This window comes from Gemmobacter sp. LW-1, assembly GCF_001303875.1.
Classification (GTDB): domain Bacteria; phylum Pseudomonadota; class Alphaproteobacteria; order Rhodobacterales; family Rhodobacteraceae; genus Gemmobacter; species Gemmobacter caeni.
This window is the reverse complement of sequence record NZ_LJSC01000030.1, coordinates 53,906-166,035: the sequence shown is the minus strand read 5'-3', so window position 1 is coordinate 166,035 and position 112,130 is coordinate 53,906. Positions and strand designations below refer to the sequence as shown.

Here is a 112,130-nt window from a genome sequence, read left to right as displayed (position 1 = left end):
GGAGGCGCTGTTGCCCTATCTGACCGGCAAGCGCACAGAGGCCGATCTGCGCGGCCTCGATCTGGTGGAGCCGATCCGCAGCGCGCTGAGATGGGAGGGGGTGCAGATGCTCGACCGCCTCGCCCCGCCGCATTTCGAGACGCCGCTGGGGCGGCGGGTGCCCATCGACTATGAGGGCGAGGCACCGGGGATCGAGGTGCGCTTGCAGGAATTGTTCGGAGTGACGGTGCATCCGACGGTGGGGCCAAAACGGCTGCCGCTGAAGATCACATTGCTGTCGCCCGGTGGCAAGCCGGTGCAGGTGACGGCGGATCTGCCGGGGTTCTGGACCAATTCCTATGCCGATGTGCGGCGCGACATGCGCGGCCGTTACCCGCGCCACCCCTGGCCCGAAGACCCGCGCGAGGCGGATCCGACAACACGGGCAAAACCGCGCGGCACCTGAGCCGTCAGGCCGCCAGCCAGGGCGCAGGAACCGGCAACGGCCTGAGGCCCGGCCCGCGCAACCCTGCCCGCTGCATCACCAGCAGCCGGGCCTCGTGTCTGCGCAGCACCCGCCGCGCGGCGGGCTGGCGTGCCAGACGCTCCAGCTCCCACGGAAGGAAAGTTTCATGCAGGGCCGCCCGCGCCCGTTCTGGCAATGCGGCCATGGCCTGCGGACCCGGATGCAGGCTTTCCGCCCCGGTGCCTTCCGCCAGCAGCATCTGATGACGGTCCAGCAGCAGATGACAATAGCGCAAGCGGCGTGGCAGGGTTTCGCGGCTGACACCGGGCAGGCCCACCAGATCGCGCGCCGCTGCCAGCACCTCATATTCGCCGAACAGCAACTCGCAATCGGCCCCGTGCAGCAACAGCAGATGCTGTCCCGAAACGCTCAGGTCGCCGTCATTGTCCAGCGCCCCGGCCTCGATGCGCACCGGCAGCGCCTCGCCCTCGGCACAGACCATGCCGCCGCCGGTCCAGCGCAAGATCTGCGGCCCGTCATCCAGCGTCATCACGCGATCCCCGGCGCGCAGATCCTCGATCCGCCGCAGCCCACCGGGCGTGTGAATGCGGGTGCCCGCTTCGAAACACACCGGATTGCCGTTCAGGAAACGTGTCGACCAGACACCGTTCGGTTCGCCCGGGTCCAGCCCGGCATTCGGATAGTTCGTCAAAGCCGAGGAATTGCCCGAGCCGGGAACGATGTAATCGCGCGACCCGCCATCCGTCATACCCACCTGCGCCACGCCGGTATACCCGTTGGTCCACTGGACCTTCTGGTAGATCATGTCGATCTCGAAATTGCCGTCGTGGGTATGTTGCAGCACCACCTGAAAGGTGTTCCGCGCCGAGGTGGAGCCGCTGTAGGCCCGCACATCCAGCCATGTGATCGTGACGCGGCCGCTGGACGGGTCCAGGTCCCAATAGATGTTGTTGGTGCCGTTGGCCGTACCGCTGGTGATGTTCACATCACTCCAGAACGGCGCGATGGCCGGATAGGGCAGCGCGGACAGCGCCGAAGGCGTATAGGCAGTGACCGGCGCCTGAAAGGTGATCAGCCCGTTGGTGTTGATATAAAGGGACGTATAATTGGTCCCGAAATAGTTGATGCCCGACGCACCGAAAACCGAGGTGATGTTCACCTGGATCGAGCCGTCATCATAATTTCCCGCCGTCAGCGCGCTGCCGCGAAAGCTGCCTTCGCCCACGCCCTGCGGCCCGCCCAAACCTGTATTGATCGTGGCCATTTTCGGCCTCCGTCCGTTTCTGCCTCAGAAACGACAGGACAGCCGAAATCGGGCGGCCTCACGGATCGGATGCGGCGCATTCGGGGCAATTTTGCGCCACGCCATCATAATCCGCAGCCAATGGCAGGAATTGTTGCGACCCGGAAACAATCCCCCCGGTCACTGGCGCAAACGGGGGGACAATGGCGCCGGTCAGACGCCCAGGCACCAGCGCATGACCGCCTTCTGCGCATGCAGCCGGTTTTCCGCCTCGTCGAAAATCACCGAATGCGGGCCGTCCATTACGGCGCTGGTCGCCTCGTCATTGCGGTGCGCGGGCAGGCAATGCATGAACAGTGCATCCGGTTTGGCCTTCGCCATCAGATCCTCATTTACCTGATAGGGGCGCAGCTGGTTGTGGCGGCGCTCTTTCGCGCTTTCGGGGTCATGCATGCTGACCCAGGTATCGGTGACCACCAGATCGGCGCCCGAGACCGCCTTGTAGGGGTCACGCTCCACCGTGACCGGATGACCTTTCGAGGCGGCGAAATCCAGCCAGATCCGCTCGGGGTCGAGTGTTTCAGGCCCGGTGAAGGCCAGATCGAAGCCGAACTGCCCGGCGGCATGAGCAAAGCTGGCAAAGACATTGTTGCCGTCGCCGCACCACACGACCTTCTTGCCGGCGATCGGGCCGCGATGTTCCTCATAGGTCATCACATCGGCCATGATCTGACAGGGGTGGGTGCGGTTGGTCAGCCCGTTGATGACCGGAACCGTGGCATGTTCCGCCATCTCCTGCAGCGTCGCCTCTTCAAAGGTGCGGATCATGATGAGATCGACATAGCGTGACAGCACCCGCGCGGTATCGGCGATGGTCTCGCCATGGCCAAGCTGCATTTCCTTGCCCGACAGCACCATCGTCTCGCCACCCATCTGGCGCACACCGACGTCAAAGCTGACGCGGGTGCGGGTCGAGGGCTTTTCGAAGATCAGCGCGACCATGCGGCCCTTCAGCGGCTGGTCATCGTCCGGCGTGCCCTTGGGACGCCCGGCGCGGGCGATCTTCATGGCACGCGCATTGTCGATCATCGCGCGCAGATCGGTGGCGGAGGTGGTGTGAATATCAAGGAAGTGGTTCATCTGTCGGTCTTTCTGACGGGCTTCCGCCCGCTTGCGTATCTTACCAAAGGGAAGGGAATGTCGGATCGAATGCCATGACAAGCACGGGCTTGCCCGTCTCGCCCGTCGTGGTGCGGATGGCACGGAAGCCCGCTCGTCGATACGCCCGCACGGCGCGCTCGTTCGAAGGGTCGGGATCGATGACCACCGCCGGATAGCGCCGCCGCAGATCGGCTGCGCGCAGGTTCAGATAGCGCGCGGCATGGCCATGCCCCAGCATCCCCGGATCGCCCAGAAAGGTATCCATCGCACGGGTGCCCGGCGGGAATTCCGCATATTGCGGCATCGGGTCGTGATGGGCGGGGTAATCCTGCACATAGGCGAAGGGCCTGCCCTGATAGGCCACCAGCCGCAGATCGGCGGTGTCGCCGTCGATTTCGGCGTCGATCAGCGCGATTTCAGTGTCGGGGTCGCCCCACCAGGCGCGGACATGCGGCTGGTCCAGCCAGCCGCGCATCCGCGCGTAATCCGACCGCGTCAGCGGCGGAAAGCTGTAATCCGCCTCAGCCGGCATGACCGGACAGCGCGGCCGCGGCCGCATCCAGCCGCTTCAGCGCCTCGGCAATATCGGCGTCGGGGATGTTCAGCGCAGGCAGCAGCCGCACCACATTGTCGGATGCGGCGACGGTCAGCAGATGTTCCGCCATGCCCGCCTTCACCAGATCCGCGACCGGCGCCTTGCATTTCAGGCCAAGCATCAGCCCCTGCCCGCGCACGCTTTCGAACACGTCGGGATGTTCCGCCACCAGCGCCTCAAGCCCCTGACGGAACAGGCCCGCCTTGCGGTTGACCTCGGCCAGGAACGCCGGGTCCGAGACGATGCGCATGACAGCCCCGCCCACCGCGCAGGCCAGCGGGTTGCCACCATAGGTGGACCCATGGGTGCCTGCCACCATGCCGGAAGCGGCGTTTTCGGTCGCCAGTACCGCGCCCAGCGGGAAGCCGCCGCCGATGCCCTTGGCGATCATCATGATATCGGGGGTGACGCCCGCCCATTCATGCGCGAACAGCTTGCCGGTGCGGCCCATGCCACATTGCACCTCATCAAAGACCAGAAGCGCGCCGGTCTCGTCGCAGAGGTCACGCAGTCCTTTCAGGCAGCTGTCGGGCAGCGTGCGGATGCCGCCCTCGCCCTGAACCGGCTCGATCATCACCGCTGCCGTGCGGTCTGAAATCGCCGCCCGCAGCGCCTCGTGATCGCCGAAGGGCAATTGCCGGAAGCCCGGCATCAGCGGGCCAAAGCCCTTGACCATCTTTTCCGACCCCGCCGCCGCAATGGCGCCCGTCGATCGGCCGTGGAAGGCGCCATCAAAGCTCAGGATCTCGATCCGATCGGGCTGCCCCTTCTCGTACCAGTATTTGCGGACCATCTTGATCGCCAGTTCCGCCGCCTCGGTGCCGGAATTGGTGAAGAAAACGGTGTCGGCAAAAGTGTGCTCGACCAGTTGGTCGGCCAGCGCCTCCTGTTCCGGGATGCGATAGACGTTCGACACATGCCAGAGCTTTGCCGCCTGTTCGCTGATGGTTTTTACCAGCTCGGGATGGGCATGGCCCAGCGCATTGACGGCAATCCCCGAGCCCAGATCGAGGTAACGCCCCCCGTCCTCGGTGAAAAGCCAGCTTCCCTCGCCCTTCACGAAGGCAAGCGGCGCACGGTTGTAGGTCGGCAGGACGGAGGTAATCATGGATAATCCTCAGGCGGATGCGAGGCCATAGGGGTGCCAAAGGCGCATGCCCATGTCAACGCAAGGGTGTCATGTAGGGAGAGGGGGGCCGGATTTTCCGGGTCACACCCGGAAGCAGAACGCGCGAAAGCGACGTCAGACGCGGTTGCGTCGGCGTCGGGGAAGCTGGAAAGGGCGAATCCGTGCATTCATGCCGTTGCGATAGCGCAAGGCCGGACGGCTGGCAAGCGTCTTGCAGCCACCACCACCGCAATCCCGGGTGGCCAGGCGCACAGGCCCCTGCGCTGCTGTCACCGTGCAGACTTTCTGCCAGCCCGCGACGGGCGCGAACACGGTTGCCCCGCGCCTTCTGATGAACGATAAGCTTCCCTGACGTTCCTCGCGGCCGAAGTCGGGACGGCAGGGTATGGGCCAGGCAGGCAGATATTTTGCGGGTATCGCGGCAGACGACCATGGAAGGAACCCAACGCGATACATGGGTTACGGCCGGATGCTGCTTCTGATCGACAACTACGACAGCTTTACCTACAATCTCGTGCATTATCTGGGCGAGCTTGGTGCCGATGTGGTGGTCAGGCGCAACGATGCGCTGGATGTGCAGGCCGCCATGGCGCTGCGCCCTGATCTGATTGTGCTGAGCCCCGGTCCCTGCGACCCGGCACAGGCGGGCATCTGCCTTGCGCTGACCGCCGCCGCCGCCGAGGCGAAGATCCCGCTGCTGGGTGTCTGCCTTGGACACCAGACCATTGGCGAGGCGTTCGGCGGCAAGGTCGTGCGCTGCCACGAGATCGTGCATGGCAAGATGGGCACCATGCATCACAGCGGGCAAGGCGTGTTCAGCGGCCTGCCCTCCCCCTTCCTTGCCACCCGCTATCACTCGCTGGTGGTGGAACGCGAGAGCCTGCCGGATTGTCTGGAGGTCACGGCCTGGCTGGAGGATGGCACCATCATGGGCCTGCGTCACAAGAGGCTGCCTATCGAAGGCGTGCAGTTCCACCCCGAAAGCATCGCCAGCGAGCACGGGCACCAGTTGCTGAAGAACTTCCTTGACCGCGCGCAGGTGTCGGCATGAGCGACCGGCTGAAGCCGCTGATCGGCACCGCCGCCACCCGCGCCCTGACCCGCGCCGAGGCCGAAACCGCCTTCGCCGCGCTGTTCGAGGGCGAGGCGACGCCCGCACAGATGGGCGGCTTCCTGATGGCGCTGCGCACGCGGGGCGAGACGGTGGATGAATATGCCGCCGCCGCCAGCGTGATGCGTGCCAAATGCCACAAGGTGAGCGCGCCCACGGGCGCCATGGATATCGTGGGCACCGGCGGCGATGGCAAGGGCACGCTGAACATCTCCACCGCGACGGCCTTTGTCGCGGCGGCGGCGGGGGTCGTCGTGGCCAAGCACGGCAACCGCAACCTTTCCTCCAAATCCGGCGCGGCGGATGCGCTTTCGGAAATGGGCCTCAACGTGATGATCGGCCCCGATGTGGTGGAACGCTGCCTGCACGAGGCCGGGATCGGCTTCATGATGGCGCCGATGCATCATCCGGCGATGCGCCATGTCGGGCCGGTGCGCGCCGAACTTGGCACGCGCACCATCTTCAACATCCTCGGGCCGCTGACCAACCCCGCCGGGGTGAAGCGGCAGTTGACGGGCACGTTCAGCGCCACGCTCTTGCGCCCGATGGCGGAAACCCTGCTGACACTGGGGTCAGAGGCGGCCTGGCTGGTCCACGGTTCCGACGGGACCGATGAAATCTCCATTGCCGGGCCGACCTCTGTGGCCGCGCTGGAAAACGGCGCAATCCGCGAATTCGAGGTCAGCCCCGAGGATGCGGGCCTGCCGGTCCATCCGTTCGAGGCGATCCTCGGCGGCACGCCGCAGGAAAACGGCGCGGCCTTCCGTCGCCTGCTGGAGGGCGAGGAAGGCGCTTACCGCGATGCCGTTCTGCTGAACTCCGCCGCCGCGCTGATGGTGGCAGGGCGCGCGACTGGCCTGCCCGAGGGCGTGGAAATGGCCCGCGAGGCCATAGACAGTGGCCGTGCGCTGCAAAAGGTCGAGGCGCTGGTGGCGCTGACCAACGGGTGAGCGGCCTCGACATCCCTGCAAGCTGGGCGGATCTTCCGTTCTTTCGGGACGACTGGCCCGCCTTGGCCGCACGGCTCAGCGTCACGCCCGGCTGGCAGCCGCAATCACCGTTCCGCGCCCTGGATCTGACGCCGCGTGACAGGGTGCGTGTGGTGATCCTCGGGCAAGACCCCTACCCCACACCGGGCCGCGCCACCGGCCTTGCTTTCAGCTTTCCGCCCGGCGCGGCCCCGCAACATTCGCTGAAGAACATCCTGACCGAGTTGCACGACGATCTGGGCGTCGCAAAATGCGACGGCGATCTGACCGGCTGGGCCGAACAGGGTGTCCTGCTGCTGAACGCCGTACTGACCGTGCCGCAGGGGCAGGCCAATGGCCACAAGGGCTGGGGCTGGGAAGCGCTGGTGCAGCAGGTGCTGGCCACCACCGCTGCCGACGGGCCGCGCGCCTTTGTCCTTTGGGGTGGGCCTGCGCAAAAACTTTGTGCAAAGCTGCCGCGAGACGGGCACCTGTTCCTTGAAAGCGCGCACCCCTCCCCCCTGTCGGCCTATCGCGGCTTTTTCGGCTCGAAACCGTTCAGTCAGGTAAACCGCTGGCTGGCGTCCACCGGCGGCACGCCGGTCGACTGGTCGGCCTGAGCCGGGTTTTCAACGCCGCCACGGCGCGCTAAGTCACTGGGAAGGAGATCGCCATGACCACCATTCTCGACCGCATCAAAGCCTACAAGCTGGAAGATGTTGCCGCCCGCAAGATCGCGCAGCCTCTGGCCGAGGTGGAAGCCGCCGCCAAGGCCGCCCCGGCCCCGCGCGGTTTTGCCCGCGCCCTGCGCGATGCCGCGACCTCGGGCTATGGCCTGATCGCCGAAATCAAGAAGGCCAGCCCTTCCAAGGGTCTGATCCGCGCCGATTTCGACCCGCCTGCCCTTGCCCGCGCCTATGAAGAGGGTGGCGCCACCTGCCTTTCGGTGCTGACCGACGGCCCGTCCTTCCAGGGCGACGACAGCTATCTCGCCGCCGCGCGCGAGGCAGTAAAGCTGCCCTGTCTGCGCAAGGATTTCCTTTATGACCCCTACAGCGTCGTCGAATCCCGCGCGCTGGGGGCCGATTGCATTCTGATCATCATGGCCTCGCTGGAGGATGCCGAAGCGGCGGATCTGGAACAGACCGCTTTCGACCTTGGCATGGATGTGCTGATCGAGGTGCATGACCGGACGGAGCTTGAACGTGCCACGCGGCTGAAATCGCCGCTGCTGGGTATCAACAACCGCAACCTGCACACGTTCGAAACCACGCTGGACACCACGCGCGATCTGGCGCGGCGCGTTCCGGCCGACCGGCTGATCGTGTCGGAAAGCGGGCTTTATACCGCCGAGGATCTGGCCAACATGGCCCGCTATGGCGCGCGTTGCTTCCTGATCGGCGAGGCGCTGATGCGACAGCAAGACGTAACCGCCGCGACACGCGCGATCCTTGCCAATCCGCTGAAATCCGAAGGGGGGATGTGACATGTCCGGCCTGACGCATTTCGACGCCAAGGGCGATGCGCATATGGTCGACGTCTCCGACAAGGCGGTGACCTCGCGCCTTGCGGTGGCCCGCGGCGCGGTGCGGATGACGGCCGAAACACTGACACTGATCACCGAGGGCCGCGCCGCCAAGGGCGATGTTCTGGCCGTGGCGCGGCTGGCGGGCATCATGGGGGCGAAGAAAACTGCCGATCTGATCCCGCTGTGCCATCCTCTGCCCGTCACCAAGGTCGCGGTCGACCTGACCCCGGATCCCGCGCTGCCCGGCATTCAGGTCGAGGCGACGGTCAAGACCACCGGCCAGACCGGGGTGGAGATGGAGGCGCTGACCGCCGTTTCTGTCGCCTGCCTGACCGTCTATGACATGGTGAAGGCAGTCGAAAAGTCCATGCAGATTGAAGGCATACGCCTGATCCTCAAGGAAGGCGGAAAATCCGGCCGCTTCGAGGCCACGCCATGATTTCGGTTGAGGAAGCGCTGGCCCGCGTTCTGGCCCTTGCCACCCCGATGCCGGTGGAAACCGTGCCGCTGGCAGCAGCGGCAGGTCGCTGGATGGCCAAAGCTGCCGAGGCCCGACGCACCCAGCCGCCTTTCGCGTCCTCAGCCATGGATGGCTATGCAGTGCAGGGTCCGGCCGCAACAGGCGCGCGTTTCCGTGTGATCGGCGAATCCGCCGCTGGTCACGGGTTTGCGGGATCGGTGGGGCCGGGTGAGGCGGCGCGCATCTTCACCGGCGCCCCGGTGCCGGAAGGAGCCACGCAGGTGGTGCTGCAAGAGGATGTCACCCGCGACGGCAATGACATTGTAATCGCCACAGCCTCCGCCAATGCGAATATCCGGCAGGCAGGCGATGATTTCGCGGCGGGTTTCCGGCTGCAACCGCGCCGGATTTCTGCCTCTGACGTGGCGCTTCTGGCCGCAATGAACCTGGCCGAAGTGCCTGCCCACCGACGGCCAGTGGTGGCGATTATCGCCACCGGGGACGAGTTGGTCATGCCCGGTGACACCCCCGGCCCTGATCAGATCATTGCCTCGAACTCCTTTGCGATCAAAGCCTTGGCCGAAGGTGTTGGCGCCGAGGCACGGCTTCTGCCCATCGCCCGCGATACCGAGGCCAGCCTGCGGGCGGTTTTCGCGCTGGCGGAAGGCGCAGATCTGGTGGTGACCATCGGCGGTGCCTCGGTCGGGGACCATGACCTTGTGGCGAAGGTTGCCACCGATCTTGGCATGGAACGCGCCTTCTACAAGATCAGCATGCGCCCCGGAAAACCGCTGATGGCCGGGCGGCTGAACGGCATGCCGATGCTCGGGCTGCCCGGCAATCCGGTCTCTGCCATCGTCTGCGCGCATCTCTTCCTGCTGCCCTTGTTGCGGGCCATGCAGGGCGAGCCGGCACCGGCCCCCGCGCCGCGCCGCGCCGTGCTGGGCGCGGATGTCGCCCCGACCGGGCCGCGCACCCATTACATGCGTGCCCGCATCGAAGATGGGGTCGTCACCGCCTTCGACCGTCAGGATTCCGCTTTGCTGAGCGTACTGGCCGAAGCGAATGCGCTACTGATCAGGCCGCTGGGAGACGGCGCTCGCAAGGCGGGAGAGGCTGCCGATTACCTGCCAATCTGACGGAAGGCCTTGACACAAATCGGGAACGCGGGCAGAACATAAGGCAAACACCCTTGACCCTGGTGGAAGGATTTGCCCGATGCTCACGCGCAAGCAACTGGAATTGCTGGATTTCATTCGCGTCCGCATGGATCGGGATGGCGTTCCGCCCTCCTTCGATGAAATGAAGGAGGCGCTGGACCTGCGGTCCAAGTCCGGCATTCACCGCCTGATCACCGCGCTGGAGGAACGGGGTTTCATCCGCCGCCTTGCCCATCGCGCCCGCGCCATCGAAATTGTCAAACTGCCCGAGGCGATGGAGAAGCCGGGTTTCACCCCCCGCGTGATTGCGGGTGACCGGCCTGCTGCCCCGCAACCCGCCACGGCCATTCCGGTGCAGGTGCACGCCGTGGAGCTGCCCGTGATGGGCCGCATCGCGGCGGGCGTTCCGATCGAGGCGATCTCTGAAATCTCGCATCACGTTGCTGTGCCCGGAGGGATGCTCTCCGGCAGCGCCCAGCATTACGCGCTGGAGGTCAAGGGCGATTCGATGATTGAGGCCGGGATCAACGATGGTGATATCGTTGTCATCCGCGAACAGGGCACGGCCGAGAATGGCGATATCGTGGTGGCGCTGGTTGAAGACAGCGAGGCGACGCTGAAACGCTTCCGCCGCAAGGGAAACATGATCGCGCTGGAAGCGGCGAACCCGCTTTATGAAACGCGTGTGTTTCCCGATCACATGGTCAAGGTGCAGGGCCGCCTTGTCGGGCTGATCCGCAGCTACTGACCCTTCGCCAGCGGGCGCACAGGCCGGTCCAACCAGCGCGCCGCCATCGTCTGCGCGTGTTTCCCGTGCCAGATGCGGGTGGTATCGCGGGCCGGTTGCAGGCGCAGCCGGTCGCCATCAGGCGAAAGCGCAATGCCTCCGCTGCGGCGCAGCTGCCCGAGGTCGATCACGATGCATCCCTCCGGCGGTGTGGTGATCTGCGCCGCAGTGATAACCAGATCATTGGCTGCGCAGGCAGTGGGCAGCTTTTCTTCCGCGCCCTTGCCGCGCAGATGAACCCCGCTCCATTCGCCCAGATAAAATCGCCGCTCTGACGCAGGGCCGGTAAAACCCTCCCGTTTCGCCGCGATTGGCTGCGAGACAAGATCGCCATCATTCTCCAGCCAGTTCTGCGCGGCGAAGCCCGCCCCGCGCGCAGCGGAAAGGGCCCTGCCCTGCGGTCCATAGAGGCCAACAAGCAATCCATCCGGCGAAATCAACAGCGCCGGACGCTCTGCCTGCGTCCAGACGCCCAGGCCGAGCGCGATGGCAAGAACGCCGGGCAGCCGGAACCAGCGCCGCCCCACCGCCATCCCGATGCCGCCCAGAGCGATGAGCGGCAGGGCCAGCGGCCCCGGTGCCGGAACTGGCGTCACGGCCCCATCCAGGCCAGCAACCATATGGGATACATATAAAATCCAGCGCGCCCCCCACCCCATGACCATCAGCGGCAGATCCGCCAGACCGAAGGGGGCAAGCAGGGCCGCAATCGCACCGGCGGGCATCACCACCATGCCCATGACCGGCACGGTCAACACATTGGCCAGCAGCCCATAATCTGCGATTCTGTTAAAGTGAGCGGCGGCGAAGGGGGCCGTTGCGATCCCAGCCAGCGCCGAAGACAGGACCAGTGTAAGGACTGGCAGCGCCCATCGCGGGACCAGACCACCTGTCAGCGCGCTGTGCAGGGCGCCAAACCCCGCCACCAGCGCGGTGGTCGCGGCGAAGGACATCTGGAACCCCGGCGTCAGCAGGGTCTCCGGGCGAAGGCACAGCAGGATCGTTGCCGAGATCGCCACCGAGCGGAGCGACAGGGCCCGCCGATCCAGTAGCACGGCGCCCAGCATGACGCAGATCATGATGCAGGCCCGCTCGGTTGCCACATTGGCGCCCGACAAAAGCAGGTAGAAGATCGCCACCGGCAGCGACAGGGCTGCGGCAACCTTCTTTGTGTTCAGCCGCAGGGCAATGTGCGGCACCAGCGCAAGCCCGCCCCGGATCAGCGCAAAGACAAATCCGATCAGAAAGGCCATATGCATGCCCGAGATCGCCAGAAGATGCGCAAGGCTGGAGGCGCGCAGATCCTCGATCGCCGCGCGGCTGAAGCCGGAGCGATCACCTGTCATCACCCCGGCGGCAAAAGCCCCCGGATCGCCCCGGATTCGCTCCTGAATGCCTGCTGACAGCGCCGCGCGCAGCCGGTTCAGCCCCTGCTCGCCTCGGCCCGGCGGGGCCAGCATCAGCAGCGGATGACGAGAATAGCCAATTGCGCCAAGCCGCTGAAACCACGCCACGCGGCGGAAATCGAAGCCGCCGGGTTCGACCGGATCGCCCGGCGGGGCAAGATGAGCGGTGATCTGCACCCATTGCCCGGGTGCGGGGGCAAACCGGGGCGCCACCTGCAAGGCGATGCGTACGCGCGCCGGTATGCGGCGCGGCGCCACCTCTGAAAGCTGCACATTGTCCAGCGTCAGCCGCAGCGCATCGGATTGCGAGCGGTCCAGCGCGACGATACGCCCCTCGATCGGACCATAATACCGGAACTCCAGCACCGGCGCGGCAACGAGATGCGCGCGCACGCCAGCCACGATGCCGCCAAGTGTCAGGCAGGCCACGGCCACCCAGAGCGGTTGCGCCGCCTCCGGCCCGAAGCGCCACAGACCGGCCATGAGCAGAACCAGACCGCCTGCCACGAGATAAGTTGCAAGCCCCGGCTCCACCGGCAGCGCGAACCAGAAGCCGATCCCGGCGCCAAGAAAGACCGGCACCCAGGGAAACAGGATACCCCGCGCATCGGCCACCGCCCCCGCCAGCCGCCCCAGGATGCCCCCGCGCACCGCCACCTTGTTTCCGGGCCTCCGCTCGCCTATCAGATGCCCAACGCTAGCGCGCCAATGGTTTCCGAAAGGTTAAGTCGCATGACCGGACACGTCGTCACCCGCTTTGCCCCCTCGCCCACGGGTTATCTGCACATCGGCGGCGGCAGGACGGCGCTGTTCAACTGGCTGTTTGCCCGTGGCCGGGGAGGCAAGTTCCTGCTGCGGATCGAGGATACTGACCGCGAACGCTCGACCCCCGAGGCGACGGCGGCGATCCTGCGCGGGCTGGAATGGCTTGGCCTCGACTGGGACGGCGACGTCATCAGCCAGTTCGAGCGGCGCGACCGCCATGCCGAGGTGGCGCATGCCATGCTTGCGCGCGGCACAGCCTACAAATGCTTCAGCACGAGGGAAGAAATTGAGGCCTTCCGCGCCGAAGCCGAAGCCAAGGGCAGCTATGCGGTGTTTCAAAGCCCCTGGCGTGACGCCGATCCGGCGACGTATCCAGACCGGCCCTTCGCCATCCGCATGAAAGCACCGCGCGAAGGCGAGACGATGATTGATGATCAGGTGCAGGGCCGCGTCGTCATCAAGAACGAGACGCTGGATGACATGATCGTCCTGCGCTCGGACGGGACGCCGACCTATATGCTGGCGGTGGTGGTCGACGATCACGACATGGGTGTGACCCATGTGATCCGGGGCGATGACCACCTTGTGAACGCCGCCCGCCAGCAGATGATCTATGACGCCATGGACTGGTCCGTTCCGGTCTGGGCGCATATTCCGCTGATCCACGGACCGGATGGCAAGAAACTGTCAAAACGTCACGGCGCACTTGGCGTCGAGGAATATCAGGCCATGGGTTACCCCGCCGCGGGCATGCGCAATTACCTGACCCGACTGGGTTGGGCACATGGCGATGCCGAGTTCTTTACCAGCGAACAGGCGATGGAATGGTTTGACCTGAAGGGAATCGGCCGCGCGCCCGCCCGGCTGGATTTCAAGAAGCTGGAGAATCTGTGCGGCCAGCATATCGCGGCCAGCGACGATGCTGCATTGCTGCATGAACTGGAGGCCTATCTGGCCGTCGCAAACCTTCCGGCGCTGTCCGAACACCAACGCGGCCTGATGCTGGCGGGTATGTCCAGCCTGAAAGAACGTGCCAAGACCTTCCCGGAACTTCTTGAAAAGGCGCGGTATATTCTGACCACCCGCCCTGTGGCGCGCGACGAGGCCGCCGAGAAGGCGCTTGATCCGGTATCCCGTGGTATACTGGCTTCATTGACGCCGCGCCTGCGAAATGCTAGCTGGACGAAGGAAGATCTTGAAGCCATTCTGACCGGGACCGCAGCCGAACACGGGCTGGGCTTCGGCAAGCTGGCTGCTCCGCTGCGTGCCGCCCTTGCCGGACGCACGGTCAGCCCCAGCGTCTATGACATGATGCTTGTCATCGGTCAGGACGAAACGATTGCGCGGCTGGAGGATGCCGCGGCCTGATTGCCGCACCCTCCCTGCCCGAAGATTTGGCCACGGCGCCCTCACGGCGCCGGGCAGCAACGCAGAGGGATGTAGAGATGGCAGAGACCAACAGGACCGCGACGCTGACATTCGACGACAAGGTCATCGACCTGCCGATCCATTCGGGCACGATTGGCCCCGATGTCATCGACATCCGCAAGCTGTACGGTGAAGGTGACGTGTTCACCTACGATCCGGGCTTCACCTCGACCGCCGCCTGTGACAGCGCCATCACCTATATCGACGGCGACAAGGGCGAGCTGCTGCATCGCGGCTATCCGATCGATCAGCTGGCCGAGAAATCGCATTACCTTGAAGTCTGCTATCTGCTGCTGAACGGCGAACTGCCAAATGCCGCGCAGATGAAGGACTTCGAGACCCGCATCACCCGGCACACCATGGTGCACGAGCAGATGCACTATTTCTTCCGGGGTTTCCGCCGCGACAGTCACCCGATGGCGACCATGGTGGGTGTGGTCGGCGCGATGTCGGCCTTCTACCACGACTCGACCGACATCAATGACCCGTGGCAGCGCGAAGTGGCCGCGATGCGGCTTATCGCCAAACTGCCGACCATCGCCGCAATGGCCTACAAATATTCGGTGGGTCAGCCCTTCGTCTATCCGAAGAACAGCCTCGATTACGCCGCGAACTTCCTGCACATGTGCTTCGCTGTGCCCTGCGAGGATTATGTGGTGAACCCGGTGCTGTCGAAGGCGATGGACCGGATCATGATGCTGCATGCCGATCACGAACAGAACGCCTCGACCTCGACGGTGCGTCTGGCCGGGTCGTCGGGCGCCAACCCCTTTGCCTGCATCGCAGCCGGCATCGCCTGTCTGTGGGGGCCGGCCCATGGCGGCGCCAACCAGGCCTGCCTGGAAATGCTGCGCGAGATCGGCACCGTGGATCGCATCCCGGAATATGTGGCCCGCGCCAAGGACAAGAACGATCCGTTCCGTCTGATGGGCTTCGGCCACCGGGTTTACAAGAACTTTGACCCGCGCGCCAAAGTGATGAAGGAATCCGCCGACGAGGTGCTGGGCCTGCTGGGGATCGAGAACAACCCGACCCTGCAAGTCGCCAAGGAACTGGAGCGCATCGCGCTGGAAGACCCCTACTTCATCGAGAAGAAGCTTTACCCGAACGTCGACTTCTATTCGGGCATCATCCTCGATGCGATGGGTTTCCCGACCTCGATGTTCACCCCGATCTTCGCGCTGAGCCGCACCGTCGGCTGGATCAGCCAGTGGAAAGAGATGATCGGCGACCCGACGCAGAAGATCGGCCGCCCGCGTCAGCTCTATACCGGGCCGACCTTCCGCGACTATGTGGATGTGCATCACCGCTGAGACCGGCGAAACGCGAAACAGGGGCGGCCTTCGGGCCGCCCTTTCGCTTGCAGGTGGCGACACAGCAGGTGAAAAGAGGGGTATGACGCAGACACCCCGCCTCTGGCTGATCGACAGCGCCCGCACGCTCGCCCTGCTGGGGATGGCAGCCTTCCATCTGGTGTTCGACCTGCAAATGTTTGGCTTCGTGCCGCCCGGCACGGCGGTCAGCGGCTTTTTCTACTATCACGCACGGATCGTGGCGGGGTCATTCCTGTTCCTCGCCGGAATGGGACTGTGGCTGGCGCATGGGCAGGGCATCCGATGGCCCGCCTTCTGGCGCCGCTGGGGCAAGATCGCGGCGGCAGCGGCGCTGGTATCGCTGGCCACCCGTATCGCCATGCCTGATTTCTGGATCTTCTTCGGCATTCTGCACAGCATCGCGGTGGCCAGCCTGCTGGGCCTCGTGTTCCTGCGCCTGCCGGGGCTGGTCAACCTTGCGCTTGGCCTCGCCGTGGTCTGGGCCGCATGGCCCTTGCCGCCGCTGCTGGAATGGCAGGCGCCCGCCCTTCGGTTTCTGGGCCTGACGACATTGCCGACCTATACGATGGATTTCGAGCCGCTGGTGCCGTGGTTCGGCCCGTTCCTGGCCGGAATGGGTATTGCCCGGCTGATCGCCCCCGTCCTGCCCCGGCTGGCACAGATTTCACCCGAAGGGTTGGGCTGGCTTGCCTGGCCGGGGCGGCACAGTCTGGCGGTCTACCTGATCCATCAGCCGGTGCTGATCAGCCTTGTCTGGCTGGCGGCGCAGATCCTGCGCTAGCTGCGTCCGTCCAGCGACATCAGCGGCGCGTAAAGCCCGGGCCTGCGATCCCGGAACAGCCCCCAGCTCGCCCGCAGTGCGGCGATTTCCGCCAGATCTACCGTGGCCGTCAGGATTTCCTCGGTGTCACGGCTGGCCTTCACCAGCAATTGCCCACGATGATCGGAAATGAAGCTCGATCCATAGAAGGTCACATCCACGCCTTCCGGCGCCGTTTCCGTGCCGATGCGGTTAGAGGCGACCAGCGGCAGGATATTGGCCGCCGCATGGCCGCGCATGACCATTTCCCAATGCGGCTGGCTGTCATAGCCCGGCGCCGGCGGCTCAGAGCCGATGGCGGTCGGGTAAAGCAGCACCTCGGCCCCCATCAGTGCCATGGCGCGGGCACATTCAGGGAACCACTGGTCCCAGCAGATGCCGACGCCCAGCCGCCCCGCCGCCGTCTCCCACACCCGGAAGCCGGTATCGCCGGGGGAGAAATAGAACTTCTCCTCATAGCCCGGACCCTGCGGAATATGGCTTTTGCGATAGATGCCCAGCACCCTGCCATCGGCGTCGATCAGCACCAGAGAATTGAAGAAGGCCTGCCCTGCGCGTTCAAAAAACGACAGCGGCAGCACCACGCCCAGCTCGCGCGCAAGGTCCGAAAACCGCGCGATCAGCGGATGCCCCTCAGCCTCGGCGGCGAGGGCAAAATATTCCGGCCGCTCCGTGATGCAGAAATATGGGGCGGCGAACAGCTCCTGAATCAGCACGACGCCGGCGCCCTGCCCGGCGGCCTGCCGCACCAGCGCCTCGGCCCGGTCGGCATTGGCAGGCAGATCCCAGGAACAGGCGAATTGCGTGGCGGCTAGGGTCAGCGCGGACATGACAGCCTCTTTGATCAAATTGCCATATCAAAGTGACGCAGCGTCTCGCAGCACGCAAGCCCTCTCGACAGGCGGCGTGCGGCTTGCAAGAAACCGGCTATGACCGACATGCCCCCCATCGCCCGCACCCCCGCCGATCTGCCCAGCCGCGACACGTTGCTGTCGATGTCGGGGCTGGAGTTCATGCAGAAGGTGCTGGCAGGCGATCTGCCACATCCCGCCATCGCCGGGGTGATGGGCTGCCGGATCACCGAGGTGGAGCCGGGCCGCGTGCTGGTGCGTGGCACGCCGGGTTTTCAGCACACCAATCCGTTCGGTGCCGTACATGGCGGCTGGTATGGCACGGCGCTGGATACCGTTCTGGGCTGCGCGGTAATGACCGGCGTGCCGCAGGGGCGCTGGTATACAACGCTGGAATACAAGGTGAATATCACCCGTGCCCTGCCCGTCGGGATGGAGGTCGAGGCTGAGGCGCTGCTGGATCACGCAGGCCGGTCCACCGCCGTGGCGCATGGCACCATCCGGGGTCTGGAGGACGGGAAGGTTTATGCCACCGGCTCGACCACCTGCATCATCATGGCGTGAAGGCGCGGCGCCAGAAGCCCGTGCGCTTTGGCACCGATGACAGCGCCGTCGGGTGAACCCTTTCCGATCTGTCGCGCCCGATGATCCGGGGGCGGCGCAACAGGAAGGCCCCGCCGAAGCCACGCCATGTGCCCACCATGGGTGCTGCCGGATCACAGGGAAACCGCGCACGCCAGCCGGGCGGCAAGCTCAGCCCGCAGGCCTCCGCCCTTTCCAGCATCCAGACCAGCGGGATATTGGCCAGTGGGCGCGCGGCCTCGAAATCGCCGATCTGGCCGCCGATATCGCCATGGCTGCCGCGAAACCAGACCTGTTCGACATTGCCCTCCCATCCCGGCGGGCAGGTCCAGAGCACCGGCTCAAACACCTCGCGCGTTTCATTCAGCGCCAGTGCGTGAAAGCCGTGGCGGACAGAGGCCCCGAGCTGATGGTTGTGAAAGGCGTGGCGGTGTTCGGTCAGCATCCAGAGGCCCGGCAGCCGCAGGCCCAGCGCCTTCACAGTATCCCAGACCCCGACCATCTGGATCGGAGCCGCCGGATGGCAGAAGCGGGTCACGAAGGCGCGTGACGCCGCGCTGTCCGGTCCGCGTTCATAGTGGCGATAGGCCAGCGTCACATTGCGCTCGGTCGCGTTGTCATGGGTCAGCAGGCCCACCCGGTCGATCACCCCGGCAAGGCTGCGCACCGCATAGGCGCCACGGGAATAGCCCATAAGGAAGATGCGGTCGCCGGGGCGATAGTGGCTCGCCAGATAGCCATAGGCGCGGCGGATCTGCCGGTTGATGCCGCGCCCCTGCATCACATCCAGCGTCTGCCGCCAGTTCTGCCATTGCAGGCCGGGTTCATAATAGACTGATCGGCGATTGCCCGGCGCCGGTTCGCGCAGCAACAGGTAGGCAAAGCCCGCGTTGCTGTGGCTGTCCGGCTCCAGCGAGGCAAGCGTACCGTCAAGGATGATCACATGATCCACCACGCCGCGTCGCGCACCGGGCGGCGGCGGGTCGGGCGGATCAGTCTGCACCACCGGATGACGGCGCAGCCAGTGGCGCAGACGGTCAATCAGACGCATCGCGCGCCTCCGCCAGCGCGGCCCAGATCCGCGCCGGGGTGAAGGGCATTTCCACCCGCGCGCCCAGCGGCGCCAGCGCATCGGCCACCGCATTGGCGATCACCGGCAGGGCACCCACCGTTCCCGCCTCGCCACAGCCTTTCATGCCCAGGGGGTTGGTGGCGGTTGGCGAAGGTTCCGAGGCGAAGCGGATGAACGGCAGGTCCGAAGCGCGCGGCAGCGCGTAATCCATGAAACTGCCGGTCAGCAACTGCCCCTGTGCGTCGAAAACCGTCTCTTCCATCACCGCCTGACCGAAGCCCTGCGCCACCCCGCCCTGCACCTGCCCCTGCACCAGTTCCGGCGCAATCAGCGTGCCGAAATCATCGACCGCCGTATAGCGATCCAGCCGCAGAGCGCCGGTTTCGGGGTCAATCTCCACTTCGGCGGCATGGGCGCCATTGGGGAAGCTGCGCCCCTCCAGCCTGGTCGTCGCGGAATGGCGCAGCAGGTCGGCCCGACCTGCGGCGCGCGCCTGATCGGCAACTTCGATCAGAGTGAAGGCAAGATTACGCCCCTCGGCCTTCAGCACACCATCAGCATAGCGGAAAGGCACGCCTTCGCGTTCCGCCAGCCAGGATGCAAAGGCATCGGTCATGGTGGTGACCGTAGCCCGCATCGCCGTGCCCTGCACGGTGACCGAGCGGGAGCCGCCAGTGCCGCCCCCGCGTGCGATGCGGTCGCTGTCACCCTGCAACACGGTAATGGCACTTTCCGGCAGGCCGGTCAGGTCGGCCAGCATGCGGGTATAGACCGTCTCATGCCCCTGCCCGTTCGACTGTGTGCCAACGTAAAGGATCACCCCGGTTTCGGTAAATTCCACCGTGGCGGTTTCCTCGGGCGCGCCCATGATCGCCTCGACATAAAGCGCCATGCCCCGCCCACGCAGCAAGCCGCGCGCCGCCGAATCCGCCCGCCGGGCGGCAAACCCTGCCGCATCCGATTCCGCCGCCAGCCGCGCCAGCAAACGCGGGAAATCGCCGCTGTCGATCACCTCGCCATTCCAGAAGCTGTAAGGGAACTGCCGGATCACATTGCGTGCGCGCAGATCCTCGGGTGACAGGCCAAGCTCCCGCGCGGCGGCATCCATGGCACGTTCCAGCGTCAGGATCGCCTCTGGCCGCCCCGCGCCGCGATAGGCATCGACCGGGGTGGTATTGGTATAGACCCCCTCCGCCCGCAAATGCACCGCCTGCACGTCGTAGACCCCGCTCAGCACCTTGGCAAACATCTCCGATTGAACGCCCTGTCCGAATTGCGAGTTATAGGCGCCAAGGTTTGACACAAGATTGACGCGGCAGGCCACCAGCCGGAAATCGGCGTCGAAACCCAGTTCCGAGGTCGCCTCCAGATCGCGGCCCGCATTGTCGGACAACATGGATTCGCCACGATCCGCCATCCAGCGCACAGGACGGCCCAGCATCCGCGCGGCGGCACCAAGGCAGATATATTCCGGGTAGGGCATGGCCTTCATGCCGAAGCCGCCGCCGACATCGGGGTTGGTCACCCGCACCGCATCCGCCGGCAGGCCAAGCTGGCGGGCAAGTTCCGCCTTCTGGCCCCAGACGCCCTGCCCGTTCACCGCCAGATGCAACCGGGTGCCATCCCATTCCGCCCAGGCACCGCGCGGCTCCATCGACGCCGGGGCAATGCGGTTGTGGCGGGTGGTAAACCGGATGCGATGCGCGGCGGCAGCCAGCGCCGCCTCCACCGCCCCGCCATCGCCCTGCTCATGGGTGAAGGCATGATTGCCCGGAGCCTCGGGGTGGATGGTCGGCCCGCCCTCGGGGAAAAGCGCAACCGGCAGATCGCGCAGGTCGGCCTCGATCATCTCCACCGCGTCGCGCGCCTGGTCGAGGGTTTCCGCAACCACCATGGCCAGCGCCTCGCCGACATGCCGCACCCGTCCCAGCGCCAGAACGGGCCGTTCCGGTCCGGCGCCCTTGCTGCCGTCGAGCTGCGTCACGCGATAGCCGCGCATGCCCAGAACGACCCCGGCCCCGGCCAGACGCTCTGCCGTCAGGACCAGCTGAACGCCCGGTGCCGCCTCTGCCGCCTCTACATCCAGCGACCGGATTTCGGCATGCGCCACCGGGCTGCGCAGGAAGGCCACCCACAACGCGCCTTCCGGCACGATGTCCTCCACATAGCGCCCCTTGCCAGTCAGAAACCGTTGATCCTCCAGCCGCCCCTGCGCCTTGCCAAACATCGCCATCCCCTTGTCCTGTCAACGGAATGGTAAACGCCCGGCGGGACAAGTCCAGCCGGGCGCGCGATGTTTTGAAAGACTGCCCTGAAAGACAGAGGCCGCACTCAGACCTTCAGCGACAGCACCGTCGCGATGGTCAGTTCGCCAAAGCCGTTGAAGCGGGTGTTGGTGGCCAGCGAATAGGCACCCATGCCGTGAATTACCAGATAATCGCCCTCGGCAATGTCCTCGGCCAGCATCAGCTCGCCGGGAATCCGGTCTACCGAATCGCAGGTCGGGCCAAAGACGATGCGCGAGGCCAGTTCACTGTCACGGCGCTTGCCGACGGCATCCACCACCTCGATCCGGTCGATCACGCCCACCAGCGGCAACTCGGCCAGCGCGCCATAGACGCCATCGTTGAGGAACACATGCTGCCCGTCGCGCACCGCCTTGACCTTGGCGATATGTGTGAAGGCATCGCCGCAGAGGCCCCGGCCCGGCTCGCACACCAGCATCGGACGCTGGTCACCAAAGGCTTCGGTCGCCACGCGGTCGATCAGGTCAAAGGTTTCCTCGATCTGCGGCACCACGGCTTGCAGGCGGTGGTTCGGAAAACCGCCGCCGACGTTCAGCCGCGCCACGGTCACGCCCGCCTCCTGCGCGATGTCAGCGGCCGCGCGGATGTAAGCCTCCCAGGCATGCGGGTCGGTGCATTGCGTGCCGGGATGGAAAGTCAGCGAGGGAATGAACCCCGCCTCGGCCGCGCGTTTCAGCAGTTCCGCCGCCAGTTCCACCGTCGCACCGAACTTCGCGCCGAAGTTATAGGCCGCGCCCGCCACCGGCAGTTTGAAACGCACCGAAATTTCACAGCCCTCAGCCGGGACCATCTCGATCAGCTTTTCCAGCTCCGAGGCCGAATCGACGGAATAGCTTTTCACCCCCATCTCGACCGCCACCGCGATTTCGGCGCGGGCGCGCACGGGGTTGTTGTAATGCATCGCCGCATCCGGCGCGATACGCCGCACCAGCCGCATCTCGTTCGGGCTGGCCACGTCAAAGCCACGCACCCCGGCGGCCGAGAGATTCTCGATCACCACATCAGCGGGGTTGGTCTTGACCGCATAGGTCACCATGCCCGGAAAGCCGTCGATGAAGCGGCGCGCTGCCGCCTGCAACACGGCAGGCGAGAAGAACAGCACCGGATTCTCCGGCTGCACGGTACGGATATATTCGGTCGGGTTGGACCAGATCGTTTTGGAAAGTCCCATCGGCGTGTCCCTTCTGCCAACAGAACGCAAGCGGCCATTGCCCGGTTCCCACCGGGAGCCAGCACCTGCGCGGTCATTACAACCAGGCCAGGTGCGTATGAGCCGCCCTTTTCCTGAAAACGTGGAATGCGCATATGGGACACAACTTCACCGATGAAAACCACAAAAACTTAGTGTATCGGTGACAGAATGACGAAATAGCCGGGCGAATTGCATGGACGAACTGGATCGCAACATAATCGGGCTGCTGGGGGCGGATGCCCGCATGTCGGTGGCCACACTGGCCCGACGCATGAAGGTCGCCCGCTCCACCGTGCAGGCGCGGCTGGAGCGGCTTGAGACCACCGGCGTCATCGCCGGATACACGCTGAAACTGGGCGAGGCGGCGCGGCAGGGCCGGTTGCGGGCCAGCGTGCTGCTGACCATAGAACCCCGCGCCCAGGCGGCGATTCTGACGCGGCTGAAGTCGATTGCCGAGATCGAGCGGGTCTTTACCACCTCGGGCCGCTATGACCTGCTTTTACAGGTGGCCGCGCCTTCGACGCAAGTGCTTGATCAGGTGCTGGACCAGATCGGGGCGCTGACCGGCGTGGTCAGTTCCGAAAGCCTGATCCATCTGTCGACGAAATTCGACCGGGCGGTGTGACCCCGGCTGCGCCTGGCGCAAATTTCTTTCCAAAGAAATTTGCAAAAGTTTTCCTGAAAACTTTTGCGCGCGGCTTCAGCGGAGTGTGAACAGGTCGACGAAGGCCTGCCCTTCCTCCGGGTCACCTTCGAACCCGATCATACCCTGCGCCGTGGCAGTCAGTGGCTGCGGGCCATAGATCGCCGCCGCCATCGCATTGGTGCCGCCGCTGAACTGCAAGGTGGCGGGGCCATTGCCGCGCTCCACCTTGAAGCGGCCCGGCCCGGTGCGGATGGTGAAGCTCTCCTCCCCCAGACGCATCGCCACCCGGTGCTCGCCTGCCCGCGCCCTTGCGCAGGTGGCGCGCATCGACAGCATCAGCGCGGTCGGGCTGATGAACCGTCGCGGGTCGTGCCCCGGCTGGCGCGCGCCCCAGATGCACAGCGCCCGCAGCACCGGCCAGAGGGCCAGCCCCGCTTCTGTCAGCCGGTAAAGCTGCACCTTGGCGGGTTCCGGCATCTGCTCGCGCGCGACCACGCCCGCCGCCTCCAGCCCTTCAAGCCGCTGCGTCAGGACATTGGCGCTGATCCCCGGCAGCCCCTCGCGCAAAGCGCCGAAACGGCGCGGGCCCAGCATCATCTCGCGCACCACAAGCAAGGCCCAGCGATCCCCGATCAAATCCAGCGCATGCGCCGCGATACAACCTTCCTCATAGCTTCGCCCCGATGACATCGTGCCCTTGGTTAGTTTATATAACTTTTAGTTGCTTTTCATAACTACACCCGCCACCCTTGGCCCTGCAAGTGTCTGGAGGGTGCACGCATGGCTTACATTGACGGTTTCGTCATTCCGGTCAAAACCGAAGACCGCGAGATCTACCGCGACCACGAAGCGAAATGGTGGCCTTACTTCCGCGATGAAGGCGCGCTGTCGCTGGTCGTTGGCTGGGGGGACGACGTCCCACCCGGCAAGCACACCGATTTCCTGCGCGCGGTCGAGGCCAAAGAGGATGAAACCGTGGTGCTGTGCTGGATGATCTGGCCCGACAAGGAAACCCGCGGCCGCGCCTACGAGAAGATGATGAAGCTGGCCGAGGAAGATCCGGCCGAATTCACCAATATGCCCTTTGATGGCAAGCGCATGATCTTTGGCGGCTTTACCCCGCTGTTGATGGAAGGAGCAGCGAAATGAGCGCACACGGCGCCCCCTGCTGGTATGAGCTGACCACCGGCGCTGTTGCCCGGTCGCAGGCGTTTTATGGCCCGCTTCTGGGATGGGACTTTCAGGATGCCGGGATGGAAGGCTTTTCCTACATCCTGGCTCTGCGCGACGGCGCCATGGTGGCGGGCATGATGGAACCCGACACGCCGATGCCAGAGTTCTGGATGGTCTATTTCGCGGTCGGGGATTGCGCCGCTGCCTGCGATAAGGTGACCGCGCTGGGTGGCAAGGTTTTCCGCGCGCCCGAGCCGATCCCCGGCACCGGCATTTTTGCCATTGTTGTCGATCCGCAGGGCGCCGCCTTCGGCCTGCTTCAACCGCTGGAGGGGCAGCAGGGCGCGGCCTTTGACCAGATGAAACAGGGCCACGGCAACTGGCACGAATTGCACAGCACGGACCCCGAGGCAGGCCTTGCTTTCTATACCGCGCTGCTGGGCTGGACGCCTTCAACGGCCATGCCGATGGGCGAGATGGGCAATTACCAGCTTTTCGCCCGCGAAGGTCGCGACATTGGCGGCATGATGCGGCTGCAAAGCGAGGGGGTGCCCTCGCACTGGCTGCCCTATTTCGGTGCGCCCTCGATCAAGGCCGCGATGGCACAGATTGCCGAACTGGGCGGCCAGGTGTTGCATGGCCCGCAAGAAGTGCCCGGCGGCGCTTTCATCTGCATGGCGCAGGACAGCCGCGGCGCGCATTTCGCGCTGGTCGGCGGCGCCTGAGCCAAAGCCGGAAAACACGCGCGGCGGCTGCATCAGGCCGTCGCGCCCCTTCCCCTCGGGCGGCGCATTGGCTACATCCCTTGGCAACGAAAAGGGGAACGATCATGCCGATGGAAAAGACCTTCAACGCCACCGAGGCCGAAGCGCGCATTTCGAAGCAATGGATCGACGGCAAGGCCGGGCGGGCCGGTGCCAATGCAAAGCCGGGCGCGCCTGCCTTCTCCATCATGATCCCGCCGCCCAACGTGACCGGCAGCCTGCATATGGGCCATGCCTTCAACAATACGTTGCAGGACATCCTGACCCGCTGGCACCGCATGCGTGGCGATGACACGCTCTGGCAACCCGGCACCGATCACGCGGGTATCGCCACCCAGATGGTGACAGAACGCGAAATGGCGAAGAACCAGGAACCTTCGCGCGCCGAAATGGGGCGCGAGAAGTTCCTCGAACGGGTCTGGCAGCAGAAGGTCAAATCGCGCGGCACGATCATCGGCCAGTTGCAGCGGCTTGGCGCCTCGTGCGACTGGGACCGCGAAGCCTTTACGATGTCCGGCGCCCCCGGTGCGCCGGAAGGCGAGACCGGCAATTTCCATGATGCCGTGATCAAGGTCTTTGTCGATATGTATCGCAAGGGCCTGATCTATCGCGGCAAACGCCTCGTGAACTGGGACCCGCATTTTGAAACCGCGATTTCCGACCTCGAGGTCGAGAATATCGAGGTCGCGGGCCATATGTGGCATTTCAAATACGAACTCGCGGGCGGCGAGACCTATGAGTATGTCGAGAAGGACGAAGACGGCAATGTGACCTTCCGCGAGAAGCGAAACTACATTTCCATCGCGACAACCCGCCCTGAAACCATGCTGGGCGATGGCGCGGTGGCGGTGCATCCTTCGGATACGCGCTATGCCCCCATCGTCGGCAAGATGGTGAAGCTGCCGCTGTGCGACCGTCTGATCCCGATCATCACCGATGAATACCCCGATCCGAACTTCGGCTCGGGCGCGGTGAAGATTACCGGCGCGCATGATTTCAACGATTATCAGGTCGCAAAGCGTGCGGGCCTGCCCTGCTACCGGCTGATGGATACCCGTGGCCGGATGCGCGCCGACGGCGCACCCTATGCCGAGGCGGTGATCCGCGCCCGCGAAATCGCCGCCGGTTCGCCCACCAATGAATCCGAAGTGGACAGCCTGAACCTCGTCCCCGAGAAATATCGCGGCATGGACCGGTTCGAGGCCCGCAAGGCGGTGATCGCCGACATCAATGCCATCGGCCTTGCTGTCACCGTGATGATCCGCGAAACCGACCCGGAAACGGGATCGGAGCATCTGCGGCTGGAGCCGGTGGTCGAGAACAAACCGATCATGCAGCCTTTCGGGGATCGCTCGAAAGTCGTGATCGAGCCGATGCTGACGGACCAGTGGTTCGTCGATACCGCAAAGATCGTGGAACCCGCGCTGGAGGCTGTACGCACCGGCCGGGTGAAGATCATCCCGGAGTCAGGCGAAAAGACCTATTACCACTGGCTTGAGAATATCGAGCCCTGGTGCATCTCGCGTCAGCTCTGGTGGGGTCACCAGATCCCGGTGTGGTATGGTCTGGATGTCTGGCCGGCCGGCTTCCGCGATGACGAGGGCGACAATGCGCTGGACGAGGTGGAGCTGTTCCGTCTGCTCGCCGATGGCGCCTTTAACCATGCCGATCCGGTCTACCACTGTGCCCATGACCTTCAGGCTGTGGCCCAACGCTTCATGGATGACCTCGCGCCCCTGCCCGCGCCGCTGAACCATGCCCGCGTGGTCGAGGTGGAAAACCGTGATGCGGCGGTCGAGGCACTGGCGAAGGCTTTGGCCGATTACAACCTGACGCAAGACCCAACGCATCTGGTGTATCCGGTGTGGCGCGACGCCGATGTGCTCGACACCTGGTTCTCCTCGGGCCTCTGGCCCATCGGCACGCTGGGCTGGCCCGAACAGACCCCGGAACTGGCGCGGTATTTCCCGACCAGCGTTCTGGTCACCGGGCAGGACATCCTGTTCTTCTGGGTCGCCCGCATGATGATGATGCAATTGGCGGTGGTGGAGGATATCCCTTTCCACACCGTCTATCTGCATGGCCTCGTGCGCGACGCCAAGGGCAAGAAGATGTCCAAATCCCTGGGCAACGTCATTGACCCGCTGGAAATCATCGACGAATACGGCGCCGATGCGCTGCGTTTCGCCAATGCCGCCATGGCCTCGCTTGGTGGCGTTCTGAAGCTTGATACCCAGCGCATCGCCGGTTACCGCAACTTCGGCACGAAGCTCTGGAACGCCTGCCGCTTCGCCGAGATGAACGGCGTCTGGGAGGGCCACGCGACGCAAACCGCCGCCCCGCAGGCCAGTGCCACCGCGAACAAGTGGATTATCGGTGAAACCGCCAAGGCGCTGGCCGAGGTCAACGCGGCGCTGAATGATTTCCGCTTCGATCAGGCGGCAGACGTGCTTTACAAATTCGTCTGGGGCAAGGTCTGCGACTGGTATGTCGAATTCGCCAAACCGCTGTTCGACGGCGATCAGGCGGCCGAGACGCGCGCGACAATGGGCTGGGTGCTGGATCAGTCCATGATCCTGCTCCATCCGTTCATGCCCTTCATCACCGAGGAACTCTGGTCCACCACCGGCAAACGCGACGGGATGCTGGTCCATGCCGACTGGCCGTCCTTCGGTGCCGAACTGATCGACACAGAAGCCGACCGCGAGATGACCTGGGTCACCGGGCTGATCGACGACATCCGCTCGGCCCGCACGCAGATGCATGTGCCGGTCGGGCTGAAGCTCGACATGCTGGCGCTGACCATGGATGCCGCCGCCCGCGCGGTCTGGGATCGCAACGAAGTGCTCATCAAACGGCTCGCCCGCATCGAAAGCCTGGCGGATGCCGCCACCGCCCCGAAAGGTGCGCTGTCCATCGCGGCCGAGGGCGCCAGCTTTGCCATCCCGCTGGAAGGCATCATCGACATCGGCGCCGAAAAGGCGCGGCTGGTGAAGGCGCTTGAGAAACTCCAGAAAGAAATCGCGGGGCTGAAGGCGCGGCTCGACAATCCGAAGTTCATCGCCTCCGCCAAGGAAGAGGTGGTGGACGAGGCCCGCGCCAATCTGGACGCCCGCGAAGACGAGGCCGCCAAGGTCGCCGCCGCCGTCGCCCGTCTGGCAGAGATCGGCTGAGGCATTTTCTGTCGGAAAATATCCTCAGGGGGTGAATGCGCCGCAAGGCGCAGAGGGGGGCAGACAGCCCCCCTTCCTTTTTCACCCCGCCGTCACGGCAGATCAGGCCCAGGTTTCAACACCATCTCACCCGGATGCGGGATGCTGTGCCGCTCGATCATGCGGTGCACCACGGGCTTGCCCGGCCCTCGGTGCAGGGCTTGCAGCCGCTCCAGATTGGCAAGATCGGCCTTCGTCCGCCGTTCGACATGTCGGATATATTCGACCCAGGTCGCGACGTGGTAGCTTTCGACCCAGATATCGGGGTCTTCCAGATCGCGCAGCAGCGCCCAGGCCCGCGCGCCATCACGGCGACGGATTCGGCGACGTTCCTGCATCACCTCCAGAAACGCAGGCACATCTTCCTCGGCGATGCGATAGTCGATCATCACCATGATCGGCCCCGACCGCCCCCGCAGATCCAGCCGCAGCGGCGGCGCATTGAACGGCCCCACCGGATCAAGGCTGAGGCCGCCGAACTCGCCCACCGCCAGCCACAGCCCCGACAGCGCGGCCAGCACCAGCGCGCCTGCGGCGAAGTAAAGCGCAAGGCTGACGCCGCCCGCATCCGCCACCGCGCCCCAGACCCAGGCGCCCACTGTCATGCCGCCAAAGGCCGCCGTCTGATAGAAGGACAGCGCCCGCCCGACCACCCAGCGCGGCGAGGATAATTGCACCGTCACGTTGAACAGCGACAGCGACATGACCCAAGCGCCGCCGCAGATCAGCAGCGCAGGCGCGGTCATCCACAGGCTGCGGCTCAACCCCAGCGCGACCAGCCCCACGGCAAAGACCAGACAGCCGCCGCGCACGATGCTTTCATTCTTCAGCCGTGCCCGCAGCGGTCCGTTCAGCATCACCCCGCCGATGGCGCCAAAGCCGAAGGCGCCCAGCGTGATGCCGTAGGTCAGCGCGGTGCCGTGCAGCAGATCGCGCGCCACCATCGGCAGCAGCGCCAGCACCGCGCAGGCCCCAAAGCCGAACAGCCCCGCCCGCGCCATGGCCCGCATCAGATTCGGAGACATCGCCACATAGCGCAGCCCCGACGACAGCGCCGCCCGCAGGGATTCGCGCGGCAGCCGCCGTTCGGGATAGGCCGGGCGCCAGCGCATCAGCGCGCCCAGCAGCGGCAGATAGCTCGCCGCATTGATGGCAAAGGCCGCAGCCGCACCGAACGCCGCCACCACCGCCCCCCCGATCGCCGGTCCGACCGAGCGCATCATATTGAACCCCATGGAGTTCAGGCTGACGGCCTGCGGCAGATCCTCGCGTTCCACGATATCGCCCATGCTGGCCTGCCAGGACGGATTGTAGAGCGCCGTGCCGCAGCCGATCAGGAAGGTGAAAGACAGCAGAAGCCAGGGCGTCATCGTGCCCCAGAAGGCCACGACCGACAGCGCCACCGAGGCGGTAAACAGAAAGACCTGCGCCCAGATCAGGATGATGCGGCGCGGGAAATTGTCGGCCAGCGCGCCTGCGATCAGCGACAGCACCATGATCGGCAGCGTGTTCGAGGCCTGTACCAGCGCGATCAGCTGATGCGAGTCGGTCAGCGAGGTCATCAGCCACCCCGCCCCGACCGTCTGGATCAGTCCGCCAAGCTGCGAAATCACCGTTGCAGTCCAGAGCAGGCGGAAGTCGGGGTTGGCGAAGGGGGCGAAAGTCGGTCTGCGTTCGATCACTGTCAGGCCTCGGGCGACACGTTATCCGGGGATGCCGCCATATCGCGCCGTTTCGCCGCCGGGTGCAACCCTTTGTCGCAGGTCTTGTCTTTACGTCCGGGCAGGCCCAGAATCAGCGCATGACATGGCTGAACCGCATTGCCGAACGGATGATGACGAAAGCCCGCTCCGAGGGGCAGCTTTCGGGCCTGAAGGGTGAGGGGCAGCCTTTGCCTGATCGGCCCGGCGATGCCTTCGTTTCAGCAGGCGGGGCTGTGGGGTTTCGCATCATGGCCGAAGCCGGTGCGCTGCCCGAGGAAATCACCCTGAAAAAGCAGGTCCTCGCCCAGCAGGCGCATCTTGCCACGCTGGTGGACGAGGCCGAACGCAAGGCGGCAATGCGGGTTCTGGCCGATCTGCAAATGCGGCAGGCCATGGCCGAAGAGGCGCGGCGCGCCTTCATGAAAGGCTGATCTTGCAGGCCGGCCGGTTTCCGGCTGATATGCGGCCATGACCCAGTCCCCGCGTTACACCCCGCTCGTTCAGTCGCTGCCCGCCACCGTGCCCTTCGTCGGACCGGAAACCGCAGAACGCGCCTCGGGCCACCATTTCACCGCGCGGCTTGGCGCGAATGAGAACACCTTCGGCCCCTCGCCCCGCGCCATCGCCGCAATGGCGGCAGCAGCGCAGGATGTCTGGATGTATGGCGACCCGGAAAACCACGATCTGCGGGGCGCGCTGGCGGCGCATCACGGCGTGACGCCGGATCATATCGTGGTGGGCGAAGGGATTGACGGGCTGCTGGGCTATCTGGTGCGACTGGTCGTGGAACCGGGCGATGCCGTGGTCACCTCGGATGGTGCCTATCCGACCTTCAACTTTCACGTCGCAGGCTTTGGCGGGGTGCCGCACAAGGTGCCGTATATCGGCAACCATGAAGACCCAGAGGCGCTGCTGGCCCGCGCGGCGGAGGTTCAGCCGAAACTGCTGTATATCGCCAACCCGGACAACCCGATGGGCTCGCACCATCCCGGCACCGTGATCGCCGATATGGCGGCCCGGCTGCCCGAGGGCGTTCTGATGGTGCTGGACGAGGCCTATATCGACCTCGCGCCGCCGGGGACCGAGGCCCGGATCGACGCAGACGACCCGCGCGTGATCCGCTTCCGCACCTTTTCAAAGGGATATGGGATGGCAGGGCTGCGTGTCGGCTATGCCATCGCGGCGCCGGGGCTGGTCTCGGCCTTCAACAAGGTGCGCAATCATTTCGGCATGGGGCGCATCGCGCAGGCCGGGGCACTCGCCGCGCTGGCCGATCAGGACTGGCTGGCCCATGTGCGGAACGAGGTCGCGACATCCCGCGACCGTCTCACCGTGATCGCGCACGACAACGGCCTGACACCCCTGCCCTCGGCCACGAATTTCGTGACCATCGACTGCGGTGCCAATGGCGATTTCGCGCGCGCGGTCGTGCGTGAACTGGCGGCGCGCGGCATCTTCATCCGCATGCCCTTCGTTGCGCCACATGACCGCTGCATCCGCGTCAGCTGCGGCCCCGCCGCACTGATGGACAAGTTCGCGGCTGCCCTGCCCAAGGCATTGGCCGCCGCGCGTGGCTGATCACTCGGCGGCGATTTCAGGGTTGTCGGAAGGCTTTTCCTGCGGACGTGCCGGGCCAACGGCAGGCGCCCGGCCTTCCTCCGTATGCGTGGTCAGACGCGCGGGCATCGCCGCAGCAACTTCGGCCACCTCGGGCAGCGCCGCGACCGCTTCGGCCTGAACCGGACGGCGGAACACCAGCATGTTGTGGAAATTGGTGGCCTTGCCCGTCAGACCCACCCGTTCATCACAGGGCAGGACATCAGCCCGGACATAATCCCAGCCCTCGGCGCCCAGCCGGTTCATCAGCTGCATCAGCGCATGGGCGAAACGGTCTTCGACCGATTTCAGACCCCGGACCTTTTCGGCCTTGCGCGGCGCCGGAATGACCTTGAATTCATACTGCTGCATGCGTGCCTCCCGCAAACTTCGCGCAGAATGTCAGATTCCGCGCGCAAGTCCAAGCGATTGAAAGATAATCCGGCACAAAGCGGCCGATGGGCAGGGATGAAATAGAAAAAGGGCGGATCTGGTGTCCGCCCCCTTCCTGTCTACCAGCCCTTGCGTCAGAGCCCGAGCTTTTTGGCCACCATCTCGTTTACCACCGCCGGATTGGCCTTGCCCCCGGTCGCCTTGAGCACCTGACCCGTGAACCACCCGGCGAGCTTGGCATTGACCTTGGCCTTTTCCACCTGCGCCGGATTGGCGGCAATCAGATCGTCCAGCGCCTTCTCGATGGCGCCGGTATCAGTGACCGCCTTCATGCCGTGCGCCGCCGCCACCTCGGCGGGGTCACCACCTTCGGTCCACAGGATTTCAAACAGATCCTTGGCCATTTTCGAGGTGATCTCGCCCTTCGACAGCAGATCAAGCATGCCACCCAGTTGCGCAGCCGTGACCGGGCTGTCGCCGATGGCGTGACCTTCCTTGTTCAGCCGGCCGAACAGTTCGTTGATGACCCAGTTCGCCGCCAGCTTGCCATCGCGCCCCTGAGCCACGGCCTCAAAGAAGGCAGCCGAATCCAGCTCGGCGGTGAGGACGCTGGCATCGTAGTCAGTCAGGCCGAAATCGCCCATGAAGCGCGCTTTCTTGGCATCGGGCAGCTCGGGCATCCGCGCGGCGATGTCATCGACCCATGCCTGCTCGATTTCCAGCGGCAGCAGATCCGGGCAGGGGAAATAGCGATAGTCATGCGCCTCTTCCTTCGACCGCATCGACCGGGTTTCGCCCTTGTCAGGATCGTAAAGCCGGGTTTCCTGCGTGATCGAACCGCCATCTTCCAGAATGGCAATCTGGCGCCGCGCCTCGTAGTCAATCGCCGCCTGAATGAAGCGCAGCGAGTTCATGTTCTTGATCTCGCAGCGCGTACCCAGATGCGAGAAATCCTGCGTTTCCTGATACTTCTCGTATTGGCCGGGGCGGCAGACCGACACGTTCACATCCGCGCGCAGGTTGCCGTTCTGCATGTTGCCGTCGCAGGTGCCCAGATAGCGCAGGATCTGCCGCAGCTTGGAGACATAGGCTGCCGCTTCCTCGGGGCCGCGAATGTCGGGGCGGCTGACGATCTCCATCAGGGCGACGCCGGTGCGGTTGAAATCGACGAAGGACATGTTCGGGTCCATGTCGTGAATCGACTTTCCGGCGTCCTGTTCCAGATGGATGCGTTCGATCCGCACCAGTCGCGCCACGCCAGGCCCCATCTCCACCAGCGCCTCGCCCTCGCCCACGATCGGGTGGTAAAGCTGGCTGATCTGATAGCCCTGCGGCAGGTCCGGGTAGAAGTAATTCTTGCGGTCGAAGGCCGAGCGCAGGTTGATCGCGGCCTTCAGCCCCAGCCCCGAACGCACCGCCTGTTCGACGCAATATTCATTGATCACCGGCAGCATGCCCGGCATGGCGCAATCAACGAAGCTGACATTGCTGTTCGGCTCGGCCCCCACGGCGGTGGAGGCGCCGGAAAACAGCTTGGCGTTCGAGGAAACCTGGGCGTGAATCTCCATCCCGATCACCAGTTCCCAGTCGTGTTTCGCCCCGGCGATCACCTTCGGTTTCGGCGCTTCATAGGTCAGGTCGAGCATCGGTTTCCCCTTGCAAACTTGCCCCCTTCATAGGCAGCGCCACGCAGCGCGGCAAGGCGCTGCGGGCGGATTTTCGCGCATGTCCGTACAGCACGCTTGCCCGCAGGGCGGTTGCGCAGGCAAATAACGCCTGTCGCCGCTGGGGGCGATGCCACCTTGGGCAAGGGATGCTGGGGAAAACTGCGATCATCCGGGGTATGCAGGGCGCGTTCGTCGCACTGGCTCTGGCAGGCTGCACGACCGAGGCCGCACAATTGGTCTCGCGCGCGGCGGAACCGCCCCCGATGCGCTGGGACCACCGCCCGGAAGCCGCCGAATGGACAGCCAATACCCTGATGGCCGTGGCACAGGAAGATGAGGTTCTGGCCGATCGCGTTCCCGCAGATATCGACAGCTGGTGTCCGGCCTACAGCGACGCGCCCCTGCCGCAGCGCCGCGCCTTCTGGGCCGGGCTGATTTCAGCGGTCGGGAAATATGAAAGCAGCCACAACCCGGCAGCAGTCGGCGGTGGCGGCAAGTATATTGGAATCATGCAGATTTCGCCGCGTTCTGCACGCAACTACGGCTGCGAGGCCACGTCGGCCTCGGCGTTGAAGAACGGGACTGCCAATCTGGACTGCGCGGTCGAGATGATGGCCTACCATGTGCAGCGGGACGGTATGGCCGTCGGCGGCGGCAATCGCGGAATCGGACGCGACTGGATGCCCTTCCGCAAGTCGAATACGCGCGCGGAAATGCGCAACTGGATCAGCCAGCAGATTTACTGCCAGAAAGGCTGATGACCCGGTCGGGGGGCATCAGCCCCCCGGATGGACCTTTAGCTCAGCCCGCCATGCGCGTCGCCATCTCGGCCAGATCGCGGCTGAGACCGGAGGTGGCGAGGATGCGGGCCAGTTCAGCCCGGATCAGCCCCTGACGTCCCGAATCGTAGCGCCGCCAGGTTTCGAAGGCGGTAGACATACGCGCCGCCGTCTGCGGGTTCTTCGGGTCCAGCCGAAGCAGCCAGTCGGCCAACAGCCGGTAGCTGGCACCATCCTGATAATGGAACCCTGCGTGATTGGCGCTGAGCGCCCCGATGACCGACCGGAAGCGGTTGGGGTTCTTCCAGTCGAAATCGGCCCGCGCGGTCAGGCGTTCGACCGTTCGCGCGGTCTGGTCGGGGGCGGCATGCAGCACCTGAACCATGAACCATTTGTCCATGACCAGACGGTCCCCGCGCCAGCGCGCCTCGAAGGCGTCAAGCTGCGGCTGGCCACGCCCGATCTCCAGCAACGCCGCAAGCGCGGCAAGGCTGTCGGTCATGTTGGTCGCGGCGGCAAAGGCCGCCTCTGCGGCCGCGCCTCCGTCGCGCAGGCTGAGCAGCCCAAGACAGGCATTATGCAGCGCCCGCTTGCCCGCCTGAACCGCATCGGGCGAGAAGGCGCCAGTGATCTGCGTCGCCTCCATCAGCCCGGGCAAGGCCGGGGCCAGCGCCCCGGCCAACGCCGCCGCCATGCGCCGCCGGGCCGTATGAAGTGCTGCCGGATCGGGCTGTTTGCCTGCGGCCGCCAGGGTCGCGGCCATGTCATCCTCCCCCGGCAGGCGCAGCGCCAGGGCGCGGAATGCGGGATCAAGGCTGTCGTCCTGCACCAGCCGCACCATCGCCTCCAGCCAGTCAGGACCCACGGTCGGGGCGCCTGCTGCCAGATCGGCCAGCACCTCTTTCGCCAGCGCGCGCCCCGCCTCCCACCTGTTGAACGGGTCGGTGTCATGCGCCAGCAGGAAGGCGCGCTCCGCCGCACTGACGGCGCGGTCCAGTACCACCGGCGCCGAGAAGCCGCGCAGGATTGAGGCAACGGGACGACTGGCAAGCCCCTCGAAGCGGAAGCTCTGCCGTGTTTCGGTCAGCTCCAGAACGGTGGTCGGCTGCACCTCGTCACCGTTCGGGTTCAGCAGGCCCACAGCCACCGGAATCACCTTCGGCGCTTTCACCGGTTGCCCCGGTGTCGGCGGCAGATGCTGTTCCAGCGTCAGTGAGTAAATACCGTCCTTCCACTCCTCCTGCACCGTCAGACGCGGGGTGCCTGCCTCGGTATACCAGCGCTTGAACTGCCCGAGGTCGCGGCCGGTCGCATCCTCGAACACCTTCAGCCAGTCCTCTATCGTCGCCGCCTCGCCATCGTGGCGCGCGAAGTAGAGATCCAGCGCACGGGCATATTCCGCATCGCCCACCAGACGCTTCAGCATGCCGATGACCTCGGCCCCTTTTTCGTAAACGGTGGCGGTGTAGAAATTGTTAATCTCGACAAAGCTGTCAGGCCGCACCGGATGGGCCAGCGGCCCCTGATCCTCGCGGAACTGCCGCGCGCGCAGCGCCTGCACATCCTCGATCCGCTTCACCGCATGCGACCGCATGTCGCCCGAGAACTGCTGATCGCGGAATACGGTGAGCCCTTCTTTCAGGCACAGCTGGAACCAGTCGCGGCAGGTGATGCGATTTCCAGTCCAGTTGTGGAAATATTCATGCGCGATCACCGCCTCGATCCGTTCATAATCGGTGTCGGTCGCAGTCTGGGGCGAGGCCAGAACCAGCTTGGAGTTGAAGATGTTCAGCCCCTTGTTCTCCATCGCGCCCATGTTGAAATCGTCCACAGCGACGATGTTGAATACATCCAGATCGTATTCGCGGCCGTAGACCTGCTCATCCCAGCGCATTGAACGTTTCAGCGCATCCATCGCATAGGCACAACGCGATTCGTCGCCCGCGCGCACCCAGATATTCAGCGCGACCTCGCGGCCCGAGGTCGTGAGGAAATGATCAGGCAGCGCTACCAGTTCCCCCGCGACCAGCGCAAACAGATAGGCTGGCTTCGGCCAGGGGTCATCCCATTCGGCCCATCCCGGCCCCTGCCCCGCCGGATTGCCGTTTGACAGCAGCACCGGCAGATCGCTTTCGATCCGCACATGAAACCGCGCCATGACATCCGGGCGGTCGGGGTAGTAGGTGATCTTGCGGAAACCTTCCGCCTCGCATTGCGTGCAATACATGCCGTTCGACATGTAAAGCCCCTCCAGCGCGGTATTGCCCACGGGGGCAATCTCGACCTCGGTTTCCAGAACGAAAGGATCGGCAGGCAAAAGCGCGGCGGGCAGCGTCAGGCCGGTGTCGTCGGGCTGGCAATCCAGCGGGGTGCCGTCCAGCGCAAGGCGGATCAGCCGCAGACCTTCGCCATCCAGCCGCAAATCCGCGCCGGGACTGCGCGCCGGATCAGGGCGGAAATGCAGCCGCGCGACGACCCGCGTCGCCTGCGGCGCCAGCCGGAAGGTCAACTCCACCCGGTCGAGTGGATGGCTGTAGGGGCGGTAGTCGGCCAGGTAAACGGTGGTCTGCTGCGTCATGGCGGTCTCCTTCGTCGTGAAGGCTACCCGATGGCGCGGCAGGCGCAACCGTCAGCCGCGCTGCTGGTAATGCCGCAACACCGCAAGGCGGATCGCTGAAGCAAGGCCGATATCGCCCTCACGGCTCTCGTCGATTTCCGCCGCCAACTCGTTCAGGCCCATCTCCCGCGCGGCGGCAAGTTCGCGGAACCCGTGCCAGAACTCGGCCTCCAGCGAAACACTGGTGCGATGGCCCCGCAGCGTCAGGGAATGCTTGGCAGGACGGGCGGACATCGCGGGCACCTCGGGGCTTGGGACAAATCTTTTGCGGCAAAAGATTTGCAAATTTCTTCGCAAGAAATTTGCGCCCGGCGGCGCGGTCAGTGCAAGAGCCGGATCGGGTCGCGGTTGCAGAAGATCACGAATTGCCCGGCGTTTTCCACCAGCCGGTAACCGCGTCGTCGCACCTCGTGCAGCAGGCGGTCACGGCCGACCAGCCGGTCCACATCGGCGATACTGCGACGGATGATGCCGCCTTCCGCCACCGCACGGGCCGAAAACAGCTGCACGATCCATCGGTCGGCGTCGGGGGCAATACGGGTCGGGATCATCGGGCACCTCCGCCACCGATCCTCTCGGACCTGACTTAATGCGAGGTTAATCCTGATCCGTCTCGCGCTTCTTGCCATCCAGTTCGGCCCGCGCCCGTTCGGCGTCCGCCGCCTCGCGCGCCTTCTGCGCCTTGCTGCGACCGAACTTCGCGGCATTGGCATCCGCTTCATCGCGCGCCTCTGCCCGTGCCTTTGCCTTGCGGAAACGATTGAGGTTCACGACTTCGGCCATGGCTTTCCTCCTGACGGGACCGGGGCATGGCCCCGGCTCCATTTTCTCGCGGTTCGTGTGCAATGCAAGCGCTTGGCCTGCAAATGCCGAGACGCTCCTCTTCCGGCCCGCGCAAGCGTGCGCGGGCATTCGATGCTTGAAACGCTCCACCGGAGCGTTTCATCGGGGGCGCCTTACGCGCCCGACCTCATCTCACCCCTTCGGCGAGATCATGTCTTCGGGGCGCACCACGCGGTCGAAGGTTTCTTCGTCCACGAAGCCCAGCGCGATCGCCTCTTCCTTCAGCGTCGTGCCGTTCTTGTGCGCGGTCTTGGCGACCTTGGTGGCATTGTCGTAGCCGATGGTCGGAGCAAGCGCCGTCACCAGCATCAGGCTTTCCTTCATCAGCTTGTCGATGCGCGCCACATTCGCCTGCGTGCCCACCACCATATTGTCGGTGAAGGCCGAAGCCGAATCGCCCAGAAGCTGCATGGATTGCAGCACGTTGTAGGACATCATCGGGTTGTAGACGTTCAGCTCGAAATGCCCTTGAGAACCTGCGAAACCAACGGCAGCGTCATTGCCCATGACATGCGCGCAGACCATGGTCAGCGCCTCGGCCTGGGTCGGGTTCACCTTGCCAGGCATGATCGAGGAGCCCGGCTCGTTCTCTGGCAGGATCAGCTCGCCCAGACCCGAGCGCGGGCCGGAGCCCAAGAGGCGCAGGTCGTTGGCGATCTTGAACAGGCTCGCCGCCACCGTCTTCAGCGCACCGGAGAACATGACCATGGCGTCATGCGCTGCCAGCGCCTCGAACTTGTTCGGCGCGGTGACAAAAGGCAGCCCGGTGATGTCGGCAATCTGCGCGGCCACACGGGTATCCCAGCCCACACGGGTGTTCAGCCCGGTGCCGACGGCGGTGCCGCCCTGCGCCAGTTCGTAGATATGCGGCAGGCACATCTTCACCCGCTCGATCCCGCGCTCCACCTGCTTGGCATAGCCCGAAAACTCCTGACCCAGCGTCAGCGGCGTCGCATCCTGCGTATGGGTGCGGCCGATCTTGATGATGTCCTTGAATTCCTCGGCCTTGGCAGCCAGCGCAGCATGCAGCTTTTCCAGCCCCGGCAGTAGCACGTCACGCGCCAGCATCCCGATGGCGACATGCATCGCGGTCGGGAAGGTGTCGTTCGAGGACTGGCCCATGTTGCAATGGTCGTTCGGGTGAACGGGTTTCTTCGACCCCATCACGCCGCCCAGCATCTCGATCGCGCGGTTCGAGATCACCTCGTTCGCGTTCATGTTCGACTGGGTACCCGAGCCGGTCTGCCAGACCACCAGCGGGAAGTTGTCGTCAAACTTGCCCTCGATCACTTCGGTCGCGGCGGCGGCAATGGCGTCGGCCAGTTCGGCAGGCATGTCGCCCTGCGCCTTGTTCACCAGAGCACAGGCCTTCTTGATAACGCCCAGCGCCCGGATGATCGGCACCGGCTGACGTTCCCAGCCGATCGGGAAGTTGATGATGGAACGCTGCGTCTGTGCGCCCCAGTATTTATCGGCAGGAACTTCCAGCGGGCCAAAGCTGTCGGTTTCGGTGCGGGTGGCGGTCATGGGCAAGCCTCCTTGAAAGGTTGGCTTCTTCTAGGCGGCACCGCGCGCGAAATCAATTGGTATACGGATGTATACCGCTAACAGGCCGGAAATTCCGGCCCGATGAAGACCCGACAAAATGCCGGATTACTTGCGGAACTTGTCGAGGCTGACGACTTCAGCCTCGCGCGGGCGTTCTTCCGGCGCGGCGGCTTCTTCCTCGCCGTCTTCCTCGTCCTCTTCGTCGTCCTCATCCTCATGCGTTTCAAAACGCAGGCCGAATTCGACCGAAGGATCGACGAAAGTGCGCACGGCGTCGAAGGGGATAATCAGCGGTTCGGGGCTGTTGCCGAAGTTCAGCGTGACGGAAAACCCTTCGGGCGTGACCACAAGGTTTTCAAACCAGTGCTGGAGAACAACGGTCATTTCATCGGGGTAACGCGCACGCAGCCAGTCGGCGATCTCGACGCCCGGATGATTGGTGTCGAAGGTAATAAAGAAATGGTGCGCACCGGGCAGACCATGTTCGGCCACATCCTCCAGCACGGTCTGGATCAGACCCCGCATCGCGCGGTGCATCAGGTTGCCATAGTCGATCGTGCGCGCCATTCGGTCCCCTCTCGTCTTGCCCCCACCATAGGGCCGGGTCGCGCGGTTGGAAAGGGGCTTACCCGCCCCTTTCCACGCAAGGGTCAGAGCACGCGGTCCAGTGCGCCCATCAGTTTCTGCACCTCTGCGGCGGTGGTGTAGTGCACGAAGCTGAGCCGGAGCACGCCGCGGGACAGATCGACGCCCAGGGCCTCCAGCGGCCGGACGGCATAGAAATCGCCGCCACCGGCCATGATGCCATGCGCAGCCAGCGCTGCCGCCACCGGCTCGGCCGGGCGGTCCAGCGCAACGGCGACTGTAGGTGCGCGGCCAGCCGCCTGACGCGGGCCGATCAGCCGCAGATCGTTGCGCGCGGCCAGATGATCCAGCAGCGGTTGCAGAACCTCTTCCTCATGCGCGCGCATGAGCGCGTGGACCGCATTGTTGCGCGCCAGCGGCGTGGCATGCGCCGCCTCGCCATGATGGTGGGTGTAAAGTGCGTCGATATAATCGGCCATCCCCGCACAGGCCGCGACCTGCGCATGATCCGGCCCGGCCGGGGTGAAGCGCTTGTAAAGCGCGCCGCCGTTAAAGAAATGGGCCTGATTGGGAAGGGTTTCCCCGAACTTGCGGCGGATCACCATGATGCCCTGATGCGGGCCATAGGTCTTGTAGGCGGAAAACAGGTAGACATCCGCCCCCAGCGCCGCCATGTCAGGAAAGCCGTGCGGCGCGTAGCTGACGCCATCGACACAGGTGAAAGCCCCTGCCGCATGCGCCATGGCGCAGATCTCGGCCACCGGATTGATCTCGGCCACCACGTTGGAACAATGCGGGAAGCAGACCAGCTTGACGCGGCCGTCCTCCAGCAGCGGCGCCAGCGCGGCCGGGTTCAGATGGCCGGTCTGCGGGTCGATCCGCCATTCCCGCACCTCGATGCCCTCGTCCGCCAGACGGCGCCAGACCCCGCTGTTAGCCTCGTGATCCTGGTTCGTCACGACGATAGCGGCCTTCTTGCCGCGCAGCCATTGCCGTACTGCATTGGCCAGCACGAAGGTATTGGCGCTGGTCGAGGGGCCAAAGGACAGTTCGTCCCGCTCTACCCCCATCATCGCGGCAAGCCGCGCACGGGCTTCATCCATCTCGGCCCCGCCCAGTTGGCTGGCCTCGTAGGGCGCATAGGGCTGCACCTTCCGGTCATGGTAAAAGCGGAACAGCCGGTCGATCACCGGCTTGCAGGTGTAGGAACCGCCCGCATTCTCGAAAAACGCCTGCCCCTGAAGCGCCGCGCTTTGAAACGCCGGAAACTGGCGGCGCACGAAATCAATATCCAGCGGCATATCACCCTCTTGCTGATGTTCCGGCGCGATCCTGACCCAGAGCCGCAGACACCGCAAGCGCCGCAGCCTTCACCCGGCACCGCCTGCGCCGATTTTTTGATCAAAATGCGCATTTTTTCGCAACCCCAGACCCCGGAAGCGGAATTTCCGCTTGAGACACCGAATCCCCTCGCTTAGCTTCGTCCCCGACATGGCCGCTTGGGGGAGTGGGCCGTGACCAACAGCCGAGGAACACCCATGACCTTTCGCAGCCTTATCCTGTCCAGTGCCGCCGTCCTGCTGGCCGCGCCCGCCCTTGCCGCCGACCCGGAGTTCACCGTGCTCGACTGGGCCGGCTGGGAAATCGACGGCGTTCTGACCAGCTATGTCGCCAAGAATGGCGACAAACCCACCTACAGCTTCTTCGCCGATGATGACGAAGCGTTCCAGAAGGCCTCGTCCGGGTTCAAGACCGATGTGGTCCACCCCTGCGCCGCCCATGTCGGGCGCTATCGTGACGCCGGGCTGATCGAGCCGTGGGACCCGGCCAAGATCCCGGAATTCGGCAATATCGCGCCGCGCCTGCTGAACTCGCCCATCTTCAAGGATGACGCGGGCGTCTGGTTCATCCCGACCGATTACGCTTACACCGCCATCGCCTACAACACCAAGGAAGTGCCTGAGGCCGATGTGGCCTCGCTTCAGGTGTTCAAGGACCCGAAATACGCGGGCCGCATCTCGCTGCCGGACAGCACCGACGATGTGTGGTCTCTGGCCTTCCTCGCCACCGGCCTGACCCAGTGGGACAATGTGACGGACGAGCAGTTCAAGGCCGCTGCCGACTGGCTGCGCGAAGTGCATCCGAATGTCCGCGCCTACTGGTCCGACCCGGCCGAAATGGCACAACTGATGGCCACGGGCGAGGTTCTGGTGGCCTGGTCGTGGAACGACGGCGTGGCGACGCTGAAGGCCGAGGATTTCCCGGTCGGCTTCCAGCGTACCCCCACCGAGGGCGCGACGACCTGGTTCTGCGGCTACGTCAACATGAAGGACGCGCCCGGGAAGGAAGAGAAGGCCTATGACTTCATCAACAGCCTGCTGGCGCCCTCGTCGGCTCCGGCACTGCTGGAAGAGCTGGGCTATGCGCTGTCGAACGACGCCGCGATGAAGGAAATCCCGGCCGAGGAGCTCAAGGCGGCTTACGTCGATCCGGTCGAGGGGCCGATTCTGGCTCAGACCCCGGTTCCGGCAGAGATGCGCGCCAAGATGATCGAGGAATTCGAGGCGATCAAGGCGGGCTTCTGATCCACGCCATCCTTGCGAAAGGCCCGGTGCATCCACCGGGCCTTTTTCATTGCGCCGCTTGCGCCCCCGCCCCGCCCCGCCTATATCTGGCGCGTTCGGGTTCGCCCGGACTATGGCGATAAACGCACCTGTAATAAACGGATCGGACCCGGGGGCGGTACCCGGCGGCTCCACCATTCACCGCTCGTTGGGCGTGGCGGGGGCCGAAACAGGATCGACGGACGTCTAAAGAGGCCAGCTTTCGCTCGGTGAGGTACCACCGTTATCGGTCCAAAAGTACAGTTGCCAACGACAACCGTGCTCCGGTCGCTCTGGCTGCGTAAGCAGCTCGGGTAACCGAAACTTAAGTCCTTACGCTTAGCCGCCTAAGGCGGGGCCCGCCGGAGCCTGGCAACAGAATCCGGCACCTTTCCCTTCTCATTTCCGCAGCATCCGCCCGCGAAGGGGCTGGAAGCGGCAGGGGCTTTGCGTTATGGGCTGCGCATCCTCGGCCGCCGCGCTTTTGCTGCCCTGCGGCCTGCCCCTGAAAGGATCGCCCGATGAAAGCCGCCGTCGTCACCTTCCCCGGTTCCAACTGCGACCGCGACCTTGCCGTCGCCTTCGAAAAGGCAGGGGCCGAGGTCGTGCGCATCTGGCATAAGGACAGCGAACTGCCTGCGGGCGTCGATGTCGTGGGCGTGCCGGGTGGCTTTTCCTTTGGTGACTATCTGCGCTGCGGCGCGATTGCCGCGCAATCGCCCATCGCCCCCGCGGTCAAGGCCCATGCCGACCGGGGCGGCTATGTTATCGGCATCTGCAACGGCTTTCAGGTGCTGACCGAAATGCACCTGCTGCCGGGCGCGCTGATGCGCAATGCGGGGCTGAAATTCATCTGCAAGCCGGTCGAGATGACCGTGGCCACCACCGACAGCGCCTTTACCGCAGGCTACAGCGCCGGCCAGAAGGTCAGCTTCCCGGTCGCGCATCACGATGGCAACTATACCGCCGATGTCGAAACGCTGGCGCGCCTGAAGGGCGAGGATCGCGTGGCCTTCCGCTACACCGCCAATCCCAACGGCTCGATGGAGGATATCGCGGGTATCCTTTCGGCCAACCGCCGCGTGCTGGGCATGATGCCCCACCCCGAACGCGCGGTCGAGGCCGCGCAGGGCGGGGCCGATGGCGCGACGCTGTTTGCGGCGCTGGTCGGCAAGATGGCGCTGGCCTGACGCGCTGCGGCCTTGAGGCCCCCCGGCGCCGCGCCTAGACTGCGCCGATCATGCAGGACGCCGCACCCGAGCCCGAGATGAAAGCCGAAAACGCCGGGATTTCCTGGCGGCTGAAGCTTGTCGTGCTGCTGCTGGTCATCTTCGGCGCCGTTGTGGTTCTGGTCACCAACCGCTGGCTGTCGGAACGCTTTACCGAAGTCACCCGCAACCGGGCCGAACTGCGGCTGGCACTTTACTCCGGCAACATGATTTCGGAGTTGCAGCGCACCTCGGTGGTGCCGCTCTTGCTGGCGCGCGACCCCGAGCTGATCGGGGCGCTGACGCGGAAGGAATATTCCGCCACCTCCGCCCGCCTCATTTCGTTTCAAAGCGAGATCGGCGCCGCCTCGATCATCCTTCTGGATGCCGAGGGACGGATCGTCGGCGCGACCAACCGCAACCAGCTTGGCGCCAACCTGCGCAGCGCCCCGCAATATATCGAGGCACAGCGCGCCAAGGACACGATCTTCACCGTGGCCCCGCGCGAAACGCCGGGCTTCGATTTCACCTATTCCCGCGCCGTCCGGTCTGACAATCAGGTTCTGGGCGTCATCGTCGTCGCGGTCGATCTGATGAAATATGAACGCGCCTGGGCCGGGTTGCAGGATGCGGTTCTGGTGACCGACAGCGAGGGCACGGTGCTTCTGGCCACCGAACCCCGCTGGCGTGGCCTGCCGCTGGCCCGCGCGCTGGAGGCGCGGGATGCGCCCTCTGCCATCCGCCGCGCGCTCCAGGGCGCCGCCGACTGGGCGCAGGAACCGCCGGACGCCTATCTCAGCGGCGAGGCGGTGATGAAGACCGAAACCCGCGTCGCCTTCCGCGGCTGGCGCATCATCACCTATACCGCCTACGATTCGGTGCGCGAGCGGGTGAATGGCGTCATCGCGCTGGAAATCATGGGTTTTGCCATCCTGCTGGCCGTGACCTTCTACATGCTGTCACGCCGCGCCTGGTCGCGCAGCGTCACCTATCAGCGCGAAAGCGCGGAACTGCGGCTGCTGAACGCCCGGCTGCAACGCGAGATCGCGGAGCGCGAGAAGGTACAGAAGAACCTTGCCGTGGCGGAACTGACGCTGGCGCAATCGTCGAAACTCGCCGCCTTGGGCGAGATGTCGGCGGCCGTCAGCCACGAGCTCAACCAGCCGCTTGCCGCGATGAAAACCTATCTGGCGGGCGCGCGGCTGCTCTTGCAACGCAAACGGCCGGAGGAGGCACTGTCTTCCTTCCAGCGCATCGACGATCTGATCGACCGCATGGGCGCGATCACCCGGCAGCTGAAATCCTATGCCCGCAAGGGCGGCGAGGCGTTCGAGCCGGTGGACCTGCGCAACTCTGTCTCCAACGCGCTGGCGATGATGGAACCGCAACTGAAGGCGCGCACCGTGCGCATCACCCGGACCCTGCCCCGCACGCCCGTGATGGTGATGGCCGACCGGATCCGTCTGGAACAGGTCATCATCAACCTGCTGCGCAATGCGCTGGACGCCACGAAGGAAACCCGGCAGCCGCAGATCGACCTGCTGCTGTCGGCAGGCGAAACCGCCATCCTGAACGTGCGCGACAACGGGCACGGGATCAAGGAACTCGAAAACGTGTTCGAGCCTTTCTACACAACCAAGAAACCCGGCGAGGGGGTGGGGCTGGGCCTTGCCATCTCCTCGGGGATCGTCACCGACCTTGGCGGCCGGCTGACCGCGCGGAATGCGGACGGCGGGGGGGCTGTATTCGAAATGCAGCTTCCCATATTGACCGGCGAAGCCAGGGCAGCAGAATGAGGACCAAATGGCCCGTGCAATGAAGATCGCCATCGTGGATGACGAGGCGGACATGCGCCAGTCGATCAGCCAGTGGCTTGCCCTTTCCGGGTTCGACACCGAAACCTATGGCAGCGCCGAGGATGCGCTCGCCGCCATTACCGGCGATTTTCCGGGCGTGATCGTCTCGGACATCCGCATGCCCGGCATGGATGGCATGGCCTTCCTCAAACGCCTGATGGGGATGGACAGCGCGCTTCCGGTCATCATGATCACCGGCCATGGCGACGTGCCCATGGCGGTAGAGGCGATGCGTCTGGGCGCCTTCGACTTTCTGGAAAAGCCGTTCAATCCCGACCGGATGACCGAACTGGCAAAGCGCGCCACTCACGCGCGGCGCATGACGCTGGACAACCGGGCACTGCGCAAGGAACTGTCCGACGGCTCCACCATCATGAAGAAGCTGATCGGTGCCTCCCCCGCGATCGAACGGCTGCGCGAGGATATTCTCGATCTCGGTCAGGCCGACAGCCATGTGCTGATCGACGGCGAAACCGGCACCGGCAAGACGCTGGTCGCCCATGCGCTGCATGCCGTGGGGCCGCGGGCGTCGAAGAAATTCGTCACCGTCTCCTGTGCGGCCTGGTCCGAAGATCAGCTTGCCGCCAAGCTGTTCGGCCCGACCGAAGATGGCGTGCCGCTGGTGGAAGAGGCGCGCGGTGGGACGCTGTGTCTGGAAGATATCGAAAGCCTCAGCCACGCGCTGCAATCGCGCCTGCTGACCATGATCAACGATCAGGGCACGCCGCCGGAAACCCGCGTCATCGCCATCTGCAACGAACACGCCCCCGACAAGACGCTGGAGCAGCTTCTGCGCAGCGATCTGTTCTACCGGCTGGGCGCCATGACCATCGTGCTGCCGCCCTTGCGCGCGCGGGGCGAGGACATTCTGACGCTGTTCACCCGCATGTCGGAACAATTCGCCGAGGAATATGGCTGTGACGCCCCGCCGGTGACCGCGCAGGAGGCCGCGCAACTGTTGCAGGCTCCCTGGCCAGGCAATGTGCGCCAGTTGGTGAACATCGCAGAACGGGCGGTGCTGCAAAACCGGCGCGGCTCCGGCTCCATCGCCTCGCTTCTGATGGCGGATAACGAGGCGGCAGGCCCGGCGATGACCACAGAGGGCAAGCCGCTGAAGGAATATGTGGATGCTTTCGAGCGGATGCTGATCGACAACACCATGCGTCGCCACAAGGGCAGCATTGTCGCGGTGATGGAGGAACTCTGCCTGCCGCGCCGCACGCTGAACGAGAAAATGGCGAAATACGGGCTTCAGCGCTCGGATTATACCTGAGCGTTACAGCAGAAGATTGTCAGCACTCAGCCCGGTGACGGCAAGCAGGCGGATTTCCAGATCCGCCGCTCCGTCGCCGGTGACATCGGCCCGCAGCAGGGTATCGGCGCCATCGGTATCGAACCAGACGGCGCCGGGCCCGAAATGCAAAGGCTGATTGCCTGGCAGGTCGGTGTCAGCGTCGATCCGGCGCAGGTCGATGACGTCGCGGGAAGGGTCGAAGCCGCTCAGACTGTCCGCCGCCCCTGTCGCACTGTCCGACACCGCACGCAGCACCACGGTATCGCGCGCAACGTCGCGGCCAAGGCCGATCAGATCCGCCCCGGCGCCCCCCGTCACCACATCCGCTCCGCGCCCGGCACGCAGCACATCCGCCCCGGCCCCGCCCGACAGCGTATCGGCCCCGCCCGAGCCGACCAGCGTATCGTTCCCCGCCGCGCCTGACAGCCGGTCCCGCGCCAATCCGGCACGAATCATATCATTCCCGACAGTCCCGGTCACATCCAGCGACAGGCCACGCTGCCACTCGCCGTCAACCTCCACCCCGAACAGCACGTTACGGGCAAAGCCCGGAAAGGCGGTCAGCCCCACGTCACCGAACGTCGCCGACCAGTCGCGCCCGTCCCCGATGATGTATAGCAGCGTCCGAATGTAGGAATTGCTGTTCTGTTCGGTCAGGATGAAATCGGTCCCCGCGCCACTTTCAGCCAGCGCATCGCGCAGCCTGACCAGCAGTTCCCAGACATGCGCGCCATCCTGCGCGGGGCGCAACGGCAAGGGCAAACGCCCATAAAGCTCGCCCTCTTCCGGCAGGTTGTGCGGCTGTCCTGCCGGCCGGAAATCCCAGTTGCCCCAGGCCAGAAACCCCTGCGGCTGCACCTCGATTTCCACCCATTCCCCCGCCAGACGGCGCAGAATCTGCAAATGGCCATTGTTGGCGACCACCTGATCCCCCGCCACGAACAGTTGCACCATCGTCCACCCCCGCTGTCGCCCGGATCGAATCCCCGGCAATTTTGCCATTGTATTTTGAGGGCACCTCCCCTTATTGTCACGCGACGGGTGCCATTTCGTTACATGCGAAGCCCCGCAAACCAGTTTCGCTGCCGGAAGCGCGGGTGGGGCCAAGGGTCCGACAGCGCTGATCCCCGCAGAAATCACTGGCCGAAAGGCCGCCAATTCGCCGGTCGCCCTGGTGCCCGGCGCATCATTTGGGTGCTTCGTCACCCGGGACTACGAACCGCGATGAGCCGCGCGCCTGATGCACTGATGACCGACGGGGGGCTTTCGCGCCTGCCTGCGGCCTGCGCATGCCGCAGCCACGCCCTTACAAGCCGCCATCTGCCCGCCCGCATCTTCCACGGTACCCCCGACGGAGGGGTGGACGGGCCATGGCGCAATGGAACACCATGGCCAAGAAAATGCTCATCGACGCCACGCACCCGGAGGAGACCCGGGTTGTCGTGGTGGACGGAAACAAGGTCGAGGAATTCGACTTTGAGACGGTAAACAAGCGTCAGCTTCAGGGAAACATCTACCTCGCGAAAGTCACGCGGGTGGAACCCTCGCTTCAGGCGGCTTTCGTCGATTACGGCGGCAACCGCCACGGATTTCTGGCTTTCGCCGAAATTCACCCCGATTACTATCAGATCCCCGTCGCAGACCGGAAGGCGCTGATCGAGGAAGAGCGCGCCCTCGCCCGCGCCGAGGAAGAGGAAGAGAACCGCAGCCGCAAGCGGCCGTCCTCGCACAAACGCCCTGCCCCGAAAGCCGAAGCCGCTGTGGCTGATGCCGTTGTGCATGCCGAGGCCCCGCAGATCACGGGCATGGATGTCGTCGATCTGGGAGAGGAAACCGGCGCGGATGCACTGTTCAGCGCAGCGGAACCCGTTGCCGCTGAAAGCCGCGAAGCGGATGACCAACCCACCTTCGACACCGCCCCCGAAACCGACAGCGCGGAAACCGAGACCGCCGCCGAGGACGAGGCCGAGGCCCCCGTCGATGACGAGATTGAATCGGTTGCCGAAGAAGACGTGACCGAAGAAATCCGCGCGCCGCGTAAACCGCGCCAGCGCCGCTACAAGATCCAGGAAGTCATCAAGGTGCGCCAGATCATGCTGGTGCAGGTGGTGAAGGAAGAACGCGGCAACAAGGGCGCCGCGCTGACCACCTACCTCAGCCTCGCGGGCCGCTACTGCGTTCTCATGCCCAATACCGCGCGTGGCGGTGGCATCAGCCGCAAGATCACCAATGCCGCCGACCGCAAGAAGCTGAAGGAAATCGCAGGCGAGATGGAGGTGCCGGAAGGCGCCGGCCTGATCATCCGCACGGCGGGGGCCAAGCGCACCAAGCCGGAAATCCGCCGCGATTACGAATATCTCATGCGCCTGTGGGAACAGGTCCGCGAGTTGACGCTGAAATCCATCGCCCCCGCCCCGATCTACGAGGAAGGCGATCTGATCAAACGCTCGATCCGCGACCTCTATAACCGCGAGATCGAGGAAATCCTGGTCGAGGGCGAAACCGGCTACCGCACCGCCAAGGATTTCATGCGCATGATCATGCCTGCCCATGCGCGGGTGGTGCAGCGCTATACCGATCAGATGCCGCTGTTCGCGCGCTTCCAGGTGGAAAGCTACCTTTCGGGCATGTTCAACCCGGTCGTACAGCTGAAATCCGGCGGCTATATCGTGATTGGCGTCACCGAGGCGCTGGTGGCGATCGACGTGAACTCGGGCCGGGCCACCAAGGAAGGCTCGATCGAGGATACGGCGCTCAAGACCAACCTTGAGGCGGCGGACGAAGTGGCGCGCCAGCTCCGGCTGCGCGACCTTGCGGGCCTCATCGTGATCGACTTCATCGACATGGAAGAGCGGCGCAACAATGTCGCGGTCGAGAAGCGCCTGAAAGACAAGCTGAAAACCGACCGCGCGCGCATTCAGGTCGGTCGCATCTCGGGCTTCGGCCTGATGGAGATGAGCCGCCAGCGCCTGCGCCCCGGCATGCTGGAATCGACGACCCAGCCCTGCGCCCATTGCCACGGCACCGGCCTGATCCGGTCTGACGACAGCCTCGCGCTGACCATCCTGCGCGCGCTGGAGGAAGAAGGCACCCGCAAGCGCAGCCGCGAGGTGCTGCTGAAGGCGCCGGTCGCGGTGATCAACTATCTGATCAACCACAAGCGCGAACATATCGCGCTGATCGAGGCGCGCTATGGCATGGCGGTCCGGCTGGAGGCCGACCCGCATCTGATCTCGCCCGATTACAGCATCGAAAAGTTCAAAACCGCCACCCGCATGGTGCCCGAACCGTCTTCGGTGATCTCGGGTAATGCCGCACTGATGGGCGCCCCGGTGGTTGAGGACGAGGACGATCCGGAACTGCCGCTGGACGAGGATCTGGACGAGGCGGAGGCCGAAGCCGAGACCGAGGCGCGGGAAGAAGGCGCGGGGAATGGCGAGGGTGGCTCGAAGAAGAAGCGCCGCCGCCGTTCGCGACGTCGGGGTGGCTCCAAGTACAAGGAAGGCGGGTCCGAGGCAGAAGCCGGGGACGACGCCGCCGATGAAGGTGCAGACGAGGAAGGTGCCGAGGACGAAGCTGCCGCTTCGCAACCCGAGCCGCTGACCGAGACGCCGGAAGCTCCGGCTGAAGCTCCTGCTCCCGTGGCCGCAGAGGCAACCGAAGCTGCCGAAACCGTTGCCACAGAGGCCCCGGCCGAGGCTGCACCGCAGAAGCCCAAGACCACGCGCAGCCGCAAGGCCCCTGCGAAGGACGGCGAGGCGAAGCCTGCTGCGAAGAAGACCACCACCTCGCGCAGCAAGTCCAAGGCCAAGGCTGCCGAAGCGGAAGTGCCCTCAGAGGGTGAGGCTGCGGCACCGGCCGAGGCGGACGAACCCGTCAAGACCAAACCCGCCGCCAAGCCCCGCAGCACTGGCTCGCGCAGCAGCAGCGCCAAGGCAAAGGCCAAGGCCGCAACCGGGGAAGAGCCCGCGGCTGCCGAAGCGCCGCAGACCGAAGCTCCGGCTGTCGCAGAAGCCGCCGCTGCCGCAATCCCCGTCGCCGCCCTGGCGGTGACGAGCGAACCGGCTCAAACCGAACCGGCGCCTGTCGCTGCACCGGAGCACCCCGCGCTGCAAGCCGATCCCGGCGCGCTGGAAACCGCTGCCGCCGTTCAGGCGGACCCGGCCGAGGCAGAGGCGCCCGAAGCCGACGACGACCGGCCCAAGCGCAGCGGCTGGTGGTCGGTGAACCGCTGACACGACCGAAAAGACCAGAACGCCGGGCATCTGCCCGGCGTTTTCATTCCGGTTCGTGCCGGTTCTCTCCTCGGCGGATGAAATGGGCGGTGGCGGCCCCCTCGGGCACCGCGCCAAGATAGGCATGCCCCGCGCCGGTGCAGAAATGCGGCAGGTCTACGGCGGCCATGCCGTCGGTCGCCCGCACGCGCAGCACCTGTCCGGGCCGCAGCGCCATCAGCCGCTTGCGCGCCCGCAAGACCGGCAGCGGGCACAACAGCCCCTCGCAATCCAGATCGACATCATATTCCATGCGCTCGGCATAGACCCGCGCGCGCATCCGCACCAGATGAAACGCATTTGACGGCTTAGTGATGCACCGCGACGAGTCGCCCCGGTGACGACCGGGCGGCTTTGGTCTATCACCATCCCGACAGGACGGAGACCTCATGTTCGGCATCGACATATTTGACGCGGGCCTGTTGCCCGCCATGATCGTGGCGCTGGCCGGGGGCATCCTGTCCTTCCTCAGCCCCTGCGTGTTGCCTATCGTGCCGCCCTACCTTGCTTATATGGGCGGGATTTCCATGCCCGAGCTGCGCGACGGCCAGGCCGCCGCACGCCGCCGCATCATCCTGCCTGCGCTGTTTTTCGTGCTGGGCCTGTCGACCGTGTTCCTGTTTCTGGGCTTCACCGCCTCGGCCTTCGGTGCTTTCTTCCTGAAAAATCAGGAAATCTTCGCCCGCATCTCGGGCGCGGTGGTCATCGTGCTGGGCCTGCATTTCCTTGGCCTGTTCCGCATTCCGATCCTTGACCGCGAGGCACGGCTGGATGCGGGCGACCGGGGCGGCTCGGCCGCCGGGGCCTATCTTCTGGGTCTTGCCTTCGCCTTCGGCTGGACCCCCTGCATCGGCCCGCAACTGGGCGCCATCCTCTCTCTGGCCGCGAACGAGGCCAATCTGGCGCGCGGCACTGCGCTGCTGGCGGTCTATGCGCTGGGTCTGGGCCTGCCCTTCCTGCTGGCCGCCATTTTCATCGAGCGGGCGATGGGCGTGATGACCCGCCTGAAACCCTACATGAAGACCATCGAGCGGATGATGGGCCTGCTGCTGGTCCTCGTGGGGCTGGCACTGGTGACGGGCGCGCTGTCGGATTTCTCGTTCTGGCTGCTGGATACTTTCCCCTTCCTCGCCACGCTGGGCTGACCCGCCTGCCCCGCCTGCCCCGCCGGGCTTGGCCTTTGTCCTCCCAGCCGCTACCCTATTTTCGCCAGATTGGCCCGGCAGGCTGCCCGCCGGAGGATGCGGATGCGCGATATGCAGGATGATCAGCCGAACGACCCGAAGGATGGTGGCACATTCCGCCGTCGGGTTTTCTATATTCCCGGCTACGATCCCATCCATCCGCGCCGCTACCGCGAATTATACCGCAAGGAAGGCGCGGCACAGGCCACCCTCTCCGGCAATACGCTGGAACTGAAGCCCAAACGCGTGCGCGGCCCCTATGGCTGGCAGGTGCGGGCCACGGTCGAGGGGCAGCCGGTCGAAGCTGATATCGAGGTGCTGGTCTGGTCGGACATCGTGCGGCATTCGATGCGCAATTCGATCCCGGCGACCTATGTGCAGCTTGTACGCACCGCGTGGGCCTATATCGGTTCCGGCGCGCTGTTCCGGCTGATGCGGCTGCGCAAGGGGCCGATCATCGCGGCACTTTACCCCATCGTTGCGCTGCTGCTGCAACTGATGCTGGCGCTGGCCGTCGGGGGCGCTCTGTGGTGGATCACCCGCAGCGTGCTGCCCGGCTGGCCGGGGCGGATCGGCGGTTTTGCCCTGGGCCTCGCCGTGGCCGGGCTGATCCTGCGCTGGTTCAAGCGCAAGGACGGCAAGTTCTATGCTTATTACCTGATGCACGACTATGCTTTTTCGGCCCAGTCGAAAGGCGCCAACCCGCCGGAGCTTGAGGCCCGTATGACGGCCTTTCGCCACACCATTGCCGAGGCCCTGACCGGCCCCTATGACGAGGTGCTGGTGGTCGGCCATTCCTCGGGCGCGCATCTGGCGGTGTCGATCCTTGCCGACCTGATCCGCGAGGGGCTGCCGGAGCAGCGCCCTGTGCTGTCTTTCCTGTCACTGGGCCAGGTGGTGCCCATGGTCAGCTACCTGCCCGAGGCGAAGCGCCTGCGCGGCGATCTGGCCTTCCTTTCCACGCGCCCCGAACTCACATGGATCGACGTGACGGCCCCCGGCGACGGCTGCGCCTTCGCGCTCTGCGATCCGGTGGCGGTGTCGGGCGTGGCACCCGAAGAACAGATCTGGCCACGCATCTATTCCGCAGCTTTCACGCAGACCCTGAAGCCCGAAACCTGGGCGGCGTTGAAGCGGCGCTATTTCCGGCTGCATTTCCAGTATCTCTGCGCCTTCGACAACCTGCCCGGCGCCCCCTGGGATTACGACTATTTCCGCGTCACCGCCGGGCCACTGACGCTGGCGGACAGGTTTGCCGGACGGCCCGAGTCGAAAAGCCGCATTGACCGTGCCGCCAACCGCTTTACCACGGTGGCATGACCGCAGCGCCGCCCCTGCCCCCGAAGCCGCCCGCCCGCCACGACCGGGTGTCGCTGTGGCGCTATCTGCGGCTGTTCCGGCGCGACATCCTCTCGGCCCAGCCCGCCCGGCTTTACCGGGCATGGATGGCCGAGTTCCGCACCCCGTTCTTTCGCAGCTACATGTGCAACGACCCGGCACTGGTCGATCTGGTGCTGAAAGAGCGTCCCCGCGATTTCCCGAAATCCAACCGCATCCGCGAGGGGCTGACCCCGCTTCTGGGCAATTCTGTCTTCGTCACCAATGGCGAGACATGGGAACGCCAGCGCCGCATCATCGACCCCGCCTTTGAAGGCGGCCGCCTGCGCGACACATTCCCCGCCATGCGGGCGGCAGCCGAAGCGATGGTCGCCCGTCTTGCCCCCCGCGCCGATGGCAAGCCGGTGGAAATGGAGCTCGAGGCAAGCCACGCCGCCGCCGACGTCATTTTCCGCACGCTGTTTTCCATTCCCATCGAGGATGCGACCGCCAGTGCAGTGTTCCACGAGTTCCGCCGCCACCAGCAGGAGCAGCCGATCCTGAACCTCGCGGCCTTCCTGCCGCTGCCGCGCTGGATGCCGCGTTTTCACAGCCGTACCACCCGCCAAACGGCCGCCCGCATCCGCCAGCTGATCGAAAGCCTCACCGCGGGCCGCGCCGCCGAAATCGCCTCGGGCACCGCGCCGGATGATCTGGCGACCAAGATCATGACCTTCCCAGACCCGCAGACCGGGGCGCGCTTTGATACCGCCGAAATGGTGGATCAGGTGGCGATCTTCTTTCTGGCGGGGCATGAGACCTCGGCCTCTGCCCTCGCCTGGGCTCTTTATCTGCTGGCGACACACCCCGACTGGCAGGAAAGACTGGCAGCCGAAGCACAGGAGCAACTGGGCGAAACCGCGGATTTCACCGTGATGGGGCGACTGAAACTCGCCCGCGCCGTCTTCCGCGAGGCGATGCGGCTTTACCCGCCGGTGCCGATGATGGTGCGGCAAACCCGCTGCCCGGTGCGCCTGCGTGACCGCGAGGCCCCGGCTGGCGCGCAGATCGTGCTGTCACCATGGCACCTGCACCGCCATGAACGGCTGTGGGACAATCCAGACGGTTTCGACCCCGCACGGTTTGAGACGGAAAACGGGCGCGAGGGGCTGCGCCATGCCTATATCCCCTTCTCAGCCGGGCCGCGCGTCTGCCCCGGCGCGGGCTTCGCCATGGTGGAAGGGCCGCTCCTGCTGGCAATGGTGCTGCGCGATTTCCGCCTGACCGCCCTGCCCGACCGCGTGCCGGTGCCCGCCGCGCATCTGACGGTACGGTCTGCCAATGGAATCTGGCTGAAACTGGAACGGCGCACGAGCTGACCGCCCGCGCGCCGCAAATCTTTTCCCGAAAAGATTTTCAAATTTCTTCAGAAAGAAATTTGCACGTCCCTCCGGCGTCAGATCAATTCGACCGAATATTTCTCGATCACGGTATTGGCCAGCAGCTTCTCGCACATGGCCTTCACCTCTTCCTCGGCCCTGGCGCGATCCGTCGCGGTCAGGTCCAGTTCGATCACCTTGCCCTGACGCACCGCCTCGACCCCTTCGAAGCCGAGCGTACCTAGCGCGCGGCGCACGGCCTCGCCCTGCACATCCAGAACGCCGGTTTTCAGCATCACGGTCACACGCGCTTTCATCGTCAGGGCCTTTCAGTTGATGAGGGTCGGCTTGGTGGTATGGGTCACGTTGGAGGGCAGAACGCCCAGCCGCCGTGCGAGTTCTGTATAGACATCATTCAGCGGACCGGGCTCGCGCACCTGCCCTTCGCGGTCCGGGGTTTCCAGCCCGCGCAGATCCCACAGGCGGCAATTGTCGGGGCTGATCTCATCGGCGACGATCAGGCGCATGTAATCGCCTTCCCAGATCCGGCCGACTTCGATGCGGAAATCCATCAGCCGCACGCCGACACCCAGCATCACGCCCGACAGGAAATCGTTCACCCGCAGTGCCAGCGCAACCATATCGTCCAGATCCTGCTGGTTGGCCCAGCCGAAGGCGACGATATGTTCTTCGGCGACCATGGGAGAGCCGAGCTTTTCGTCCTTGTAGTAATATTCCACGATCGGCCGCGGCAGGGCGGTGCCTTCGGGAATGCCAAGGCGCTGCGAGATATCGCCTGCGGCGAAGTTGCGCACCACCACATCCACCGGCAGGATTTCCGCCATGCGGACAAGCTGTTCGCGCATGTTCAGCCGCCGCATGAAATGCGTCGGCACGCCGATGGCATTGAGCCCGGCCATGAAGAATTCGGACAGGCGGTTGTTCAGCACCCCCTTGCCTTCCAGCCCCTTCCCTTCGGCCCCCTGAGCAGGTGCCTGTTCGGACTGGGCGGCATCATCCTTGAAATACTGGATCAGGGTGCCCGGCTCCGGCCCTTCGTAAAGGATCTTCGCCTTGCCTTCGTAGACCTTCTTCCGACGTGCCATGAACTTTCCCGAATCGCGCTGGGGCGGAAGGTATTGCACCCCCGCCCGTCTGCGCGCGTCATAGTGGAAGCGCCGCGCCGCCGCAAGGTTTAGCGCCATCGCCCGCCCGGTCCCTCCTCTCGGCCCTTGCGGCAGGGGCCACGGGCGGGCATATGGAAGGAAACCGGAACCAATTCATTCAGGGGGCCTTGCCATGACCACCTTCGACGACCGCGAACAGGCATTCGAAGCCAAATTCGCTCATGACGCCGACATGCAGTTCAGGGCCGAAGCCCGCCGCAACAAGCTGGCCGGCCTCTGGGCTGCCGGGCTGCTGGGCAAATCGGGTGACGAGGCCGCCGAATATGCGATGACCGTCGTCGCCGCCGATTTCGAGGAAGCGGGCTCCGAAGATGTGGTGCGCAAGCTGTCCGCAGATCTGGGCGACCGCGCCAGCGCCGATGCGATCCGCGCCAAGCTCGCCGAGCTGCTGCCGGTCGCCAAGGCGCAGCTGATGTCGGAACAGTAATTCCCTATCTCCGATTTCCCGGCTGCCCGGCGTTCGGGCAGCCTACCCTTGCGAGGCGATATGACCGACGCACTTTCCCGCCTTCTGGCGTCGCGCGACTGGCTGATGGCCGATGGCGCAACCGGCACCAACCTGTTCAACATGGGGCTGTCCTCGGGTGATGCCCCCGAATTGTGGAACACCGATCAGCCCGAGAACATCCGCGCGCTGTATCGTGGCGCGGTCGAAGCCGGGTCCGATATTTTTCTGACCAATACGTTCGGCGGCAATGCCAGCCGTCTGAAGCTGCACGGGGCGCAGGGCCGCGTGCGCGAGCTGAACCGCGTGGGTGCCGCCCTTGGCCGCGAGATCGCCGATGCCTCGGGCCGCACCGTTGTCGTCGCGGGTTCGGTCGGTCCGACCGGCGAGATCATGGCACCGATGGGCAGCCTGACGCATGAGCTGGCGGTGGAGATCTTCCACGAACAGGCCGAAGGCCTGAAGGAAGGCGGCGCCGATGTTCTGTGGGTGGAAACCATTTCGGCCCCCGAAGAATTCAAGGCCGCCGCCGAGGCGGCAGCGCGTGCCAATATGCCCTGGTGCGGCACCATGAGCTTTGACACCGCAGGCCGCACCATGATGGGCGTGACTTCGGCCGATCTGGCGACGCTGGTGGAAAAGCTGCCGAACCCGCCGCTGGCCTTCGGTGCCAATTGCGGCGTGGGGGCCTCCGACCTCATGCGCACCGTTCTGGGTTTCTTCGCCCAGGGCACCGAGCGTCCGGTGATCGCCAAAGGCAATGCCGGCATCCCGAAATACAAGGATGGCGCCATTGTCTATGACGGCACGCCCGAGTTGATGGCCGAATATGCCGTGCTGGCGCGCGATGCCGGTGTGCGCATCATCGGCGGCTGCTGCGGCACCATGCCCGAGCATCTGCGCGCCATGCGTGCCGCGCTGGAAAGCCGCCCCAAGGGCCCGCGCCCGACGCTGGAGGATATCTCTGCGCATCTGGGCGGCTTCTCCTCCGCGTCGGACGGCACGGGCGAGGATGCGGGCAGCGCGCGGCGAGAGCGGCGCGGGCGGCGTGGCTGACCGGCGCATCTGCGACCGGGGCACGATCCTTTGGCAGAAAGCCGAGGGCGCGGGGGTATTCCTCTGCGCCCTTCTGTTATATTTCACAGGGCCACAGCCGCTGCCCATGGTCACGCTGCTGCCGCTGTTCCTTGCCCCGGACCTGAGCTTTTTTGCCTATCTGGCCGGGCCGCGCATCGGGGCCTTCGGCTATAACTGCGTTCACAATTATGGGTTGGGTGCGCTGCTGCTGGCTTTGGGCAACTGGTTCCAGACTGACCTGATGGCAAGTCTTGGGCTGCTCTGGCTCGCGCATGTCGGCTTCGACCGGATGCTGGGTTACGGGCTGAAAGAGACGCGGGGCTTTGGCTTCACTCATCTGGGGCGTATCGGCAAAGCCCGTCCCGTTCAGAACAGCGACAACTGATCACCCGCACGCGGTGGCGGGCGAAACAGGTCGCGGCGCAGCGGCGGTTGCGGCACGGTCAGCCCCAGCCGCGCCACCGCCTTGTCAAAACGCTGCGCCACAAGGTCGGACCAGATCCCTTCGCCCCGCATGCGGCGCCCCCATTGCGCATCGTAAAGCTTGCCGCCGTGCAATTCGCGGATGCGCGCCAGCACCTTTTCGGCCCGGCCCGGCACCCGCGCACGCAACCATTCCTCGACCAGAGGGGCCACCTCCAGCGGCAGGCGCAGCATGATCCAGCTTGCCGCCACGGCCCCGGCATCGCGGGCGGCGGACAGGATCGCCTCAAGCTCCGGGTCGGTCAGGCCAGGGATAACCGGCGCCACCATGACGCGCACCGGCACCCCCGCTGCGCTGAGACGGCGGATCGCCTCCAGCCGCCGGGCAGGTGTGGGTGCGCGCGGCTCCATCGCGCGGGCCAGGCCTGCATCCAGCGTGGTGACGGTGATCCCCACCCGCGCCAGCCCCAGCGCCGCCATGGGCGCCAGCAGGTCCAGGTCACGTTCGATCAGCGCGCCGCGCGTGGTGATCGCCAGAGGGTGCTGCCAGTCATGCATCACCTGCACCACCTCGCGCGTGACCCGATAGGTCTTTTCCACGGGCTGATAGGGGTCGGTATTGGTGCCAAGCGCCAGCGGCGCCACGACATAGCCCTTGCGGCCGATCTCGCGTTCCAGCACCGCGCCAATACCGGGACGCGCGATCAGCCGGGTCTCGAAATCCAGCCCGGGCGACAGGTTCAGATAGGCGTGGGTCGGACGGGCGAAACAATAGATGCAGCCATGCTCGCAGCCACGATAGGGGTTTACGCTGCGGTCAAAGGGCAGATCGGGCGACTTGTTCCAGTTCAGTGCCGAACGCGGCCGTTCCACCTGCACCTCGGTTTCCAGCAGCCGCTCCTCCTCGATCAGATCCCAGCCATCATCTTCCGCCACGCGGCGTCCGGGTTCAAACCGGCCGCTTTCATTCGCCAGGGCGCCACGCGCACGCAGACGCAGTTCCGGCCTGAGGGTGGTGTCTTTTCCGGTCATTTCCGAATTAGAACATAAAGCGAACAAATCGCAACCCCCCGTCCGACGATTCGGGCCGCTGTCGTCTTTGTTCAGCCCAATGTCGCAAAGCGAAAAGTCCCCGCGTCGCTTCCGTCGCATTGAAGCGATAACACTTTCCGCAGGAGCGCGCCGATGGCCGACGAAGACGATATCATCCTGTCCGAACTGAATGACGAAGAGCTTGTCCTTCAGATGCATGACGACCTCTATGACGGTCTGAAGGAAGAGATCGAAGAGGGCGTGAACATCCTGCTGGAACGCGGTTGGGCCCCCTATGACGTGCTGACCAAAGCGCTGGTCGCTGGTATGACCATTGTCGGTGCCGACTTCCGCGACGGTATCCTGTTCGTTCCCGAAGTGCTTCTGGCAGCCAACGCCATGAAGGCGGGCATGGCGATCCTCAAGCCGCTCCTGGCCGAAACCGGCGCGCCGCGCATGGGCAAGATGGTCATCGGCACCGTGAAGGGCGACATCCACGACATCGGCAAGAACCTTGTCGGCATGATGATGGAAGGCGCCGGGTTCGAGGTGCTGGATCTGGGCATCAACAACTCGGTCGAGAAATACCTCGAGGCGCTGGAAGCCGAACAGCCCGACATCCTCGGCATGTCGGCCCTGCTGACCACCACAATGCCCTACATGAAAGTCGTGATCGACACGATGAAGGAAAAGGGCATGCGCGAGGATTACATCGTTCTGGTCGGTGGCGCACCGCTGAACGAGGAATTCGGCAAGGCCATCGGTGCCGACGCCTATTGCCGCGACGCGGCCGTGGCGGTGGAAACCGCAAAGACCATGGTTGCGCGCAAGCACAACACGCTCTGATCCCGCAGTCACTGCGGATCAAGGCCCCGGCGTGCGAACGTCCGGGGCCTTTTCGTTTCGGGGCCAGTCCCCATATCTCTGTCAGATACGGAGCCCGCGATGACCGACACGCTGCCCGACGATATCACCCTGACCGAGGCCGGGCTTGCGCCCGAGGCGCACGCGGGCCGCGTGCTGCTGATCGCCTGTGGCGCACTGGCGCATGAGGTGCTGGCGGTGAAACGTGCGGGAGGCTGGGATCATCTGGATCTGCAATGCCTGCCCGCCAACCTGCATCTCTGGCCCGACCGCATTCCCGCCGCTGTGGAGCGCGCAGTCACCGAAGCAAAGGGCGCCTACCAGCAGGTCTTCATCCTGTACGCCGATTGCGGTACAGGCGGTCTCTTGCAGGAAAAGTGCAAGCAACTGGGTGTTGAGATGCTGGCAGGCCCGCATTGTTATTCGTTTTTTGAAGGCAACGCGCGGTTCGCCGAAATCGCCGAGACCGAGATCACCGCCTTTTACCTGACCGATTTCCTTGTCCGGCAGTTCGATGCCTTCGTCTGGCGGCCCATGGGCTTCGACAAACACCCCGAACTGATCCAGATGATGTTCGGCAATTACGACAAGCTGGTCTATCAGGCGCAGACAGACGACCCGGTTCTGGATGCCAGGGCGCAAGAGGCGGCGGAGCGGCTGGGGCTGGCCTATGAACGGCGCTTCACCGGATACGGCGATCTGGCCGTGGAAATCGAGCGGATTGCCGCGCGCTGAGGTGGCGCCCCCTTCCCCTCGCGGAGGCCCAGGCCTAATGTCGCGGCATGAATGACGCGCATTCCGAACTGTCCGCCCTGCTGGGCCCCCGCTACAGCCGCAGCGCCGCCGAGTGCGACGCCCATGCGCACAGTGAAACCCATGTCAGCGCCGGCCCGCCCGAGGGCGTGGCCTGGCCGGAAACCACCGGGGAGGTCGCGGCGATCCTGCGGATCTGCCACGCCCATCGCCTGCCCGTGGTGGGCTGGGGTGCTGGCACCTCGCTGGAGGGGCATGCGCTGGCCCTGCATGGCGGCATCTGCGTCGATTTCACCCGCATGACCCGCATCGTCGAGTTGCGCCCCGAAGATATGCTGGTGCGCGTGCAGCCCGGCATCACCCGCGAGGATCTGAACCGCGAACTCCGCGCGACGGGGCTGTTCTTTCCGGTCGATCCCGGCGCCAATGCAACGCTGGGCGGGATGGCGGCCACCCGCGCTTCGGGCACCACTGCGGTGCGCTATGGCACGATGCGACAAGCCGTGCTGGGGCTGGAGGCGGTGCTGGCCGATGGCACTGTCATTCGCACCGGCAGCGCCGCGCCGAAATCCAGCGCGGGCTATGACCTGACCGCCCTGCTGGTCGGGTCAGAAGGCACGCTGGCGCTGATCACCGAACTGACCCTGCGCCTGCACGGCCAGCCCGAAGCCGTCTCTGCCGCCGTCTGCGGCTTTGCCGATATGTCCGGCGCTGTCGATTGCGTGATCGAAACGATCCAGAGCGGCATTCCGATGGCGCGGATCGAGTTTCTCGATACCGCAGCCGTTGCCGCCTGCAATGCCCATGCCAGGCAGGATCTGCCCGCGATGCCGCATCTGATGGTGGAGTTTCACGGCTCTGCCGCAGGTGTCGCCGAACAGGCGCAACGCTTTGGCGAGATCGCGGCCAGCCACGGCTCTGCCGGTTTCCGCTGGGCGGAAAAGACCGAAGATCGCAATGCGCTGTGGAAGATGCGGCACAATGCCTATCCGGCCTGCCTTGCCGCCCGCCCCGGCGCCACGGCCATCGTCACCGATGTCTGCGTTCCGATCTCCCGTCTGGCCGAGGCCGTGGAGGAAACCCGCGCCGACATCGCGGCCAGCGGCCTGCCCGGCCCGATCCTCGGCCATGTCGGAGACGGGAATTTCCATGCCATCCTGCTGATCGACCCGGCTTCGGCCGGGGAGCGCGCAACTGCCAAGGCGCTGGCCGCCCGCATGGCGGAACGCGCGCTGCGGCTGGGCGGCACGATCACCGGCGAACACGGGATCGGGATGGGCAAGCTTGATTACATGCCCGCCGAACACGGACCTGCCTGGGCGGCCATGGGCGCGGTGAAACGCGCGCTCGATCCGCTGAACCTGATGAACCCCGGAAAGCTGGTGCCGCCGCATGACCAAGGCTGAAACGACCACTGCCGATGATTTCGCCCGCGCCTTTGCCCGCGCCTGGACGGCCCAGGACGCCAAGGCGCTGGCCGATCTGATGGCCGAGGACGGCGATCTGGTCAGCCTGACCGGCCGCTGGGCGGAGGGCCGCAAGGATATCGCCGCGACCTTCGCCGCCGAATTTGCCGGAACGCTGGCCCGCGCCCGTCTGGTGACGGGGCGGGCCAAGCTGCGACAACTGGGGCCGCAGATTGCCGTGCTGCATCAACGCTTCGTGCTGTCCGGCCTGATCGACCCGCAGGGCGCGGATCTGGGCCGCGTCGGCGTGGTTCTGGTGGCGACGCTGATCATCACCCCGCAAGGCTGGCGGGCCGCCGCGCTGCAATTCTGCGCGGCGGAGGGTTGATCAGTAATAGTAAGCGAAATTGCGGCGGAACTTACCGGCGTCGATCTCGTGCTGCCGGTATTCCAGATCGTAGCGATCGCGCGCGCCTTCCAGATAGGCCATCTCCAGCTCCTCGGTGCTGGGGATACGGAAAGACCGCAGGAAGCGGGACATCTTGTTCATCATGGCAAAACCCTTTTGATGGTTCAGCCTCCCTGACCTCAAGATAGGTCAGCACACCTGACGGAACAATTGCAAACGGCGCCCTGCCGCCCTGCACTTGCTGCAACGCAGCATCACCCGTCGAGCAGTGCCATCGCCGCCGCCCGCGCGGCATCGGACACGGTATCGCCCGCGAGCATGCGGCCAATTTCCTCAACCCGCGCTTCGGCGCCCAGCGGAGTGACGGTCGAAAGCGTCATGTCCCCCTCGACCCGCTTTTCCACCCGCCAGTGATGCGCCCCCAAAGCCGCCACCTGTGGACTGTGGGTGACGACCAGAACCTGAGCCCCCTCGGCCAGCGCCTTCAGCCGCCGCCCTACGGCATCGGCGGTCGCGCCACCGACACCCCTGTCGATCTCATCAAAAATCAGCGTCATGCCGGGAGCGTCGCCGGTCAGGCAAACTTTCAGCGCCAGCAAAAAGCGACTGAGTTCCCCGCCACTGGCGATGCGGTTCAGCGGCCCGGCGGGCGCACCGGGATTGGTGGCGACGGTGAAAGCCACCGCATCCTGCCCCTCCGGCCCGGCCTCGCCCGGTCCGACCTCAGTCGCAAAGACCGCGCGTTCCATCTTCAGCGGTGCGAGTTCCGCCGCCATGGCGGCATCCAGCCGCCCCGCCGCCGCCTTGCGCGCTTCGGTCAGCCGCGCGGCCTCGGCCCCGTAGGCATCTTCTGCCAGCGTCACCTCGCGCGTCAGCCGCGCCACGGTTTCAGCCCCGCCATCCAGCGCCGCCAGACGATTGCGCAGGGTGATCGCGTGGGTGCCCAGATCGTCGGGCAACACGCCATGCTTGCGCGCCAGCGCACGAATGGCGAACAGCCGCTCCTCGATCGCCTCAAGCTCGGCAGGGTTGACGTCCAGCCCCGACAGGCAGCGTTCCACACCCTGCTGCGCTTCGGCCAATTCGTGCAGCGCCCGGTTCAGCGCCGCCAAGGGAGCCTCCAGCGCGCCCTCGGCCTGATCGGCGGCCCCTTCCAGACGGCGCAGCGCATCGAACAGCAGACCCTCGGCCCCCTGATCGGACAGTGCTTCAAGCGCCCGCGCGACATCGGAGCGGATTTTCTCGGCCGCCTGCATGGTGCGGCGACGGACGTCCAGCGTCGCCTCTTCGCCCGGCTCGGGATCAAGCTTGTCAAGTTCGGCAACCGCGTGCCGCAGGAAATCCTCTTCCGCCTGCACGGCGGCAAGCGCCGCCTGCGCCTCGTCCAGCCGCTTCCGCGCCCGCCCCAGAGCGCCCCAGGCAGCGCGCGCGGACGCCAGATCCAGCCCGGCGAAAGCGTCCAGCATCTGCCGGTGCCCCCGCGGGTTCAGCAAACCCCGGTCGTCATGCTGGCCATGCAGTTCCACCAGCGTATCTGACAGCGCCCGCAGCACCTCGCCCGACACGCGGCGGTCATTGACCCAGGCGGTCTTACGGCCATCGGCATGGTTCACACGGCGGAAGATCAGCTCGTCCTCGGCCTCGATGCCATATTCCTCCAGCACCGCATGGGCGGGATGGCCCGGCGCCAGATCGAAAACCGCCGTCACCTCGCCCTTTTCGGCACCTGCGCGCACCAATTCGGCCCGGCCTCGCCAGCCAAGCACGAATCCCAGGCTGTCCAGCAGGATCGACTTGCCCGCGCCGGTTTCGCCGGTCAGCACGTTCAGGCCCGGCTGGAACGCCAGCGCGAGCCTGTCGATGATAAGCATGTCGCGGATGTCGAGCGAGCGGAGCATCGTCAGTTCCAAAGAAAGGCCCGAACCGGAAGAGGGGTGGGCCCCCTCCCCCTTACAGCCACTCGCCCTTGATCATTTGGCGATAGACCTTGGCCAGCCAGCTGTTGCCCTTGGCCTTCGGCTCCAGCCCCCGCTTGGTCAGCAGCTTGTAGCTGTCGTCATAGAACGGGCTGGACTGGTAGTTATGGCCCAGAATCGCGCCTGCCGTCTGCGCCTCGTCCGTCAGGCCAAGGCCCAGATAGGCTTCAACCAGACGATGCAGCGCCTCGGCGGTATGGGTGGTGGTCTGGAAATCCTGCACCACCACGCGGAAGCGGTTGATGGCAGCAGTGTAATGGCGCTGCTTCAGATAGTAGCGGCCGATTTCCATTTCCTTCGCCGCCAGATGGTCGAAGGCCAGATCGAATTTCAGCATCGCCGAACGGGCATATTCGCTGTCGGGATACTGCTCGATCACTTCGCGCAGCGCCTGAAGCGCCTGGAAGGTCAGGCCCTGATCGCGGCCAACTTCGTCGATCTGGTCATAATAGCTGAGCGCCATGAGGTATTTGGCATAGGCCGCATCCTCGTCACCCGGATAGAAATCAAGGAAACGCTGTGCCGCCTGCCGCGCCTCTTCGTAGTCGCGGTTCTTGTGATAGGTGAAGGCCTGCATGATCAGCGCACGGCGGGCCCAGTCGGAATAGGGATAGAGCCGCTCCACCTCGGTGAAATAGTGGATAGCATTCTTGGGATTGCGTTCGCCTTCCAGCGTCAGCTCGCCCTTCTTGTAAATCTGCTCGGCGCTGAGCGTATCAAGCGGCACTTCCTTGCTGGCAGTCCCGCCGCCCCCGCCGCAACCGGCAAGCATACCTACCAGAAGCAGGCCGCCCAGAACAGCCGCGCCCGATTTTCCGCCCGTCATCTCTTGCACATCTGCCTCGTCACTTCCGGCCCTTGCGGGCAAAAGTCCCGCGCGGCTTGGTCCCTGACGGCGGCCCGCCAAGGCTGTTCGGCTTGTCCTAGCATGAAAAACGGGAGAGGCAAAACGCCTTTCTTGCCACCAGCCCGCGGCATCCGCCCGGCGTCAGTGATGCACGGGCAGATCGCCCGGATGCACACCCATGCCCGGCAGCTTGCAGCCCGTCACCGTGCCGCAATCCACCGACATCCAGGCCGACGGATCGGCGAACAGGGCGCGCAGCAGGCGGTTCGTCATGGCGTGACCGGCCCGGATGCCGGTGTAGCGGCCAAGAATCGGCCCCCCGGCCAGCGCCAGATCCCCCAGCGCATCCAGCATCTTGTGGCGCACGGGTTCATCCGCGTGGCGCAGGCCACCGGGGCTCAGCACCTGGCCGTTTTCAAACACCACGGCATTTTCCAGCGTGCCACCCAGGGCCAGCCCGTTGGCGCGCATCCGGTCGACATCGGCCTGAAGGCAGAAGGTGCGGCTGTCGCACAATTCGCGCACGAAGGCCCCGTTCGCCATGTTCAGCATCTTGGTCTGCTTGCCGATCGCGGCTTCCGCAAAGTCGATGCGGAAATCGATTTCCAGCATGTCCGAGGGCTCAAGCCGTGCAACCGCATCCCCCTCGCGCACTTCGACCGGCTTCAGGACGCGGATCGCACGCACACGGGCGGCCTGTTCGACCAGACCGACCTCAAGGAACTTTTCAACAAAGGGCACGGCCGAACCGTCGAGGATCGGCACTTCCGGCCCGTCAATCTCGATCACGGCGTTGTGGATGGCACATCCCGCAAGAGCGGCCATGATATGTTCGATGGTCGAAACGCTGGACCCGGCCACATTGGCCACCAGTGTGCACAATTTCGACGGGACAACGGCATCCCAGCGCGCAGGAATGTCGGCCTCGGCGGCAGGCAGGTCGGTCCGGCGGAACAGAATCCCCGAATCCTCGGCCGCCGGGTGCACGATCATGCGCACCGGCTGGCCCGAATGCAGGCCAAGACCATCAAAGACAGCGGCGGATTTCAACGTGTTCTGCACGTCAGGTGACCCTTGATTATTCCCCTCGCGGCACTGCACCAAGGCTGGCACAAAACCGCTCAGTTTAGGTAGTTCCGATGGGATCAGACCTCAACTCACACATTGTGACGAGTTGTAACACTGGCCGTAACACAGCGGGACATTCCGCCGACACGGCGCTAAGCTCATGCTTTAAATAGACAAAAGGCCCACTTGCGCGGGCCTTTTGTGTAAAAAATGTGACCTGCTTCCCCTGGGTCAGTTTGCCTGACGGCGCAGGAAAGCCGGGATCTCGATCCGCTCCTGATCGGCCGAAAGCTCGGGCTCGTCGTCATAGGCCTGCACCTGCGGCTGCTGACGCGGCGCCGGACGTTCGGCTGCCGGTTCCGCCGCATGGCCTGCCATGCGGTTGATCAGCGAGCCGATGCCGAAGCGCGGTTTTTCCTGCGCACGCGCCGGGGCGGCCGGGGCTTGCGGCGCAGCCGGGCGCTGCGCAGCGGGCGGTGCCTTGCTGACAGCGGCTTGCAGACGGGCCAGCGCCTCGGGCGAAGGCTGACCAGCGGCACGCGGACGCGGAGCAACAAAATTGCCCGCATCGGCATCATGGGCGGCAAAGCTGCGGGACTGCGGGGCCGGTTGCGGCGCAGCAGGCTGCGGACGGTAGGCGGGGGGAGGCATGTCGTCCACCGCCTCGTCCTCGTGCATCGGCTCGAACCCGGCGGCGGGTGTGTCGAACAGCGCGGCCTGTTGCGGCTGCGGGGCCGGAGCGACCGGCGCAGCGGCCTGCTGGGCGGGCACTACCTGCACCGTCACAGCCGGGCGAGCCTCGGCGGCACGGACTTCAACGCGCGGCTCCGGCCTCTGCTCGGGCGCCGGGGCGAAGCTGGGTGCAGCGCTGCCCATCGGGCGACGGGTCGGGGTTTCGGCGCGGTTCGAAGCCGAAGCGTCGATGCCGGTCGCCACGACCGACACGCGGATCGCGCCTTCCATTTCCGGGTCGAGCGTGGAGCCGACGATGATATTGGCGTCGGGGTCCACCTTTTCGCGGATGATGTTCGCGGCCTCATCCAGTTCGAACAGGGTCAGATCATAGCCGCCCGTGATATTGATCAGCACGCCTTTGGCGCCGTTCAGGCTGATCTCGTCCAGCAGCGGGTTGGCAATCGCTTTCTCGGCGGCCTGCACGGCGCGGTCTTCGCCGGTCGCCTCGCCGGTGCCCATCATCGCCTTGCCCATCTCGTCCATCACGGCACGCACATCAGCAAAGTCGAGGTTGATCAGGCCGGGCCGCACCATCAGATCGGTCACGCCCTTGACGCCCTGATACAGGACGTCATCGGCCATGGCGAAGGCTTCGGTAAAGGTGGTGCGTTCGTTGGCCAGGCGGAACAGGTTCTGGTTCGGAATGATGATCAGCGTGTCGACCACCTTCTGAAGCGCCTCGATTCCGTCCTCGGCCTGCTTCATCCGCTTGTTGCCCTCGAACTGGAAGGGCTTGGTCACAACGCCGACCGTCAGCACACCCAGTTCACGCGCGGCCTGCGCGATGATCGGCGCGGCGCCGGTGCCGGTGCCGCCGCCCATGCCAGCGGTGATGAAGCACATGTGGACCCCGGCCAGATGGTCAACGATCGCCTCGATCGTTTCCTCGGCGGCGGCGGCGCCGACCGAGGGGCGCGCACCCGCGCCCAGACCTTCGGTCACCCGCGGCCCCATCTGGATGCGGGCCCCGGCGCGCGACTGTTGCAGCGCCTGCGCATCGGTATTGGCGACGACGAACTCCACACCCTCGAGGTTCTTCTCGATCATGTTGTCAACGGCATTGCCGCCTGCCCCGCCCACACCGAACACGGTGATGCGCGGCTTCAACTCTTCACTCTGGGAGGTCATCATCAGATTCAGTGCCATTGCAAATCCGCCTGCTTTTCTTGGGGCCGCCGTTTTCTCGTTCTTTATCAGGATTTTGCCCGTGCCTGTCCCGCACGCCTTGATCCTGAGTTATCCGCAATTCTATCCACAGTGGCTTGCGCCGTCACCTAAAAAACACACAAAACCCACAAAATATGGGGGATAACGCCGCCATTTCAGCGGGATTTCGCCATGACCGCAATTTGTTGCGGGTTACCAGTTGTCCCGGAACCATTTGATGGCCCTCTTGAGCGACCGCGCCGGATAGCGTTCGGCCGGAATGTCGAAGTCCCACCATTCGTCCTGCGGATGGGTGGCAAACAGGCAAAGCCCGACCGACGAGGAAAATGCAGGTCCGGTAACGGCCTGCGGCAGGCCCTGGATGCGCAGGGGCCGTCCCAGACGGACCCGCTGCCCCAGGATGCGCGCCGCCAGACCGTCCAGACCGGGGATCTGGCTCGCGCCGCCGGTCAGCACGATCTGCTGGCTTGGCAGATGCTCGAACCCGGCCGCATCCAGCCGCACGCGCGCCTCTTCGAGGATTTCCTCGACGCGCGGGCGGATAATGCCGATCAGCTCGGTCCGGCTGACCTGACGGCGATCCTTTTCCCAGTCGCCGCTGTCACCGCCGATCTCGATCATCTCGCGGTCATCCATGCTGGTGGCATGCACACCGCCGTGTTTGGTCTTGATCCGCTCGGCCACCGTCATCGGCACCTGAAGGCCTTTGGCAATGTCGGAGGTGATGTGATCGCCTCCCATGCGGACCGAATCCGCATAGATCATGTGCTTCTTGATGAAGATGGAGATGCCGGTCGACCCGCCTCCCATGTCGATGCAGGCGGCACCCAGCTCCTGTTCGTCCTCGACGAGGCTGGAAATGCCCGAGACATAGGCCGAGGATGCGATGCCCGCGACCTCCAGATCGCAGCGGTTGATGCAATAGAACAGGTTCTGCACCACGCTTGCCTCGACCGACAGCAGGTGCATGTCGCAGGCCAGACGGTTGCCGATCTGTCCGCGCGGGTCGCCCATGCCAGTGCGATGATCCAGCGCGAAGTTCACAGGCTGGGCATGCAGCACCTCGCGCCCCTGCCCGATGTCGGGCATGTCGCAGGCGGCCAGCGCGCGCGCCACATCATGTTCGGTGACAACACTGTCCGCCAGTTCGATCTCGCCCGCCAGACCATAGCTGCGCGGCTCTGCGCCCGAAAAACAGGCGATGACGTGATCGACCCGAACATTGGCCATTTTCTGTGCCGCCTGAACGGCGGTGCGGATGGCGCGCTCGGTTTCGTTCATCGCGTGGATCTCGCCAAAGCGCACCCCGCGTGACCGGGTTGTCGCCGCGCCGATGATGCGGAACTGCGACTGACCGGCCATGGACCCCACGCCATCGGTTTCGCGCCGCCGCTCCGGCCCGTCGAAGCGCAGGACCAGACAGGCGATCTTGCTCGACCCGATGTCGAGAATGGCGACGACGCCCCGCTGCATGGCGGCGCGGCGCATGTTCCGCATGGCACGTTGCGAATGATAGAGATCGGTCACAGGGCGTTCTCCACGGTCTCAAGCCCCTTGGCGCGGCGCAGGCTCCGCAGGGCATCGGCTGAAAGGCGAATGGTGGGGCGGGCCTGATTGCGCAGGTCCACGGCGATAATGTCACGGCCAAGCAGATCCTCGGCCTTGTCGAGCGCCAGAAGGCGTTCCAGCGCCCGCACCGGATTGTCGGCGGGCAGCAGGATGCGCTGGTCACGGTCCAGCACCAGATCCCAGCGACGTTCGCCAATCCGAACAAGACCGCGCAGACGCGGCAGTACGGGCTTGGCGGCGGCAACGATGGCCAGCGCCTCAGCGGCGGCCTTGTCGGCGCCAAGGCCGGTCACCACTGGCAGATCGGGACGGTCAGCCCGTTCCAGCACCTGCGCCACGCGGCGGCCCGAAGCATCAAGCAGGTCAAGCTCGGCTTCCTTGCGCCAGATCAGCGCGGGCTTGCGTTCGGTGATCTGCACCGACAGCACGCCCCCCGACCCCACCTTGACCTCGGCCTGCGCCACGGCATCCAGAGTACGGATGCGGGTCGCCGCGGCCTCAAGGTCGATGGCGAAGCGCGAAACCGGCAGCTTCACATCCAGCATCTCGCGGATCGCGGCATCCAGCGAAGGCGAGGCGCCGGTGACCTGCAGGACCGAGACGCGAAATTCCGGACGGTTCTCGATGGCCTGACGCCACTCGCCCACCTGGGCGAAAATCGCATTGCGCCGTGCTTCGGGACCGAAGGCAATCGCGCCAACGGCCGCCACGCACAGGACCGGCACCCCGACCCGCATAAGCACCCGGAACGCGGGCGTCAGCCACAGCCGCTGCATCCGGTAGGCCATGCGCGTCGGCGCAGGGTCCCGGCGCGGCGCGGGCGTATAGGCCGCCTGCGGAACATAGCCCTGCTGCGGCGCGCGGGCGCGCGGCGCATCGGGGTAGCGGCGGTCAGCAGTCAGCGGTCGCATGACGCATCCTCCACGATCCAGCGGCAGAGGTCCGGGAAGCTGATGCCGTGGAAGGCTGCCTGCTCGGGCGCGAGCGACGTGGGCGTCATCCCCGGCTGGGTATTGGTTTCCAGCAGGATCAGCCCGGCCATCCCGCGACTTTCATCCCAGCGGAAATCCGACCGGCTGAGCCCCCGGCAACCGAGCGCCCGGTGTGCGCGAAGCGCGTAATCCAGACAGGCCGCCTCGATTTCGGCCGGGATATTGGCCGGAACCTCGTGCCGCGACCCGCCCGCCTTGTATTTGGCGTCATAGTCATACCAGCCAGAGGTGATGATATCAGTGACCGCCAGCGCGCGGTCGCCCATCACGGCGCAGGTAAATTCGCGCCCAGGCACATAGGTTTCGACCATAACCCGCTCGGGCATGTTGTCGGAAAGCTGCGGCGGGCCGTTGGCGGCCTCATGCACCAGATAGACCCCGACCGAAGAGCCTTCGTTATAGGGTTTCACCACATAAGGCGGCTGCATCACATGGCGCGTGCGCACCTCGTCGCGGGGGGCGATCAGGCTTTCCGCCACCGGCAGCCCGGCGGCCCGGAAGGTCTGCTTCGAGCGCTCTTTATCCATGGCCAGCGCCGAGGCCAGCACACCCGAATGCGTATAGGGGATACGCAGCCATTCCAGCAGACCCTGAACGCAACCATCCTCGCCCCAGCGGCCATGCAGGGCGTTGAACACGACGTCAGGAGAGATTTCATGCAGGCGCACGGCCAGATCGGGGCCAGCCTCGACCTCGACCACCTCAAACCCGGCTACCCGCAAAGCGTTGGCGCATTCACGCCCGGACGACAGCGACACCTCCCGCTCTGCGGAACGGCCGCCCATCAATACCGCCACACGGGAGCACGTCCTGCCCGACTTGCCCGCCATTTACTGCCTCTTCAGGGTCTTTGCCCCGATATTCTTCGTTATTTTGTCGCCGGTTCGCCGACGCGCATGATTTCCCACTCTAGCGTGATCCCGCTGTGTTGGAAAACCCTTTTTCGCACTTCCTCACCCAGATTTTCCAGATCGGCAGCTGTCGCCCCTCCGGCGTTGATCAGGAAGTTGGAATGCATCTCGCTCATTTGCGCGCCGCCGATGCGGGCGCCGCGCATGCCAGCCTCATCGATCACCTTCCAGGCTTTCAGCTCATGCGTGTCATCCGCCGCGCCAGTGGAGCTGCGCCCCAGCGGGTTGCGAAAGGTGGAACCGGCGCTGCGGTCCTTGGTGGGCTGGCTCGCGTCGCGTTTGGCCAACTGATCCTCCATCCGCGCCGCCAGCGCGGCAGGATCGCCCGCAGGCGCGTTGAAGGTGGCACCGATCACCACCGCGCCATCCGGCAGGTCGGATTGGCGATAGCGCAGGTTCAGCGCAGCGGCGGGCAGGGTTTCAATCTGCCCCGACCGCGTGACAATGCGGATCTCCTCCAGAAAATCCGCGACGTAGTGGCCGTAGCAGCCCGCGTTCATCCGCACCGCCCCGCCGATAGAACCGGGGATAGTGCGCAGGAAGGTCAGGTCGCGCCCGGCCTCGGCGGCTTTCCGCGCAACATGGGCGTCCAGCGCGGCGGCCCCCGCCGTGACGCGCCCGCCCTCGACCGTGATACCGTTGAAACCGCGCCCGAGGCGGATCACCACCGCCCGGATACCGCCATCACGGACGATGAGGTTCGACCCCACGCCCATCGGAAACACCGGCACCCCGGGCGGCAACACCGCCAGAAATTCGGCCAGATCGGCCTCGTCGGCGGGCTGGAACAGCCAGTCGGCCGGGCCGCCGACGCGCAGCCAGGTCAGATCGGAAAGCGGACGGTCCGGCGTCAGCGCGCCGCGCGGGGTGGGAAGCGTGGTCATAGCTCTCTGGTAGCCGCCCGCCCTGCCCCGCGCAAGCCGTGGCTACAGGCTCATGCTGCCCACGCTCGCGCCACCGCAGACATAAAGCGTCTGGCCGGTGACGAAGCCAGAGGCCGGATCACAGAAGAACAAGAAGGCGTTGCTGACATCCTCGACCGTGCCCAGCCGCCCGACCGGAATGCGTTTCGCCAGTTCCGCCTCGCGTTCGCTGCCCTTGGGCACGATGCCCCAGAAATTGTCGGTCTGGATCGGTCCGGGCGCCACCACATTGACGGTGATGCTATGCGGCGCCAGTTCCAGCGCCCAGGTTCGCGCCATGCCGATCATCCCCGCCTTGCTGGCGGAATAGGCGGTGCGCGTCGGCACGCCCAGCGCCGCGCGCGAGCCATTGAACAGGATACGCCCGAAGCGCCGCGCCTTCATCGCGGGCAAGGCCGCCTGCACCAGCGACAGCGCCGCGCCCAGATGCAGTTGCGCAAGGCCGGTGATATCGGAGGGCTGCGCCTCCTCCACCAGCTTCGGCCAGACCAGCCCGGCGTTGTGGATGACATGTGTCACCTCATGCCGGGCGGCGATGGCGGCGGCGGCCTCGGTCACAGCCGCGCTGTCCAGCAGATCAACCGACACATTCTCCAACTGGTCATGGCTGAATTCGGCCGGGCCACGCGACAGGTTGATCACCCGGTAGCCGCGCGCCAGCAGACGCCCGGCCAGATCGGCGCCGATGCCCTTGCTGGCGCCGGTGATGACGGCGGTGAAATCCGCGCTCATGGCAGCAACTGGATATTGCCGAAGGCGGCATCGCAATTGAGGATGTCGACCCGTTTGTTGGCGATGCGCAACCGCCCGTCGATCAGCGCCAGATCATGCTGCGCGGTCAGCGCCAGCAGCATCTGCTCATCCAGCCGCGTCTCGATATAGTGCATCTGCGTCGTGGTGCGGATGCGCCCGCTCTCAAGATCGATCTCGTCCACCCAGGGGCGTTGCAACACATGATGACAGCGGCTTTTCGGTTTCTGGCTGAAGGTGCGCGCGCCGTTCAGACGCTCCACCCGGACCTTGAGCATAAAGATATCCTCATACATCAGCGAGGTCACGTTCAGCGGATCAGTCTGCTTGTAGTCGAGCGGCATCCAGTAGTGCCCGTCCTTCAGCCAGAGCGCCAGCCAGTCGTCATAGCGCCCCTCGTCCAGCATCCGCGCCTCGTCATAGAGGAAGTCGATGATGTCGTCCTTCGTCACGCTCATTCCGCGGCCTCCCGTGCCGGCATGTCATGGGTCATGAACTTCACCCAGGCATGGAACTGGTTGCGCATCTGTTTTTCCGTGGTGCCGTTCAGCACGCTTTCCTGTTCGAAATCCTCGTCCGGGTCGTAGAGGCGCTGGATGTTCACCCATTCCATGCCATCGGCCTGCAAGCCTTCCTGCGCACGCTCATACATCTCCAGATCGTCATGGCCGACGATCGAGGTGGGGGCGTTGATCATGCGGTTATACATGGCGGTACGCGCGGTCAGCTCCTCGGGTGCATCGACCAGCCGGTAGATATAGCTTTCCACCAGCGTCTTGTCAGCGGCGAGCGGAATGAACACGCGCAGTTGCTGGATCGGGCCCTTGATCATGATGTTCGGGAAATAGACCGTATTGTGCCGGTTCTCGCCCAGAATGGCGCGGGCCTTTTCCTCGCCATGGGTGGCCGACAGCTTGTCCAGATAACCCGGAATTTCGGTATAGTTCGAATGAATCGAATGATGCACGCCGGTATGGCCATGGCCATTGGGCCAGGTGCGGATACCCATATTTTCAAAGAATTCATAGGGCGAGGTGAAGGGGGCGATGATCTCCATCGCCGGGGGCAGCGGCGTGCCCTCGGGCATGTCGAGTTCCTTCCACAGCCGCACCGCCGTCCCGGCCGAGCTTTCATGCGCGACCATCGGGTGACAGGTATCGGTCTGGTTCTCGACCAGCATCTTCCAGTTGCACTTGTGCATGTAGCGGAGCGGCGGCCCCGCCACCTCCAGCCGCTGTGCGGGCGAGCGGTCCACCATATTGTCGATGGAAGACAGCGAGCCGCCGAAGAAATCCTCGAAGGAAATCCCCTCTTCCGCCAGACGGCAGAAGATGAAGCCCCGGTAGTTCATCACCGCGCCCACGGATTTCATGCCATGGCCGGCGTCGGTCTGGTCGAACCCGGTGTTTTCGTAGCCCTTCTTCAGCGGGATCGCCAGAAGGCAGCCATCGGTCTTGAACGACCAAGCGTGATAGGGGCAGCGGAAGAATTTGCCGGTGTTGCCGGTACGGTCGATCACCAGCTTGGTGCCCTTGTGCGGACAGCGGTTGTAAAGAACGTAGATCTCGCCATCCGTATGCCGCACTTGGATGACCGGCTGATCGCCGACCATGGTGGTGAAGTAATCGCCCTTGTTCGGGGTCTGGCTGTCATGGCCCACGAAGATCCAGGCATTGGCAAAGAGATGCTTCATCTCCAGCCGGTAGACTTCGGGGTCGATATAGACGTCGCGATGCACCTGATGCCCCTGCACCAGAGCCGCGACCGCCGCCTTGTCGCCGGTATAACGTGTCATGGCTTCCTCCCTCAGAGATCAAGCACCAGCCGCGGCGATTTCGCCCGGCTGACGCAGATTTGCATGAGCTTCCCGGCCGCGCGCTCGGCCTCGGACAGCACCACGTCGCGGTGATCGGGTTCGCCCGAGATCACGCCGCACTGACAGATGCCGCAATCGCCGCGCTGGCAGTCGTAGACCAGATCGACGCCGCCTTCCTCCAGCACCTCGATGATGCTGCGGTCGGGCGGGATGGTGAAGGTCTGGCCGGTGGAGGCAAGCTCCACCTCGAAGGCGGTGTCGCCCGCCTCGGCCTGCGGGGCGTCGAACAGTTCGAAATGTACACGGCTGGCCGGGATGCCCGCCGCCTCGGCCTTCTGGCGCAGCGCGTCGAGCATGCCGCGCGGGCCGCAGGCATAGATGTGCCGGCCGCCCAACGCGGCAAGCAGCGCGTCCAGATTCAGCGCGGTGGCCGGATCGTCGTCGCAATGCGCGGTGAAGGCCGGGCCGAAGGTTTCCGCCAGAGCGGACGCATAGGCCATCAGCCCGGCACTGCGCCCGGCGTAATGGAATTCAAAGGGTGTGCCCGCCGCCTTCAGCGCGGTGGCCATGGAAATCATCGGCGTCACGCCGATGCCACCCGCCAGCAGAGCAGCAGGCGCCCCGGCCACCAGCGGAAAATCGCATTTTGGCAGGCTGAGCGTGACCTCCGCCCCTTCCGCCAGCCCGTGCATGAAGCGCGAGCCACCTTTGCCCTCGGGTTCCAGTTGCACCGCGATGCGATACTCCGCCGGTGCCTCCGGCACGGGGGCCAGCGCGATCAGCGAATAGGCCCGGCTGTCGCCATCGGGCAGCGAGACGCGGACATGGGCGCCCGGCTCCCATCCCGGCAACGGGCGCTCGGCCACGCCGGTCAGGCGGAACTCGCGAATACGGTCGGTCAGTGGCTGGATGGCCGTAATTCTGGCTTTGATGCTGTGCACGTTTCGTCCTCCCCTCCACAAAACATGAAATTTCATGTAAATTTCGTCAAGCGTTTTTTTCACCGCCCGGCGCGACGCTGACCGCCCTTCGCATTGACAACCTGCCCCGCCCCGGCGTTCTTCTGCCAGACCGGAGGACTGCATGACCGACACCACCCCCGCGCCCGAGACAGAGACCGGACTGAAAGACACTTTCGTTTCGGGCTATCTGCTGTATTTGCTGGCCGCCGCGAGCGAGGCCGCCAGCGCGCAGTTTCACGCGCGGGTGCGCGAAGAAGGTCTTCGCGTGCCCGAATGGCGGGTGCTGGCCTGCCTGCATGACCGGGACGGCGCCATGGTGACCCGGCTGGCACAATTCGCGCTGATCGAACAGTCGCGCCTGACCAAGATCATCGCGCAGATGGAGGATCGCGGCCTCGTCACCCGGCGCGGCGACCCCGAGGATCGCCGTCGCACGCGGGTTTACCTGTCGCCCGAAGGCCGCGCGCTGGCCGAGGCGCTGGTGATCGAAGCCCGTCGGCACGAAGCCGATCTGCTGAATATCCTCGCAGGCAGCGACGGTGCCCGAATCAAACAAGCCCTGCGCGCGCTGATCGACCGGCTGGCCCCGGCCGAGACGCTGGACGCCTGACCCGCCCCGAAGATCCCCCGGAAATCCCTGTGCCACAAGAAATTGCGGCGCATCGCATCCTCACATGAAAAATCAGTTCACAACCGGCTGATTCTGTGGATACATGAAATTGCATATAATGAGCCCGCCGGAAGAGGAGCTGTCGGGCCGCACAACAGGGAGACCACCGTGACCAGGATTGCACGCCTTCTTGCCAGCGCCGCCGTTGCCGCCTGCACCGCCGCCGCCGCCCATGCCACCGAGACGCTGACCATCTCGAGCTGGCTGCCGCCGACCCACCCGATCAACACCGGCATGCTGGAAGGGCTGGTGAAGATGATGGAAGAGGCCACCGACGGCCAGGTCACCGGCGAGATCAAGCTTGGCCTCGCCCCGCCGCCCGCCCAGATGGATCTGGTGATGGATGGTGCTGCCGACATGACGGTGATCTTCCACGGCTACCAGCCGGGCCGGTTCATCGGCACTCAGCTCATTGAACTGCCGGGCTATCCGGGCAATGCGGAGGCCGCCTCGGTTGCCTACTGGCATGTGCAGAAGGCTTTCCTTGACAAGCTGGACGAACATCGTGGCGTCAAGCTGATCGCGCTGACCACCCATGGTCCGGGCCAGATCCACTCCAGCAAGGAAATCAATACGCTGGCCGATCTGAAGGGTCTGAAAACCCGCCTTGGCGGCGGCGTTTCGGCCGAAGTGGGCGCCGAACTTGGCCTCGTCGGCATTCAGGTGCCCGCGCCCAAGGTCTATGAGACGCTGGCCTCCGGCGCCGCGGACGCGGTGGCGATGAACATGGGCGAACGTGTCAGCTTCAAGCTGAACGAAGTGGCGAAGAACGTCTATGAAATGCCCGGCGGCTTCTATCGCGGCTCCTTCGCGGTGCTGATGAGCCAGGAACGTTTCGACAGCCTGCCCGAGGATGTGCAGAAGGCGCTGGACGAAAAGGTGTTCGGCGAACCGGCCAGCCGCATGATGGGCGCCGTCTGGGACCAGAGCGACAATGACGCCCGCGCCGCGACCGAAGCGGCGGCCGACAACAAGATCGTCACGGCCAGCGCGGAAGATCAGGCCGCCTTCGCCGAAATGGCCGCGCGGGTGCGCGAAAAGGTGCTGGCGCAGATTTCTGCCGCAGGCATCGACGCACAGGCAGCCTATGATATGGTCATGACAGAGATGACCGCCGCCGCTGGCAACTGACGCGACCCAAGGGCGCGCCGGACCGGCGCGCCCCACGCCTGCGGGAGCCCCTGATGATACCCTTGATCCGCCTCATGCGGCGCCTTTCGGTGCTGCCTGTCCTTCTTGCTTCTGTCACCCTGTTCGCGCTCATGGTGCTGACCTTCTGCGATGTGGTGCTGCGGTCGGCCTTCAGCGCGCCCATCGAGGCCGCCACCGAACTGACCCGCATCGCCATCGCCATCATCGTCTTCGCCTCGCTGCCCGTTCTTTCGGGGCGCGGCGGCCATATCGCGGTGGACCTGCTGGACCCGATCTTCGCCCGGCTGCATCTTGAACGTCTGCGCGACGGCATCGTCACCACCCTGTCGGGCGTCATGCTGCTGTGGCCTGCCTGGCGCATCGTCGATCTGGCCGAACGCGCCCGCAGCTATGGCGACGTGACCGAATACCTCGCCATTCCCGTTTCCACCGTCACATGGTTCATCGCAATTATGACCTTTCTCACCGCTGCCGTGCTGATTGTACGCGGCCTGATGATCTGGCTGGCCCCGCGCCTGCTGTGGGAGGCCGGGCATGACTGACTCTCTCATCGGTTTTGCCGCCGTTCTGGTTCTGGTGCTGCTGCGCATGCCCATCGCCTTTGCCATGGGCCTGGTCGGTCTTGTGGGCTATGCGCTGGAAACCAACTTTCGCGGCGCCATCTCCATGGCGGCCCGGCTGGTGATCGACACCAGCCAGGATTATGGCCTGTCGGTGGTGCCACTGTTCATCCTGATGGGGCTGTTCGTCAACAAGGGCGGCATCAGCCGCGAGCTTTATCAGGTCTCGAACGCCTTCCTGGGCCATTTCCGGGGTGGCCTTGCCATGGCGACCATCGTCGCCTGCGGCGGCTTTGCCGCGATCTGCGGATCGTCGCTGGCCACGGCTGCCACCATGTCGAAGGTCGCCATGCCCGAGATGCGGAAATTCGGCTATGCCGACAGCCTTTCCACCGCCTCCATCGCCGCAGGCGGGACGCTGGGCATCCTGATCCCGCCCTCGGTCATCCTCGTGATCTACGGGCTGCTGACCGAAACCTCTATCGGGCAGTTGTTCATCGCCGGGATCATCCCCGGCGCACTGGGTATCCTGTTTTACCTGGCTGCCGTCTATATCTCGGTCCTGCGCAATCCTGCTGCCGGTCCGGCGGGACCGCGCGCGACCTGGGGGCAACGTCTGGCGGCGCTGCGCGGTGTCTGGTCGGTGCTGCTCTTGTTCGGGCTGGTGATTGGCGGGCTCTACGGCGCGCTGGATGTCTGGCCGATCCATCTGACCTTCTCGCCGACCGAAGCGGCGGGCATGGGAGCGATGGGCGCCTTCCTGATCGCGCTGGCGCGCGGCGGTCTGACGCTCGCCGACATCCGCGAGGTGCTGGAGGAAACCGCGCTGACCACCGCTTCGCTGTTCGCGGTACTGATCGGGGCGTGGATCTTCTCGAACTTCGTCAATATCGCGGGCCTGCCCGAGGCGCTGGCCAACGGCGTGATGGAGATGGGCCTCGCCCCCTGGATGGTCATGGCGCTGATCGTGCTGATCTATGTGGCGCTTGGCTGCGTGTTCGAAAGCCTGTCGATGCTGCTGCTGACTGTGCCGATCTTCTTTCCGCTGGTCACCGGCATGGGCTTCAACCCGGTATGGTTCGGCATCATCGTGGTGGTGGTGACGGAAATCAGCCTGATCACCCCGCCGGTCGGGCTGAACGTGTTCATTCTGAAAGGTGTGGTCGGCAATGTGTCCACCGCGACGATCTTCCGCGGGGTGACGCCCTTCTGGATGATGGACATCCTGCGCCTGCTGCTTCTGCTGCTGATCCCGGGGCTGACGCTGTTCCTGCCCTCGCAGATGCTGCCATGAGCGGGCTGCCGCCCCTGCCCCACCAGACGGCGCGGCTTTCGCTGCGCCGTTTCGTGCCCGAGGATTTCGCGGCCTATGCCGATTGTCACCGACGGGCCGAGGTTTATCGCCATCTTTACACCGCCCCGCCCGAGGGCGAGGCGCTGGCCCAGCAATTCGCCCGCGCCTGCGATCCGCGGTTCGAGGACGAGGGCGATGCCTTCCGGCTGGCGGTCTGCCGCCAGACGGACGGGGCTCTGCTGGGTGAGGTGGTGCTGAAATATGCCAACCGCATCGCGCGTCAGGGCGAGCTTGGCTATATCTTCCACCCCGATTACGCCGGACAGGGCTACGCGACCGAGGCCGCCGGGGCCATGCTGGCGCTTGGCTTCGGTCCCTGCGGCCTGCATCGCATCTTCGCCCGCATCGCCAGCCGCAACGAGGCTTCCTGGCGCCTTGCCGACCGTCTTGGCCTGCGCCGCGAGGCGCATCTGGTGGAGAACGACTTCTTCGAAGGCGTCTGGGGCGACGAGTTCATCTATGCCCTGCTTGGGCGCGAGTGGCGCGACCGGGGCTGAGCGCTGCCCCGCATCGGGACAGCGCGCAAAGCTCAAAGCTTGCTGATCGAATTGCCCCCATCCGCCAGCATCGCCGTGCCGGTCACGAAAGACGCCTTGTCAGACAGCAGGAACAGCGCCGCATTGGCGATTTCCGCAGGCTCCGCCATCCGCTTCAGCGCGTGCAGGCCGCGCACGAAGTCATGGAATCCGGCATCCTCTCCGGCCATGGGCGTCATCGTCCCGCCGGGCAGCAGCGCGTTGACACGGATGTTCTCGGCCCCGTGCTCTGCCGCCAGAACCTGCGTCATGCCGATCAGCCCGGCTTTCGCTGCCGCATAGGCCGCCATACCCGGCAATCCGACCGTGTGCCCGACAAAGGTCGAGGTAAAGACGATGGAGCCAGCGCCACGTCGGCGCAGCGCCGGAATCTGGGCCCTGGCCGCATGAAAGCCGCTGGTCAGATTGACGGCGATGACCTTGTGCCAGTTTTCCTCGGTCATGTCGGGCACCGGCCCCAGCTCTCCGGTCATGCCGGCATTGTTGAATGCACCGTCAAGCCCGCCAAACCGGGTTTCCGCCAGCGCCACCAGATCAGCGGCATAGGCGCCGTTTTCGACATCCCCGGCCAGAAAGGCAGCCTCGCCCCCCTTCTCCGCGATCTCGGCCACAAGATCGGCCAGCAGATCGCCGCGCCGCGCGCCCAGCACCAGCCTTGCCCCTTCGGCAGCGAAAATCCGCGCCGCAGCCGCCCCGATCCCGCTGCTTGCGCCGGTGACAATGATGATCTTTCCATCCAGTAGCATTTCCGTCTTCCTTTCCTGAAGCTCGGAACTGTCTAGGAAAACGGGATGTGCCGACCGACCCGGTTCTTGCGCAAAGGCCGGACTGCCAGGCCAGCGCGCTTCTGGTGCGGGTGGCGGGGCTCGAACCCGCACGGGATACCCCTGGCGATTTTAAGTCGCCTGTGTCTACCATTCCACCACACCCGCACTGGCCTGCAACTTACATGGCGGCGCGGCGTGGTAAAGGGCACATCCCGCACGGCCCCACGCTTTCCGTGCGGCCCTGCTGCAATGCGGCACGGGTTCGATTGACTTGGGCCGTTGCAATCGCCACAACTTGACCCCGGAGAGTTTGCGGGGAGAGACGCATGGACAAGACATATGCGAGCGCCGGGGCGGCGCTGGAGGGGTTGCTGTTCGACGGCATGACGATGGCGGCGGGAGGCTTCGGCCTTTGCGGCATCCCCGAACTGCTGATCGACGCGATCAAGGCGGCGGGAACGAAGGACATCACCATCGCCTCGAACAACTGTGGCGTGGATGATTTCGGTCTGGGCGTACTGCTCAAGACCCGGCAGATCAGGAAGATGATCTCGTCCTATGTCGGCGAGAATGCCGAATTCATGCGCCAGTATCTGTCGGGCGAACTGGAGCTGGAATTCAACCCGCAAGGCACGCTGGCCGAACGGATGCGGGCGGGCGGCGCGGGCATTCCCGGCTTCTACACCGCCACCGGCGTCGGCACGGTGATCGCGGAAGGCAAGGATGTGAAGGTCTTCAACGGCCGCGAATACATCCTTGAAACCGGCATCGTGGCGGATGTGTCCATCGTGAAGGCATGGAAGGCCGATCCCTCGGGCAACCTGGTGTTCCGCAAGACCGCGCGCAACTTCAACGTGCCCGCCGCCACCTGCGGCAAGGTCTGCGTGGCCGAGGTCGAGGAAATCGTGCCGCTGGGCAGCCTTGACCCCGATCACATCCACCTGCCGGGCATCTATGTCCACCGCATCGTGCAGGGCCCGCACGAGAAGCGCATCGAACAGCGCACTACCCGCAAGAAGGAGCAAGCCTGATGCCCTGGGATCGCAATCAGATGGCGGCACGCGCCGCGCAGGAGCTTCAGGACGGCTGGTATGTGAACCTCGGTATCGGCATTCCGACGCTGGTGTCGAACTACATCCCCGAAGGCGTCAACGTCACGCTGCAATCGGAAAACGGCATGCTGGGCATGGGCCCCTTCCCCTATGAGGGCGAAGAGGACGCGGACCTGATCAACGCCGGCAAGCAGACCATCACCGAACTGCCGCAGACCGCCTATTTCGACAGCGCGACCTCCTTCGCCATGATCCGTGGTGGCAAGATCGCCATGGCGATCCTCGGCGCGATGGAAGTGGCGGAAAACGGCGATCTGGCGAACTGGATGATCCCCGACAAGCTCGTGAAGGGCATGGGCGGCGCAATGGATCTTGTGGCGGGCGTGGGCCGCGTGGTGGTGGTGATGGACCACACCTCGAAGCATGGTGAGTCGAAGGTGCTGAAAGCCTGCACCCTGCCGCTGACCGGCAAGGCGGTGGTGGATCGTATCATCACAAATCTGGGCGTGCTGGACGTGGTGCCGGGCGGCCTGAAGATCGTCGAACTGGCCGATGGCGTGACCGAGGCCGATCTGCGCGCCGCCACCGAGGCGACGCTGGTCGGCTGACCTTGCAAGAACCTGGCTGCCCCGCCCTGTGCGGGGCGCCTGCGACCATCAGGAGGATTGCATGAGCGACTTCGAGATCACACGCGAAACCACGGGCTCGAAGGGCCGCTATGTCATTCGTCAGGGCGGCGAGGAGGCCGAACTGACCTATTCCATCACCTCGCCCCAGCTTGTCATCGCCGATCACACCGGCGTGCCCGACAGCTTTCGCGGCACCGGCGCCGGGTTGGCGCTGGTCCTGCGTCTGGTCGCGGATGCCCGGGCCGAGGGGTTCAAGGTCATGCCGCTTTGCCCCTTCGTCAATGCACAGCGCAAGCGCCACCCCGAATGGGCGGATGTCTTCGCGGTCTAACCCCCCGCCGCGATCACCTTGAAGACGCAGGGGTCCGAAAACAGCTCTGGCGGGGTCAGGCACAGCCCCTGTGCCACCTGCCAGGCTGCCAGCACCTTCGGCACATAATCCCGCGTCTCCGCATAGGGCGGGATGCCGCCATTGGCCTCCACCGCCCCCTCGCCCGCGTTATAGGCGGCCAGCACCATCAACGGGTCGCGGTCGAACCGCTTCATCAGCCAGTCGAGATAGGCGACCCCGCCCTTGATGTTCTGCGCGGGCACCTTGGAATCCGTCACACCGAACCGCTCGGCCGTTGCGGGGATCAACTGCATCAGCCCCTGCGCGCCCGCTGAACTGACCGCATCCGGGCGGCCCGCGCTTTCGATCCCGATGACGGCCAGCGCGAGCGCGGGCGAAACCTCGGTGCCGATGGTGGCTTTCAGGATGTCAGTGCCATAGGCCGAGGCGATATTCTGCATCGCTTGCAGACGCGGCGCGGCGACAGCCTTGCCGCCCGGCCCCTGCGACAACGCCGCCAGAGCCTGCGGGAAACGCCCCTGCACAGCCGCCCTGTCCGCAGGCACCTGTTCCCAGAACCATGCATAGGAAGACGCGGGTTTCGCCACCGGATCAGCCAGCGGCGCGGGCGGCGGCGCATCGGCCACCGACTGCGCCTCTTTCTCGCGGTCGACCTTGGGCGAGGCAGCGAGGCGGCGCGCCTGTTCCTCGGGGTCGATCTGCACGGTGATGCGCTTGCCAGCCCCCGAGCCGGGCGCCTTGATTCGCCGGAATGTGAAATCCTCGAACGCCGGAGGCGTCTGGGCACCCGCCGGATGCCAGTGAAAGGGCAGAATCGCCCCTGTCAGAATCGTGACCAATACTGCCCGCCTCATGCGGATGCCTGCCCGTTTCCCGGTTTCTAGCCCCCCTACTGTCGCAGAAACCCGTGAATCGCTCCAGCAAGGGAAGAATCCCCCGGTCAGATCGTGGCAGTTTTGCCGCAATCCTGCCCAACTTGGCAGGGCGCGGCTGTGGGGCCCTTCGTTCGGCATGAAAAATTCAAAAACATATCCACTAATTTCAATGCATTACGATTTTATTTTCGGTTTTACGCAGATTTCCCGAGCGGTCAAATTGCCTCCCAACTCCCGCCACCTTCGGGGGGCTATATACACCCATGCCGCAACGAAGCGGATCGGAACAGAGGCCGGTCAGACGCAACGGCGGCGAGTAGTGAGCAACACCTGAACCAAGGGACCAAGACCATGAAACTGCTGAACATCTTCAAATCCTTCAAAAACGACGAATCGGGCGCCGTGACCGTTGACTGGGTCGTGCTGACCGCCGCCATCGTGGGCCTGGGCCTCGTCGTGATGCAAACCATCTCGCCGTCGCTCGACGCGACCGCCGCGAACATCGCGGACAAGCTGGACACCGCAGCCTCGTACTGATCCGGGCGTCTTCGGACACTTCGAGACTTCATGGGCTGCGGCTTGGTCACAAGCCGCAGCCTGTTTCGTTGCAAGGCTCAACGTGACGCTTCAGGGACCGCGAGGACCGACATGGACAAGATCACCGGCTTCCTGCGCGCCGAAGATGCCGCAGCCACCGTCGACTGGGTCGTCCTGGTCACGGCAGTCATTGTCATGACGATGGGTATTTTCATGATCGTGACGCAGGCGCTTTACGAAAACGCCGCCGAAAGCATCAGCGACAAGGTTCTGGAGGCGCGCAGCTAGTCTTGCGGCGATCTGCTGCCCGAACAGGCAGAAAATGAGAGAGGAACGAGAATGCGCATGATTTTTGCCGGTGTTCTGGTGCTCGGGCTGGCTCTCGCCGGGTTCGCGGTTTACATGGCCCAGAATTTCATCGGACATACCCAGGCCCAGCTTGCGAAAGAGCGCGAGATGCGGGCCAAAACCGGACCTCTGGTCGAGGTCTATGTGGTGAACAGGGCGGTCAACTATGGTGACGCGCTGACCCGCGATGACGTGCAACTGATCTACTGGCCGCAAAGCGCCCTGCCCGAAGGCATCTTCAAGGCGGGCGATCCGCTGTTTCCCGAAGGTGAAACGCGGCCGCGCTTCGTGCTGCGCCAGATGGAGAAATTCGAGCCGGTTCTGGGTGTCAAAATCACCGAACCCGGCGAAGTGGCGGGGCTGACCGGCATGCTGGCTGCGGGAGAGCGCGCCTTTACCATCAAATTCGATGACGCCTCGGGCGCCTCGCGCTATCTGCAACCGGGCAACCGCGTCGATGTCTACTGGACCGGCGTCAGCAGCATGGGCGGTGAGGTCACGCAGATGATCGAAACCTCGCTGGCGATTATCGCCGTGGACCGCCCGCCGACCAAATCCGGCAAGGAAGATGCCCGCGCAACCGATGTGTCGGCCCCCAAGGCCATGACGGTCGCCGCAAGCCCGCAGCAGGTCGCGCGCCTGGCCCAGGGGCAGGCCACCGGCCAGCTTTCGGTCTCGCTGGTCGCCAAAAGCGATGACAACACACCGCTGGCCGGCCCGATCGAGGTCAATAACGATCAGCTTCTGGGCATCCAGAAAGAGGCGGCGGCCCCGAAAGTCGAGGAAAAGGTCTGCACCATCAAGACCCGCAAGGGCGCAGATGTGCTGGAAATCCCGATCCCCTGCACCAACTGACCATCCACACCTTCGACGGCAGCACAATTAATGGTGCTGCCGTAAGTGTTTACGGCTACGGCTTGTGGGTTGTTGCAGGTTATCCACAGCAGAAACGCCGCACAAGCGTTTGATTCTTGCAATAAAATGTCGCTTGCGGCATCTTGAATGCGAATAAAGGGCGAAAAGACCCGGTTCCCGAGGCGTGATCGGAAAGGCAGGTCACATGCAGTTGAACAAGTTTATCGCGGCGGTTCTGGCAGGCTTGTGCCTCGCCGCCGCCGGATCGAGTACGGCAGATGCCCAGAACCTGCGCGTCATGACCGGCAGCGCCTCGGCGCCGCTGAACGTCCCGATGAACCGCGCCGTGGTGGTGGAAAGTGATACGCCTTTCGCGGAACTCTCGATCGCCAACCCCGGCATTGCCGATATCTCGACCCTGTCGGACAAATCGATCTATGTGCTGGGCAAGGCACCCGGCCGCACCACGCTGACGCTGCTGACCGGCGACGGCAAGCTGATCTCCAATGTCGAGGTGCAGGTGGCCCCCGATGTGGCCGAGTTCAAGGAACGCCTGCGCCAGATCCTGCCGGGCGAGAATATCGAGGTCCGCACCGCCAATGACGGCATCGTGCTGTCGGGCACCGTTTCTTCGACCGCGAAACTGGATCGCGCGCTGGACCTCGCGGAACGCTATGCGCCTGAGCGGGTGTCGAACCTGATGTCCGTCGGCGGGGCGCAGCAGGTGATGCTCAAGGTCCGCTTCGCCGAGATGCAGCGCTCGGTCGCCAAGAACCTGTCTTCCTCGCTGGCCATCTCCGGCGGCAACAAGGTGGGCGTCAAGGGTGAGACGGGCACCTGGCTCAATGGCGACAACGGGATCTCCAACGGCAATATCGCGGTGCGGGAAAACGCGAATTCCGCGCTGGCCCTCGGGTTTTCCGCAGGTTCGCTGCAATTTGCGGTGCTGCTGGAAGCCCTTGAATCCAAAGGGGTGGTCCGCACTCTGGCAGAACCGAACCTGACTGCCCTGTCGGGACAGGAAGCAAAGTTCCTCGCGGGTGGCGAATATCCGATCCCGGTGGTGTCGAAAGATGGTATCTCGGTCGAGTACAAGCCCTTCGGCGTGGAGATGAACTTCACCCCGGTGGTGGTCGACGGGGACAACATCAACCTGACGATCAACGCCGCCGTTTCCTCCATCGACAGCACGGTGACGGTGGAAAACGAAGGCTTCAGCGTCAATGCTTTCCGGCGCCGCGAAACCTCAACCACGGTCGAGATGCGCGACGGGGAAAGCTTTGCCATTGCAGGTCTGCTGCAAGATGACTTTCGCGACCTGAACGGCCAGGTGCCGTGGCTGGGCGACATCCCGATCATTGGCGCGCTGTTCCGCAGCGCCGAATACCAGCGCCAGCAATCGGAGCTGGTGATCATCGTGACGCCGCATCTGGTAACGCCCACCCGCGGCGAGGCCTTGGCGTTGCCAACCGACCGCGTGCGCATCCCGACCGAGAAAGAGCTGTTCCTGTTCGGCAAGGTCGCGGGGGCCAAAGGCCCTGCTGGCGAGGTCGCGCGGCAGGATTTCACCAGCCCCTACGGCTATGTGATGGAGTAAGCGATGCGGGGGCATATGCGGATCATCCTTTCGGCGGCAGTGCTGCTGGCACTGTCGGCCTGCGGCGACATGAACAAGGAACTGGGCGCCGAGGTCGACAACGGCCATTTCGGCGAAGCGACGATGAACAATTCGCTGATCCAGACCGGCGCTGTCGACTACCGGATTCAGCTTGGGCGACGCTTTGCCAGCGAAGTGCCCTCGACCATCACCTTCCCGTTCAACTCTGCCGCGCTGACACCAGAGGCGCGCAGCGTGCTGGATCATCAGGCCAACTGGATGCGCCAGTTCCCCGAACTGCGCTTCTCGGTCTATGGTCATACCGATCTCGTGGGCTCGCCGGGCTATAACAAATCGCTTGGCAAGAAACGGGCCCAGGCTGTTGTCGCCTATCTGGGCAGCCGCGGCATCTCGCGGTCGCGTCTTGATGCGCTTGTCTCTTATGGCGAGACGCGGCCGGTCGTGATGACCCAAAGCCCGGAAGAACGGAACCGCCGCACTGTGACCGAGGTCGCGGGCTTCGTGCAGAAGGGCAAATCCGCGCCGCTGAACGGCAAATATGCCGCCGTGATCATGCGCGAATATGTCAAGCTGGCGGAACGCAAGCATCCGCCAAACGTCGAGATGACGCCGGTTCTGGTGCCGGTCGGCACCGGCGGCTGACCTTTGAAACGGAATGCGGAACAGGCCCTTCGGGGCCTGTTTCCATTTTGGGCACCGCGCCGGATTCGCCCGTCCAAATGCCCCGGATTGACGGCTTTTCGGCCCAATTGTCGCCAATATTGACCCCCAGTTTCGGGGCAATCGAACCAATGGCGCGGTCCATACGCGCCCCGGGGACGGCTACGGGATTCGCGGCGCGGGGCGCCGTTCCCCGCCTGCCCGGTCAAGGAAGGACAGAGGCAATGACGAGTGTGGCAAATCTTCAGCCCGATCCTGCGCCCGTTGTGGCATGCACGATCTCGCGCGATGTTCAGAATTTCGAACTGCTCATCGACGACATGGAGCAGGAGCTGGGTGAAAACTGGGGCGATCTGTCATTCGAGGACGCCGCGATCTTCCTTGAACAGCCGGATGCGGGCAGCCTGCAATTCGTGGCAGTCGCCGTAGATGACAAGGACGAGGCCGATCTGACCCGGATCACCGAGATCATCCGCACCGCCAAGGGGCGCGGGATCCGCGTGGTCCTGATTGCCGATCAGGTCAGCCCGGTCGCGCTGCATCAGCTGCTGCGCCTCGGGGCCGATGACTTTGTACCCTATCCGCTGCCGGAAGGTGCCCTGCACGAAGCAATCGAACGCATTCGCCAGCCCGCCCCTGCCCCGGCGGCCGAACAGCCTGCCGAGCCCGAGGAGCCGCACCAGACGCCCAGCTTCAAGGCCAAGGGCGACCGCGACGCGGTGCTGTTGCCGGTGCATGGCCTGGCCGGGGGCACCGGCGCCTCGACCTTTGCCGCGAATCTTGCCTGGGAACTCGCGACCATCGACAAGCAGAACCCGCCCCGGGTCTGCCTGCTGGACCTCGACCTGCAATTCGGCGCCATTGCCACCTATCTGGACCTGCCGCGCCGCGAGGCGGTGTTTGAAATCCTTCAGGATACCGAACATGCCGACAGCGATTCCTTCCTGCAGGCGATGATCACCTTCAATGATCGCCTGCATGTCTTCACCGCGCCTTCCGACATGCTGCCGCTGGACATCATCGGCCCCGAGGATGTGTCGCGCCTGCTGGACATGGCGATGGCGAATTTCGATTTCGTGATCGTCGACATGCCCAAGACCATCGTGGCCTGGACCGAGACGGTGCTGTCGCGCGCCCATGTCTATTTCGGTCTGATGGAGCTGGACCTGCGCTCGGCGCAGAATGTGCTGCGCCTGACCCGCGCGCTGAAGGCCGAAGGGCTGCCGCATGAAAAGCTGCGCTTCGTGCTGAACCGCGCGCCCAAGTTCACCGATCTGACCGCGAAAAGCCGGGTAAAGCGGATGGCCGAAAGTCTGGATATCAGCATCGAGGTGCAACTGCCTGACGGCGGCGCACAGGTGACGCAATCCAACGATCACGGCCTGCCGCTGTCGGAAACCGCCGCGAAAAACCCGCTGCGCAAGGAAATCGGCAAGCTGGCCAAGCAGCTTTTCGAGGTGAACAAGGCCGCCGAGACCAGCCGCGGCTAAGCTGTCGCCGAGTGGAGTAACGAGATGTTTTCAAGGTTCAAGAAGCCTGAGGGCACAAGCCCGAAGCCCGCCCCTCTGGCGCCCGTAGGCGCGGCAACCGCCGCGCCCAAAGCCGTTGGGCAGCCGGCGAAACCGGCGGCTCCGGGGCTTGCCCCCGCGCGCAACGCGCCGCGTGCCCCGGCCGAGGCGGCTGCGGCCGACAAGGAACGCAAGCGCAAGGACCGGCTTCAGGAACTGAAGGTCGAACTGCACAAGCGGCTTCTGGAAAACCTCAATCTCGCGGCACTGGAAAAGGCGTCGGAATCCAATCTCAAGGCCGAGATCGCTGCGATTTCCTCCGAAGCGCTGGACGAGATGGCAGTGGCGCTGAACGCGCATGACCGCGCCACGCTGAACCAGGAGCTTTATGACGAGGTGATGGGCCTTGGCCCGCTGGAGCCGTTGCTGAAAGACGAAACGGTCAGCGATATCCTCGTAAACGGACCCCAGCGCATCTTCGTGGAACGCGGCGGCAAGCTGACCCTGACCGACATCACGTTCAAGGACGAACGCCACCTGCTGCGCATCATCGACAAGATCGTGAGCGCGGTGGGCCGCCGCGTCGATGAATCGAACCCCTATTGCGACGCGCGCCTTGCCGACGGCTCGCGTTTCAACTGCATGGTGCCGCCGGTGGCGGTCGACGGCTCGCTGGTGTCGATCCGGAAGTTCAAGAAGGAAAAGCTGGGCATCAACGATCTGGTGAAGTTCGGCGCCTTCACCGAGGAGATGGCGCTTTATCTGGAAGCCGCCGTGTCGACCCGGCTGAACGTCATCGTCTCGGGCGGGACGGGTTCGGGGAAAACCACGACGCTGAACGCGCTGTCCTCCTTCATCGACAATACCGAGCGCGTGCTGACCATTGAGGATACGGCAGAACTCCAACTGCAACAGATCCACGTCGGCCGGATGGAAAGCCGCCCCGCCAACGTCGAGGGCAAGGGCGCGGTGACCCAGCGCGATTGCTTGCGCAACGCGCTGCGGATGCGTCCCGACCGCATCATCGTGGGCGAAACCCGCGGCGAGGAGGTCATCGACATGCTTCAGGCGATGAACACTGGCCACGATGGCTCGATGACCACGATCCACGCCAACAACCCGCGCGACGGCATCAGCCGTCTGGAAAACATGGTGGCCATGGCCGGGATCGAAATGCCGCTGAAGGCCGTGCGCAGCCAGATCGCCAGCGCCGTCAACCTGATCGTGCAGGCCAGCCGCCTGCAAGACGGTTCGCGCCGCATGATCTCGATCACCGAGATCACCGGGATGGAAGGCGAAGTCATCTCGATGCAGGAAATCTTTCGCTACGAGCGTCTGGGCATGGCCCCGGACGGCAAGATCATCGGCCGCTTCAATGCGACCGGCGTGCGCTCGCACTATTCCGAGCGATTCAAACAATGGGGCTTCAACCTGCCCCCGTCGATCTACGAACCGATTGCCTGAGGTGCGCCCATGACGATCAATCCCGCCGTTATCGTCTATGTCCTGATCTTCGTCGCGGTGCTGGCGCTGGTCGAAGGTCTGTATCTGACCGTCTTCGGCAAGTCGATCAGCCTCAGCAGCCGCATGTCGCGGCGGCTTGCGCTGATGGAAAAGAACCAGAACCGCGAAGAGGTTCTGGCCCAGCTCCGCAAGGAGATGAGCCAGCACATGCGGGCACGGTCAATCCCGGTCTATTCGATCCTCGCCTCAAAGGCGCAGAAAGCGAATATCGCCTTCTCGCCGATCCAGCTCATCGGGATCATGGCCGGGTTGTCGGTGTTTGCCTATCTCGGCCTTGCTATCGGCACACCCGCCGAAGGCCCGGTCCGGGCGCTGATTGCCGTGGTGATGGGCGTCGGCGGCGTCTACATGTGGGTGAATAAGAAGGCCAAGAAGCGCGTGGCGCTGATGGAGGAACAGCTTCCCGACGCGGTGGAGCTGATGGTGCGCTCGCTCCGGGTGGGGCACCCCTTTGCCTCAGCCATGGGAATCGTCGCCAAGGAAGTCCCCGATCCGCTGGGCACCGAATTTGGCCTGATCGGTGACGAGGCCGCCTATGGCCGCGACGTGGCCGAAAGCCTGAAAGCCTTCGCCGAACGGATGGACAATCAGGACCTGCGCTTCCTTGCGGTGGCGGTGACGATCCAGCAGCAATCCGGCGGCAACCTGGCCGAGATCCTGGAAGGGCTGTCAAAGGTCATCCGCTCGCGGTTCAAGCTGTTCCGCCGGGTCAAGGCCATCACCGCCGAGGCGAAATGGTCGGGGATGTTCCTGTCGTCCTTCCCCATCCTGGCGCTGGTGATGATCCTGATGCTGAAGCCCGACTATTTTGACGAAGTTCAGGAAACCTCAGTCTTCATTCCCGCAGCGCTGGCGGTCGGCGTCTTCCTGATCCTGAACATCATTTACATGCGCATCATGGTCAATATCAAAGTCTGAGGCCCGGTCATGTTCGACAATATCAATGCGATGCTGGTCGAGGCTTTCGGGCCGCTGGGCCCGGTGATCGTGCTTCTGGCGCTGGGTATCCTGCTGGCCGCCGCCACGCTGCCCACTCTGATGAAGAAGCGCAGCGATCCGCTGGACAAGCTGCGAGAGCAGCGGACGCAGCGCGCGAGCGAAACCAAGGCCGAGGCGCTGCGGCAACGCGACGCTGCCGACAAGCTGGAGAAATACGCGGCCTTCCTGGAACCACAGGATGCCGAAACGATGACGGCCTCGCGGCTCAAGATGATGCGCGCGGGCTATCGGCAGAAGAATGCGGTGCGGATGTTCCACTTCGCGCAGTTCTCGCTGGGCATCGGTATGCTGGTGCTGGGCTTTGCCTATGCGATGATGCTGAAAACGCAGCATGGCAACCTGTCTACGCAGACGCTGATCCTTTACACGATCCTGCCCGCAGCGGCGGGCTATTATCTGCCGCAATACTGGGTGCAGCGCCGGTTGCAGACCCGCCAGCAGGAAATCGTGCAGGGCTTTGCCGATGCGCTGGACCTGATGCTGGTCTGCGTCGAGGCCGGTCAGTCACTGGACCAGTGCATCAACCGCGTCGCCAAGGAAACCCGTGCAGGCTACCCCGCCCTGTCGGAAGAGTTCGAAATCGTCAGCCAGGAGGTCAAGGCCGGCAAGGAACGGGTGCAGGTGCTGAAAGACATGGCCGAACGGGTCGGCGTGCCGGATGTCGCCTCCTTCGTCACGACGCTCGTGCAATCGGCCACTTTCGGCACCTCGATCGCCGAGGCGCTGCGGGTCTATTCCGCTGAAATGCGAGACAAGCGCGTGATGCGGGCGGAAGAAAAGGCAAACGTCTTGCCGACCAAGCTGACACTGGGCACAATGCTGTTCACCCTGCCGCCCCTGATGATCATTCTGATCGGCCCGTCGATCTATGGCATCGCAACCCAGCTTGGCGGGGGCTGAGACCGGACCCGAATGAAACCCGCACTTGTGATGTGTCTGTTGATGCTGGCCGCCTGCCAAACGGGCGGCCAGACTGCTTTGAACCCCGCGCTGAACGCCCCCCCTGCCGCCGATGGCAGTGAAAAGGGGGTGGACGGCCTGCTGGTCGGCCACCGCCTGATGGCCGCAAATGAACCGGAACTGGCGCTGAAGGCCTATCTTCGTGCCGCAGCCGAGGATGGAATGAGCGTCGATGTCCTGTCTGCGCTGGGGTCAGCCAATCTCTCGCTCGGGCGGCTGGGTCAGGCCGAACAGCTTCTGCGCCGCGCGGTGGAACTCGACCCTTCCTTCGTGCCCGCGCAGAACAACCTTGGTGTCGTGCTGATGGAGCGCGGCAAGGTGCCCGAGGCCCGCGTGGTGTTCCAGCAGGCCTTCGCGCAGGACAGTGGCAAGACGGACTCGATCCGCGACAATCTGAAACGCGCAATAGCCATGACCGAGAATTCCATCTATTCTGAACCGAACGAGAAAGAAGAACCGCACCGCTTCAATCTGGTGCGGCGGGGTCAGGGCGAATTCGTCCTGCTGTCGTCGCTCTAGGCTGCGGGCCGGACCGAGCAGTAAAAAGGACGCGAAATGCGCCACCCTGTCACCGTTGCGCTGTGCCTTGGCGGCATGGTCTTGCTTTCCGCCTGCGGACGCGGCACCTCGGATGCCGAGGTCCAGAAGGCGCTGAAGGATGTGAACGTCATCGACGAAAGCAACCTCAGCGATATCATGCTGACGGTGGGCGATCCGAACGAGGCGGTGACCTATTTCACCAACACTCTGCAACAAAACCCCGACCGGCCCGATCTGAAACGCGGCCTCGCAAAATCGCTGGTGCGCGCCAATCGCCCCGCCGAGGCGGCGAAGGTCTGGGCGTCGCTGGTCAATTCCGGTCAGGGGACCAATGACGACCGCGTGGGCTATGCCGATGCGCTGATCCGGGCGAATGACTGGGCGCAGGCCGAGGCACAGCTGAATCTCATCCCGCCAACCCACGAAACCTACGAACGCTACCGGCTGGAAGCGATGGTCGCCGACAGCAAGAAGCAGTGGAAGAAGGCTGACAGTTTCTATGAAATCGCGGCCGGCCTGACGACGAAGCCCGCCAGCGTGCTGAACAACTGGGGCTTTTCCAAGCTGACGCGCGGCGAATATGCCGGGGCGGAGAAGCTGTTTCTTGAGGCGCTGACCCACGACCCGACCATGTTCACCGCCAAGAACAACCTCGTTCTGGCGCGCGGCGCGCAGCGCAAATACGATCTGCCTGTCGTGCAGATGACCCAGAAGGAACGGGCGGAACTGCTGTATACTCTTGGCCTTGCCGCCGTGAAGCAGGGGGATGTGAAAGCGGGCCGCAACCTTTTGCAGGATGCCGTCGAAACCCATCCGCAGTATTTCGAGGCCGCCGCCCGCAGCCTTGCCGCGCTGGAAGGCTAGCTCCGTGATGATCGCTCCCACCGCCGCGCTGTGGTTCCTGCCGTTCTGCTTGCCCGTCGCCGTCTGGGTGGCCTGGTCCGACATGAAGTTCATGAAGATCCCCAACAAGGCGGTGATGGTGATGGCCGCTGTCTGGGCCGTGGTGGGGTTTCTGGCCTTCCCGATGAACGCCTACCTTTGGGGCTGGGCGGTACTGGGCATCGTGCTGGTGGCGGGGTTCCTTGCCAATGCCATCGGTCTGGTGGGCGCAGGGGATGCGAAATTTGCCGCCGCCATGGCCCCGGTTTTTGCCACCGGCGATCCGCGCCTGATCTTCGCCCTGTTCGCGGCCTGCCTGCTGGGCGCCTTCGCCACCCACCGCCTTGCGCGTGCCGTGCCGCCACTGCGTCGCGCGCTTCCCGATTGGGAAAGCTGGAACCGTAAGGATTTTCCCATGGGCCTTGCCCTTGCAGGAACGCTGATTTTCTACCTTCTCGCCCCATTTCTGGCCAAATGATCGGCTTTCCTCGGTGACATCCGCGCCGGACTCCGGCGCCCGTTTGCCAAGCCGAGGAACGCCATGAACGTGCAGGTCGCGCCCAATGTGATCGCCCCACCAGCCCCCCGCACGCTGGCTGATACCGGGCTTTCCATCGTGATGATGCGGGATATCCTGCTGAAAACGATCTTCCGCACGAATACCAATCTGGTATCGGACCTAGCCCGCCTCGTCTGCCTGCCGATCCCGGCCACACAGGAACTGATCGACCTCGCCCGCAGCCAGCGTCTGCTGGAGGCCACGGGCACCCTGCATGCCACCAGCGGCAACGAGATGGGCTATCAGCTGACCGACGGCGGCAAGGCCCGCGCGCTGGATGCGCTGGCGCAGTCGGAATATTATGGCGCCATGCCTGTGCCGCTGGAGACCTATTCCCAGCAGGTCAAGCGCCAGTCGGTCCGTAACATGAAACTGACCCGCGACCAGCTGATGAGCGGGATGGGCCATCTGATCCTGCCGGAGAACCTGATCGGCAACCTTGGTCCCGCCGTCGGCTCGGGCCGGTCGATCCTGATGTATGGCCCGCCCGGCAACGGCAAATCCTCGATCTCCAACGGCATCCGCGACGCGCTGGGGGACAAGATCTATATCCCCCGCGCCGTGGAATATTCGGGTCAGGTCATCACCGTCTATGATCCGATCGTCCATTCCGCCGCCGAAGAGGCGCTGGACGATCCGAACAGCCTGCGCCGCACCTCGAACCGCTTCGACCAGCGCTATGTCTATTGCCAGCGCCCCTCGGTCATCACCGGCGGCGAACTGACGCTCGACATGCTCGACCTCACCTATAACCCGGTCGCCCGCACCTACCAGGCGCCGCTTCAGATGAAATCGAATGGCGGCATCTTCATCGTCGACGACCTTGGCCGCCAGTCCGAACCGCCGCAGAAGCTCGTCAACCGCTGGATCGTGCCGCTGGAAGAAAGCCGCGACATCCTGCAACTGCAATCGGGCGAAAAGTTCACCGTGCCTTTCGACACGCTGGTGATCTTTTCCACCAACTTCCACCCGAACGAGATCTTCGACGGCGCGGCGCTGCGCCGGATCTTCTTCAAGATCAAGATCGACGGGCCGAACCAGGAAAACTTCCTGAAGATCTTTGCCATGGTCGCCCGCAAGAAGAAGATGCCACTGGACGAAAAGGCGCTGATTCACCTGCTGAAAGTGAAATACCCGACCATCGAGATGAATTTCGCCAATTACCAGCCGGTGTTCCTGATCGACCAGATGATCGCGATCTGCGAATTCGAGGGCATCCCCTACCAGATGACCCCGGAGCTGATCGACCGCGCCTGGGCGAACATGTTCGTGCGTGACGAAAAGATCGCCAAGTAACACAGGCGGATGCGCAGTGGTGGGCTTGTTCGAGTATTTGGACAAGAAGCAAGAGGCAAAGGCGCAAGGGGGCGGAGAACGGCTCTCTGCCCTTGTGCTTGCTTCTTGCAAAAATACTCAAATTCCAGCCTGGCCGCCTGTGCAGCCTTGGGTCAGGTGAGCCGCAGCACCCCGGTTTCGGTCACGATGATATCAAGCCGCTGATCGGTCGGCTCGATCGGCACTTCGGGCAGTTCCTGCGCGGCGAAGGCAAAGCCGATGGCCAGTGTCGGGCGTTTGGCGCGCAGGCCCTCCAGCGTGCGGTCGTAGAAACCGCCACCATAACCCAGACGATAACCGCGCCGGTCCCAGCCGACCAGCGGCACGATCAGCACCTCGGGTTCGATCCAGTCACCCGTGGCGGGGATCATCGCACCGAACTCGCCCGGCACCAGATCACAGCCCGGATGCCAGGCGCGGAAGCGGAGCGGCAGCCCCTTGCCCAGGATCACCGGAACGCCGACCGGGCCAGTATGCGCAGCCATTGCCGGCGCGGGGTCGATTTCCGTCCGCATCGCCATATAGCCCGCCAGTGGCTTCCCGGCATGGGGCGCCAGCACATCGGCCAGAAGCGCAGCCGCGCGGCCCTGCCCCGCGGCATGGGCCAGTTTGCGCGCGGCAAAGGCCGCCGCCCGCGCCTCGGTCTTGATTTCGGTGATCGTCACAGCAGCACCAGGGTTGCGAGACCGAGGAAGGCAAAGAAGCCGATCACATCGGTCATCGTGGTCACGAAGGTTCCCGATGATAGAGCCGGATCAAGCCCCATGCGGTGCAGCAAAAGCGGCACGATGACACCCGCGAGCGCCGCGACCAGCAGATTGACGATCAGCGCCGCCCCGATCACCGCGCCCAGCAGGGGCGTCCCGAACAAAGCCCAGGCCACACCGCCCATGATCAGCGCGAAGACCGCACCGTTGATCAGGCCCACGCCCGCCTCACGTCGCACCACCCGGAGCGCGTTCGAGCCGGTGAGGTCGCGCGTCGCCAGCGCCCGCACCGCCACGGTCAGCGATTGCGTCCCAGCGTTCCCCCCCATCGAAGCGACAATCGGCATCAGCGCCGCAAGCGCCACCAGCGCCGAAATCGTGCCCTCGAACAGCGAGATCACCCCGGCGGCGATATTGGCCGTGACAAGGTTGACCAGCAGCCAGGGGATACGGCTTTTCACCGTATCCAGCACCCCGTCCGAGATCGAACTTTCATCGCCCACGCCCGCAAGGCGCAGCATGTCTTCCTCGTGCTCCTCATCCAGCACGTTCATTGCGTCGTCGATGGTAATGACACCGACCAGGCGGTCGTTTTCGTCCACCACCGGGCAGGAAATCAGGTGATACTGGTTGAAGATATAAGCGACTTCAGCCTCTTCCTCGGTCGCCTCGATGGTCCGGAAACTGTCTTCGGCGATGTCACGCAGCTTCACGTCGCGCCGCGAGGCCAGCATCCGGCCCAGCGTGACATACCCCACCGGGTTCATCCGCGGGTTCACCAGAATGACATGATAGAACTGGTCGGGCAGCCATTCGGCACTGCGCAAGTGGTCGATGGTTTCGCCTACCGTCCAGTGTTCTGGCGCCACCACCACCTCGCGCTGCATCAGGCGTCCGGCGGAATACTCCGGGTAGGCCATCGCCTGTTCGACCGCCACACGGTCGGAATCGGCCAGTGCGCTGAGGATGATGGCCTGCTGCGGTTCCTCCAGATCCTCAAGGATGTCGACGACATCATCGGTTTCCAGCTCGCGGACCGCCTCGGCCAGAACCTCTTTCGGCAGCGCCTCGATCACCTCTTCGCGGATCGATTCGTCCAGTTCCGACAGGATGTCGCCGTCGATCTCGGGCGAGTAGAGATGCAGGAAGTCGCGGCGGGCGGACGGGCCGATCTGTTCCAGAAGGTCGGCGATATCGGCAGCGTGCAGCGGATCGACCAGTTCGCGCAATCGCGCACTGTCCCCGGCCTCCACCGCATCCAGAATCGCTGACACGCGCCGCGTGTCCAGCTCTTCCTCATCCTCTGCCGGGATCGCCTCGTGTTCCGCCATCATGCCTCCGCGCCGATTGCCGCGACCTTATGATAAGCTGTTTCAAAGAAACAGGGTGGTGGCGGAAATTTACCTGCGAGCGGAAAGACTTTAGGCTGATCCGGCTGAACAGGAGGCCCGAGATGACCGAACTGCTGCTGGGACAGGTGCTGAGCTTCGCCGCCGATCCGTTCGAGGCGGGGCCAGAGGCCGCGCGACTGCACGAGGCACTGGTGATCGAGGCAGGCCGCATCGTGGCGGTGGGCGCGGCGGATGCGCTGCGCCGCGCCTGGCCGCAAGCGCGCGTCACCGATTACGGGCGCGACCTGATTTCGGCCGGGTTCATCGACGCCCACGCGCATTACCCGCAGACCGCCATCATCGCCAGCTGGGGCAAGCGGCTGATCGACTGGCTGAACAGCTATACGTTCCCCGAGGAAATGCGCTTTGCCGATCCCGCCTATGCAGCCGAGGTTGCAGGCCGGTATCTTGACCTGACACTGGCCAATGGCACGACCTCGGTCTGTTCCTATTGCACCATCCATCCGGCTTCCGTCGATGCACTGATGTCAGAGGCACAGGCGCGCGGGCAGCGGATCTGGGCAGGCAAGACCTGCATGGATCGCAACGCCCCCGAAGGCCTGCGTGATACCGCACAATCGGCGCATGACGACAGCGCCGCCCTCCTGGCGAAATGGCATGGGGTGGACCGGCTGTCCTATGTCATCACGCCGCGCTTTTCGCCCACCTCGACCCCCGAACAGCTTGAGGCGCTTGGGGCGCTCTGGGCCGCCAACCCGTCCTGCCTGATGCAGACGCATCTGAGCGAGCAACTGGACGAAATCGACTGGGTAAAGGGGCTTTACCCCAATGCCCGCGATTATCTGGATACCTACGAGGCGCATGGCCTGCTGGGCCGGGGCGGGCTTTACGGCCATGCCATCCATCTGGAGCCGCGCGAGAAAGCCCGGCTGGCCGAGGTGGATGCGAGCCTGATCCATTGCCCGACCTCGAACACGTTCATCGGCTCGGGCCTCTTCGACATGGGCGGGCTGAAGGCGGCAGGTCACCGGGTCGGCCTTGCCACCGATACCGGCGGTGGCTCGTCGTTTTCCATGCTGCGCACCATGGCCGCAGCTTACGAAATCGGGCAGTTGCGCGGCCACGCCCTGCATCCGGCCGAACTCTGGTGGCTCGCCACCCAAGGTTCCGCCCGGAGCCTGCTGGCCGATGACCGCATCGGCAATATCAAGCCGGGGATGGAGGCGGATCTCGTGGTGATCGACCTCGGCTCCACCCCTGCCATCGCACAGGCCATCACACGCGCCGAAACGATCTGGCAGGCACTGTTCCCCACCATCATGCTGGGTGACGACCGCGCCATCCGTGCCGTTTGGATTGGCGGCACACCGCGTGGCTGAGCCTTCATCTTGGCAAAAATATCCTCGGGGGTGAGCCCCGCAGGGGCGAGGGGGCGGAAAGCCCCCTGCCGTCATTCCTCCAGCAGGCCCCAGCCATCCGGGGTGAAATTGAATTCCAGCGCGATTTCGGTGGCCAGCTTCTCGAACTTCCAGATCGTCTCGGCGTCGATCTTCACCGGACCGACCAGCGCATCCAGCAACTCGTCCTCGTCATCCCGGTTGGTGCGGAAGCCCTTGGCCTGCAAGGCTTTCTGCACGCCATCCCAGTTCGCGTCCACATCCTCGGGATAGAACTGATAGGTGATGACCGCCTCGGCCGGCGCATCCGCCGCGAAAGCCTCGAAACTTTCAAAGGTCTCGGCCTGCTGGGATTTGTAATCGTGGCGCATGGAACCCTCCGCTTTTCCCGGTGATGCCTCAGGCCGCGGCAGGCCGCAAGCGGCTTCGTTCACAGCCCCGCCAGACGCCGCGCCAGCCGGTTCTGCTGCTCGATGGCCCGCGGCAGGTCCAGCGTTGCCATCTGACCGTCGCGCACAACCTGCCGCCCCTCGACGAACAGGTCGCGCACCCGCGTCGGACCGCAGAGCATCAGCGCCGCCACCGGGTCCCAGGCGCCCGCCGCCTCGATCCCGCGCATGTCCCAGATCGCGAGATCCGCGCGCTTGCCCGGCTCCAGCGAGCCGCAATCGCCGCGCCCCAGTACCTTCGCGCCGCCCAGCGTGGCAATCTCCAGCGCCTCGCGCGCGCTCATCGCATCAGCCCCGCGCGCAACCCGCTGCAACAAAAGCGCCTGCCGCGCCTCGGCCACCAGATTGCCCGCGTCATTCGAGGCGGAACCATCGACGCCCAGCCCAACCTTCACGCCCGCATCCCGCATCGCCCGCACCGGCGCGATACCGCTGCCCAGACGACAGTTGGAACAGGGGCAATGCGCGACCCCGGTGGCGCTGCGCGCAAACAGCCCGATCTCGTCGCCATCCAGCTTCACGCAATGCGCATGCCAGACATCGGGGCCGGTCCAGCCCAGATCCTCGGCATATTGGCCGGGGCGGCAGCCGAACTGCGCGAGGCTATAGGCGATATCCTCGTCATTCTCGGCCAGATGGGTGTGCAACATCACCCCCTTGTCGCGCGCCAGGACCGCCGCCTCACGCATCAGATCACGACTGACCGAGAAGGGAGAACAGGGCGCCAGCCCCACACGCACCATCGCGCCCTCGCGCGGATCGTGGAAAGCATCGACGACGCGGATGCTGTCCTCCAGGATAGCGGCCTCACGCTCCACCAGACTGTCAGGCGGCAGGCCGCCTGCTCTTTCACCAATACTCATGGCGCCGCGCGTGGGGTGGAAACGCAGCCCCACCTCGTGCGCGGCGGCAATCGTGTCATCCAGCCGCGCGCCGTTGGGGTACAGATACAGGTGATCCGAGGTCAGCGTGCAGCCTGACAGCGCCAGTTCCGCCAACCCGATCCGGGCAGAGACGAACATCTCCTCCGGCCCGAAACGCGCCCAGATCGGGTACAGCGTCTTCAGCCAGCCGAACAGCAGCGCATCCTGCCCGCCCGGCACCACCCGCGTCAGCGTCTGGTAAAGGTGGTGATGCGTGTTCACCAGACCGGGCGTCACCACACAGCCCCGCGCCTCGACAACCATGCCCGAGGTGGTCAGCCCCTGCCCGACGGCAACGATCACACCGTCCCGCATCAACAGATCACCGCCCGCGATCTCGCGGCGGGTGCCGTCCATGGTCACAAGGACATCGGCATTGCGAACAAGAATTTCAGGCATGATGGCGCCTCCCCCTCTGGCGCCCCTTCGGTACAGACGAGGACGTGCGACAGAAGGGGGGAAGGACTCGCGACGTCGCCCGAAGCCTAGCGCAGATCGTGCAGATGCAGCAAGCGGCTTTTCAACCTCTGAGTGCAGCGAGCGCCGCCGCATGGACCTCGGGAGATGAGGCCGCCAGCAGCCGCCCACCCAAGTCGGCGCGTGCCCCCGTCCAGTCGGTGACGACCCCGCCAGCGGCCTCGATCACCGCGATCGGGGCCTGCACATCATAGGTTTGCAACCCGGCCTCGACCACAAGGTCGATATGCCCCGCCGCCAGCAGGGCATAGGCGTAGCAATCCGCCCCATAGCGCGTCAGGCGGCACTGTGAGGCAAGACGATGGAAGGCGGCCCCCTCCTCCGCGCTGCCAACTTCGGGGAAAGTCGACATGATGATGCATTCGTCCAGCGGCCGGGCCGGGCGCGTGGCCAGCGCACGGCTGCCGCCCGGCCCCTGCATCCGGGCCAGGCCAAGCCCGCCCTCGAAACGTTCCGTGATATAGGGCTGGTCGATCAGGCCATAAAGCGGCCGCATGCCCGCGCCCGCCACCGCGATCAGAACACCCCAGGTGGGCATCCCCGCCAGAAAGGCACGGGTTCCATCAATGGGGTCCAGCACCCAGGTCAGCCCGCTGCTGCCAGCCTGCTGCCCCATCTCCTCCCCGAGGATCGCATCCTGCGGCCGCCGCTGTGCCAGCACCGCGCGCATCGCGACCTCTGCCGCCCGGTCAGCCACCGTAACCGGATCAAATCGCACGGTTTCCTTGCTGTCCGCTGTCAAACCGACACTGCGGAAATGCGGCAGGATCGCCTTGCGCCCGGCCTCCGCCATCTCATGGGCAACCGAAACCAGGTCGGCCGAAAGATCGGGGGCTATCACGGTCATCATCGCTCTCCTGCCTCGGATGCCAAGGCGCTACCCCGCGGCCCTGCTCCGGTCAAGCCACGCCAAAGCAAAACGCCCCGCAAGCGGGGCGTCGCGTCAGCGCGGAAGGGGCAGCTAGGCAGCGTCGCTCAGCACGCGGGCCAGATCGAACAGCCGACGGCGCTGCGCCTCGGGGATCGCATAGTAAGACCGCACCAGCTCCAGCGCTTCCTTGTCGGCCAGGATGTCGCCTTCGACCGGAGTGGGCACCTCGCGCGCTTCGTCGATCCCTTCGAAGAAGAAGCTGATGTTCACGCCCAGCGTTTCCGCGATGTCCCACAGGCGGGACGCGCTGACGCGGTTCATGCCGGTTTCATACTTCTGGATTTGCTGGAACTTGATGCCAACCCGCTCCGCCAGTTGCTGTTGCGTCATTCCCACCATCCAGCGGCGGTGACGGATGCGCTTGCCAACATGCGCGTCCACGGGATGCTTCATCTTCGTACTCCCCTAGCAATTACAAAGCCGCGTTTTTCGGGCCCACCCTTCGCGGTATGATTGAACACGATACGCGAAGACCTGATTTTTTTCTACCACGCTTATGATCACAAATCGTGCCTTTTGTATATGGATTGCTATACGAATGGATAGGTATATTGTGAATTTCCTCGCTTTTGTTGGGCGGAAATCACGGTCAGGACACCAATGCGCAATATTATTGCGCAACGTGCGGCAGACCTGTACCGCTCAACCGGAAAAAGGGAATCATCCGGGCAAGGGTCGCGCAGGGGCGCGCCGCCGGGACCGGGACAGGACAGGAGCATACCGATGCGTGCATGGCGCCTTGCCGAAACCGGCACCCCACCCCGGCTTGTAACCCTTCCGCGCCCCGTGCCCGGTCCCGGCGAAGTGCTGATCCGCACTGCGGCCTGCGGGCTCAATTTCGCGGATCTGCTGACAATAGAGGGCAAGTACCAGGAAAAGCCCGCCCTGCCCTGCACGCTCGGGATGGAGATTGCAGGAGAAGTGGCCGAGGTCGGCGCCGATGTGACCGGCTTTGCCTCAGGTGACCGTGTGGCAGCCTTTCCCGGCATCGGCGGGCTGGCCGATTATACACTCTGCCCGGCCGGGCGCTGCCTGAAGCTGCCCGACGCGATGGATGCCGTTACTGGCGCCGCGTTCCAGATCGCCTATGGCACCTCGCATCTGGCACTGGACCACAAGGCTCGGCTTCAGCCCGGTGAAACCCTGTTCGTCACCGGCGCGGCGGGTGGCGTCGGGCTGACGGCGGTCGAGATCGGCAAACGGATGGGCGCGCGGGTGATCGCCTCGGCGCGGGGCGCCGCGAAATGCGCGGCGGCGGCGCAGGCCGGGGCGGATGTCGTCATCGACAGCGAAGCGCCGGGCCTGCGGGACCACCTGAAGGAACTGGGCGGCGTCGATGTGGTCTATGACAGCGTCGGCGGCCCCGCCTTCATGGAGGCCCTGCGCGCCACCCGCCCCGAAGGCCGCCTGCTGGCCATCGGCTTTGCCGGGGGCGAGGTGCCACAGGTGCCCGCCAACCTGCTGCTGGTGAAGAACCTGAGCGTGATGGGCCTGTACTGGGGCGGCTATCTGCGCTTCCGCCCCGATGTGCTGACGGCGAGCCTTGCCACGCTGGCCGGCTGGATCGCCGCTGGCGAGTTGCACCCCCATGTCAGCCAGTGTTTCCCGATGGAGCAACTTCCCGAGGCGCTGACCAGCCTGCGCGAGCGCAAGTCCACCGGCAAGATCGTGGTCACCATGGGCTGATGCCTCAGGGGTCTTTGCCCCCCCGAGGATAGCGGGACCAAGGGAAAACGGGCCTGCTTTCATCTTGGTAAAAATATCCTCGGGGGTGAATTGCCGCTGGCAAGAGGGGGCGGAAAGCCCCCTGCGCGGTCAGATTTCTGTGGCCACCGCAAAGACCTGATCGATCATGGCCTGCGTCCCGCGCGAGAACTCCAGCGGGCAGGCGTAGGGCGCGGCCTCATGCAGGCTGCGACCGAAGGCCTCAACCTGAAGCACATACTGGTTTACGGCAGGGAAGCGCCAGCATTCGCTGCTGTTGCCGCTGCGGTGCAATTCCACCTGCGCTTCGCCGAACAGCCCGGCATTGAAAGGCGCGGTGACGCGGATCAGGCCGGTTTCGCCCTGAAACACCACCTCCTGCCGGGGGAACAACCGCATCGAGGTGATGGAGGACCAGGTGAAGCGGCCTGTCGGCCCCTCCATTTCGCCCACCACCTGAGCCCATGTATCAACACCGTTTTCCAGCTTCACCCGTGCGCTCAGCGCAAGAGGCTCTGCCCCGGTGGCAAAGCGGGTGCAGCCAAAGGTATAGACGCCGATGTCACGCAAGCCGCCACCGCCGGTTTCCGGGCGGTTGCGGATATTGCCGGGATCGGCGCGGTTGTCATAGCTGAAGGCGGTATCGACATGCTCGATCCGCCCGATGGCGCCTTCCGCGATCAGGGCGCGCACTTTCTGCCATTGCGGATGATGGACGATCATATAGGCCTCGGCCACCAGAAGCCCCGAAGCATCGCGCGCCGCGATCAGCCGGTCGAACTCGCCCGCCCGCATCGCCATCGGCTTCTCGGTCAGCACATGCTTGCCCGCCGCGATGGCGCGCAAGGTCCACTCCAGATGCAGGTGATTGGGCAGCGGGATATAAACCGCATCAATGCCCGGATCGGCCAACAGCGCCTCATAGCTGTCATGCAGGCGCAAGCCCGGCGCAAAAGCCGCGAAGGGCGCGGCCCGGTCAGCCGAGCTGCTGGCCAGCGCCACCAGTTCGGCATTGCGGGCGGTATGGATCGCCGGCCCCATATGTTCGCGCGCGAATTTCGCGGCCCCCAGAATGCCCCAGCGGGTGATCGCCATTGCCCTGCCCTTTCGATGTTTTCGCTAACATCATAAAGACAGGGCCGCCGCGCGACAACGCCCGCGACAGAGTCAACGGCGGCGCAGACGCAGATAGGTCATCAGGCCCAGCGGCGGCAGGCCGTCTTCTTCCACCAGTTCCAGCCGGGCATCGCCCAGCACGCGGGCGCGCGCAAAATCGCTGTGCCAGCCCAGCAGATCCGACAGCGGCGCGAACAGCCGCTCTAACCGTGCCATCGCGCCCTTGCCCTCGGCCGCGAAATGGTTGGTGATCAGCACATGGCCACCGGGACGGCAGACCCGCGCCATTTCCGAAAGGACATGTTCAGGTTCCGGCACGACCGACATGATATGCATGGCGCAGACCGTGTCGAAACTGGCATCCGGGAAATCCAGTTCGCGCGCATCCATCTGCCGCAGGCTGCGCACCTGGGTCAGATGCTGTTCGGCTACTTTCGACCGCGCCTTGGCCAGCATGGCCTCAGAGAAATCCACCCCCGTCACCGCCAGATGTGACGCATAGAACGGCAGGGCCAGGCCGGTGCCCACGCCCACCTCCAGCACCTCGCCACCGACGGCATTGGCAAAGCCGGTGGCCCGGCGGCGCCCGGCATTGGTCACGGCACCGAAAGTCCGGTCATAGACCGGCGCCCAGCGGGCATAGGATTTTGCGATGGCCTCAAGCTCCATCCGTGGGCTCCTCCAGCGGTTCGGGGTCAGAGGGGCGGCGGAACAGGCTGAACACCACCACTCCGATATAAACGAGATCCAGAGCCACCAGCGTGGCCCAGGGATAGGCCAGCAAGGCGGCCAGCAGACCGGCGAAGCCAACGACGACATAGCGCACATATTGCGCCTCGAAGGTGACTTTCTTGAACGAGGGCGTGCGGAAGCGACCGATCATCGCCGCGCCGACCAGCGCCATGTAGCAGGCGACGACCCCGCCGGGCAGGCTTTCGCCACTGCCGCCGAAGGAAAAGGCCGCGAACATCGGCAGGAAGGCCAGCATGGCTCCGGCGGGCGAAGGCACGCCCTGAAAACCCGATTTCTCGGCCACCTTGTCGATGGCGCGATTGCCCAGATTGAAGCGCGCCAGCCGCAGGAGACACGAAACCACATAGATCAGCACCGCGATCCAGCCGGCCGCCTTCACATCCTGCAAGGCCCAGAGCCAGAGGATCAGCCCCGGCGCCACACCGAAATTCACGAAATCACACAGGCTGTCCAGTTCGGCGCCGATCTGGCTTTCACTGCGCAGCAGTCGGGCAATGCGCCCGTCCAGACCATCCAGAACCGCCGCCAGCAGGATCAGCAGCAACGCAGTGCGATACCAGCCTTCGATAGCGAAGCGGATCGCCGTCACGCCCGCACACAGCGCGCCGACGGTCAACATGTTGGGCAAAAGCCCGGCGATGGACAGGCGGCGCGGTGTGGCCATGGCTTACACCATCTTTGCCAGGCGCTGCGGCAGGTCGCGGCCCAGTTCCGCGATCACCGTCTCGCCCGCGACGCAGGTCTGGCCCAGCGCCACCAGCGGCGCTACGCCCTCCGGCAGGTAGGTATCAACCCGGCTGCCGAAGCGGATCAGCCCGAAACGCTCGCCGGTCTTGAGGCCCTGCCCCTCGCTGACGAAGGGCACGATGCGGCGCGCGACCAGCCCGGCGATCTGCACCACCGCGATGCGACGGCCATCCGCCAGTTCAAAGCACAGCGAATTGCGCTCGTTATCCTCGCTGGCCTTGTCGAGCGAGGCATTGAGGAATTTGCCGGGGCGGTAGGCCATCTTCACCACCCGTCCGGCAACCGGCGCACGGTTCACATGGCAGTTGAACACCGACATGAAGACCGAGACACGCAGCATCGGCGTATCCCCCATGCCCAGTTCCGGCGGCGGAACGGCGCGTTCGATCAGCGAGACCATGCCGTCAGCAGGCGAAACCATCAGCCCCTCCCCCTGCGGCACGGCGCGTTTGGGATCGCGGAAGAAGTAATAGCACCAGACAGTCAGGCCGGTGCCGATCCAGCCCAGCGGTTCCCAGATCCAGAACAGCACCAGAGTCACCACGGCGAAGGCCGCGACGAACTTGTAGCCCTCCGGGTGCATCGGCTTGAGGAAGGTCTTGAGCATTTCCGAGGGCATCGACATGGGTCCGGTCCTTGTTCGTTTGCGCCCTAGGTAATGACACGCGCCCCCGCACGCAACGCCCAGCGGCAGCGGGCCCCGCGTCCTGCGGCATCAGAGTCGTATTGCGACGCTTTGAACGGGAAAAGCGACGCGATGTAAAGCCCCCGCATCGCTGCCCTGCCGACTTAGGCGCTGCACCGCCGCATCACGCTACCGCCGGGACAGTTGCACAAGGGCCCCGATCACTCCGGCAAGGCCAAGAGCACAGAAAAGATATTGCAGCGTCCGCAACGCGGGACTCGCACCGTCGGAACCGAAGAGGATCATCGCGCCGGAAATGGCCACGGCTGCCATGCCGATCACCAGCGTCTGTTTCGGATTGTTCATGATAATAAAAATCCTGGAAAAAGGCGCACCCACCAGCGCCTTCAGGATCGTGCCATCAGCCCGTGATTTGGTCCAGCGGGTTTAATGCATTCTGGATGCGGGAAATTCCCGAAATCAGCGGGAATGTAGCAGAGTAGCGCCCAGGCCACAGCGGATCGGACCGCAGCGGTTGAAGGGGCGGCCCGAGGGTCGCCCGACAGAAGTTCACGCGTCGATCAGCATGCCCTTGCCACGGGCCAGATCCTTCATGCGCGACTGAAGCTTCTCGAAGGCGCGCACCTCGATCTGACGGATGCGCTCGCGGCTGACGCCGTAGCTTTCCGACAGATCCTCCAGCGTCACCGGCTCGTCGGTCAGGCGGCGCTGCACGAGGATGTCCTTTTCACGGTCGTTCAGCACAGCCATGGCCTGCGCCAACAACTCGCGCCGGGCGTCCAGCTCGTCACGTTCCTCATAGGCGCCGGCCTGATCGCTGTCTTCATCCTCCAGCCAGTCCTGCCACTGCGTCGTTCCATCGCCGTCCGACCCGACCGTCGCATTGAGCGAGGCATCCGAGCCCGAAAGGCGGCGGTTCATCGCGATGACCTCTTCCTCGGTCACCGACAGATCCTTGGCGATCTGGGCCACGTTTTCGGGGCGCAGATCCCCCTCCTCCAGCGCACCAAGCTTGGCCTTGGCCTTGCGCAGATTGAAGAACAGCTTCTTCTGCGCCGAGGTGGTGCCCAGTTTTACAAGGCTCCAAGATCGCAGGATGTATTCTTGGATGGCCGCGCGAATCCACCACATCGCATAGGTGGCAAGGCGGAAGCCCTTTTCGGGATCGAAGCGCTTCACCGCCTGCATCAGGCCCACATTCGCCTCGGAAATCACTTCTGCCTGCGGCAGGCCATAGCCGCGATAACCCATGGCAATCTTGGCGGCGAGCCGCAGGTGGCTGGTCACCAGCCTGTGCGCCGCCGTCGAATCCTGACGGTCGACCCAGGCCTTCGCCAGCATGTATTCCTCTTCGGGTTCCAGCAGCGGAAACTTGCGGATTTCCTGAAGATAGCGGTTCAGCCCCTGTTCGGGGCTGGGTGCGGGAAGGTTGGTATAGGTGCTCATCGTCTGACCCCCTTGGCCCCTGCGGAATGTCATCCCCCGCACGGGGCAGCAAAATCTAGGCGGCATGCGGTGCTGTCGCAAGGCAATGCCATACTTTTTACGTCAGATGTTCATGTTCCGTCGTGATTTCGAGCTTTGTGTCAGCTCTTCACACAACTGTGTCGTGCGCGACAGGTTCCGTGATTGCGCTAACGATCAGCGCCGCCGCAGGCGGATCACCACATCGACACGCGCGATCTCGGCCCCTTCCGGTGCATCGGGCAGTCGGGTGATCTCAAGCTGATCGGCGGGCGCATCGGTCAGCCGGCCGTCGTCTTCCCAATAGAAATGCGGGTGATCGTCCATGCGGGTATCGAAATAGCTTTTCGAACCATCGACCACGACTTCCTGCATGATCCCGGCCTCGCAGAAGGCCCGCAGGGTGTTATAGACGGTGGCGAGGCTGACCTTCTCCTCGCCCGACATCGAGGCGGCAAACAGGCTTTCGGCGGTGACATGGCGATCCGCGCCATCCCCCACCAGAAGCGAGGCCAGCGCCAGCCGCTGCCGCGTCGGCCGCAAGCCCCCCTGCGCAAGCCAGCCGGTTGCGCGCGCCATCACCATATCGTCTGCGGTCTCGGTCATCTTGCCTTCCGGTCCAATGATCCTTGCAGTCTAAGCCCGCCGGGCGGGGATTTCAAACCCATTCCCCGTCCTGCGCCCCCGACCGTCACTTTTGCAACAATGCCTGTGGGAGATAGGTGCCAAGCGGCCGCCAGACAAGCAGCGTCAGGATCAGCGTGCCTGCGGCGGCCAGCCAGAGCGACGCCTCCAGCGCGGCGATGCGGCCCAGCGGTGCTTCGGCAAGGCCGATGACAAGCCCGGCCAACGCCGAGCCGACCGGCATCATGCCCCAGGCCATCAGGCGATAAAGGCTGTTCACCCGCCCCCGGATCGCATCCGGCACCAACCGCTGCCGGGTCGAGACCGAGACGATGTTCCAGGTCAGGCCCCAGAACCACGCCATTCCCAGCGCCAGCCCCACGGTCACCGGGCCGGGGGCTACCGCCATGGCGGCAAAGCAGGGTACGCCGGAAAACAGCGCGACCCGCATCAGCCGCACCGCCCCCATGGCGCGGACCACCCGGTCCCCGATCAGGCCAGAAACGATCCCCCCGACCGCCGCCGCTGCCAGCACAAGCCCGTATTGCCCGGCAGGCAGGCCCAGCTTCTCCTGCGCCAGCAGCACAAGTGCGAACATCACCATGCTGTCGAACATGTTCCAGAACCCGGTCGCCACCGCGAGCATCCGCAGCAGCGGCGAGCCGCGCAGGAAAACCCAGCCCTCGGCCAGTTCGCGCCGCCAGTTGCGCTCCGCTGCCGCGCGCGGGGATGCAGGGCCTCCGGCGATCCCCGCGATGATCAGCCCCGCCAGAGCGTAAGCCAGCGCATTACCCGCGAAAGGCAGGGCCAGCATCAGCCCCAGCGCCGCCGCCCCCAGCGCCGGGCCGACCAGTGCATTGCCGACGCTCTCAACCAGCCAGAGCCGGGCATTGGCGCGTTCCAGCCCCTCCGAGGGGACAAGGGCGGGCAGATAGGATTGTGCGGCATTGTCGCGAAACACCTCGGCCACGCCGACGATCAGCGCCGACAGGCACAGCGAGACAAACAGCGGCGGCGAGGTCACTCCGCTGTCCGGGGCGGGCGGCAGCGGGGCGGCCAGCCAGAGGGCAATCGCAGCGGCACCAAAACCCGCCGCGCGCAGGCCATCCATCGCCACGATCAGCCTGCGCCGGTCCATCCTGTCCGCGACGATCCCCGCAGGCAACGCGAACAGCGCCCAGGGCAACCGCAAGGCCACCGGAACAAGCGCGATCAGCGCCGCATCCCGTGTCAGCAGCGTGGCAACCCACAGCCAGGCCACCGTCGCCACCCCATCCGCAAGGTTGGCCAGCCCGGAAGCCGCCAGAAACATCCGATAACTGCGCATTTCCCGCACCCGCACCACAAACCGCCTGCCCGCCCGCGGCGATCCCGGCGGAACCCACGCAGGCAGGGTCCGCCACCCTTGCCACGGCAGAGACCGGGGTGATAGAGGGGTCCAGGGATAAAAGGAGAAAAGGGCCAGATGGCGGCATTTCCGACGAGCTTCACCAAGGACGATCTGCTGAAATGCGCACGGGGCGAGTTGTTCGGACCGGGCAATGCGCAGCTTCCGGCGCCGCCCATGCTGATGATGGATCGCATCACCGACATCTCGGAAGATCGCGGCGAACACGGCAAGGGCCATGTTGTTGCCGAATTCGACATCACGCCCGACCTGTGGTTCTTCGACTGCCACTTCCCCGGCAACCCGATCATGCCCGGCTGCCTTGGCCTTGACGGCCTCTGGCAGCTCACCGGCTTCAACCTCGGCTGGCGCGGCTGGCAGGGGCGCGGCTATGCGCTGGGAGTGGGCGAGGTGAAGCTCACCGGCATGGTGCGGCCCGACCGCAAGCTGTTGACCTACAAGGTCGATTTCACCAAGGCGATCCAGACCCGCCGCCTGACCATGGGCGTGGCCAACGGCATCGTCGAGGCCGATGGCGAGGTCATCTATCAGGTCACCGACATGAAAGTCGCGCTCAGCGCAAACTGAACATCTGTCAGATCGCGCGTGTTGTGCCGGGCCTGAAGCAAAGGCCCGGCCTTTTAGTTCCGAAGCCGCATCCTGACATGCGTCAGGTCAGGGCCTTGGGCAGGTCAAAGCCCGGTCCGCACACGCCCCGGCCACCCCCGGTACGATGCCCTTATACGGGAGCAATATCGGCAGGGCGCTCCTGCAACAGGCCCTGCCCCGCCCCCGGAAGCCCCCTTCCCGCTTGCCCCTTCCGGCCCGCTGCCCTAAACAGGCTTGAGATTTTGAGGGAGGCCC

At 64.8% G+C, this 112,130-nt stretch carries 112 protein-coding genes, 1 tRNA gene and 1 other RNA gene (1 of these 114 cut by a window edge); 59 read left to right on the top strand and 55 right to left on the bottom strand.

Features of this window, described 5'->3' with window-relative positions:
• Positions 1-445, top strand: the end of a protein-coding gene (gene hrpB, locus AO684_RS06105) for an ATP-dependent helicase HrpB (RefSeq protein ID WP_054301865.1). 2,009 nt of this gene lie to the left of the window's left edge; only the last 445 of its 2,454 coding nucleotides appear in the window; its start codon lies off the left edge, out of view; its stop codon occupies positions 443-445.
• 4 nt (positions 446-449) lie between these two features.
• Here the strand turns inward: hrpB and AO684_RS06100 are convergent, their stop codons facing one another.
• From AO684_RS06100 to AO684_RS06085, 4 genes are all read right to left on the bottom strand, one after another.
• Positions 450-1,730: a Hint domain-containing protein gene (locus tag AO684_RS06100; RefSeq protein WP_054301848.1), complete on the bottom strand. Its 1,281-nt coding sequence runs from the start codon at positions 1,728-1,730 to the stop codon at positions 450-452.
• Positions 1,731-1,922: 192 nt separating this feature from the next.
• A complete protein-coding gene (gene argF, locus AO684_RS06095; RefSeq protein ID WP_054301847.1) occupies positions 1,923-2,849 on the bottom strand; it encodes an ornithine carbamoyltransferase in 927 nt (308 codons plus the stop codon).
• A 40-nt stretch (positions 2,850-2,889) separates the two neighbouring features.
• Positions 2,890-3,429 (bottom strand): GNAT family N-acetyltransferase, encoded by a 540-nt coding sequence (locus AO684_RS06090; RefSeq protein ID WP_054301846.1) that lies wholly within the window; start codon positions 3,427-3,429, stop codon positions 2,890-2,892.
• Positions 3,392-4,573, bottom strand: a complete 1,182-nt coding sequence (locus tag AO684_RS06085; protein ID WP_054301845.1) for an aspartate aminotransferase family protein — start codon at positions 4,571-4,573, stop codon at positions 3,392-3,394. Before AO684_RS06085 ends, AO684_RS06090 begins: the two co-directional genes overlap by 38 nt.
• A gap of 490 nt (positions 4,574-5,063) precedes the next feature.
• On the opposite strand from AO684_RS06085, the gene AO684_RS06080 reads away from it, so the two are divergent.
• The 7 genes from AO684_RS06080 (at position 5,064) to lexA (ending at position 10,569) form a co-directional block, all read left to right on the top strand.
• Positions 5,064-5,645 carry an aminodeoxychorismate/anthranilate synthase component II gene (locus tag AO684_RS06080; protein WP_054301864.1) on the top strand — a complete coding sequence of 194 codons (582 nt, stop codon included), beginning with the start codon at positions 5,064-5,066 and terminating at the stop codon, positions 5,643-5,645.
• The gene (gene trpD, locus AO684_RS06075; protein ID WP_054301844.1) at positions 5,642-6,655 is read left to right on the top strand and encodes an anthranilate phosphoribosyltransferase; all 1,014 of its coding nucleotides are present in this window, start codon (positions 5,642-5,644) and stop codon (positions 6,653-6,655) included. The genes AO684_RS06080 and trpD overlap by 4 nt, the downstream gene beginning before the upstream one ends.
• Entirely contained in the window at positions 6,652-7,293 is a 642-nt protein-coding gene (locus AO684_RS06070; protein WP_054301843.1) for a uracil-DNA glycosylase, read from the top strand. The genes trpD and AO684_RS06070 overlap by 4 nt, the downstream gene beginning before the upstream one ends.
• Positions 7,294-7,346: 53 nt before the next feature.
• Positions 7,347-8,159: an indole-3-glycerol phosphate synthase TrpC gene (gene trpC / locus AO684_RS06065; protein ID WP_054301842.1), complete on the top strand. Its 813-nt coding sequence runs from the start codon at positions 7,347-7,349 to the stop codon at positions 8,157-8,159.
• A gap of 1 nt (position 8,160) precedes the next feature.
• On the top strand, positions 8,161-8,640 hold the full coding sequence (gene moaC, locus AO684_RS06060) for a cyclic pyranopterin monophosphate synthase MoaC (RefSeq protein ID WP_054301841.1): 480 nt from the start codon (positions 8,161-8,163) through the stop codon (positions 8,638-8,640).
• Positions 8,637-9,800, top strand: coding sequence for a molybdopterin molybdotransferase MoeA (locus AO684_RS06055; RefSeq protein ID WP_054301840.1), 1,164 nt, complete (start codon positions 8,637-8,639; stop codon positions 9,798-9,800). The genes moaC and AO684_RS06055 overlap by 4 nt, the downstream gene beginning before the upstream one ends.
• 79 nt (positions 9,801-9,879) lie before the next feature.
• Positions 9,880-10,569, top strand: coding sequence for a transcriptional repressor LexA (lexA, locus tag AO684_RS06050; RefSeq protein ID WP_054301839.1), 690 nt, complete (start codon positions 9,880-9,882; stop codon positions 10,567-10,569).
• Here the strand turns inward: lexA and AO684_RS06045 are convergent.
• The gene (locus AO684_RS06045; protein WP_054301838.1) at positions 10,563-12,671 is read right to left on the bottom strand and encodes a ComEC/Rec2 family competence protein; all 2,109 of its coding nucleotides are present in this window, start codon (positions 12,669-12,671) and stop codon (positions 10,563-10,565) included. The genes lexA and AO684_RS06045 overlap by 7 nt on opposite strands.
• A gap of 75 nt (positions 12,672-12,746) precedes the next feature.
• On the opposite strand from AO684_RS06045, the gene gltX reads away from it, so the two are divergent.
• From gltX to AO684_RS06030, 3 genes are all read left to right on the top strand, one after another.
• Entirely contained in the window at positions 12,747-14,147 is a 1,401-nt protein-coding gene (gene gltX, locus AO684_RS06040; protein WP_054301837.1) for a glutamate--tRNA ligase, read from the top strand.
• Between the two features lie 77 nt (positions 14,148-14,224).
• Positions 14,225-15,520: a citrate synthase gene (gene gltA / locus AO684_RS06035; RefSeq protein WP_054301836.1), complete on the top strand. Its 1,296-nt coding sequence runs from the start codon at positions 14,225-14,227 to the stop codon at positions 15,518-15,520.
• Between the two features lie 82 nt (positions 15,521-15,602).
• On the top strand, positions 15,603-16,322 hold the full coding sequence (locus AO684_RS06030; RefSeq protein WP_054301835.1) for a heparan-alpha-glucosaminide N-acetyltransferase: 720 nt from the start codon (positions 15,603-15,605) through the stop codon (positions 16,320-16,322).
• Here the strand turns inward: AO684_RS06030 and aguB are convergent.
• Entirely contained in the window at positions 16,319-17,191 is an 873-nt protein-coding gene (gene aguB, locus AO684_RS06025; RefSeq protein WP_054301834.1) for an N-carbamoylputrescine amidase, read from the bottom strand. The genes AO684_RS06030 and aguB overlap by 4 nt on opposite strands.
• Positions 17,192-17,299: 108 nt before the next feature.
• Between aguB and AO684_RS06020 the strand changes: the two genes are divergently transcribed.
• Positions 17,300-17,776, top strand: a complete 477-nt coding sequence (locus AO684_RS06020; RefSeq protein ID WP_054301863.1) for a PaaI family thioesterase — start codon at positions 17,300-17,302, stop codon at positions 17,774-17,776.
• Here the strand turns inward: AO684_RS06020 and AO684_RS06015 are convergent.
• The 3 genes from AO684_RS06015 to AO684_RS06005 form a co-directional block, all read right to left on the bottom strand.
• Positions 17,766-18,845: a DUF2235 domain-containing protein gene (locus tag AO684_RS06015; RefSeq protein WP_054301833.1), complete on the bottom strand. Its 1,080-nt coding sequence runs from the start codon at positions 18,843-18,845 to the stop codon at positions 17,766-17,768. The genes AO684_RS06020 and AO684_RS06015 overlap by 11 nt on opposite strands.
• Positions 18,832-21,099 (bottom strand): xanthine dehydrogenase family protein molybdopterin-binding subunit, encoded by a 2,268-nt coding sequence (locus tag AO684_RS06010; RefSeq protein WP_054301832.1) that lies wholly within the window; start codon positions 21,097-21,099, stop codon positions 18,832-18,834. Before AO684_RS06010 ends, AO684_RS06015 begins: the two co-directional genes overlap by 14 nt.
• A 98-nt stretch (positions 21,100-21,197) precedes the next feature.
• A complete protein-coding gene (locus AO684_RS06005; protein WP_054301831.1) occupies positions 21,198-22,343 on the bottom strand; it encodes a type III PLP-dependent enzyme in 1,146 nt (381 codons plus the stop codon).
• A 214-nt stretch (positions 22,344-22,557) separates the two neighbouring features.
• Between AO684_RS06005 and AO684_RS06000 the strand changes: the two genes are divergently transcribed.
• Positions 22,558-22,989 carry an Lrp/AsnC family transcriptional regulator gene (locus tag AO684_RS06000; protein ID WP_054301830.1) on the top strand — a complete coding sequence of 144 codons (432 nt, stop codon included), beginning with the start codon at positions 22,558-22,560 and terminating at the stop codon, positions 22,987-22,989.
• A gap of 75 nt (positions 22,990-23,064) precedes the next feature.
• Here AO684_RS06000 and AO684_RS05995 read toward each other — a convergent pair whose 3' ends face one another.
• Positions 23,065-23,700, bottom strand: a complete 636-nt coding sequence (locus AO684_RS05995) for a helix-turn-helix domain-containing protein (RefSeq protein ID WP_054301829.1) — start codon at positions 23,698-23,700, stop codon at positions 23,065-23,067.
• A 90-nt stretch (positions 23,701-23,790) separates the two neighbouring features.
• Between AO684_RS05995 and AO684_RS05990 the strand changes: the two genes are divergently transcribed.
• The 3 genes from AO684_RS05990 (at position 23,791) to AO684_RS05980 (ending at position 28,120) form a co-directional block, all read left to right on the top strand.
• Complete coding sequence (locus AO684_RS05990; protein WP_054301828.1) at positions 23,791-24,159, top strand: DUF1428 domain-containing protein; 369 nt, start codon at positions 23,791-23,793, stop codon at positions 24,157-24,159.
• Positions 24,156-24,908 (top strand): VOC family protein, encoded by a 753-nt coding sequence (locus AO684_RS05985; protein WP_054301827.1) that lies wholly within the window; start codon positions 24,156-24,158, stop codon positions 24,906-24,908. Before AO684_RS05990 ends, AO684_RS05985 begins: the two co-directional genes overlap by 4 nt.
• A gap of 104 nt (positions 24,909-25,012) precedes the next feature.
• The gene (locus AO684_RS05980; protein ID WP_054301826.1) at positions 25,013-28,120 is read left to right on the top strand and encodes a valine--tRNA ligase; all 3,108 of its coding nucleotides are present in this window, start codon (positions 25,013-25,015) and stop codon (positions 28,118-28,120) included.
• Between the two features lie 92 nt (positions 28,121-28,212).
• Here AO684_RS05980 and AO684_RS05975 read toward each other — a convergent pair whose 3' ends face one another.
• The gene (locus AO684_RS05975; protein WP_054301825.1) at positions 28,213-29,841 is read right to left on the bottom strand and encodes an MFS transporter; all 1,629 of its coding nucleotides are present in this window, start codon (positions 29,839-29,841) and stop codon (positions 28,213-28,215) included.
• A 119-nt stretch (positions 29,842-29,960) separates the two neighbouring features.
• On the opposite strand from AO684_RS05975, the gene AO684_RS05970 reads away from it, so the two are divergent.
• Together AO684_RS05970 and AO684_RS05965 are read left to right on the top strand one after the other, a co-directional pair.
• Positions 29,961-30,293: a DUF1992 domain-containing protein gene (locus AO684_RS05970; RefSeq protein ID WP_054301824.1), complete on the top strand. Its 333-nt coding sequence runs from the start codon at positions 29,961-29,963 to the stop codon at positions 30,291-30,293.
• Positions 30,294-30,330: 37 nt separating this feature from the next.
• The gene (locus AO684_RS05965) at positions 30,331-31,440 is read left to right on the top strand and encodes a pyridoxal phosphate-dependent aminotransferase (protein WP_054301823.1); all 1,110 of its coding nucleotides are present in this window, start codon (positions 30,331-30,333) and stop codon (positions 31,438-31,440) included.
• Here AO684_RS05965 and AO684_RS05960 read toward each other — a convergent pair whose 3' ends face one another.
• Entirely contained in the window at positions 31,441-31,830 is a 390-nt protein-coding gene (locus tag AO684_RS05960; protein ID WP_054301822.1) for a hypothetical protein, read from the bottom strand.
• 155 nt (positions 31,831-31,985) lie between these two features.
• Complete coding sequence (gatB, locus tag AO684_RS05955) at positions 31,986-33,497, bottom strand: Asp-tRNA(Asn)/Glu-tRNA(Gln) amidotransferase subunit GatB (RefSeq protein WP_054301821.1); 1,512 nt, start codon at positions 33,495-33,497, stop codon at positions 31,986-31,988.
• Between the two features lie 167 nt (positions 33,498-33,664).
• Between gatB and AO684_RS05950 the strand changes: the two genes are divergently transcribed.
• The gene (locus tag AO684_RS05950) at positions 33,665-34,276 is read left to right on the top strand and encodes a transglycosylase SLT domain-containing protein (RefSeq protein ID WP_229825186.1); all 612 of its coding nucleotides are present in this window, start codon (positions 33,665-33,667) and stop codon (positions 34,274-34,276) included.
• A 43-nt stretch (positions 34,277-34,319) separates the two neighbouring features.
• On the opposite strand, the gene pepN is transcribed toward AO684_RS05950, so the two are convergent.
• The 7 genes from pepN to AO684_RS05915 all read right to left on the bottom strand — a co-directional run bounded on the left by pepN (position 34,320) and on the right by AO684_RS05915 (position 41,191).
• Positions 34,320-36,875: an aminopeptidase N gene (pepN, locus tag AO684_RS05945; protein ID WP_054301820.1), complete on the bottom strand. Its 2,556-nt coding sequence runs from the start codon at positions 36,873-36,875 to the stop codon at positions 34,320-34,322.
• 51 nt (positions 36,876-36,926) lie between these two features.
• A complete protein-coding gene (locus AO684_RS05940; protein ID WP_054301819.1) occupies positions 36,927-37,148 on the bottom strand; it encodes a ribbon-helix-helix domain-containing protein in 222 nt (73 codons plus the stop codon).
• Between the two features lie 86 nt (positions 37,149-37,234).
• A complete protein-coding gene (locus AO684_RS05935) occupies positions 37,235-37,465 on the bottom strand; it encodes a hypothetical protein (protein ID WP_054301818.1) in 231 nt (76 codons plus the stop codon).
• Between the two features lie 46 nt (positions 37,466-37,511).
• A complete protein-coding gene (locus tag AO684_RS05930) occupies positions 37,512-37,697 on the bottom strand; it encodes a DUF4169 family protein (protein ID WP_054301817.1) in 186 nt (61 codons plus the stop codon).
• 192 nt (positions 37,698-37,889) lie between these two features.
• On the bottom strand, positions 37,890-39,284 hold the full coding sequence (gene fumC / locus AO684_RS05925; protein WP_054301816.1) for a class II fumarate hydratase: 1,395 nt from the start codon (positions 39,282-39,284) through the stop codon (positions 37,890-37,892).
• Positions 39,285-39,410: 126 nt separating this feature from the next.
• Complete coding sequence (locus AO684_RS05920; RefSeq protein ID WP_054301815.1) at positions 39,411-39,872, bottom strand: SspB family protein; 462 nt, start codon at positions 39,870-39,872, stop codon at positions 39,411-39,413.
• A gap of 83 nt (positions 39,873-39,955) precedes the next feature.
• Positions 39,956-41,191 carry an aminotransferase class V-fold PLP-dependent enzyme gene (locus tag AO684_RS05915; protein ID WP_054301814.1) on the bottom strand — a complete coding sequence of 412 codons (1,236 nt, stop codon included), beginning with the start codon at positions 41,189-41,191 and terminating at the stop codon, positions 39,956-39,958.
• A gap of 237 nt (positions 41,192-41,428) precedes the next feature.
• On the opposite strand from AO684_RS05915, the gene AO684_RS05910 reads away from it, so the two are divergent.
• The 5 genes from AO684_RS05910 to AO684_RS05895 all read left to right on the top strand — a co-directional run bounded on the left by AO684_RS05910 (position 41,429) and on the right by AO684_RS05895 (position 46,830).
• A complete protein-coding gene (locus AO684_RS05910) occupies positions 41,429-42,475 on the top strand; it encodes an extracellular solute-binding protein (protein WP_054301813.1) in 1,047 nt (348 codons plus the stop codon).
• A 54-nt stretch (positions 42,476-42,529) separates the two neighbouring features.
• Positions 42,530-42,883, top strand: a transfer-messenger RNA (tmRNA) gene (ssrA, locus tag AO684_RS21220).
• A gap of 131 nt (positions 42,884-43,014) precedes the next feature.
• A complete protein-coding gene (gene purQ / locus AO684_RS05905) occupies positions 43,015-43,683 on the top strand; it encodes a phosphoribosylformylglycinamidine synthase subunit PurQ (RefSeq protein ID WP_054301812.1) in 669 nt (222 codons plus the stop codon).
• Between the two features lie 50 nt (positions 43,684-43,733).
• Positions 43,734-45,497: an ATP-binding protein gene (locus AO684_RS05900; protein ID WP_054301811.1), complete on the top strand. Its 1,764-nt coding sequence runs from the start codon at positions 43,734-43,736 to the stop codon at positions 45,495-45,497.
• A 7-nt stretch (positions 45,498-45,504) separates the two neighbouring features.
• The gene (locus AO684_RS05895) at positions 45,505-46,830 is read left to right on the top strand and encodes a sigma-54 dependent transcriptional regulator (protein WP_054301810.1); all 1,326 of its coding nucleotides are present in this window, start codon (positions 45,505-45,507) and stop codon (positions 46,828-46,830) included.
• Between the two features lie 3 nt (positions 46,831-46,833).
• Here the strand turns inward: AO684_RS05895 and AO684_RS05890 are convergent, their stop codons facing one another.
• The gene (locus AO684_RS05890) at positions 46,834-47,805 is read right to left on the bottom strand and encodes a calcium-binding protein (protein WP_054301809.1); all 972 of its coding nucleotides are present in this window, start codon (positions 47,803-47,805) and stop codon (positions 46,834-46,836) included.
• Between the two features lie 434 nt (positions 47,806-48,239).
• On the opposite strand from AO684_RS05890, the gene AO684_RS05885 reads away from it, so the two are divergent.
• Entirely contained in the window at positions 48,240-51,086 is a 2,847-nt protein-coding gene (locus AO684_RS05885) for a ribonuclease E/G (RefSeq protein ID WP_054301861.1), read from the top strand.
• Between the two features lie 43 nt (positions 51,087-51,129).
• Here AO684_RS05885 and AO684_RS05880 read toward each other — a convergent pair whose 3' ends face one another.
• A complete protein-coding gene (locus AO684_RS05880; protein WP_054301860.1) occupies positions 51,130-51,378 on the bottom strand; it encodes a sulfurtransferase TusA family protein in 249 nt (82 codons plus the stop codon).
• A gap of 136 nt (positions 51,379-51,514) precedes the next feature.
• Here AO684_RS05880 and AO684_RS05875 point away from each other — a divergent pair, with 136 nt between their 5' ends.
• The 3 genes from AO684_RS05875 (at position 51,515) to AO684_RS05865 (ending at position 55,005) form a co-directional block, all read left to right on the top strand.
• The gene (locus AO684_RS05875) at positions 51,515-52,270 is read left to right on the top strand and encodes a cytochrome c biogenesis CcdA family protein (RefSeq protein ID WP_054301808.1); all 756 of its coding nucleotides are present in this window, start codon (positions 51,515-51,517) and stop codon (positions 52,268-52,270) included.
• Between the two features lie 111 nt (positions 52,271-52,381).
• Positions 52,382-53,629, top strand: coding sequence for a hypothetical protein (locus AO684_RS05870; protein WP_054301859.1), 1,248 nt, complete (start codon positions 52,382-52,384; stop codon positions 53,627-53,629).
• Positions 53,626-55,005 (top strand): cytochrome P450, encoded by a 1,380-nt coding sequence (locus AO684_RS05865; RefSeq protein ID WP_054301807.1) that lies wholly within the window; start codon positions 53,626-53,628, stop codon positions 55,003-55,005. The genes AO684_RS05870 and AO684_RS05865 overlap by 4 nt, the downstream gene beginning before the upstream one ends.
• Before the next feature lie 77 nt (positions 55,006-55,082).
• On the opposite strand, the gene purS is transcribed toward AO684_RS05865, so the two are convergent.
• Entirely contained in the window at positions 55,083-55,322 is a 240-nt protein-coding gene (gene purS, locus AO684_RS05860) for a phosphoribosylformylglycinamidine synthase subunit PurS (RefSeq protein ID WP_054301806.1), read from the bottom strand.
• Positions 55,323-55,334: 12 nt separating this feature from the next.
• Positions 55,335-56,111, bottom strand: coding sequence for a phosphoribosylaminoimidazolesuccinocarboxamide synthase (locus AO684_RS05855; RefSeq protein WP_054301858.1), 777 nt, complete (start codon positions 56,109-56,111; stop codon positions 55,335-55,337).
• A gap of 193 nt (positions 56,112-56,304) precedes the next feature.
• Here AO684_RS05855 and AO684_RS05850 point away from each other — a divergent pair, with 193 nt between their 5' ends.
• Genes AO684_RS05850 through AO684_RS05840 form a run of 3 tightly spaced genes read left to right on the top strand, consistent with a single transcriptional unit; the run spans position 56,305 to position 58,099 of the window.
• On the top strand, positions 56,305-56,619 hold the full coding sequence (locus tag AO684_RS05850; protein ID WP_054301805.1) for a DUF1476 domain-containing protein: 315 nt from the start codon (positions 56,305-56,307) through the stop codon (positions 56,617-56,619).
• 60 nt (positions 56,620-56,679) lie between these two features.
• The gene (gene bmt, locus AO684_RS05845) at positions 56,680-57,693 is read left to right on the top strand and encodes a betaine--homocysteine S-methyltransferase (protein ID WP_054301804.1); all 1,014 of its coding nucleotides are present in this window, start codon (positions 56,680-56,682) and stop codon (positions 57,691-57,693) included.
• Positions 57,686-58,099, top strand: coding sequence for a DUF4260 domain-containing protein (locus AO684_RS05840; protein WP_229825189.1), 414 nt, complete (start codon positions 57,686-57,688; stop codon positions 58,097-58,099). The genes bmt and AO684_RS05840 overlap by 8 nt, the downstream gene beginning before the upstream one ends.
• Here AO684_RS05840 and AO684_RS05835 read toward each other — a convergent pair.
• Positions 58,081-59,169: a PA0069 family radical SAM protein gene (locus AO684_RS05835; protein WP_054301803.1), complete on the bottom strand. Its 1,089-nt coding sequence runs from the start codon at positions 59,167-59,169 to the stop codon at positions 58,081-58,083. The genes AO684_RS05840 and AO684_RS05835 overlap by 19 nt on opposite strands.
• Positions 59,170-59,322: 153 nt before the next feature.
• Here AO684_RS05835 and AO684_RS05830 point away from each other — a divergent pair, with 153 nt between their 5' ends.
• The 4 genes from AO684_RS05830 to AO684_RS05815 all read left to right on the top strand — a co-directional run bounded on the left by AO684_RS05830 (position 59,323) and on the right by AO684_RS05815 (position 62,580).
• Entirely contained in the window at positions 59,323-60,015 is a 693-nt protein-coding gene (locus AO684_RS05830) for a B12-binding domain-containing protein (RefSeq protein WP_054301802.1), read from the top strand.
• Between the two features lie 99 nt (positions 60,016-60,114).
• The gene (locus AO684_RS05825) at positions 60,115-60,768 is read left to right on the top strand and encodes a DUF1638 domain-containing protein (RefSeq protein WP_054301801.1); all 654 of its coding nucleotides are present in this window, start codon (positions 60,115-60,117) and stop codon (positions 60,766-60,768) included.
• Positions 60,769-60,815: 47 nt separating this feature from the next.
• A complete protein-coding gene (locus AO684_RS05820) occupies positions 60,816-62,192 on the top strand; it encodes an FAD-binding oxidoreductase (protein WP_054301800.1) in 1,377 nt (458 codons plus the stop codon).
• On the top strand, positions 62,179-62,580 hold the full coding sequence (locus AO684_RS05815; protein ID WP_054301799.1) for an SgcJ/EcaC family oxidoreductase: 402 nt from the start codon (positions 62,179-62,181) through the stop codon (positions 62,578-62,580). The genes AO684_RS05820 and AO684_RS05815 overlap by 14 nt, the downstream gene beginning before the upstream one ends.
• On the opposite strand, the gene AO684_RS21215 is transcribed toward AO684_RS05815, so the two are convergent.
• The 13 genes from AO684_RS21215 to AO684_RS05755 form a co-directional block, all read right to left on the bottom strand.
• Positions 62,581-62,745 (bottom strand): DUF3563 family protein, encoded by a 165-nt coding sequence (locus AO684_RS21215; protein ID WP_082400751.1) that lies wholly within the window; start codon positions 62,743-62,745, stop codon positions 62,581-62,583.
• A 110-nt stretch (positions 62,746-62,855) separates the two neighbouring features.
• A complete protein-coding gene (gene recN / locus AO684_RS05810; protein ID WP_054301856.1) occupies positions 62,856-64,499 on the bottom strand; it encodes a DNA repair protein RecN in 1,644 nt (547 codons plus the stop codon).
• 52 nt (positions 64,500-64,551) lie between these two features.
• On the bottom strand, positions 64,552-65,403 hold the full coding sequence (locus AO684_RS05805) for an outer membrane protein assembly factor BamD (protein WP_054301798.1): 852 nt from the start codon (positions 65,401-65,403) through the stop codon (positions 64,552-64,554).
• A 162-nt stretch (positions 65,404-65,565) separates the two neighbouring features.
• On the bottom strand, positions 65,566-66,486 hold the full coding sequence (gene lpxC / locus AO684_RS05800) for a UDP-3-O-acyl-N-acetylglucosamine deacetylase (protein WP_054301797.1): 921 nt from the start codon (positions 66,484-66,486) through the stop codon (positions 65,566-65,568).
• 237 nt (positions 66,487-66,723) lie between these two features.
• A complete protein-coding gene (ftsZ, locus tag AO684_RS05795) occupies positions 66,724-68,373 on the bottom strand; it encodes a cell division protein FtsZ (protein ID WP_054301796.1) in 1,650 nt (549 codons plus the stop codon).
• A 213-nt stretch (positions 68,374-68,586) separates the two neighbouring features.
• A complete protein-coding gene (gene ftsA / locus AO684_RS05790) occupies positions 68,587-69,921 on the bottom strand; it encodes a cell division protein FtsA (RefSeq protein ID WP_054301795.1) in 1,335 nt (444 codons plus the stop codon).
• Positions 69,918-70,874: a cell division protein FtsQ/DivIB gene (locus AO684_RS05785; protein WP_054301794.1), complete on the bottom strand. Its 957-nt coding sequence runs from the start codon at positions 70,872-70,874 to the stop codon at positions 69,918-69,920. Before AO684_RS05785 ends, ftsA begins: the two co-directional genes overlap by 4 nt.
• Positions 70,862-71,785 (bottom strand): D-alanine--D-alanine ligase, encoded by a 924-nt coding sequence (locus AO684_RS05780; protein ID WP_108128276.1) that lies wholly within the window; start codon positions 71,783-71,785, stop codon positions 70,862-70,864. The genes AO684_RS05785 and AO684_RS05780 overlap by 13 nt, the downstream gene beginning before the upstream one ends.
• A 38-nt stretch (positions 71,786-71,823) precedes the next feature.
• The gene (gene murB, locus AO684_RS05775; protein WP_054301792.1) at positions 71,824-72,750 is read right to left on the bottom strand and encodes a UDP-N-acetylmuramate dehydrogenase; all 927 of its coding nucleotides are present in this window, start codon (positions 72,748-72,750) and stop codon (positions 71,824-71,826) included.
• Between the two features lie 42 nt (positions 72,751-72,792).
• A complete protein-coding gene (locus AO684_RS05770) occupies positions 72,793-73,521 on the bottom strand; it encodes an SDR family NAD(P)-dependent oxidoreductase (RefSeq protein WP_054301791.1) in 729 nt (242 codons plus the stop codon).
• Entirely contained in the window at positions 73,518-73,997 is a 480-nt protein-coding gene (locus AO684_RS05765; RefSeq protein ID WP_054301790.1) for an aromatic-ring-hydroxylating dioxygenase subunit beta, read from the bottom strand. The genes AO684_RS05770 and AO684_RS05765 overlap by 4 nt, the downstream gene beginning before the upstream one ends.
• Positions 73,994-75,334 (bottom strand): aromatic ring-hydroxylating dioxygenase subunit alpha, encoded by a 1,341-nt coding sequence (locus tag AO684_RS05760; protein WP_054301789.1) that lies wholly within the window; start codon positions 75,332-75,334, stop codon positions 73,994-73,996. The genes AO684_RS05765 and AO684_RS05760 overlap by 4 nt, the downstream gene beginning before the upstream one ends.
• A gap of 11 nt (positions 75,335-75,345) precedes the next feature.
• On the bottom strand, positions 75,346-76,296 hold the full coding sequence (locus AO684_RS05755; protein WP_235451218.1) for a PDR/VanB family oxidoreductase: 951 nt from the start codon (positions 76,294-76,296) through the stop codon (positions 75,346-75,348).
• A gap of 142 nt (positions 76,297-76,438) precedes the next feature.
• On the opposite strand from AO684_RS05755, the gene AO684_RS05750 reads away from it, so the two are divergent.
• From AO684_RS05750 to AO684_RS05730, 5 genes are all read left to right on the top strand, one after another.
• The gene (locus tag AO684_RS05750; protein ID WP_054301788.1) at positions 76,439-76,927 is read left to right on the top strand and encodes a MarR family winged helix-turn-helix transcriptional regulator; all 489 of its coding nucleotides are present in this window, start codon (positions 76,439-76,441) and stop codon (positions 76,925-76,927) included.
• Between the two features lie 168 nt (positions 76,928-77,095).
• Positions 77,096-78,118, top strand: a complete 1,023-nt coding sequence (locus tag AO684_RS05745; RefSeq protein WP_054301787.1) for a TRAP transporter substrate-binding protein — start codon at positions 77,096-77,098, stop codon at positions 78,116-78,118.
• A 53-nt stretch (positions 78,119-78,171) separates the two neighbouring features.
• A complete protein-coding gene (locus tag AO684_RS05740; protein WP_054301786.1) occupies positions 78,172-78,681 on the top strand; it encodes a TRAP transporter small permease in 510 nt (169 codons plus the stop codon).
• Entirely contained in the window at positions 78,674-79,993 is a 1,320-nt protein-coding gene (locus AO684_RS05735; RefSeq protein ID WP_054301785.1) for a TRAP transporter large permease, read from the top strand. The genes AO684_RS05740 and AO684_RS05735 overlap by 8 nt, the downstream gene beginning before the upstream one ends.
• Entirely contained in the window at positions 79,990-80,550 is a 561-nt protein-coding gene (locus AO684_RS05730; protein ID WP_054301784.1) for a GNAT family N-acetyltransferase, read from the top strand. The genes AO684_RS05735 and AO684_RS05730 overlap by 4 nt, the downstream gene beginning before the upstream one ends.
• Positions 80,551-80,582: 32 nt before the next feature.
• Here the strand turns inward: AO684_RS05730 and AO684_RS05725 are convergent, their stop codons facing one another.
• Entirely contained in the window at positions 80,583-81,335 is a 753-nt protein-coding gene (locus AO684_RS05725; RefSeq protein ID WP_054301783.1) for an SDR family oxidoreductase, read from the bottom strand.
• A gap of 102 nt (positions 81,336-81,437) precedes the next feature.
• Positions 81,438-81,521, bottom strand: a tRNA-Leu gene (locus tag AO684_RS05720).
• A gap of 161 nt (positions 81,522-81,682) precedes the next feature.
• Here AO684_RS05720 and AO684_RS05715 point away from each other — a divergent pair.
• From AO684_RS05715 to AO684_RS05705, 3 genes are all read left to right on the top strand, one after another.
• Positions 81,683-82,387, top strand: coding sequence for a CoA transferase subunit A (locus tag AO684_RS05715; RefSeq protein ID WP_054301782.1), 705 nt, complete (start codon positions 81,683-81,685; stop codon positions 82,385-82,387).
• On the top strand, positions 82,387-83,016 hold the full coding sequence (locus AO684_RS05710; RefSeq protein WP_054301781.1) for a 3-oxoacid CoA-transferase subunit B: 630 nt from the start codon (positions 82,387-82,389) through the stop codon (positions 83,014-83,016). Before AO684_RS05715 ends, AO684_RS05710 begins: the two co-directional genes overlap by 1 nt.
• 61 nt (positions 83,017-83,077) lie before the next feature.
• On the top strand, positions 83,078-83,368 hold the full coding sequence (locus tag AO684_RS05705) for a GNAT family N-acetyltransferase (protein ID WP_054301780.1): 291 nt from the start codon (positions 83,078-83,080) through the stop codon (positions 83,366-83,368).
• On the opposite strand, the gene AO684_RS05700 is transcribed toward AO684_RS05705, so the two are convergent.
• Positions 83,365-84,243 carry a lytic transglycosylase domain-containing protein gene (locus tag AO684_RS05700; RefSeq protein WP_054301779.1) on the bottom strand — a complete coding sequence of 293 codons (879 nt, stop codon included), beginning with the start codon at positions 84,241-84,243 and terminating at the stop codon, positions 83,365-83,367. The genes AO684_RS05705 and AO684_RS05700 overlap by 4 nt on opposite strands.
• A gap of 372 nt (positions 84,244-84,615) precedes the next feature.
• Between AO684_RS05700 and AO684_RS05695 the strand changes: the two genes are divergently transcribed.
• From AO684_RS05695 to AO684_RS05640, 13 genes are all read left to right on the top strand, one after another.
• A complete protein-coding gene (locus tag AO684_RS05695) occupies positions 84,616-84,801 on the top strand; it encodes a Flp family type IVb pilin (protein WP_054301778.1) in 186 nt (61 codons plus the stop codon).
• A gap of 111 nt (positions 84,802-84,912) precedes the next feature.
• The gene (locus tag AO684_RS21780) at positions 84,913-85,089 is read left to right on the top strand and encodes a hypothetical protein (RefSeq protein WP_158640454.1); all 177 of its coding nucleotides are present in this window, start codon (positions 84,913-84,915) and stop codon (positions 85,087-85,089) included.
• A gap of 51 nt (positions 85,090-85,140) precedes the next feature.
• Positions 85,141-86,004: a Flp pilus assembly protein CpaB gene (gene cpaB / locus AO684_RS05690; protein ID WP_054301777.1), complete on the top strand. Its 864-nt coding sequence runs from the start codon at positions 85,141-85,143 to the stop codon at positions 86,002-86,004.
• 205 nt (positions 86,005-86,209) lie between these two features.
• Positions 86,210-87,601 carry a type II and III secretion system protein family protein gene (locus AO684_RS05685; RefSeq protein WP_054301776.1) on the top strand — a complete coding sequence of 464 codons (1,392 nt, stop codon included), beginning with the start codon at positions 86,210-86,212 and terminating at the stop codon, positions 87,599-87,601.
• A gap of 3 nt (positions 87,602-87,604) precedes the next feature.
• The gene (locus AO684_RS05680; RefSeq protein ID WP_054301775.1) at positions 87,605-88,264 is read left to right on the top strand and encodes an OmpA family protein; all 660 of its coding nucleotides are present in this window, start codon (positions 87,605-87,607) and stop codon (positions 88,262-88,264) included.
• 242 nt (positions 88,265-88,506) lie between these two features.
• Complete coding sequence (locus AO684_RS05675; RefSeq protein WP_054301774.1) at positions 88,507-89,772, top strand: pilus assembly protein CpaE; 1,266 nt, start codon at positions 88,507-88,509, stop codon at positions 89,770-89,772.
• 24 nt (positions 89,773-89,796) lie between these two features.
• Entirely contained in the window at positions 89,797-91,254 is a 1,458-nt protein-coding gene (locus AO684_RS05670; protein WP_054301773.1) for a CpaF family protein, read from the top strand.
• 9 nt (positions 91,255-91,263) lie between these two features.
• Positions 91,264-92,232, top strand: coding sequence for a type II secretion system F family protein (locus AO684_RS05665; protein WP_054301772.1), 969 nt, complete (start codon positions 91,264-91,266; stop codon positions 92,230-92,232).
• A gap of 9 nt (positions 92,233-92,241) precedes the next feature.
• Entirely contained in the window at positions 92,242-93,213 is a 972-nt protein-coding gene (locus AO684_RS05660; RefSeq protein ID WP_054301771.1) for a type II secretion system F family protein, read from the top strand.
• 12 nt (positions 93,214-93,225) lie between these two features.
• Positions 93,226-93,792, top strand: coding sequence for a tetratricopeptide repeat protein (locus tag AO684_RS05655; protein ID WP_054301770.1), 567 nt, complete (start codon positions 93,226-93,228; stop codon positions 93,790-93,792).
• Between the two features lie 36 nt (positions 93,793-93,828).
• Positions 93,829-94,677: a lipopolysaccharide assembly protein LapB gene (locus AO684_RS05650; RefSeq protein WP_054301769.1), complete on the top strand. Its 849-nt coding sequence runs from the start codon at positions 93,829-93,831 to the stop codon at positions 94,675-94,677.
• Between the two features lie 7 nt (positions 94,678-94,684).
• Positions 94,685-95,173: a prepilin peptidase gene (locus tag AO684_RS05645; protein ID WP_054301768.1), complete on the top strand. Its 489-nt coding sequence runs from the start codon at positions 94,685-94,687 to the stop codon at positions 95,171-95,173.
• A gap of 63 nt (positions 95,174-95,236) precedes the next feature.
• A complete protein-coding gene (locus tag AO684_RS05640; RefSeq protein WP_054301767.1) occupies positions 95,237-96,550 on the top strand; it encodes a hypothetical protein in 1,314 nt (437 codons plus the stop codon).
• A 152-nt stretch (positions 96,551-96,702) separates the two neighbouring features.
• Here AO684_RS05640 and AO684_RS05635 read toward each other — a convergent pair whose 3' ends face one another.
• The gene (locus AO684_RS05635) at positions 96,703-97,254 is read right to left on the bottom strand and encodes a 5-formyltetrahydrofolate cyclo-ligase (RefSeq protein WP_054301766.1); all 552 of its coding nucleotides are present in this window, start codon (positions 97,252-97,254) and stop codon (positions 96,703-96,705) included.
• Entirely contained in the window at positions 97,251-98,627 is a 1,377-nt protein-coding gene (mgtE, locus tag AO684_RS05630) for a magnesium transporter (RefSeq protein ID WP_082400754.1), read from the bottom strand. Before mgtE ends, AO684_RS05635 begins: the two co-directional genes overlap by 4 nt.
• Positions 98,628-98,749: 122 nt before the next feature.
• Between mgtE and guaD the strand changes: the two genes are divergently transcribed.
• Positions 98,750-100,027 (top strand): guanine deaminase, encoded by a 1,278-nt coding sequence (guaD, locus tag AO684_RS05625; RefSeq protein ID WP_054301764.1) that lies wholly within the window; start codon positions 98,750-98,752, stop codon positions 100,025-100,027.
• Positions 100,028-100,098: 71 nt separating this feature from the next.
• Here the strand turns inward: guaD and AO684_RS05620 are convergent, their stop codons facing one another.
• The 4 genes from AO684_RS05620 to AO684_RS05605 all read right to left on the bottom strand — a co-directional run bounded on the left by AO684_RS05620 (position 100,099) and on the right by AO684_RS05605 (position 103,218).
• Positions 100,099-100,416, bottom strand: coding sequence for a ribonuclease E inhibitor RraB (locus AO684_RS05620; protein WP_054301763.1), 318 nt, complete (start codon positions 100,414-100,416; stop codon positions 100,099-100,101).
• A 59-nt stretch (positions 100,417-100,475) separates the two neighbouring features.
• Positions 100,476-101,816 carry an 8-oxoguanine deaminase gene (locus tag AO684_RS05615; protein ID WP_054301762.1) on the bottom strand — a complete coding sequence of 447 codons (1,341 nt, stop codon included), beginning with the start codon at positions 101,814-101,816 and terminating at the stop codon, positions 100,476-100,478.
• A gap of 121 nt (positions 101,817-101,937) precedes the next feature.
• On the bottom strand, positions 101,938-102,741 hold the full coding sequence (locus AO684_RS05610; protein ID WP_054301854.1) for an inositol monophosphatase family protein: 804 nt from the start codon (positions 102,739-102,741) through the stop codon (positions 101,938-101,940).
• Positions 102,742-102,855: 114 nt separating this feature from the next.
• Entirely contained in the window at positions 102,856-103,218 is a 363-nt protein-coding gene (locus tag AO684_RS05605) for a helix-turn-helix domain-containing protein (RefSeq protein WP_054301761.1), read from the bottom strand.
• A 330-nt stretch (positions 103,219-103,548) separates the two neighbouring features.
• Between AO684_RS05605 and AO684_RS05600 the strand changes: the two genes are divergently transcribed.
• Positions 103,549-104,511 (top strand): NADPH:quinone oxidoreductase family protein, encoded by a 963-nt coding sequence (locus tag AO684_RS05600; protein WP_054301760.1) that lies wholly within the window; start codon positions 103,549-103,551, stop codon positions 104,509-104,511.
• Between the two features lie 129 nt (positions 104,512-104,640).
• Here the strand turns inward: AO684_RS05600 and AO684_RS05595 are convergent, their stop codons facing one another.
• The 8 genes from AO684_RS05595 to AO684_RS05565 form a co-directional block, all read right to left on the bottom strand.
• Positions 104,641-105,624, bottom strand: coding sequence for a Gfo/Idh/MocA family protein (locus AO684_RS05595; protein WP_054301759.1), 984 nt, complete (start codon positions 105,622-105,624; stop codon positions 104,641-104,643).
• A gap of 72 nt (positions 105,625-105,696) precedes the next feature.
• Positions 105,697-106,314: a class I SAM-dependent methyltransferase gene (locus tag AO684_RS05590; protein ID WP_054301758.1), complete on the bottom strand. Its 618-nt coding sequence runs from the start codon at positions 106,312-106,314 to the stop codon at positions 105,697-105,699.
• Positions 106,304-107,062 carry a phosphatidylcholine/phosphatidylserine synthase gene (locus AO684_RS05585; RefSeq protein ID WP_054301757.1) on the bottom strand — a complete coding sequence of 253 codons (759 nt, stop codon included), beginning with the start codon at positions 107,060-107,062 and terminating at the stop codon, positions 106,304-106,306. The genes AO684_RS05590 and AO684_RS05585 overlap by 11 nt, the downstream gene beginning before the upstream one ends.
• Before the next feature lie 3 nt (positions 107,063-107,065).
• A complete protein-coding gene (locus AO684_RS05580; RefSeq protein WP_054301853.1) occupies positions 107,066-107,764 on the bottom strand; it encodes a phosphatidylserine decarboxylase in 699 nt (232 codons plus the stop codon).
• A gap of 195 nt (positions 107,765-107,959) precedes the next feature.
• Positions 107,960-108,136 carry a hypothetical protein gene (locus AO684_RS21775; RefSeq protein WP_158640453.1) on the bottom strand — a complete coding sequence of 59 codons (177 nt, stop codon included), beginning with the start codon at positions 108,134-108,136 and terminating at the stop codon, positions 107,960-107,962.
• Between the two features lie 204 nt (positions 108,137-108,340).
• Positions 108,341-109,237 carry an RNA polymerase sigma factor RpoH gene (gene rpoH / locus AO684_RS05575; protein ID WP_054301756.1) on the bottom strand — a complete coding sequence of 299 codons (897 nt, stop codon included), beginning with the start codon at positions 109,235-109,237 and terminating at the stop codon, positions 108,341-108,343.
• Positions 109,238-109,432: 195 nt separating this feature from the next.
• On the bottom strand, positions 109,433-109,861 hold the full coding sequence (irrA, locus tag AO684_RS05570; protein WP_054301755.1) for an iron response transcriptional regulator IrrA: 429 nt from the start codon (positions 109,859-109,861) through the stop codon (positions 109,433-109,435).
• An 85-nt stretch (positions 109,862-109,946) separates the two neighbouring features.
• Positions 109,947-111,206, bottom strand: coding sequence for an MFS transporter (locus AO684_RS05565; protein WP_054301754.1), 1,260 nt, complete (start codon positions 111,204-111,206; stop codon positions 109,947-109,949).
• Between the two features lie 138 nt (positions 111,207-111,344).
• Between AO684_RS05565 and fabA the strand changes: the two genes are divergently transcribed.
• Positions 111,345-111,854, top strand: a complete 510-nt coding sequence (gene fabA, locus AO684_RS05560; RefSeq protein WP_054301753.1) for a bifunctional 3-hydroxydecanoyl-ACP dehydratase/trans-2-decenoyl-ACP isomerase — start codon at positions 111,345-111,347, stop codon at positions 111,852-111,854.
• Positions 111,855-112,130 lie beyond the last annotated feature (276 nt).

Coding starts and splice junctions, on each gene's coding strand:
- AO684_RS06100 (WP_054301848.1), bottom strand. CDS start 1,730: ATGGCCACGATCAATACAGGTTTGGGCGGGCCGCAGGGCGTGGGCGAA.
- argF (WP_054301847.1), bottom strand. CDS start 2,849: ATGAACCACTTCCTTGATATTCACACCACCTCCGCCACCGATCTGCGC.
- AO684_RS06090 (WP_054301846.1), bottom strand. CDS start 3,429: ATGCGGCCGCGGCCGCGCTGTCCGGTCATGCCGGCTGAGGCGGATTAC.
- AO684_RS06085 (WP_054301845.1), bottom strand. CDS start 4,573: ATGATTACCTCCGTCCTGCCGACCTACAACCGTGCGCCGCTTGCCTTC.
- AO684_RS06080 (WP_054301864.1), top strand. CDS start 5,064: ATGCTGCTTCTGATCGACAACTACGACAGCTTTACCTACAATCTCGTG.
- trpD (WP_054301844.1), top strand. CDS start 5,642: ATGAGCGACCGGCTGAAGCCGCTGATCGGCACCGCCGCCACCCGCGCC.
- trpC (WP_054301842.1), top strand. CDS start 7,347: ATGACCACCATTCTCGACCGCATCAAAGCCTACAAGCTGGAAGATGTT.
- moaC (WP_054301841.1), top strand. CDS start 8,161: ATGTCCGGCCTGACGCATTTCGACGCCAAGGGCGATGCGCATATGGTC.
- AO684_RS06055 (WP_054301840.1), top strand. CDS start 8,637: ATGATTTCGGTTGAGGAAGCGCTGGCCCGCGTTCTGGCCCTTGCCACC.
- lexA (WP_054301839.1), top strand. CDS start 9,880: ATGCTCACGCGCAAGCAACTGGAATTGCTGGATTTCATTCGCGTCCGC.
- gltX (WP_054301837.1), top strand. CDS start 12,747: ATGACCGGACACGTCGTCACCCGCTTTGCCCCCTCGCCCACGGGTTAT.
- gltA (WP_054301836.1), top strand. CDS start 14,225: ATGGCAGAGACCAACAGGACCGCGACGCTGACATTCGACGACAAGGTC.
- AO684_RS06030 (WP_054301835.1), top strand. CDS start 15,603: ATGACGCAGACACCCCGCCTCTGGCTGATCGACAGCGCCCGCACGCTC.
- aguB (WP_054301834.1), bottom strand. CDS start 17,191: ATGTCCGCGCTGACCCTAGCCGCCACGCAATTCGCCTGTTCCTGGGAT.
- AO684_RS06020 (WP_054301863.1), top strand. CDS start 17,300: ATGCCCCCCATCGCCCGCACCCCCGCCGATCTGCCCAGCCGCGACACG.
- AO684_RS06015 (WP_054301833.1), bottom strand. CDS start 18,845: ATGCGTCTGATTGACCGTCTGCGCCACTGGCTGCGCCGTCATCCGGTG.
- AO684_RS06010 (WP_054301832.1), bottom strand. CDS start 21,099: ATGGCGATGTTTGGCAAGGCGCAGGGGCGGCTGGAGGATCAACGGTTT.
- AO684_RS06005 (WP_054301831.1), bottom strand. CDS start 22,343: ATGGGACTTTCCAAAACGATCTGGTCCAACCCGACCGAATATATCCGT.
- AO684_RS06000 (WP_054301830.1), top strand. CDS start 22,558: ATGGACGAACTGGATCGCAACATAATCGGGCTGCTGGGGGCGGATGCC.
- AO684_RS05995 (WP_054301829.1), bottom strand. CDS start 23,700: ATGTCATCGGGGCGAAGCTATGAGGAAGGTTGTATCGCGGCGCATGCG.
- AO684_RS05990 (WP_054301828.1), top strand. CDS start 23,791: ATGGCTTACATTGACGGTTTCGTCATTCCGGTCAAAACCGAAGACCGC.
- AO684_RS05985 (WP_054301827.1), top strand. CDS start 24,156: ATGAGCGCACACGGCGCCCCCTGCTGGTATGAGCTGACCACCGGCGCT.
- AO684_RS05980 (WP_054301826.1), top strand. CDS start 25,013: ATGCCGATGGAAAAGACCTTCAACGCCACCGAGGCCGAAGCGCGCATT.
- AO684_RS05970 (WP_054301824.1), top strand. CDS start 29,961: ATGACATGGCTGAACCGCATTGCCGAACGGATGATGACGAAAGCCCGC.
- AO684_RS05965 (WP_054301823.1), top strand. CDS start 30,331: ATGACCCAGTCCCCGCGTTACACCCCGCTCGTTCAGTCGCTGCCCGCC.
- AO684_RS05960 (WP_054301822.1), bottom strand. CDS start 31,830: ATGCAGCAGTATGAATTCAAGGTCATTCCGGCGCCGCGCAAGGCCGAA.
- gatB (WP_054301821.1), bottom strand. CDS start 33,497: ATGCTCGACCTGACCTATGAAGCGCCGAAACCGAAGGTGATCGCCGGG.
- AO684_RS05950 (WP_229825186.1), top strand. CDS start 33,665: ATGCTGGGGAAAACTGCGATCATCCGGGGTATGCAGGGCGCGTTCGTC.
- pepN (WP_054301820.1), bottom strand. CDS start 36,875: ATGACGCAGCAGACCACCGTTTACCTGGCCGACTACCGCCCCTACAGC.
- AO684_RS05940 (WP_054301819.1), bottom strand. CDS start 37,148: ATGTCCGCCCGTCCTGCCAAGCATTCCCTGACGCTGCGGGGCCATCGC.
- AO684_RS05935 (WP_054301818.1), bottom strand. CDS start 37,465: ATGATCCCGACCCGTATTGCCCCCGACGCCGACCGATGGATCGTGCAG.
- AO684_RS05930 (WP_054301817.1), bottom strand. CDS start 37,697: ATGGCCGAAGTCGTGAACCTCAATCGTTTCCGCAAGGCAAAGGCACGG.
- fumC (WP_054301816.1), bottom strand. CDS start 39,284: ATGACCGCCACCCGCACCGAAACCGACAGCTTTGGCCCGCTGGAAGTT.
- AO684_RS05920 (WP_054301815.1), bottom strand. CDS start 39,872: ATGGCGCGCACGATCGACTATGGCAACCTGATGCACCGCGCGATGCGG.
- AO684_RS05915 (WP_054301814.1), bottom strand. CDS start 41,191: ATGCCGCTGGATATTGATTTCGTGCGCCGCCAGTTTCCGGCGTTTCAA.
- AO684_RS05910 (WP_054301813.1), top strand. CDS start 41,429: ATGACCTTTCGCAGCCTTATCCTGTCCAGTGCCGCCGTCCTGCTGGCC.
- purQ (WP_054301812.1), top strand. CDS start 43,015: ATGAAAGCCGCCGTCGTCACCTTCCCCGGTTCCAACTGCGACCGCGAC.
- AO684_RS05900 (WP_054301811.1), top strand. CDS start 43,734: ATGCAGGACGCCGCACCCGAGCCCGAGATGAAAGCCGAAAACGCCGGG.
- AO684_RS05895 (WP_054301810.1), top strand. CDS start 45,505: ATGGCCCGTGCAATGAAGATCGCCATCGTGGATGACGAGGCGGACATG.
- AO684_RS05890 (WP_054301809.1), bottom strand. CDS start 47,805: ATGGTGCAACTGTTCGTGGCGGGGGATCAGGTGGTCGCCAACAATGGC.
- AO684_RS05885 (WP_054301861.1), top strand. CDS start 48,240: ATGGCCAAGAAAATGCTCATCGACGCCACGCACCCGGAGGAGACCCGG.
- AO684_RS05880 (WP_054301860.1), bottom strand. CDS start 51,378: ATGGAATATGATGTCGATCTGGATTGCGAGGGGCTGTTGTGCCCGCTG.
- AO684_RS05875 (WP_054301808.1), top strand. CDS start 51,515: ATGTTCGGCATCGACATATTTGACGCGGGCCTGTTGCCCGCCATGATC.
- AO684_RS05870 (WP_054301859.1), top strand. CDS start 52,382: ATGCAGGATGATCAGCCGAACGACCCGAAGGATGGTGGCACATTCCGC.
- AO684_RS05865 (WP_054301807.1), top strand. CDS start 53,626: ATGACCGCAGCGCCGCCCCTGCCCCCGAAGCCGCCCGCCCGCCACGAC.
- purS (WP_054301806.1), bottom strand. CDS start 55,322: ATGAAAGCGCGTGTGACCGTGATGCTGAAAACCGGCGTTCTGGATGTG.
- AO684_RS05855 (WP_054301858.1), bottom strand. CDS start 56,111: ATGGCACGTCGGAAGAAGGTCTACGAAGGCAAGGCGAAGATCCTTTAC.
- AO684_RS05850 (WP_054301805.1), top strand. CDS start 56,305: ATGACCACCTTCGACGACCGCGAACAGGCATTCGAAGCCAAATTCGCT.
- bmt (WP_054301804.1), top strand. CDS start 56,680: ATGACCGACGCACTTTCCCGCCTTCTGGCGTCGCGCGACTGGCTGATG.
- AO684_RS05835 (WP_054301803.1), bottom strand. CDS start 59,169: ATGACCGGAAAAGACACCACCCTCAGGCCGGAACTGCGTCTGCGTGCG.
- AO684_RS05830 (WP_054301802.1), top strand. CDS start 59,323: ATGGCCGACGAAGACGATATCATCCTGTCCGAACTGAATGACGAAGAG.
- AO684_RS05825 (WP_054301801.1), top strand. CDS start 60,115: ATGACCGACACGCTGCCCGACGATATCACCCTGACCGAGGCCGGGCTT.
- AO684_RS05820 (WP_054301800.1), top strand. CDS start 60,816: ATGAATGACGCGCATTCCGAACTGTCCGCCCTGCTGGGCCCCCGCTAC.
- AO684_RS05815 (WP_054301799.1), top strand. CDS start 62,179: ATGACCAAGGCTGAAACGACCACTGCCGATGATTTCGCCCGCGCCTTT.
- AO684_RS21215 (WP_082400751.1), bottom strand. CDS start 62,745: ATGATGAACAAGATGTCCCGCTTCCTGCGGTCTTTCCGTATCCCCAGC.
- recN (WP_054301856.1), bottom strand. CDS start 64,499: ATGCTCCGCTCGCTCGACATCCGCGACATGCTTATCATCGACAGGCTC.
- AO684_RS05805 (WP_054301798.1), bottom strand. CDS start 65,403: ATGACGGGCGGAAAATCGGGCGCGGCTGTTCTGGGCGGCCTGCTTCTG.
- ftsZ (WP_054301796.1), bottom strand. CDS start 68,373: ATGGCACTGAATCTGATGATGACCTCCCAGAGTGAAGAGTTGAAGCCG.
- AO684_RS05785 (WP_054301794.1), bottom strand. CDS start 70,874: ATGCGACCGCTGACTGCTGACCGCCGCTACCCCGATGCGCCGCGCGCC.
- AO684_RS05780 (WP_108128276.1), bottom strand. CDS start 71,785: ATGGCGGGCAAGTCGGGCAGGACGTGCTCCCGTGTGGCGGTATTGATG.
- murB (WP_054301792.1), bottom strand. CDS start 72,750: ATGACCACGCTTCCCACCCCGCGCGGCGCGCTGACGCCGGACCGTCCG.
- AO684_RS05770 (WP_054301791.1), bottom strand. CDS start 73,521: ATGAGCGCGGATTTCACCGCCGTCATCACCGGCGCCAGCAAGGGCATC.
- AO684_RS05765 (WP_054301790.1), bottom strand. CDS start 73,997: ATGAGCGTGACGAAGGACGACATCATCGACTTCCTCTATGACGAGGCG.
- AO684_RS05760 (WP_054301789.1), bottom strand. CDS start 75,334: ATGACACGTTATACCGGCGACAAGGCGGCGGTCGCGGCTCTGGTGCAG.
- AO684_RS05750 (WP_054301788.1), top strand. CDS start 76,439: ATGACCGACACCACCCCCGCGCCCGAGACAGAGACCGGACTGAAAGAC.
- AO684_RS05740 (WP_054301786.1), top strand. CDS start 78,172: ATGATACCCTTGATCCGCCTCATGCGGCGCCTTTCGGTGCTGCCTGTC.
- AO684_RS05735 (WP_054301785.1), top strand. CDS start 78,674: ATGACTGACTCTCTCATCGGTTTTGCCGCCGTTCTGGTTCTGGTGCTG.
- AO684_RS05730 (WP_054301784.1), top strand. CDS start 79,990: ATGAGCGGGCTGCCGCCCCTGCCCCACCAGACGGCGCGGCTTTCGCTG.
- AO684_RS05725 (WP_054301783.1), bottom strand. CDS start 81,335: ATGCTACTGGATGGAAAGATCATCATTGTCACCGGCGCAAGCAGCGGG.
- AO684_RS05715 (WP_054301782.1), top strand. CDS start 81,683: ATGGACAAGACATATGCGAGCGCCGGGGCGGCGCTGGAGGGGTTGCTG.
- AO684_RS05710 (WP_054301781.1), top strand. CDS start 82,387: ATGCCCTGGGATCGCAATCAGATGGCGGCACGCGCCGCGCAGGAGCTT.
- AO684_RS05705 (WP_054301780.1), top strand. CDS start 83,078: ATGAGCGACTTCGAGATCACACGCGAAACCACGGGCTCGAAGGGCCGC.
- AO684_RS05700 (WP_054301779.1), bottom strand. CDS start 84,243: ATGAGGCGGGCAGTATTGGTCACGATTCTGACAGGGGCGATTCTGCCC.
- AO684_RS05695 (WP_054301778.1), top strand. CDS start 84,616: ATGAAACTGCTGAACATCTTCAAATCCTTCAAAAACGACGAATCGGGC.
- AO684_RS21780 (WP_158640454.1), top strand. CDS start 84,913: ATGGACAAGATCACCGGCTTCCTGCGCGCCGAAGATGCCGCAGCCACC.
- cpaB (WP_054301777.1), top strand. CDS start 85,141: ATGCGCATGATTTTTGCCGGTGTTCTGGTGCTCGGGCTGGCTCTCGCC.
- AO684_RS05685 (WP_054301776.1), top strand. CDS start 86,210: ATGCAGTTGAACAAGTTTATCGCGGCGGTTCTGGCAGGCTTGTGCCTC.
- AO684_RS05680 (WP_054301775.1), top strand. CDS start 87,605: ATGCGGGGGCATATGCGGATCATCCTTTCGGCGGCAGTGCTGCTGGCA.
- AO684_RS05675 (WP_054301774.1), top strand. CDS start 88,507: ATGACGAGTGTGGCAAATCTTCAGCCCGATCCTGCGCCCGTTGTGGCA.
- AO684_RS05670 (WP_054301773.1), top strand. CDS start 89,797: ATGTTTTCAAGGTTCAAGAAGCCTGAGGGCACAAGCCCGAAGCCCGCC.
- AO684_RS05665 (WP_054301772.1), top strand. CDS start 91,264: ATGACGATCAATCCCGCCGTTATCGTCTATGTCCTGATCTTCGTCGCG.
- AO684_RS05660 (WP_054301771.1), top strand. CDS start 92,242: ATGTTCGACAATATCAATGCGATGCTGGTCGAGGCTTTCGGGCCGCTG.
- AO684_RS05655 (WP_054301770.1), top strand. CDS start 93,226: ATGAAACCCGCACTTGTGATGTGTCTGTTGATGCTGGCCGCCTGCCAA.
- AO684_RS05650 (WP_054301769.1), top strand. CDS start 93,829: ATGCGCCACCCTGTCACCGTTGCGCTGTGCCTTGGCGGCATGGTCTTG.
- AO684_RS05645 (WP_054301768.1), top strand. CDS start 94,685: ATGATCGCTCCCACCGCCGCGCTGTGGTTCCTGCCGTTCTGCTTGCCC.
- AO684_RS05640 (WP_054301767.1), top strand. CDS start 95,237: ATGAACGTGCAGGTCGCGCCCAATGTGATCGCCCCACCAGCCCCCCGC.
- mgtE (WP_082400754.1), bottom strand. CDS start 98,627: ATGGCGGAACACGAGGCGATCCCGGCAGAGGATGAGGAAGAGCTGGAC.
- guaD (WP_054301764.1), top strand. CDS start 98,750: ATGACCGAACTGCTGCTGGGACAGGTGCTGAGCTTCGCCGCCGATCCG.
- AO684_RS05620 (WP_054301763.1), bottom strand. CDS start 100,416: ATGCGCCACGATTACAAATCCCAGCAGGCCGAGACCTTTGAAAGTTTC.
- AO684_RS05615 (WP_054301762.1), bottom strand. CDS start 101,816: ATGCCTGAAATTCTTGTTCGCAATGCCGATGTCCTTGTGACCATGGAC.
- AO684_RS05610 (WP_054301854.1), bottom strand. CDS start 102,741: ATGACCGTGATAGCCCCCGATCTTTCGGCCGACCTGGTTTCGGTTGCC.
- AO684_RS05605 (WP_054301761.1), bottom strand. CDS start 103,218: ATGAAGCATCCCGTGGACGCGCATGTTGGCAAGCGCATCCGTCACCGC.
- AO684_RS05600 (WP_054301760.1), top strand. CDS start 103,549: ATGCGTGCATGGCGCCTTGCCGAAACCGGCACCCCACCCCGGCTTGTA.
- AO684_RS05595 (WP_054301759.1), bottom strand. CDS start 105,624: ATGGCGATCACCCGCTGGGGCATTCTGGGGGCCGCGAAATTCGCGCGC.
- AO684_RS05590 (WP_054301758.1), bottom strand. CDS start 106,314: ATGGAGCTTGAGGCCATCGCAAAATCCTATGCCCGCTGGGCGCCGGTC.
- AO684_RS05585 (WP_054301757.1), bottom strand. CDS start 107,062: ATGGCCACACCGCGCCGCCTGTCCATCGCCGGGCTTTTGCCCAACATG.
- AO684_RS05580 (WP_054301853.1), bottom strand. CDS start 107,764: ATGCCCTCGGAAATGCTCAAGACCTTCCTCAAGCCGATGCACCCGGAG.
- AO684_RS21775 (WP_158640453.1), bottom strand. CDS start 108,136: ATGAACAATCCGAAACAGACGCTGGTGATCGGCATGGCAGCCGTGGCC.
- rpoH (WP_054301756.1), bottom strand. CDS start 109,237: ATGAGCACCTATACCAACCTTCCCGCACCCAGCCCCGAACAGGGGCTG.
- irrA (WP_054301755.1), bottom strand. CDS start 109,861: ATGACCGAGACCGCAGACGATATGGTGATGGCGCGCGCAACCGGCTGG.
- AO684_RS05565 (WP_054301754.1), bottom strand. CDS start 111,206: ATGCGCAGTTATCGGATGTTTCTGGCGGCTTCCGGGCTGGCCAACCTT.
- fabA (WP_054301753.1), top strand. CDS start 111,345: ATGGCGGCATTTCCGACGAGCTTCACCAAGGACGATCTGCTGAAATGC.